The following is a 114,234-nucleotide window of genomic DNA, read 5'->3' on the forward strand; positions in this document are numbered from 1 at the left end:
CGCACCGAGGCGCTGCTGTACGCCGCCGACCGCGCCCACCACGTCGCGTCGCTCGTGCGGCCCGCCCTGGAGCGTGGCGCCGTCGTCGTCACCGACCGGTACCTGGACTCGTCGGTCGCCTACCAGGCGGGCGGGCGCGAGCTGGGGGAGGCCGAGGTCGAACGGCTGTCGCTGTGGGCCGTGCAAGGCCTGCTCCCGGACCTGACGATCCTGCTCGACGTCGACCCCGCGACGTCGGCGGCCCGCATGACGGGCGACCCCGACCGCCTGGAGCGTGCGGGCGACGACTTCCACCGGCGCACGCGTGAGGCCTACCTGAGCCGCGCGGGAACGGACCCGGCCCGCTGGGTCGTGGTCGACGCCGCGGGAACCGTCGACCAGGTCCACGCGCAGGTGCGCGCGGCCGTCGCCCCCCGGCTGCCGCAGGCACGGTCCGGCGCGGCAGACGGCCGATGAGCGTCTGGGACGACGTCGTCGGGCAGCCCGCCGCCGTCGAGGTGCTGCAGCGGGCGGTCTGCGACCCGCGCTCGATGACGCACGCGTGGCTGCTCACCGGCCCGCCCGGCTCGGGCCGGTCGGTCGCGGCACGCGCGTTCGCCGCGGCGCTCCAGTGCCCCGACGGCGGGTGCGGCGCATGCCACCAGTGCACGACGACGCTGGCCGGCACCCACCCCGACCTGACCGTCGTCGCCACCGACCAGGTCACCATCCGCATCGACGAGGTGCGCTCGCTCATCGGCACCGCGGCACGCACGCCGTCGGCCGGCCGGTTCCGCGTCATCGTCGTCGAGGACGCCGACCGCATGCTCGAACGCACCACCAACGTGCTGCTCAAGGCCATCGAGGAACCGCCGCCGCACACGGTGTGGGTGCTGTGCGCCCCCAGCCCGCAGGACGTGCTGCCCACCATCCGCTCGCGCGCCCGCGCCGTGGCGCTGCGCGTGCCCCCGCCCGAGGCGGTCGCCGAGCTGCTGGTGCGGCGCGACGGCGCCGACCCCGCCGTGGCGCTGGCTGCCGCGCGTGCCGCGCAGTCGCACGTGGGACTCGCCCGCCGTCTCGCCCGCGACCCCGAGGCGCGGCGGCGGCGCTCGGCCGTGCTCGCCGTCGCCCGCCGCATCCGCGGGGTCGGCGACGCCGTGCTCGCCGCCGGCGAGCTCGTCGACGTCGCCAAGGCCGAGGCGACGGCGTCGACCGCGGAACGCGACGGGGTCGAGCGTGCCGCGCTGCTGCGCACGCTGGGAGCAGCCGACGGCGAGACGCTGCCGCCGCGGCTGCGCAGCCAGGTCAAGCAGCTCGAGGACGACCAGAAGCGCCGGGCCACGCGCCGCCAGCGGGACGTGCTCGACCGCTCGATGGTCGACTTGCTGTCGCTGTACCGCGACGTGCTGGTGCTCCAGATCGGCGCCGACGTCGAGCTCGTCAACGGCGCCGACCCCGCCGACCTCGCCGTCGTGCAGGCGCTCGCCGCCGACTCGACGCCCGAGCAGACCGTGCGGCGCATGGACGCCATCGGCCAGGCGCGCGAGCGGCTCGACGGGAACGTCGCGCCGCTGCTGGCGCTCGAAGCCATGGCCGTCGCGCTCCGACCGCAGGGCTGAGCAGGCGAGTTCTCACCAACCGTTCACACGGCACGGCGCGTGCTGCCGGTAAGTTGGCCGGGTGAGCCTGACGTCCGCCCCCGCGCGAACCCTCGTCTCCGCCCTCTCGATCGTCGCCCTGGCATTGCTGGCAGGCTGCGGGGGGTCGGACAACCACAGACAGGGAGCGACGCCGCCGCCGCCATCGGTGAGCGTTCCGCAGGCCGACGCGACCGCCGGAGCCCCTGAGGGCTACGAGAGCTACTACGGCCAGTCCGTGACCTGGACGAGCTGCGACGACGGGTTCGAGTGCGCGCGCATCGACGCCCCGCTGTCGTGGCATGACGCCAGCGCCGGCTCGATCGAGCTCGCTCTCACCCGGCACCCGGCGACAGGCACCAAGCAAGGCTCGGTGCTGGTCAACCCCGGCGGGCCCGGCGAGTCCGGCACCGGCTGGATCAAGGACGGGTGGTCAAGCTTCGGCGAACGGCTCCGCGACGCCTACGACGTCGTCGCGTTCGACCCGCGGGGGTCCAGGGGTCCACCCCCGTCGTCTGCTTCGACGACGCCCGCAAGGACGCCTCGCTCTCCATGGACTTCGACGACGACGACGCCGGGCTGGCCGCGATGGCCGCCGAGTACTCCGCCTGGGCCAAGGCCTGCGGCGAGAACACCGGCGCGCTGCTCGGCAACGTCGACACGCAGTCGGCTGCCCGCGACATGGACCTCATCCGCGCCGTCGTCGGCGAGAAGAAGCTCGACTACCTCGGCTTCTCCTACGGGACCCAGCTCGGCGCGACCTATGCGGGACTGTTCCCCGACCGGGTCGGCAACATGGTGCTCGACGGCGCCGTCGACCCCAACCTCACGGCCGACGAAGCCTCGGAGCAGCAGGCGGGCGGGTTCGAGCTGGCGCTGCGCAACTACGTCAAGGACTGCCAGGGCGGCGCGAACTGCCCGCTCAAGGGCGACGTCGAGCAAGGCCTGCGGCAGGTGCGCGACGTGCTCGACCGCGCGCTCACCGACCCGTACCCGACGCAGAGCAACCGGCGCGTCACGCAGACCCTGACGTTCTACGGCATCGCCGTGGCGCTGTACGACCAGCGTTCGTGGCCGTACCTCACCCAGGCCCTCGACGAGGTGATCACCCAGGGCACGGGCGACGCGCTGCTGTTTCTCGCCGACTTCTACAACGCCCGGCAGCCGGACGGCACCTTCGAGGGCAACAGCGCCGAGGGCTTCCGCGCGGTCGGCTGCCTCGACGGGCGCGGCACCACCGACATGGCCCAGATGCGCGCCGACGCGGCGGCGCTCGAGCAGGCCGCCCCCACGGTCGGCCGCTTCTTCGCCTACTCGGGGCTGGTCTGCGCCGACTGGCCGTACCCCGTCGTCGACCAGGAGTTCGACCTGCACGCCGCCGGCGCGCCACCCATCGTCGTCATCGGCACCACGAACGACCCCGCGACGCCCTACGCGTGGGCGCAGTCGCTCGCCAAGACGCTCGACTCCGGGCTGCTCGTCACCTACGAGGGCGAGGGCCACACGGCGTACGGGCGCTCGAACCAGTGCATCGTCGACGCGGTCGACGGGTTCCTGGTCGACGGGGACGTGCCGAAGGACGGGCTGCACTGCTGATCGGTTTTGGCTCGGGGGCGCTCGTCGGGTACTGTAGGCGCGCTCGCCGATCCGTCCGGAGACGGTGCAGCACGCCGCCCTAGCTCAGTCGGCAGAGCGATTCACTCGTAATGAATAGGTCAAGGGTTCGATTCCCTTGGGCGGCTCCGAAAGCAGAAGGCCCGGAATCCGTTGAGATTCCGGGCCTTCTGCATGCCTGGACGAGGGTCCGCGAGCGCTGCCGCCGGGGCGCCTGAGGCGCCGCAGGGGGCCATTAGGTGGGCCATTGCTCGGCGGCCTCCATTCAGCCCTCGACCCGCCACGCATGTCGCCGCCCACCGCGCGAACGTCGACACCGCCGGACATGGGAGGCGCCGCTCGCTCCGGGCGAGTCTCGCAAGACCGCGAAACAGGGCCTCGGGTTCGCCGCCGAGGGCGCATCGCGCTGGGGGGGTATCGCGTTCCCGTTCGTGACTGCTGCGGGCACTAGCTTTGATGGGTTGTCAGGGACCTGTTGCGTCCCGCCGGACCCGATGTGGAAGCAGGGTGCGGTCTTCAGCGATGGCGCGACGCTGACGGGAGACGTCTGCGTTTCCGTGCCTGCGGACCAGGTTGACGGTGGGCTCTGGCGCGTCGCCGACGTGGAAGACGCCTCGGTGTGGCTCTCAACGTCCTGACCGGCCGCAACGCACAGCCCCGGCCATCGCGGCCGCCGATCCGCCCTTGCGCCCCTCGCCCCGCATCGCGCGCGCTCGCGCGATCTCGCGTCGCCCCCTCGGAGCACCCCTCTCCCTTGTGCTGATCTCCCGCGCCCGGCCTAACCTCGACTCGGGCGCACGACGGGAGCGGCACATGACGGCGAGCGGGGCCAGACGCTGGGCGGGCGACCTGCGCGCGGCCCTGCGCCGTGAGGCCGCGACGATCCGTGCCCGCGACCCCGAGGTCGACGCGAGCGACATCGGCGCGTTCGCGACCCCGCTGGTGGTGCGTCTGGTTCTGTTCGCCCTGGTGGGGCTCGTGCCGCTGCTCGGTATCCGCATGGCTGACGACGTCGACGCGACGGTGTTCGGGCCGCTGCTCGCCTCGGCGGCGCTCGCGGCGATCAGTGCGACGGCGGTGGCCTGGCTGCTCGCGATCATGCTCGCGGGGCTGACGGTGCTGGTCGTCTACCGGGAGGCTCCGCGCCGGGCGTCGCGCAGCGTGAGCCGCGCCGCGCGCGAGTCGTTCGAGCGCATCTCGACCTTCACCTCGACCTTGACGCTGGTCTCGCTCATCGCCGGGCTCGTCGGGCTGTCGTTCGGCCTGCCGACCCGGCGTGCGAGCGACCTGGAGACGTCGGTGCTGGAGGATCTGCTCGCGGCCCAGCTCGGGGTGCTGCTCGTGGTGCTCGCCGTCGGGTTCGTCGTCGAGGCGCAGCGTGCCGCTGCCGACGTGCTCGACGCCGAGTCGCGCATCTTCGCGTGGCCGTTCGCGCTGGCGCTGACGGTCGTGGCGCTGTTCGTGGCGACGTCGCTGGGCCCGTTCGAGCCGACGTCGCTCATCGCCAAGCTCCTGACCGAGTGGCTGCCCGCCGACGTCGGGGGCGTGCCGCGTGCGCAGGCGGTGCGCGAGGCCGTGCCGTCGTCCCTGCGCGCGTGGGTGGTGACCGCGATCGTGCCGGTCGCCGTCGTCGTGTGGGTGCTCACCACGCGCACGCTGGGCGTGCTGCCGCGGCTGCGCGCCGACGTCGCCGCCGCGGGTGCGGCGCAGCGGGCCCGGGCCGCGTAGGCGTTCTGCCGGGACGTGTCCGCGCCGGGACCCGTCAGGGCGACGACGACGACGCCGCGAGCGCGCGCGACTCGAGCCGCCAGCCGCGCAGCGCCCCCACGCATGCCGCCGCGTCGAGCGCGACGGCGACCGCGGCGACGGACTTGATCGCCACGATCGTCGCTGCCAGTGCGGGGTGTGTTCCGGCGAGGGGGAACAGCGTCACCGCCGACCAGGCGAACGCGCCGAGCATCACGACGAGTGCGCCGCCCGCCACCGCGGTCACCGTCCGGTAGAAGTCGAGGCGCTCGCGGTGGCCCGCCGCGGTGGCGGCCCGTGAACCCTCGTAGAAGGAGGCCAGGATCATGTGTCCACTTCAGCCGATGTCGCGCGCCCCGGCGCGAGGGTGGCCGAGATCGGGCCCTTGACGCGTCTCGCGGGGCACCGGCCTTACCCTCGGTGCATGCCCCGCAGATTCGGCCGCCGTCGCCCCACGACGTACCTCCTGGGGGAGCCTGTCGGCGAGTACCCCGCGTACGCCCCTGAGTCGCAGCGGGGGCGTGTGCTGCGCATCACGGAGATCGGTGAGCCGGTGCTGCACGCTCCCGCGCGGGCGGTGACCGAGTTCTCGACGCCCGAGCTCGCGCGGCTGATCGACGACATGTTCGCGACCATGGACGTCGCCGAGGGTGTCGGGCTCGCCGCACCGCAGGTCGGCGTCGACCTGCGCGTGTTCGTCTACGACCTGACCGACGACCGCGGTGACCGCCACGTGGGCGCCGTCGTCAACCCGGTGCTCGAGGTCGGCCTCGACGCCGAGCCGCAGACGGAGGACGAAGGCTGCCTGTCGGTCCCGGGCGCGTACGTGCCGCTGGCTCGCCCGGGTGAGGCGTCGATCCGCGGCGTCGATCAGCACGGCGCGCCCGTCCAGCTCGACGCCACCGGGTATCTGGCCCGCTGCTTCATCCACGAGGCGCAGCACCTCGACGGTCTCCTGTACTGGGACCACCTGACGTCGGCGCAGCAGGCCGACGCGTTGCGTCAGCGCGACGAGAAGCGTGCCGAGGTGCTCGCGAACCGCCGCGAGATCGCGATCGAGCTGGAGAAGACCCCGGCGGAGTACCCGGCGAGTCCCGCGGGCGGCCGGTAGCCCTACCGCGCCGCAACCCAGGCGGCGACGGCGTCCGCGACCTCGGCGTCGCGCCCGCGCACGTCGTGGGCACCGGGAAGCGTGACCAGCGTGACCGGCCCGGGGATCGCGGCGGCGTGCTCGGCCAGCTCGTCGGGGGAGCCGAACGGGTCGCGGTCGCCCGAGACGAACAGGACGGGCACCCGCAGGTCGGGGAAGTGCGTGACGCGCAGGTTCTCGGGCCTGCCCGGCTGGTGCAGCGGGTAGCTGAGCAGCACCAGTCCCGCGGCGGGGAGGCCCGCGGCCACCGTCATCGAGCACATGCGCCCGCCGTAGGACCGGCCGCCGAGCAGCAGGTCCTCGGTGCCGACGCCCAGATCGTCGGCGAACCGCTGCGCCTCGGCGCGCAGGTGCGCGACGGCGACGGGCGGCCGGTCGGGCATGCGCCGGCCCGCCAGCCGGTACGGGAAGTCGAGCCGGCGGACCGGCAGCGGGGCCAGCGCGGCCTCGACCGCGACGAGCGCAGGGTGGTCGCGGCTCGCGCCTGCCCCGGGTGTCAGCAGCAGTCCTGCGGCGGAGCCCACGGTGCTCAGCGCACCACCGTCACGGGGCACGCCGCGTACTCCAGCACCTGCCGGCTCACCGAGCCCAGCAGCAGCCGGTCGAACCCGCCCAGGCCCCGCGCGCCGACGACGACGCGCCCGGCCGCCGTCGACGCCTCGATGAGGGCCGCGGCGGGCGACTTGTGGACGAGGTTGCGGACGAGCTGTTCGGGCGGAAGCGTGATCCCGGCGGCCTCGATCGCCTCGTCGAGCCGGTCGGCCGCGAAGCTCTCGTACTCGTCGAGCGGCGGGGCCCACCCCCACGACCCGGGCAGCGGCGCGAGCGTGGTGATCTGCCACGCGAACACCGCCTCGAGCACGCCGCCGGTTCGTGCGGCGACCTCGGCGCCGTGCTGGAGCGCCAGCATCGACGACCCGGAGGTGTCGACGCCGACGACGACGCGCGTGCCGTCGGCCTCGTCGTCGTCGGTCGGTCCTGCGCCGTCGGCGCGGACCACCGTGACCGGCACCTCGGCACGCTCGACCACCTCGGAGGACACCGACCCGAGCACGAGGCGGCCGAGCCGGCCGCGGCGTCGTCGGCCGAGAACCAGCAGGTCCACGTCCTGCGCCGCCGCCAGGAGCGCTTCGGGCGGGTCGCCCTCGGCGACCTGCGCGGCGGCCTCGACGTCGGCCAGGCCGGTGCGCCGCACGGCGGTGTCGAGCAGCGTGAGCAGGTCCTCGCGTTGCCGTTCGAGCAGGTCCTGGTACTCGTGCGGCTGCACGCCGCGTGGCCCCGTCCATGCCATGACGGCCGTGAGCGGCACCGCGCGAGACGCCGCTTCGGCCAGGGCCCAGTCGAGGGCGACGTCCGCCTCGGGCGAACCGCTCACACCGACCACGACACCGTGCATCGCCAGGTCCTCCTGTCGTCGCTCGGCGCCCGCGCGGGCGCCCTGCGGGCAGCATAGGGGCGCGGCCCGCGCCGCAGCAGGGGGAGGCGGCAGCGAGTCGCGCACAGTTCCGGTCAGGCGCCGTCCGCCTGGTGCAGCAGGCTGCGCACGGGCCGCATGACGACGTCGACGGCGTCGACGAGGTCCTGCGGCCCGGCGACGACGACGGCGCGCGCCCGGTGCGAGGCCAGGACGGCGGTGACCCGCGGGCGGTCACGCGCCAGCACGGGACGTCGGCGCCGTCCATGGTGAAGGTGCCGGTCACGAGGGGCACCTCGCCGACCGCGGCGATGACGGCACGCATCGCGCTCTTGTAGTCGTCGTACTGGTCCGCGAAGTCAGGCTGGTGCAGGTCGGCGTGCAGCGGTGCGGCGAGCGCCCCCGACGCCGCCGCGCGCACGACGTCGTCGGCGAGGTCGACGGGGCAGAGGCCGCGCATTGTCTCGACCTCGACCGTCTCGCCCGCGAAGGAGCGGTAGACGCGCATGAACCGGGCCGACGTCGGGTCGGCGGGGCCGTCGTCGCCGGTGACGTTCTCCTCCTCGAGGTCGAGCCCCCAGGTCAGCGGGTCGTCGATCTCCGCGACGACGCCCGGGAAGCGCGCGAAGCGTGCGACGAGTCGTTCCCACGACGTCTCCATGGCTTTCCTCCGTCCGGGGTGCTGCGTCGGACGACGCCCTGGACCGAGCGTGCAACGCGTACCGGCGGCTGTCCATCGGGCGCGCCGCGCGCTCGGGCCGTCGTGCCGCGGCACGGCCCCAGGCCCGTGATCACGCCGCTGGCGAACAAAGGCAGAACTCGGGGGATCGGCTCGTTGGGAGCGAATAGAGTCGTTGCACGCCCGCGTGAGGAGCAGCCCATGTTCGAACGTTTTACCGACCGTGCCCGTCGGGTGGTCGTCCTCGCCCAGGAAGAGGCGCGGATGCTCAACCACAACTACATCGGCACCGAGCACATCCTGCTCGGCCTCATCCACGAGGGTGAGGGCGTTGCCGCGAAGGCGCTCGAGTCGCTCAGCATCTCGCTCGACGGCGTGCGCACACAGGTGACGGAGATCATCGGCGAGGGCCAGCAGGCCCCGAGCGGGCACATCCCGTTCACGCCGCGCGCCAAGAAGGTGCTGGAGCTCTCGCTGCGCGAGGCGCTGCAGCTCGGTCACAACTACATCGGCACCGAGCACATCCTGCTCGGCCTCATCCGCGAGGGCGAGGGTGTCGCCGCCCAGGTGCTCACCAAGATGGGTGCCGACCTCAACAAGGTGCGCCAGCAGGTCATCCAGCTCCTGTCGGGCTACCAGGGCAAGGAGCCGGTCGCTGCCGGCGGCCCCCAGGAGGGCCAGCCCTCGGGCTCGGCGGTGCTCGACCAGTTCGGCCGCAACCTCACCCAGGCCGCCCGCGAGGGCAAGCTCGACCCGGTCATCGGCCGTGGCAAGGAGATCGAGCGCGTCATGCAGGTGCTGTCGCGCCGCACCAAGAACAACCCGGTGCTGATCGGCGAGCCCGGCGTCGGCAAGACGGCCGTCGTCGAGGGCCTGGCGCAGGACATCGTGCGCGGCGACGTGCCCGAGACGCTCAAGGACAAGCAGCTCTACACGCTCGACCTGGGCGCCCTCGTGGCCGGCTCGCGCTACCGCGGTGACTTCGAGGAGCGCCTGAAGAAGGTGCTCAAGGAGATCCGCACGCGCGGCGACATCATCCTGTTCATCGACGAGATCCACACGCTCGTCGGTGCGGGTGCCGCCGAGGGCGCGATCGACGCCGCGTCGATCCTCAAGCCCATGCTGGCCCGTGGCGAGCTGCAGACCATCGGCGCGACCACGCTCGACGAGTACCGCAAGTACGTCGAGAAGGACCCGGCGCTGGAGCGCCGCTTCCAGCCGATCCAGGTGGCCGAGCCGTCGCTGCAGCACGCCATCGAGATCCTCAAGGGTCTGCGCGACCGGTACGAGGCGCACCACCGCGTGTCCATCACGGACGGTGCCCTCGTCACGGCGGCGACCCTGGCGGACCGGTACATCAACGACCGGTTCCTGCCCGACAAGGCGATCGACCTGATCGACGAGGCGGGCGCGCGCCTGCGCATCCGCCGCATGACGGCCCCGCCCGAGCTCAAGGTGCTGGACGAGGAGATCGCCGAGGCGCGGCGCGAGAAGGAGTCCGCGATCGACGAGCAGGACTTCGAGAAGGCCGCCGGGCTGCGCGACAAGGAGAAGCAGCTCACCGCGAAGCGTGCCGACCGTGAGCGCGCATGGCGCTCGGGCGACCTCGACACGGTCGCCACGGTCGACGAGGAGCTGGTCGCCGAGGTGCTCGCGATGTCGACGGGCATTCCCGTCGTCAAGCTCACCGAGGAGGAGTCGAGCCGCCTGCTGCACATGGAGCAGGAGCTGCACAAGCGCGTCGTCGGCCAGGAGGCCGCGATCAAGGCGCTGTCGCAGGCCATCCGCCGCACGCGGGCCGGCCTCAAGGACCCGAAGCGTCCCGGTGGCTCGTTCATCTTCGCCGGCCCCACGGGCGTCGGGAAGACGGAGCTGGCCAAGGCGCTGGCGGAGTTCCTGTTCGGCGACGAGGACGCGCTCATCCAGCTCGACATGTCGGAGTTCAGCGAGAAGCACACGGTCTCGCGGCTCTTCGGCTCGCCCCCCGGCTACGTCGGCTACGACGAGGGTGGCCAGCTCACCGAGAAGGTGCGGCGTCGTCCGTTCTCCGTGGTCCTGTTCGACGAGGTGGAGAAGGCGCACGCCGACATCTTCAACTCGCTGCTGCAGGTGCTCGAGGACGGCCGCCTGACCGACTCGCAGGGCCGCGTGGTGGACTTCAAGAACACCGTGATCATCATGACCACCAACCTCGGCACGCGGGACATCGCCAAGGGCGTCCAGACCGGCTTCCAGGCCGGCGGCGACCTGGTGACCTCCTACGAGCGCATGAAGGCCAAGGTCAACGAGGAGCTCAAGCAGCACTTCCGCCCCGAGTTCCTCAACCGCGTCGACGACGTGGTGGTGTTCCCGCAGCTCACCCAGAAGGAGATCGTCGAGATCGTCGACCTCGAGATCGCCAAGCTGGACCGCCGCCTGCGCGACAAGGACATGGCGATCGAGCTGACGCCCGCCGCCAAGAACCTGCTCGCGGAGAAGGGCTACGACCCGGTGCTCGGCGCCCGTCCGCTCAAGCGGGCCATCCAGCGGGAGATCGAGGACACGCTGTCCGAGAAGATCCTGTTCGGTGACCTCAAGGCGGGCGAGAAGGTCGTGATCGACAGCCAGGGCGAGGGCATCCTCGGGGAGTTCACGTTCCGCGGCGAGCCGAAGCCGGCCGAGCGTGAGCCCGTGACCGTCGGGGCGCCGTCGGGAACCGATGTCGCCCGTTCGGGCAGCAGCGACCTGCCGCCGACGGGGGAACTGTCCGCCTCCGCCGAGTGAAATCCGCCGACGGCCCTGCCTTTCCGCCAGGAGGGGCAGGGCCGTCGGCATAGGATCGCAAGCCGTGACGTCTCTTCCCCGGCTGGACCGCTCAGGCTCCGCGACGCGCCTGCTGGTCGACGACGAGCCCTTCGTCATCCGGGGAGGCGAGCTGGGGAACTCGAGCGCCGAGCGTGCCACCCTGGCCTCGGTGTGGCCGCGTCTGCGGGCGATGGGGCTCAACACCGTCGTCGCCCCGGTGACCTGGGAGGCGATCGAGCCGGCGGAGGGTGCGTTCGACTGGTCGAGCGTCGACGAGCTGCTCGAGGACGCCCGGGCACACGGGATGCGGCTCGTGGTGCTGTGGTTCGGTTCGTGGAAGAACTCGATGTCCTGCTATGCGCCCGGCTGGGTCAAGGCCGATGTGGCCCGATTCCCGCGAGCGCGCACGTCCCGCGGCGAGCCGTTGGAGATCCTCACACCGTTCGCGGACGCCAACCGCGACGCCGACGCGCGCGCCTTCGCGGCGCTCATGGCTCACCTGCGTGAGGTTGACCGTGGCCACACGGTGGTGATGGTCCAGGTCGAGAACGAGGTCGGGATGGTCCCGGAGGCCCGCGACCACAGCCCGCAGGCCGAGGAGGCCTTCACGGGCCCGGTTCCCGCGCTCCGTCGCCCCGCGCACCTCCACCGCGCGTCCGCCGGCCCCACCCGCGAGGCCGCCCCGGCCCGGGCCCGCCGCCGTCGCGGCGAGGGCACCTGGACGGAGGTGTTCGGCACGGGCCCCGAGGCCGAGGAGGTCTTCCAGGCGTGGGCCTTCGCACGGTACGTCGACGCCGTCGCCGCGGCGGGCAAGGCCGAGCTCGACCTGCCGATGTACACCAACGCCGCGTTGATCCGCCCGGGCGCGCGGCCCGGCCAGTACCCGAGCGCGGGGCCGCTGCCGCACCTCGCGGAGGTGTGGCGCGCCGGCGCCCCGGCGCTCGACTTCATCGCGCCCGACATCTACTTCCCGGACTTCGCGCACTGGGCCGACGCGTACGCGGCCGCCGGCAACCCGCTGTTCGTGCCCGAGGCGCTGCGCAGCATCGACGCCGCCGCCAACGCGCTCTACGCGTTCGGCCGCCACGGGGCGCTCGGGTTCTCACCGTTCGGCGTCGAGTCCGTCGACGGTGACGCCGCCGCGATGCTCACCGGTGCCTACGACGTCGTCGCACAGCTCACGCCGCTCATCGCCGCGCACGCGGGCGACGGGTCGATGACGGGCCTGCTGCCGCCCGCCGACGACATGCGGTCCCCGCACCGGGTGCGGCTTGCCGACGTCGTGCTCGAAGCGACCTACGAGCGGGTCCCGGCGCCGTCGCTCGCCGACGGCGTCATCAACGAGGCCGGTCAGGCGGCCGGGACGACCCGGCTGCCGGCTGCCGCGATCGTGATCCGCACGGGCCGCGACGAGCTGGTCGTCGCGGGGATCGGCGTGACGCTCACCTTCCACGACACCGAGCCGGGCGGCGACGTCGTCGGCATCCTCACGTGCGAGGAGGGGCGCTACGACGGCGGCACGTGGCGGCGCGAGCGCCGGCTCAACGGTGACCAGACGCACCAGGGCAGGCACGTGCGGCTGGAGCCGGGCAGGTTCGCGGTGCAGAGGGTCAGGCTGTACCGCTACCGCTGACGGCGGCCCGACGCCCGAGGCAGACCCTGCCCCCGTCGACGAAGCGCGTGGAACGCGCAGAACGCGAACTTGTCCCAGAGTTCACCTGGACGTCGGCGTGAGGCCATGCCACGTCACGCGCCGTCCCTAACGTGGCAGCCATGTCACAAGGAACGGCGACCGCCGCGCTGCGCGTCACGGCCCCGTCCCGAGCGCGGGACCTGCGCGCCCAGCGCGTGGTGCGCCCGGACCGGTTCGCTCTGTGGCGCAGCCGGCGGCGACGCAAGGACTTCGGGGCCTTCCTGCTGCTGGCCGGGCCGAACATCGCTCTGATCCTCGTGTTCTGCTGGCGGCCCGTCGTGCAGAACATTCAGTACTCGCTCCTCGACTGGACGCTCGGCAACGCGACCGCGAGGTTCGTGGGCTTGCGCAACTTCGTGGAGTTCTTCACGGGTGAGGGCACCCGCGTGCTGTGGACCACGCTGCTGTTCACCGTGTTCACGGTCGGTGGGTCGATGGTGCTCGGCCTGGCGGTCGCGCTCGCGCTCAACCGCCGCCTGGCCGGGACGACGTTCGCGCGCAGCGCGGTGTTCGCCCCGTTCGTGCTCTCGGGCGTGGGTGTCGGGCTGGTGTGGGTGTTCATCTTCGACCCGACCGTCGGCGTGCTGTCCAACGTCATGGGCAGGATCGGCGTGCAGATGCCGCAGTGGTTCCTGCAGCCGGGGCCGGCCCTGACGATGGTGTGCGCCGTCTTCATCTGGAAGAACCTCGGCTACTGCGCGGTGATCTACCTCGCCGGGCTGCAGTCGATCCCGGCGGACGTGATGGAGGCTGCTGCGCTCGACGGCGCGGGCCCGGCGCGCCGGTTCTGGCGGATGACCCTTCCGCTGCTGTCGCCGGTCACGTTCTTCCTGCTGATCACGACGGTCCTCAGCTCGCTGCAGTCGTTCGACCTCATCAGGATCATGACCCCGCTCAACCCCGGAACCACGACGCTGATGTACGACGTCTACCTCCAGGCGTTCGGCGGCTACAACCGCGGCGGCTACTCGGCCGCGCTCGCGACGGTCCTGTTCGCCATCCTCGCCGGGGTCACTCTGGCGCAGATGCGATTCCTGGAGAGGCGGGTGCACTACTCGTGACCGCAGTCCTCACGGCCGCCCAGCGGACCGGCTCGCGGGCGCGTGCGCGCCGCGCGCTGGCCGACCTGGCGGGCGGCTACCTGCCCCTGGTGGCCGCGACGCTCATCGTCGCGCTGCCCCTGGTGTGGATGGTCATCGGGTCGTTCAAGACACCCGGCGAGGTCGTCACGCAGCGACTGGTCCTGTTCCCTGCACATCCGTCGCTCGAGGCGTACACCCGGGCGTCGGACCAGATCGACTTCGCGCGGCTGTTCGCGAACTCGGCGATCGTCACCGTGGTCGGGGCGAGCATCAAGGTGGTCCTCGCGCTCACGACGGCGTACGCGCTCGTGTTCGTGCAGTTCCCGTGGAAGAAGCTGATCTTCCCGGTCATCCTCGTCGCGCTGATGGTGCCCGCGCAGGTCTCGCTCGTCCCCAACTACACGCTCATCGCGTCGCTCGGGGGAGTGAACACCTACTGGGGCATCATCCTGCCGGGCCTGGGCACGGCGTTCGGCACGTTCCTCCTGCGCCAGCAGTTCCTCGCGCTGCCGCGGGAGATCGTCGAGGCCGCCGAGGTCGACGGCGCCGGGCACCTGTCGCGGCTGCTGCGCGTGATCGTGCCGATCTCGACGCCGACGATCGCGACGGTCGCGCTCGTGACGGTCGTCAACGAGTGGAACGACTACCTGTGGCCGCTCGTCGTGACGAGCTCGGCCCGCATGATGACGCTCCCGGTGGGCCTGACGCTGCTGCGCAACAGCGAGGGCGACGTGAGCACGTACCCCGTTCTGATGGCCGGTGCCGTCGTCGTCATCGTGCCTGTCCTGATCCTGTTCGCCTTCCTCCAGCGGTACATCGTGGCCGGCCTGACCCAGGGCGCGGTGCGGTAGCTCTTCCTCGTCCGGTGCTCGTTCCGAAAGGACCAATCTTCATGAAGCGATCCCGTTTCTCTCTCGCGGCCGTCTCGGTGGCTGCCGCCGCGTCGCTCGCGCTCGCGGCGTGCTCCGGCCCGAGCGTGGCGGTGGACTCCGGTGCGTCGTCCGGCAGCTCGGCCGCGCCCGCGGGCGGCCCCGACTTCTCCGGCGTCACGCCCGCGAAGAAGATCACCTTCTGGTCCAGCAACCCGGGCAGCTCGGGGGACGTGACGCAGGAGATCATCGACGCGTTCACGGCCAAGACCGGCATCGAGGTCGACCTGGTCCCGGCGGCGAGCTATGAGGAGGTCGCCCAGAAGTTCCAGGCCGCACAGGCAGGCGGCGGTCTGCCCGACGTGCTGACGCTCTCGGACGTGTGGTGGTTCCGGTACTACCTCAACGACCAGATCATCCCCCTGGGCAACGCGCTCAAGGCGGCCGACGTCGACACCGGCGACTACCTGCCGGTCTTCTACGGCGACTACACCTACGACGGCGAGCAGTGGGCCGTTCCGTTCGCCCGCTCGACGCCGCTGTTCTACTACAACAAGGCGCAGTGGGCTGCGGCCGGCCTCCCCGACCGCGGGCCGAAGACCTGGCAGGAGTTCGCCGAGTGGGCGCCGAAGCTGGCCGCCGCCAACGGCGGCAAGCCGGCCTTCGAGTGGCCCGACATCGCCGGGTACGCGGGCTGGGTCGCCCAGGACCTCCTGTGGGGCTGGGGCGGTTCGTGGTCGGCCAAGGACTCGTTCGACATCACCGCCGACTCGGCGAAGTCGGTCGAGGCGCTGCAGTTCCTGCAGGACTCGATCTACCAGGGCAAGTGGGCTGCGCAGGCTGCCACGGACGCGGGTGCCGACCTCGCCGCCGGGGGCACCTCGGCCACCATCGCCTCGTCCGGCTCGTTCGCGGGCATCCAGAAGACGCTGGACTCGGCGGGCAACCCGTTCGAGCTCGGTGCGGCGCCGCTGCCGGGCGGCCCTGCCGCGTCCGACGGAGTGAGCCCGACGGGCGGCACCGGCGTCGCGATCCCGAAGGGCGTCCCGGTCGAGAACCAGCTCGCGGCCGCCGAGTTCATCGCGTTCCTGACCAACCCGGAGAACACCGTGAAGTTCTCCGCTGCCACGGGCTACATCCCGGTCGACTCGTCGGCTGACACGGCGGCGCTGCGCGCCCAGAAGCCGATCATCGGCGTGGCCATCGACCAGGCGCAGCACACGCGCTCCCAGGACTGGGCGCGGGTCTTCCTGCCTGGTGGTGACCAGGCGATGAACGCCGCGATCCAGTCGATCGCGACGCAGAAGGTGCCGGTCAAGGACGCGATGGCGGACCTGCGGCACGAGCTCGAGCAGATCTACACCACGCAGGTCGAGCCGAACCTGAAGTAGCCGCGCTCGTTCCGGGGCTCGTCCGGCGATGCGCCGGGCGGGCCCAGGGTGCGGTGAGGGCGTGGCAGTCGGCGCGGTGGGGTGCCGACCTCACGCCGGCGCGGTCGGGCCGGTGCGACGGCGGCTGTCACACGAGGCTGAGCACCGCGTTCTCGAGCGCTGCGACGTCGTCCACCACCGCGAGTGCGCCTGCCGCCTCCAGCTCGCCCGGGTGCGCGTACCCCCAGCTCACGCCCAGGCAGCCGATGTCGTGCGCGCGTGCGCCGACGACGTCGTGCTCGCGGTCGCCGACCATGAGCACGCGGCCGAGGCCGGGCGCCGGGCCGTCGGCGGGCGTACGCCCGAGCGCGGCCAGCGCCTTCGCGATGACGTCGGCCTTGGTGGCCTGCTCGTCGAGAGGGGCGCCGAAGACGCCGTCGACCAGCGCGCTCAGCCCGAACCGCTCGGCGATGGGCACGGCGAAGACCTCGGGCTTCGAGGTCGCGACGGCGAGCTCGCAGCCCGCCGCGCGCAGGCGTGCGAGCTGCTCGGGGATGCCCGCGAACACGGCGTTGTCCCACATGCCCGTGGCGCGGAACTCCGCGCGGTAGGCGCCGACCGCCTCGGCCAGCCGCTCGGGTGGCACGCCGTGGGCGGGCAGCGAGTCGGTGATGGGCGGGCCGACGAACGAGCGCAGCGTCGCGGCGTCGGGGACGGGCAGGCCGAGCGCGGTGAACGCGTGCGCGACCGAGGCGGTGATGCCGGGCGCGGAGTCCATGAGCGTGCCGTCGAGGTCGAGCAGGACGAGGGGAGCCACGCGAGCACCCTACGGTTCCTGCGCCCCGGCATGTCCGTGGGAGGCGCTCATCTCCCCCGGACATGCCGGGAGTGACTCACAGCGAGCGGGCGTGGGCGACCAGGCGGTCGAAGCCGGCGTCCTGGGCGGCGTCGACCCGCTGCGCCTGCGGGTGCGCGTCATACCAGGCGACCTGTTCGTAGGCGGCCTGGTCGTAGGTGATCGTGGTGCCGAACTCGGGCACCAGCGCGCGCAGCTTGGTGCAGTCGAAGACCATCGAGTGCGCCTTGTCCCCCAGCAGCCCCGGGCCGTCGTCGGGCAGCACGCGCGCGATCGTCTCGCTCGCCACGTGCACGAGCTCGGGCTCGCGGACTCCGGCCGCCGCGGCAAGCCACGTGTAGACCTGGTTCCAGGTGGGCGCGTGCGTGCCCATGATCTGGAAGGTGTCGCCGACGGCGAGCGGGTTGCCGAGCAGGCCCACGAACCCGACGGCGAAGTCCTCGGTGTGCGTCAGCGTCCACTGCGTGGTGCCGTCCCCGTGCACGACGACGGGTTTGCCCGCGCGCATGCGTGCGACGTCGGCCCAGCCGCCCGTGGTCGGGATGAGGGTGCGGTCGTAGGTGTGCGACGGGCGCACGATCGTCGCGGGGAAGCCGCCGTCGCGCACCGCGCGGACCAGCACGTCCTCCCCGGCGATCTTGTCGCGCGAGTACTGCCAGAACGGGTTGACCAGCGGCGTGGACTCGGTGACGGGAACCCGTGCCGGGGGCTTCTGGTAGGCCGACGCGCTGGAGATGAACACGTACTGGCCGGTGCGCCCGGTGAAGCGTGCGACGTCGCGCGCCACGTGCTCGGGGGCGAAGGCGCGGAACTGTGCGACGATGTCGAACTCCCGGCCTGCGAGCGCGGCGTCGACGGCGTCGTGGTCGGTCGCGTCGGCCACGAGCGTCTCGACGTCGGCGGGCAGCGGGCGCTGGGAGGTGCGGCCGCGGTTGAGCACCGTGACGCGGTGCCCCTGCGTGACGGCGCGGGCGACGCTGGCGTGGCTGATGACGCCGCTGCCGCCGATGAACAGGATCGACTGAGGGTTCCGGGTGGTCATGCCTCATCCTCACCCGCGGCGGGTGCGCGCGCCGCGTGCCGGCCCTGCCGCGACACGGCCCCGTCCTGGACGCGCCGAGGGTCCCCGCGGCGGTGCCGCGGGGACCCTCGGGTCAGGGGGTGGTGAGCGTCAGCTCTGCGAGAGCGGACGACGGCGGAACAGCAGGTAGGCCACGACGCCGATGCTCAGCACGGACATCAGGGCGACACCGGCCACGAGGAACGGTGCGGCGCTGGGGCCGGCGTTGATCTGGGCGATCTCGACGTCCTCCGAGATCGGGGTGATCTCGGGGTCGACGTCGCCGCCCGGGGCGACGGTCGTGCCGTCGAGGACGTCGGCCGGCAGGTCGCCGGTGCCGGTGCCGGTGGCGTCGTCGTCGAGGGTCAGGGAGTCCTCGGCGAGAGGCTGGATGTAGGGCGAGCGTGCGCCGTCGGCCGCGATGGGCTCGACCTCGTTGCCGTACTCGTCGAGGAAGACGGGGGACTGGCTTGCTGCCGTTGCCGACGGGGCCGTAGCGACCGCACCGACAACGGGTACGACCGCGACGAGGCCCGCGAGCACGGCGGCGCCGATGCGGGGATAGATGCGGTTCTTCATGCCCACAAAGGTACGGGACATGAAGATTCGTTGACCTTTGCGATACCCTTGCTTTGGCGTCGATTGCGCCATCGTGGCGCTCTTCAGCAGGTCAGGCGATCGGCGCTTCCGCGCTCGCGCACTCCGGTGCTCGCTCGTGCGCGGCTGGTGCGGCTCACCTCGGGGGCGGCGCCGTGGACTCGCGCACCACGAGCTCGGTCGCGAGGTTGATGCGGCGCGTCGGCGGGGTGCGGCCCTCCACGAGCTCCATGAGCATCGACGTCGCCAGCGCGCCCATCTCCGCGAGCGGCTGGCGCACCGTCGTCAACGCGGGGATCGCCCACTCCGCGAGCGAGAGGTCGTCGTACCCGACGACGGAGACGTCGTCGGGAACGACGAGTCCCAGCTCGTGCGCGGCGCGCAGCACGCCGAGCGCCTGCATGTCCGACCCGGCGAAGATCGCCGTCGGGCGCTCGGGGAGCGAGAGCAGCGTGCGGCCCTCGCGGTAGCCGGCCTCGACGTAGAAGTTGCCGACGCGCACGAGCGACTCGTCGACGGCCACGCCCGCCTCGGCGTGCGCGCTGCGGAACCCGTCGATGCGGGCGCGTGAGCACAGCATGTCGACCGGGCCCGAGATCGCGGCGATGCGGCGGTGCCCCAGGCCGAGCAGGTGGCGGGTCGCCGCGAGGCCACCGCTCCAGTTGTCGGAGCCGACCGTGGGGACGTCCTGGGGCGGTTCGCCGTCCGTGTCGATGACGACGATCGGGATCGACCGGCGCGTGAGCACGCGGTGCTGGGCGGGTGACAGGCGCGAGGCGACCATGAGGACGCCGACCGGCGGGCGCAGCATCGTGGCGTCGAGCCAGGCGCGCGGCGGCCGGTGCTCCCCGCCGAGCTCCGAGAGGATGACGCTCACGCGGTTCTCGGCCGCGGCGTCCTCGACACCGCGGATGATCTCCATCGACCACGACGAGCCGAGCCGGTGGAAGACGAGGTCGACCAGGCCCGTGCCCTCGGGCGGGCGGGCGGCCTTGCGCCGGCGGTACTGGTGCCGCTCGAGCGCGGCCTCGATCCGCGCACGTGTCGCCTCGGCGACGTCGGCGCGCCCGTTGAGCACCTTCGAGACCGTGGGCACGGAGACGCCGAGCTCCTGGGCGATCTGGGCGATCGTCGGCGTCTCCCTGCCGGGAGGCTGCGGTGTGGTGGGTGACGTCATCGTCCCTTCCGGGTGCTGGCAGGCGGCTTCGCAAGTTTCTGCGTGCGACCCTACACCGCAGGTCGTCGCCGCGGGCGGCGATGGGTCTGACCTGGGGTTTGAACACGTGACTGAAATCGTTATCACCCCGTGATCGCTGGCCGCGCTCCACCTGTTGACGGGGTACCAGCCAGTGCCTATCGTCCTGTTCGCAAGCAATCGGAAAAACGCTCGCAACTTTCGAACTGTTCGGACGTGTCACGGGGTCGTGACCGAGGCTGGAGTGCAGAGTGGCGCATCAGGACAAGGTGGCAGAGCACGTGCCGCCTGCGGCAGGCGGGCCACGGCCCGCGGCTGCCGGTGGATGGGCGATCGACCACCGGGTGGAGCAGAAGCTCCACCACAAGGACTCGTGGGGCATCGCTCTGCGCCGGGACTGGCGGATCTACACGTTCGTGATCGTGCCGGTCCTCTTCCTGCTGGTTTTCCGGTACGTCCCGATGTTCGGCAACATCATCGCGTTCCGGCGGTTCCGCCCCGGCGGCAGCCCGATCGGCGACGAGTGGGTCGGCTTCCAGTACTTCGACATGTTCATCCACAACCCGCAGTTCTGGTCGGTGTTCTGGAACACCGTGATCCTGGGCGGGCTGTGGCTGGTCATCGGGTTCCCGCTGCCGATCATCCTCGCGCTCATGCTCAACGAGCTGCGCTCGCGCAAGCTCAAGCGTGCGATCCAGACGATCTCCTACCTGCCGCACTTCCTGTCGATCGTGATCGTCGCGGGCATCGTGCTCCAGCTCGTCGCGGTCGACGGGTCGGTCAACCAGTTGCTCGGGGTCTTCGGTATCGACCCGATCCCGTTCATGCAGCGCCCCGAGTTCTTCCGGGCGATCTACGTGATCTCCGAGGCATGGCAGACCGTCGGCTGGGGGACGATCCTCTACCTCGCCGCGCTGACGACCATCGACGACCAGCTCTACGAGGCCGCGCGCATCGACGGGGCCAACCGGTGGAAGCAGACCTGGCACATCACGCTGCCGGGCATCCGCCCCACGATCGTCGTGCTCCTCATCCTCAACATCGGCACCTTCATGGCCGTCGGCTTCGAGAAGGTCCTGATCCTGCAGAACCCGCTCATCTACTCGACGGCCGACGTCCTGAACACCTACCTGTTCCGCGTCGGCATCCAGTCGGGGCAGTTCTCGTATGCCACGGCGATCGGCTTGTTCGAGTCGGTGATCGGCCTCGTCCTCGTCCTCTCCGCGAACTTCACGTCGCGCAAGCTGGTTGGAGCCTCGCTGTGGTGACCGAACTCGACGCCACGCCGGACATCGTCGGCATCCGCACTTCCCTCACGCAGGTCAAGGACACCACGGGCACGCGCGTGTTCCGGGTCGTCAACGGGGTCATCCTGACGATCGTCTGCGCGGTGACGCTCTACCCGTTCGTCAACATCGTGGCGAAGGCGTTCTCGGCCGAGAGCTACATCGCGGCCGGCCAGGTCAACCTGTGGCCGCGCGGCTTCAACCTCACGACCTTCAAGGCGGTCATGGGCGACTCGATGTTCTGGACCAACTACCGGAACACGGTCGTCTACACGGTGGTCGGCACCGCGATCGCGATGGTGCTCACCACGACGTTCGCCTACGCACTGAGCCGCAAGCACCTGCGCGGGCGGAACGCCTTCATCGGCATGGCCGTCTTCACGATGTTCTTCAGCGGCGGCCTGATCCCGAACTACATCCTCGTCGCGCAGTGGCTGAGCATGCGCAACACCATCTGGGCGATCGTGCTGCCTGGCGCGATCTCCGTCTTCAACCTGCTGGTGATGAAGTCGTTCTTCGACGGGTTCCCCGCAGAGCTCGAAGAGGCCGCAGCGCTCGACGGCATGTCGACGTACGGAATCTTCTTCCGCGTCGTGCTCCCGCTGTCCAAGGCGATCATCGCGACGATGATCCTGTTCTACGCCGTCACGCAGTGGAACTCCTGGTTCGGCGCATTCCTGTACCTCGACAAGAAGAACCTGTTCCCCGTGATGATGTACCTCCGCAACCTCATCGCGGCCGCATCCGGGGGCACCGAGGTGACGGGAAACATGGACGACGCCGTCCAGATCGGCGCGAACATCCAGTCGGTGACGATGCTGCTCACCGTCCTTCCCATCATCTGTGTCTACCCGTTCATCCAGAAGTACTTCGTCTCCGGCGTCATGCTCGGCTCGGTCAAGGGCTGACGGACGAAGCACCCGGGCGGAGTCGCCCACGTCGGACAACGACGTTCCATCGAAGGAGAATCATGAGAAAGATCCGCAGGGGCTCGGCCGCTCTGGCGACGGTCGCCACGCTCGCCCTCGCCCTGACCGCCTGCTCGTCCAGCGACGAAGGCGACTCGCCGTCCGACGACGGGACCGACGCCAGCGCCACCGGCGTCACCATCGACGACGCCCACTCGGTGGGCGCGATGGCGGACTTCAAGGCCGGGACGACGTTCAAGGCGACCGAGCCGGTCGACTTCACGCTCATGTACCGCGACCACCCGAACTACCCGGTGAAGGACGACTGGTCGATCCTCAAGCACCTGAAGGACGACCACAACGTCAGCTTCACGCGCACCGACGTACCGCTGGCCGACTGGGACAACAAGAAGTCGCTGCTCATCGGCTCGGGCGACTTCCCGGAGATCGTGCCGGTCAGCTACGCCGGCCAGGAGACGCAGTTCGTCGCCTCGGGTGCGCTGCTGCCGGTCTCGGACTACTTCCAGTACATGCCGAACTTCGAGAAGAAGGCCAAGGACTGGGGCATCGAGGCCGAGATCGACACCCACAAGCAGGAGAACGGCAAGGTCTACATCCTGCCCGGTATGCGTGAGGTCCCCGACGTCCAGTACTCGGTGCTCATCAACGAGGACATGTGGACGAAGGCCGGCATCACCGAGGACCCGGCGACGTGGGACGAGTTCGCCGAGGACCTGAAGAAGGTCAAGGAGGCGAACCCGGAGGTCAAGTACGCGTTCTCCGACCGCTGGAACCAGACGCCGTCGCCGCTCGGCGCGCTGCTCCAGATGATGGCGCCCAACTACAAGACCGAGGCGGGCTGGGACCAGGCCGCCATGACGTTCGACCAGGACGCCAAGAAGTTCGTGGTCGCGGGCACGTCTGACAACTACAAGACGCTGGTGACCTACCTCGCCGGCCTCGTCTCCGACGGCTCGCTCGACCCGGAGATCACGCAGACCGACGACCAGGCGATCCAGAAGTTCATCACCGGTCAGTCCGCCACGATCTCGGGCAACACGCAGTACTCGACCGACATCGGCGCCAAGCTCGCCGACGCGGGCAAGTCCGACCTCAAGATGCGCCTGCTCACGCTGCCGGCCGGCCCGAAGGGCGACAACCTGCGCGGTTCGCAGCTCACCTCGGGCGTCATGATCTCGGCCAAGGCCAAGGACGACCCGCACTTCAAGGCGCTGCTGCAGTACGTCGACTGGCTGTACTTCAGCGACGAGGGCCTCGAGTTCGCTCAGTGGGGCGTCGAGGGTGAGACCTTCCAGAAGGCCGCCGACGGCACCCGCTCGCTCCTGCCCGGCATCGACTGGAACGGCATCAACCCCGACGCCGGCGACAACCCGAAGATGCTGAACACGGACTTCGGCTTCTCGAACGGCGTGTTCATGCTGGCCAACGGTTCGACAAAGGACCTCGTCCAGTCGGTCATGCCGCAGGCGACGAAGGACTGGGTCAACGAGGTGCTGGACCGCAAGACGCTGCTCCCGGTCAAGCCGTCGGCCAGCCTCAACGAGGCCGAGCTCGAGCAGGCCTCGCTGCTGGAGACGCAGGTCAAGGACGCGGTCAACACCGCGACCGCCGAGTTCATCACCGGCAAGAAGCCGCTGAGCGACTGGGACTCCTACGTCAAGGAGATCGACGGCCTGGGCGGTACCCAGCTCACCGAGCTCTACAACACCGGCTACCAGCGCGCGCAGGGCTGACGCAGGCCACCACTCCTCGCGTCATCTGACCGACCCCGCCGCTCGTCAGCCTCGCTGGCGGGCGGCGGGGTCGGTCAAGCCCACATCTCCCAGCCACGACACCGCACCGGAGCACCCACGTGAACACCGTCATCGTCCCTTCCCGGCCGATCGCCGCACTGCGCGACGCCTGGCGCCACTGCGTCGGGACGGGTGAGTTCGTGCTCGGCCTGCGGCGCGACTACCTGGAGTCGCTGGCGCTGGTGCAGTCGCAGATCGGGTTCCGGCACATCCGCGGGCACGGGATCTTCCACGACTGGATGGGGATCCTGCGGCAGTACGACGCCGCCGGACACGTGGGGACGCGGTACTCGTGGACCTACCTGGACCAGATCGTGGATGCCTACCTGGAGGTGGGGATCAAGCCGTTCCTGGAGCTGGGGTTCATGCCGCAGGCGCTCGCCTCGGGCGATCAGACGGTGTTCTGGTGGCAGGGGAACGTGACCCCGCCGCGGGAGTATGCGCAGTGGAACGCCCTGGTGGCCGCGACGTTGCGGCACCTGATCGACCGGTACGGGCGCGCGGAGGTCCTGACCTGGCCCGTCGAGGTGTGGAACGAGCCTTCGCTCAAGGAGTTCTGGCAGGACGCGTCCCAGGAGGAGTACTTCCGCCTGTACGACGAGACCTCGCGCACCGTCAAGGACGTCGACGCCGACCTCCAGGTGGGCGGACCGGCGACGTCACCGGAGGCCGACGACTGGTACGTGCCGTTCGCGGAGCACGTGGCCGCGTCGGGTGCGCCCGTCGACTTCTTCTCGTTCCACGCCTACACCACCGGCCCGGCCCAGCACGTGCCGTTCGGCGTCTACCAGACGCTGCGTCACCCCTCGACGCTGCTGGAGCAGTTCGCCCGCCCGCGCAGGCTTCTGGCCGGCACCGCGCTGGAGCACCTGCCGATGCACGTCACGGAGTTCAACACCTCCTACCGCCCCGACAACCCGGTGCACGACACGGCCTACAACGCGGCCTACCTGGCCCCGACCCTCGTGGGCGGCGGCGACCTGGTCGACTCCTTCTCCTACTGGACGTTCAGCGACATGTTCGAGGAGCAGGGCGTCCCGGTGTCGATCTTCCACGGCGGGTTCGGGCTGCTGACCCACCGGCAGATCAAGAAGCCCACCTTCCACCTGTACGCGTTCGCCGCCCGCCTGGGCTCCGACGTCCTGGCCCGCGGTGAGGACCATCTGGTCACACGTGACGACACGGGCCGGGTGAGCGTGCTGGCCTGGCAGCCCGTCGGCGGCACCGACGACCCGGCCGAGCCCGACCGCCATCACCTGCGGCTGTCGGTGCCGGTCCGCACGGCCGACGGCGGGACGCCGGTCACGGCCTACGCCCATCGCTCGCGGGTCAACGACGACGACGGCAACGCGTTCACCGCCTGGCAGCAGATGGGCCGCCCGGCCTCGCCGACCTCTCGCCAGCTCGACATGCTCTACGAAGCGGCCGAGCCTGCCGTCACGCATCGGGCCCTGGAGGTCGACCCCGCGACCGGCCGCGCCGACCTCGACCTCCACCTTGCGCGCCACGAGGTCACGCTCGTCGAGATCGACCCGGTCAGCGACGAGACGCCGGCCTGGCTCGACGACCTGCGCATCCTGGGCCGTCCCTGACCGGTCGGACCCGCCGGGCCACCCTGGCGGCACCGCTCCGGCCAGGATGTGATCGCCTCGCGGCACGCCGGGGCCGATTTGTGCACATTTTCGGCCAGGTGAGGCACCATCTCGGTGCCCCGTGCTGTGATCCGGCCAGCGGGGCCTGATCGCGCCAGGGCGGTGGGGTACCGTCTGGGGACCATTTGGAGAAGGAGTTTTTACCTTGGTCACCGTTCGCGACGTCGCGCGGGAGGCGGGGGTCTCGATCTCGACGGTCTCTCGCGCACTCTCCGTGCCAGACAAGGTCGCCGTCGAGACCCGAGAACGCGTCGTCTCTGTCGCCGCCGCGCTCGGGTACCAGCCCAACCGTGCCGCAGCCGGCCTGCGCGCCGGGCGCACGGGCACCGTCGGGCTCCTGGTGCCCGACCTCGCCAACCCCTACTTCGCCGCGGTCGCCAAGGGAGTCACCGCGGGGGCCCGCGAGCACGCGCTCGGCGTGTTCGTCGTCGACTCGGAGGAGAAACCCGAGGTCGAGGCCGAGCTGTTGCGCAGCCTCGCGCACCAGACCGACGGCGTCATCCTGGCCTCGCCGCGCGCGCTGGACGCCGACCTGCCGGCGGCCGGGGGCAAGCCGCTCGTCGTCGTGAACCAGGGTGGCCCGCTTGCCGTCGGCACGGACAACGCGGGCGGGGTGGCGCTCGCGCTGGAGCACCTGCGCTCGCTCGGGCACCAGCGCATCGCGTACGTCGGCGGGCCTGCGGCGTCCTGGTCGGACGCGCAGCGCCGTGCGGCGCTGCACGCGGCGGGCGGCGCAGGCGTCGAGGTGGTCATGCTGGGGCCGTTCCCGCCCACGGTCGACGGCGGGGCCGGCGCGGCCGACGACGTCGTCGCGTCCGAGGCCACGGCCGCGATCACGTTCAACGACGTCGTCGCCGTCGGGCTGGTGCGTGCCGTGCGCGAGCGCGGGCTGCGGGTGCCCGAGGACCTGTCCGTCGTCGGGTTCGACGACACGTTCCTGGCCGCGTTGGTCACGCCCGCGCTGACCAGCGTGGGCGCGGATCTGCGCGAGGTCGGGCGGCGAGCCATCGGTCTGCTCGTGGGGCGCATCGGCGCCCGGGCGGGCTCAGGGGCCGCCACGCGGGTGCTGCTGCCCGCGACGCTCGCGGTGCGCGAGTCGACGACGACGCCACGCACCGCACGCGAGGACTGACCGGCCCGCACCGGCGTCGCCCGCGCGACGCGCCGACGACACGGGCCGGTGGCTGGAGACTCCCAGCCACCGGCCCGTGTCAGGGCCTACCGGTCCCTGTCACTCCACGGTGTCACTCCACCGCGTCACTGCACCGTGTCACTGCACCGTGCGACGCCGGCGGTGCCGGACCATCAGACCTCCCGCCCCGGCGAGGGCGATCGCGAGGAGCGACGCGACCGCGAGCGCGGTTCCGTCGACTCCGGTGATCGGCAGGGTCCCCGCGGCGGGTGTGGGGGTGGCCGCGGCCGGTGCTGCGACGATCTGGAGCTCGGCCGCACCGAGGTGCACCCCGGCGGCGTCGAGGACGACGATGCTGTGCGTGCCCAGGGCGGTGTCCGCGGGGATCGTCGCCTCGATGGTGCCGTCGGCCCTGACCGCTCCGGTCACCAGGTGGCGTGGCGTCGAGTGCAGCCAGACCTGCACGGTCTCGCCGGCCCAGTCGGTGCCGACCGTGACGGGGATGGTCTGCCCGGGCGTCGCGGTCTGCGGCACCGAGACGGTCGCCGTGCGCGCGGGCGGCGTCGTGGGCTCCACCACGGGCGGCGTGACGGGCTCCTCGGCGGGGCCCCACGCCTGGAAATGACCGCTCGTGTGGAGCAGCGCCATGAAGTTGAGCAGGCCGTCGTAGTAGCGCCACCGGCCGGTCGCCGGTTCGAGGTTCCACAGCTCCTCGACGAACTTCCACGCCCGCGAGTCCGTCGCGGCGAGCGACGCGACGCCGTTGGAGGCGACGAGGCCCGGCGAGTGGTCGGTCGACAGCGCCTTGCCCACGAGGGCGTACTGGTTGGCGTAGGTGTCGAGGCCCTTGCGCTCGAAGAACGACTGGATGCGGTTGGAGAGCGCCTGCTCGGCGTCGTCCTTGGCCCACCAGGCGTTGTCGACCGACCAGTTGACCGCGGTGCGCCACGCGTCGAACCGGAAGTCGGCGTGGTTGCCGGAGTCCTTGGGCGTCCCGTCGAAGTTGGCGTAGTCGGGGGCGAGGCCCGTGCTCGGGTGCGTCGACTCCCCGAAGAACTGCCGGCTGCGGGCCGCGGCGTCGAGCCAGAACTGCCTGTCGGCGGCCGTGTTCCCGTTCCAGCCCTTCGCCCAGCGGCCCCACAGTTCGTAGAACGCGGGGACGTGGTACGACGGGTCGGAGTAGGTCGCGGCGTTGCCCTCGGGGACGAACACGACCATCTGGTGGTCACGGTCGAACATGTTGGTGATGCCGTCCACGACACCGCCGTTCATGTCCTCCTTGTGCAGCATCGTGTCGAGGATGGCGTTGGCCTGGGCCTCGTAGTCGTAGATGCCGGTGCCGTTGCCCCAGCGGTGGGCGGCGAAGAACAGCGCGGTCGCGAAGTACTCCTCGCCGTCGGACGCCGGGTTGGGGTCGGCGCACTGGCCGTCGGTCATGGCCTGCCAGCAGAAGTAGCCCTGGCGCGGGCCGGACTGGTGCTGCATGTACGTCGTCGCCCAGTTCCACAGGGCGTCGAACTCGTGCTGCTTGCCCATCTGGACGGCGATCATCATGCCGTAGCTCATGCCCTCGGAGCGCACGTCCTCGTTGCCGGCGTCGAGGATGTAGGCGAGGTCGCCGTCGGCGTCGGTGCCCGCGGGGTAGTAGAGCCGCTTGTCGTCGTCGGTGCTGGTGAAGTACGTCTCCCAGTAGTGGTCGAGCTTGGCCTGGACGTCGGCGTCGGTCAGCGCTGGGTCCCACTCGGTGAACAGGTTCCGGTAGACGCCGGTCTGCGCCGCGCCGGTCGTGGCCGGCACGGGGCCGGGCCGTTCGAGCGGGACGAACGGGACGTCGGGGTCCTCCGTGACGGGGGCCTCCGGCGCCGCGACCGCGATGCGGACGTCGTCGACGAGGAAGTCGGAGGTGTTGCCGCCCGTGGCGGTGTAGCGCGTCTCGAAGTACAGGAGGGACGAGTCGGCGGCCGGCATCGTGAACTGTGCCGAGACCTGGTTCCACTCGGTGTTCGTCACGTTGGAGAACTGCCCGAGCGTGACGAACGTGGTGGACGCGCCGGTGACCCGCTGGTGGGTGAGCCACACCGAGTCGACGGGCGCGCCGTCGGGGAAGCGGACCCAGGCGGTGACCGTGTACGTCGCGCCGGGCACGAGCAGCCCGGTGGTGTCGTGGCCGATGCCCGACCCCTGGCTGGTGCGGCCGGTGACGAGCGCCGCGTGCGCGCCGCCGTGGGCGTCGGTGCCGGTCTGCTCGACGACGTGGTCACCGGCGCTGCCCATGCGGGGAACCCAGCCGTCGAGACCGTCCTCGAACCCGGAGTCGAGCACCACGGTGCCGGGCGTGGGCAGCGGCCCTGTCGGCGTGCTGGGCTGGCCTGCGGTCACCAGGACGTCGTCGACCAGGAACGAGGGCTTGACCGAGCCGTCCCAGGGGCCGGCCTCGATCGAGAACTTGGTGGTCGCGGCGGCGCCGGGCCCGGGCAGCGTGTACGTCCCGCTGATCTCGGTCCACGCGCCGGTGCCGACGTCGGCCGCTCCCACGGGCGTGTACGAGCCGTCGTCGAGGGTGAAGCGGGCCACCGATCCAGGGGCTTCGTCGACCAGCCTCACACGGGCCGACAAGGTGTACTCGACCCCGGCGGAGAAGATCCCGGCCGGGGACTGGACGGTGTCCCAGGTCTGGGCCCGCCCGCTGACCTGGAGCGCCTTGCCGGCGTCGGCATCCACGAAGGTCAGGGTCGGGCTGCCGCTCTGCGACAGGACGCCGAGCGTGCCGTCGTCGAAGGTCTCCGACAGCACGACGTCCGAGGGGGTGGGGCCGGCGCCGTCTGCGGCGGCGGCCAGGCCGGCGGGGCTGAGCCCGGCGAGGGCTGCGACGAGCCCTCCGACGCCCACGGCCTTGAGTGCGCGCGATCTCATTGACTGCTCCCTTGCACCGTCATCGAGGTGAGCGCCCAGGGGGACCCGATGCGGGATTAGGGCGATCGATTGAACAATAGGTCGGTGCGGCAGGGCGCGGCAGGGACGGGGGAGTCGTCTCGTGACACGGATTCCGCGGTCAGAATGGCGGAACCGTGCGGCAAACGGCCCGTACTGACGGGGCGCGGTGATCGATCTGACACCGCGCGGGCGCAGTGCTGGAGACGTTCAGACTCGCGCGAGCCGGTGCCCGGCGCCGCGGTGCGCGCGCTCGATCAGCGTGGCGTACCCCGCGAGCATGCGCACGTGGCTGAAGCGGGGGCGCACGCGGGTCGGCGTGGGGCCCAGGTCGTCGCGGGCGCGAGAACGGGCCGAGCGCGAGGCCGCCGCGTCTGAGCGCGACGCGACGCCGACCGGCGGCTACGCTCTGCCGCATCCGTACAGCGACGGGTCGCGAGAGTCTGTCAGTCGTCAGGCTGCGCGACCAGTGGCCCAGCGCAGCCGCCCCACCCCGAGCGCGCGCCGGTTGACGAAGAAGTCGACGCCGGTCGGACAGCGAAAGCAAGCGCCAGAGCGTGGGCACCGTCCCCGCGCATAGAAGGTGCGAGACGCACGCTCACGGGAGGGGAAGGACATGGTCATCGACCAGCCGAGGAGGCCACGAGGCACGCCGACTGGCGGGCAGTGGGACCGCGGGGCGAGCGGGGGCGCTGCCGCCGAGTTGGACGGCGGAGGCGACGCGAGGGCTCGTGAGATCGACCAGTACAACGCCCGGGCGGGCGGGTCGTTCGTCATCCCGCCGGTGCCGCGCGACGCGGAGCAGCACTACAACTACTTCTTCACCCATGCGCGAGTGCCGGACGACGTGGTGCTCACCGTCGCCTCGGCGTTCGCGAGGAGACGGGAGGCGGAGATCGACGCGGCGTACCGCGAGGCGTACGACGCCCACAACGGCGACCGGCGAACCGACCCGGCCCGGACGGCGATGGGTCGGCGCAAGGAGCACGCGCGCACCTGCCCCTACGACAGCGCCGAGGACTGCGGTCTTGCAGCCGCGCAGGCGAACGAAGACGCCTCCCCCGGAGCATCGCCCCGGCCGACTGGCGAGAGATCATCCTTGCCGAGCGGTGCGCAGAGTCGGCGAACCGACTCAGCGAGGAGGAGCACGCTCGCTTGCTGGAGTTCCCGGTCATGACCGTTCAGGACGGCCAGTCCACCATCAGAGAGTTGGTCGAGCGGTACCGGGTGCTGGACCTCGTCGGCTACGACGGCCTGCTTCCCCGGAACACCGAAGAGAGTGACGAGTTCATCAAGGAGGCGGTGCGCGAGACGGTCGCCGAGGCGACCGACCGGATCGTCGCCGCACTCGGAGGGGTCGTCTCCGCGCAGGAAGGCGCCGCACGAGACGCGCAGCGGTGGCGGGCCAAGGACGAACGCCGTCGCCAGTTCTACATCGACCAGCAGAACGCCGGGCGCTTCTTCGCGAAGCCTCACCCGGACTGAGACACGACACAAGGAGGACCCGCCATGCGCCGCGCCCTGCTCACCATTCCGCTGCTCGCCGCCGCTCTCGTCGCCGGATGCGGCGGCGCGACCGGGCCGTCCGACGACCCCATCGAGACCGTCAAGAGGCTCCACGCTGCCTACCTCGACGACGACCCCGAAGCCGCGTGCGTGCTCTTCGCGTCTCGCAGCGACGACGGCAAGGTTGTCGAACCGCTCACGGCTGCCGACGACGAACACAACTGGAACGTCTGCATCAAGAACGTCACCCGGCAGCACAAGGTGCTGAGCGAGGAAGGGATCACGGAACTCCTCGTCAACCCGGACGAACTCACGCGCAAGACCGAGTCGTATGTCCTCCTCGGCTGTGATCCGAGGGTCGAAGGCGTCATCGACTGCCGCACCATCGGCCTCGTCAAGCATGACGGGAAGTGGTACGTCGCCTCCAACTCGTCGCGCTTCGCGTACTACGGCGACTACGGCGACTGAGCGCCCTCAACCCACCTGGGGCGGAACCCCGGCCGAACGCTCGACCCAGCCGACAAGCACCGCGTGCGCGATGGCGCGACGGTCGTTGCCCCACGGGGAGAACCCGCGCGTCGTGCAGGTGTAGAGCGTCAGCAGACGACGCGCATGCGGCCGCGGCAGTGCCGACGAGCGCCTCGCGCAGGGCGCCCTCTGAACGCCCGTTGGCGGCGGCATCGATGGGTTCCGGCCTCTACCACCAAGCGCGCGGCATCTGCGGCCGCGGGACGGCGCCGTCGTCGAGCGGGTCGTGTGCGCGGGTCAGTGGGCGCGGTGGCCCCGGTGATCGATCTGACACCGCGCGGGAGCAGTGCTGGAGACGTTCAGACTCGCGCGAGCCGGTGCCCGGCGCCGCGGTGCGCGCGCTCGATCAGCGTGGCGTACCCCGCGAGCATGCGCACGTGGCTGAAGCGGGGGCGCACGCGGGTCAGCGCGGGGCCCAGGTCGTCGCGGCGGGCGGCGGCCTGGATCCAGGTCTCGGCGATCTCCGCGGGGTCGAACCCGGTCACGAACCCGATGCCCTCGACGATGCGCGCCGAGTCGCCGACGGGCGTGGTCACCGGGATCGCGCCGCACATGGCCCCCTCGATGAGGCACAGCGGCGCCGCCTCGCCGAACACTGACGTCAGTGCGACGACGTCGGCCGTCGCGAAGACGAGCTCCATGTCACCGCGCACGCCGAGCGCATGCACGCGGGTGAGCAGGTCGGGGCGGTCGCCGAACGCGAGGTCGAGCTCCGCGACGAGGTCCGGGTTGGCTTCCGACATCCCGGCGCCGCACATCAGGACGTGGCCGGCCGGCTCGCGCTCCAGGAAGTGCCGCGCGGAGGCCACGAACAGTCCGGGGTTCTTCATGGTGTCGAAGCGCGCGGCGAAGACGACGACGGTCGCCTCGGGCCCGATGCCCTCGGCGCCTCGGAGCGCGAGCCGCCGCGCACACGAGACGGGGCGGAAGCGCGCGAGGTTGATGCCGTTGGGCACCACGCGCAGCAGCGACGCGGGCACGCCGGCGTCGCGGTAGGCGTCGCGGGCGGACTCGGCACAGCAGACGACGGCAGCCAGGCGGCCGGTGCGGGCGGCGACGAGCAGGTCGTCGAGCGCGGTGCCCTGGTGCTCGGGGTCCGAGCGGTGCAGGCACGCGACGACGGGCCGCTCGACGCCGTCGAGCTGGTTGACCAGGCGCAGCGGCTGCTCCTTGAGCGACATCACGACGTCGGCGCGGCGCACCGCGGCTGCCGCTCGGGCCAGCTCGACGTCGGTGAACCGGCGAGGGTCGAGGCCGTCGTCGGTCGATCGGCCCAGGGTGGTGACGGGAACGCCTGCGGCGCGCAGGAGCTGGTAGCGGTGGTCGTCGGTCATGCGCTGCACGGTGGCCTCGCGGCGCACCTGCGCGTGGATGCTCAGCGCGGCGTGGCGCTGGCGGCCGGCCGCGTGCAGCCCGGCGACCACCGTGGTGTGAAGCTGGCGGGCGCCGCCCGCGAAGAAGCCCTCGTAGAGCGAGAGCACGCGCAGGTCGCGTGGGGACGGGCTCAGGGTCACAGGACCACCTCCTCGCGCCAGCGTGAGCGGCGCGGGTGAGGCAGGCGTGTCGTCCGAGTTAACTTCCTATGACTTTTCAGGGGATGGCTTGGCGGAACCTTGACCGGCGAGCGTGCGGATCGCGCGTTCGGCCTCGGCGGGGGTCGCTGCGCGGCACCCGAGCGCGAGCCAGCCGTCGATCAGGCGCGGCTCTGCGCGCAGGAGGGCCCAGCCGCGCCGCAGGAGCGTCGGGAGAGGCTTGCGCGCCTCGGCGACGTCGCGCAGCAACCGGAACCAGAACGTCACCCAGGCGGCGCGCCGCAGGCAGATCGCGTCCGCCAGGATGCCCTCGGCGCGGCAGGCGGCCACGAGCTGCGCGGCGAAGATGCCCTCCGCGATCACGACGGCGCAGCCCGCCGTGTCCACGAGCGTGCTCCCGGTGCGGGCGTTGCTCGGGATGTCGTAGACGGGGATGTGGGCGCGGCCCGTGGTGGCGAGCGTGCGCAGCGCGTCGAGGGCACCGGCGGCGTCCCACGTGCGGGGGTCGTCCCAGTCGACGACGCCGAACCGGCGGGGCAGGTCGGGGTGGTCGCCGTTGTGGTAGAAGTCGTCGAGCGTGACCACGGGCAGGCCCAGGCGCCGGGTGAGGGCCGTCTTGCCCGACCCGGAGGCCCCCGTCAGGAGCACCACGCGAACGAGGGGGCGGCGGGCGCCGTCGGGCACGTCGAAGAGCGCGTCGGACTCGCGTGCGGTCGTCACGGTGGACCATTGTCCGGCACCCGGGCCGCGCCGACCGCTCGTGTGTCCCCCGTGTACGCCCCACGCGTCCCCTGCGCGTCCCCTGCGCGTCCCGGCGTGGCGGGCTACCCAAATCGCGGCGTCCGATGCTCACGTCACGTCGTGTTCTCGCCTGTGGTCCGTCCACAGCCCTAGACTGAGGGGATGCGTACCCACGAGAGAGTTCTGGCCCAGATCGAGGAGAACCTCCGCACGGGCGCGTGGGCCCTCGGCGAACGGCTGCCGGGTGAGCGCGCTCTGGCGGAGCAGATGGGGGTGTCGCGGCCGTCCGTCCGGGAGGCCGTGCGTGTGCTGGAGGCGATGGGGATCGTCCGCACCGCCGTCGGCTCCGGACCCGAGGCAGGGGCGACCGTCGTCGACCGCCCCGCTGCGGGACTCGGCGCCGCCGTACGCCTGCACATCGCCTCGGGCACGCTGCCCGTGCGTGACGTCGTCGCCACGCGTGCCGCCCTGGAGACGTGGGCCGTCGGCCAGGCGGCCGCCCGGTTCGAGCCCGAGACCGACCTGACCGAGGCACACCAGCTCCTCAAGGAGATGGACGAGCCCGAGGTCTCAGCGGCCCAGTTCGTGCACCTCGACCAGCAGTTCCACCTGGGGCTCGTGCAGCTCGGCGGCAACCAGCTCGTCGAGGCGATCCTCACCGGGATGCGGTCCGTCGTCGGCAGCTACGTCACCGCCGGGGCCGAGCGTCTGCCGTCCTGGGCGACCACCGCCGTCCGGCTGTGCTCCGAGCACCGTGCCATCCTCGACGCCGTCGAGCGCGGTGAGGCGCAGGCGGCCGAGAAGCTCGCCCACGACCACATCTGGGGCTTCTACGAGGAGACCGGCCTGGCCTCCGAGTAGTTCCGGAGCAACCCTCCGGAACAAACGGTTCCACCACACCGGTTGACGCCGGGTATGACGGACTACGGCCACGACCTGGCCTTCGGCAGCTTCATCACCCCGTCGAACACCGATCCGCAGGCGCCCGTGCGCCTGGCGCGCCTCAGCGAGGACGTCGGACTCGACCTCGTCTCGTTCCAGGACCACCCGTACCAGCCCGCGTTCCTCGACACGTGGACGCTGCTGAGCTGGGTCGCCGCCGCGACCGAGCGCGTCACGGTCGCGGGCAACGTGCTCAACCTGCCGCTGCGCCCGCCGGCCGTGCTGGCCCGCGCCGCCGCGTCGCTCGACCTGCTCAGCGGCGGCCGCGTCGCGCTCGGCATCGGCGCCGGCGGGTTCTGGGACGCGATCGAGGCCATGGGAGCCCGGCGGCTGACGCCAGGCGAGTCGGTCGACGCGCTGAGCGAGGCGATCGACGTCATCCACGGCATCTGGGACGCGAGCGAGCGGCGCGCGCTGCGCGTCGACGGCCACCACCACCACGTCGTCGGCGCCAAGCGCGGTCCCGCGCCCGCGCACGACATCCCCCTGTGGGTCGGCGCCTACAAACCGCGCATGCTGCGGCTGCTCGCGCGCAAGGCCGACGGCTGGCTGCCGTCGGCGCCCTACCTCAAGGACGGCGACCTGGCCCGCGGCAACGCCGTGATCGACGAGGCGGCACTCGCCGCCGGACGCGACCCGGCCGAGATCCGCCGCCTGCTCAACCTCGGCGCCCCGCCCGCGACCACCAGCGAGTGGGTCGACCAGCTCGTGCGCCTCGCGCTCGACGACGGCGTCGGCACGTTCATCGTCATGGGCGACGACCCCGACACGATCCGTCGCCTCGGCCAGGAGGTCGCACCCGCGGTGCGCGAGGCCGTCGCGGCCGAGCGCGCGTCCCGCGGCACGGCCCCCGCCGCGACCCGGCGCGGTGCCGCCGCCATCGCACTGCGCCGCGAGGGCATCGCGTACGACGACGTGCCCCGGTCGTTACAGGACCGCGCGGTCGAGCCCGGCGACCGCGCCTACGCGAGCCTGCGGCACAACTACCTGCGCTCGGGCGCGCCCGGCATCGTGCTGCGCCCGCGCGACGCCGAGCAGGTCGCCGAGGCGCTCGGGTTCGCGCGCGCCCAGGCAGGGGTGCCGCTCGGGGTCCGGTCGGGAGGCCACGGCATCAGCGGCCGCTCGACCAACGACGGCGGCGTCGTCGTCGACCTGGGGGCGCTCGACGCGATCGAGGTGCTCGACGAACGCACGCGACGCGTGCGCGTGGGCGCCGGCGCCACCTGGGGGGCCGTCGCCGCGGCCCTGGCCCCGCACGGCTGGGCGATCACGTCGGGCGACTACGGCGGCGTCGGCGTCGGGGGCCTCGCGACCACCGCCGGCATCGGCCTGCTGGGCCGCTCACAGGGCCTGACGATCGACCACGTGGTCGCGGCCGACGTCGTCACCGCCGACGGGCGGATCGTGCGCGCGTCCGCCGACGAGAACCCCGAGCTGTTCTGGGGGCTGCGCGGCGCCGGGGCGAACCTCGGCGTCGTCACGTCGTTCGACCTGACGGCCGGCGCGCTCGGCGACGTCGTGTACTCCCAGATGACGCTCGACGCCACCGACACCGCGGGCCTGCTGGAACGGTGGGGCGCGACCGTCGAAGCCGCGCCGCGCGAGCTCACGTCGTTCCTCATCCTGTCCCCGCCGCGGCGCGGGCAGTCACCGGTCGCACAGCTCATGACGGTGTGGGCGGGCGCGGACACCGACGCGGCCGTCGCACAGCTCGAGGCGCTCGCCGACGCCGGCCCCCTGCTGCAGCACCAGGCGTACCTGCTGCCGTACAGCGGCGTGGTCCAGCCCGTCGAGCGGCACCACGCGGGCGGCGGAGACCCAGCGGTGCGCTCGACGCTCGTCACCCACCTCGACGACGCCGTGGCGCGCGCGTTCGAGAAGGTCGCGTGGTCGGGCGACGCGTACTTCCTCCAGGTGCGCGCCACCGGCGGGGCCGCGCACGACGTCGCCCCCGACGCCACCGCGTACGCCCACCGGCACCAGAACTTCCTACTCACCGCCATGTCAGGGTCGCACGAGCGGCTCGACCCCCTGTGGGACGCCCAGCTCGGGCCGTACGCCGACGGGCTGTACCTGTCGTTCGACACCGACACCCGCCCCGAACGCCTCGCCGACGCGTTCCCCGGGCGCACGCTCGACCGGCTCCGGGCGCTCAAGCGGGACTGGGACCCCGCCAACGTGTTCCGCAGCAACTTCCCGATCCCGCCCGCCGAGGCGTGACCGCGCGGGGACGTGACCGCGCCGGGCCGCGCCGCACGTGACGCGCGGCGCCGCCCGGGGTGCCGCTTGGCCGTCAGCGGGCAGGATGGGCACATGCCCACCGCACCCCGGTACCTCGCTGACGAGGCGCGCTACGAATCCATGACCTACCGCCGCACCGGCCGCTCGGGGATCGACCTGCCCGCGCTGTCGCTCGGCCTGTGGCACAACTTCGGCGACACCACGCCGTTCGCCACCCAGCGCGACGTCGCCCGCCGCGCGTTCGACCTCGGCATCACGCACTTCGACCTGGCCAACAACTACGGCCCGCCCTACGGGTCGGCCGAGGAGAACTTCGGGCGCATCCTCGCCAAGGACCTGCACCCCTACCGCGACGAGATCGTCATCTCGACCAAGGCCGGCTACGACATGCTGCCCGGCCCCTACGGCGACCACGGCTCCCGCAAGTACCTGCTCGGCTCGCTCGACGCCTCGCTGGACCGCATGGGCCTCGACCACGTCGACATCTTCTACCACCACCGCCCCGACCCCTCGACCCCGCTCGAGGAGACGATGGGGGCGCTCGCGGCTGCCGTCCACGCGGGCAAGGCGCAGTACGTCGGCGTCTCGAACTACTCCGCTGCCCGCACGCGTGAGGCCGCCGCCCTCCTCGACGACCTGGGCGCGCCGCTGCTCATCCACCAGCCCAGCTACTCGATGTTCAACCGGCACGTGGAGCAGGCGACGGTCGTCGACCCGTACGACGGTCAGCAGGCCGAGCCGCTGCTCGACGTCGTCGAGGACCTCGGCGTCGGGGCGATCGTCTTCTCGCCGCTGCAGCAGGGACTGCTCACCGGGCGCTACCTCGCGGGTGCGGCACCCGCAGGATCGCGTGCCGCCCGGCCCGACTCGCCGTTCCTCTCGGCGTCCAACCTGTCCGAGACCTACCTGGAGCGGGCGCGCGCCCTCGACGCCGTCGCGCAGGGTCGCGGCCAGACGCTCGCCCAGCTCGCCGTGTCCTGGGTGCTGCGCGACCCGCGCGTGACGTCGGCCCTCGTGGGTGCGTCGAGCGTGGCGCAGCTCGAGGACACGGTCGGGGCGCTCGCGGCCGCGCCGCTCACCGCCGAGGAGATCGCGGCGATCGAGCCGTACGCCGTCGACGGCACGGGCCGCTGAGCGCGGTCCCGAAAGGGGGACAGGACGTGGCGGAGACCGGTGCGGTGTCCTGGTTCGGCGGGCTGACCACGCTCGACGTCGTCCACCGCGCCGTCGCGCCCGCGCGCAACGAGAAGGTGACCGCGACGCGCCAGGACGTCACGGCGGGCGGTCCCGCCGCGAACGCCGCGGTGACCGCTGCCGCGCTCGGCGTGCGGGCCGTGCTGGTCAGCGCGCTCGGCGCCGGGCCCGTCGCCGCCGCGGCGCGCGCCGACCTGGAGGCGCACGACGTCGCGATCCTCGATGTCGCCGACGCCGGGTTCCCGCTCGCGGTGTCCGCGGTGCTCGTCGACGACGCGACCGGTGAGCGGTCGGTCGTCTCGCCCGACGGCGCGCTCGCGGCCGCCCCGGCCCCCGCGCCGGGCGCGCTCGACGCCCTGCCGCACCCCGACGTCGTGCTGCTCGACGGGCACCACCCGGCGATCGCGCGGGCGCTGCTCGCGTGGGTCGCGACGGCGTCACCGCGACCGCGCGTGGTGCTCGACGCCGGGCGGTGGCGGCCCGTGTTCGCCGACCTGCTGCCCGTGGCCGACGTCGCCGCGCTGAGCGACGACTTCCGGGTGCCCGGCCACGCCGACGCCGCGGCGGGGGCGCTCGCGCTCGGTGCGCGCGCCGTCGTCGTCACGCACGGGGCCGACCCGGTCGAGTGGCACACCGCGGCCGGTGACTCCGGGGCCGTCGTGGCGCCGCGCGTCGAGGCGCGCGACACGCTCGGCGCCGGCGATGCGTTCCACGGTGCGCTCGCCGCCGCGCTCGCGCAGGGCGACGCGCTGCCGGCCGCCGTCGAGCGCGCGGTACGGATCGCGAGCGCGCGCGTCGCCGTCGTCGGGCCGCGCGCCTGGCTCGAGGACGTGCGGTGAGGCCGCGCGAGGCGGGCAGCGCCCAGGCCGGGGCCGGGCGATGACGGACCGTGCGCGGATCCTCGTGCTTGCCGGGCGCGGCCGCCACGAGGACCCCTGGCACGACCACGCCGCGACCTCGCACCGGCTCGCGCTCGTGCTCGCGGCGCTCGGCGAGGTCGAGGTCCGCTCGACGTTCCGCGACGCGCTCGACGACGTCGCCGGCGTGGACCTGCTGGTGCTCAACGTGGGGGCGCCGACGCCTGGGCATCCCGACGACGCCCCGGCCTGGACGCCCTTCCACGAACGGCTCGACGCGTGGGCGCGCGCGGACGGGCGGATCCTCGCCGTCCACCAGACGGCCCTCGCGTTCCCTGACGCGCCGGGCTTCGGGGAGGTGCTCGGCGGGCGCTGGGTCGAGGGTGTCACGGGCCACCCGCCCATCGGGGGCATGCGGCTGACGGTCGCGGGCGGCACGCACCCCATCACCGCGGGTCTCGGCGCGGTCGAGGCCTACGACGAGCGGTACTGCCGCCTCCGGGTCGCGCCGTCGTCGCAGGTTCTGGGCTGGGTGCACGACGACGACGAGCCGCACCCGGCCCTGTGGGTCAGCACGGCGCACGGCGGGCGGACCGTCTACAGCGCGCTGGGTCACGACGCGCGCTCGTACGACTCGGCGGGCCACCAGGAGCTGCTGCTGCGCGCGGCGCGGTGGCTGCTGCGCTGAACGGACACTGTGCGGTCAGGTAGGCAGTCTGTCGTCTACTCGTGCACCCGGGCGCACGAGTAGACGACAGACTGCCTACCTGACCGCCGGTCCGGGCCAGGGGAGGGCGCGCCGAGAGTTCAGGACCCCGGAAAGCCGAGCTGCCGCCACGCCTCGTACGTCGCGATCGACGCCGCGTTGGTCAGGTTGAGCGAGCGGCGCCCCGGCAGCATGGGCAGCACCACGCGCTGGGTGATGCGCGGGTGCGCGAGCACCTCGTCGGGCAGCCCGGTGGGCTCGGGGCCGAAGAGCAGCACGTCGCCTCGCTGGTAGGCGACGTCGGTGTACGACGTCGCCGCCCCTACCTCGAACGCGAAAACGCGCGCGCCCGGCAGGGCGTCCATCGCGGCCTGGAAGCCCGGGTGCACGTCCAGCACGGCGAGGTCGTGGTAGTCGAGCCCGGCCCGGCGCAACTTGGACTCCTCGAGGTCGAAGCCGAGCGGCTCGACCAGGTGCAGCCGGGCGCCCGTGACGGCGGCGAGCCGGATCGCGGACCCGGTGTTCCCGGCGATGCGCGGCTCGAAGTAGACGAGGTGCGCGAACGGGGCGGCCGGCGCGGCGGGGGCGGAGGCGTGCGGGTTGCTCATGCGTGTGCGGGCTCGTCGTCGTGCGAGGCGTGCTTGCGGCCGAACGGCAGGAGGTGCACGACGGCGAGCACCGCGGCCCCGACGGCCAGCCCCACGACGGCCGAGCACAGCGTCTCGAACAGCCAGCCGAGCGCCCCGCCCACCCCGGCGACGCCGTCGGCGATGGCGTGCTCGACGTGCCGCACGGCGTCGAACGGCGCCGTCCAGCCGAGCTCGTGGACGCCGTTGAGCAGGATGTGCCCACCGACCCACAGCATCGCGACCGTGCCGACGGTCGCGATGACGCCCAGCACCTTGGGCATGCCCACCACCAGTGCGCGGCCCAGGGCCTGCACGCCCGGCGACCGCCGTCGCGACAGCGCCAGGCCGATGTCGTCCATCTTCACGATGAGGCCGACGACGCCGTAGACGCCCACGGTGATCACGAGCGCGACGACGACGAGGATGATCAGCCGGTCCCAGAACGTCTCGTGGGCGACCTCGTTGAGCGAGATGACCATGATCTCGGCCGACAGGATGAGGTCGGTGCGCACGGCCCCGGAGATCAGCGTCTTCTCGGCGCTCGCGCCCTGGACGGCGACGGGTGCCGCCGAGCTCACGGCGCCGGGCTCGTGCGCGGCGTCGTGCCCGCGCACGCGCTCCCAGATCTTCTCGGCACCCTCGTACGACAGGTAGAGGCCGCCCAGCATGAGGATCGGCGCGAGCGCCCAGGGCGCGACCCAGGACAGCAGCAGCGCGACCGGCAGGATGATGAGCAGCTTGTTGCGGATCGAGCCGAGCGCGATCTTCTTGACGATCGGCAGCTCGCGGTCGGGCGTGACGCCCGTGACGAACTGCGGCGTCACCGCGGTGTCGTCGATGACGACGCCGGCGGCCTTGGCGGTCGCCTTGCCGGCGGCCGCGCTGACGTCGTCCAGAGAGGCCGCGGCGGCCTTCGCGATCGCCGCGACGTCGTCGAGCAGGCCGAGCAGGCCGGCGCTCATCGGGTGGCCCCCGTCGTGGGTGGGGTGCCGAGGTCGTTCACCATGGCCGGAAGCCTACGGGAGCGAGCGCTCCCGCAGGCTTCCGGTGTTCAGGCCGTCTGCCCCGTTGCGAGACGACCGCCGCCGGTTCCGGGGGCCCCCGGGAACCGGGCGCTCAGCCGGCCGCGCGTGCGAGCCGCTCCCGCAGGTCGGCGAGCTGGTCGCGCAGGCGCTGGGGCACGCGGTCGCCGAACGTGTCGAAGAACTGCTCGGTGAGGTCGGCCTCCGTGCGCCACGCCTCGGTGGGCACGTCGAACAGGGCCTGCAGGTCGTCCGCGCTCACGTCGAGGCCCTCGGTGTCGAGGGCTCCCGGCGCGGGCAGCAGGCCCACCGCGGACCGCACCGCCCCCGTGTCGGTGCGCACGGCACGCGCACGGTCGAGCTGCTGCACGATCCACTCGATGACGCGCGAGTTCTCGCCGAACCCGGGCCACAGGAACCGGCCGTCGGCGCCCTTGCGGAACCAGTTGACCTGGAAGATGGCGGGGCGATTCTCGGCCTCGAGCCCGTCGCCCACCTCGAGCCAGTGCGCCCAGTGGTCGGCCATGGTGTAGCCGCAGAACGGCATCATGGCGAACGGGTCGCGGCGCAGCTCGCCGACCGTGCCCTCGGCGGCGGCGGTGCGCTCCGAGCTGATCGTGGCACCCAGGAACACGCCGTGGTCCCAGCCGCTGGCCTGCACGACGAGCGGCACGTTGGTGGCCCGGCGCCCGCCGAAGACGATCGCGTCGACGGGGACGCCCGCAGGGTCCTCCCAGTCGGGGGCGATGCTCGGGCACTGGGCGGCCGCGACGGTGAACCGCGAGTTGGGGTGTGCGGCCGGGCGGCCCGCCGCGCCGTCGGCCGGCGTCCAGTCCTGGCCGGTCCAGTCGATCAGGTGCGCGGGCGCCTCGGGCGTCAGGCCCTCCCACCACACGTCGCCGTCGTCGGTCAGCGCGACGTTGGTGAAGATGACGTCGTGGCCCAGCGTCGCGATCGCCGTCGGGTTGGTGTCGACGCCGGTGCCGGGGGCGACGCCGAAGAACCCGGCCTCGGGGTTGATGGCGCGCAGCCGGCCGTCGGGCCCGGGGCGCATCCACACGATGTCGTCGCCGAGCGTCTCGACCTTCCAGTCGGGGATCGTCGGGCGCAGCATCGCGAGGTTGGTCTTGCCGCACGCGCTCGGGAACGCGGCCGCGAGGTGGTAGGTGCGCTGCTGCGGCGAGGTGATCTTGATGAGCAGCATGTGCTCGGCGAGCCAGCCCTCGTCGCGGGCCATGACCGAGGCGATGCGCAGCGCGAAGCACTTCTTGCCGAGCAGGGCGTTGCCGCCGTAGCCCGACCCGTACGACCAGATCTCGCGCGACTCGGGGAAGTGGACGATGTACTTGTCGTCGTTGCACGGCCACGGCACGTCCTGCTCGGCCGGGGCGAGCGGCGCGCCCACGCTGTGGACGGCCGGCACCCACTGCTGCCCGCCGCTGATGAGGTCGAGCACGTCGCGCGAGACGCGCGTCATGAGGTGCATGGAGACGACGACGTAGGGCGAGTCGGTGATCTCGACGCCCACCTGCGAGATGGGGCCGCCGACGGGGCCCATCGAGAACGGCACCACGTACATCGTGCGGCCGCGCATCGAGCCGGCGAAGACGTCACGCAGCTCGCTGCCCATCGCCGCGGGGGAGCGCCAGTTGTTGGTCGGGCCGGCGTCCTCCTCGCGCTCCGAGCAGATGAACGTGCGCGACTCGACGCGTGCGACGTCGGCGGGGTTCGAGCGGGCGAGGTAGGACCGGGGTCGCTTGGCCTCGTCGAGCTTGATGAGCGTGCCGGACTCGACCATGCCGTCCAGGAGTCGCTGCTTCTCTTCGTCGGAACCGTCGCACCAGACGATGGCGTCCGGGCGGGTGAGCGCGGCGACCTCCGCGACCCACGCCTCGACAGACCCGCCCTCGGGTGTGACGACGGCGGTGGCGTGGGTGGTGGACGTGGCGATGCTGGTCGGCATGGTGCCTCCTTCTTTCTGACCTGGCACCCTCGACGATTCCGCAATCAAGGGGGTCTTTGCTAGCCCCTACGCTGTCAAGATCGAAACATCTTGACGTACAGTGAAAGAGTGCCTGCTGACGCCGCCTCTCCCGACCTCCTCACGCTCGGCCGCCGCGTGCGCCACCTGCGCACACGCCGCGGGCTGACGCTCGATGCGCTCGGCGCCGCCGTCGGGTGCGGCCCGTCACTTCTGTCGCTCATCGAGAACGGGCGGCGCGAACCCCGCCTGTCACTCCTGCGCGCCCTGGCCGACGCCCTCGGCGCCGACGTCGGCGACCTGCTCGCGCCCGAGGCCCCCGACCGGCGCTCGGCGCTCGAGATCGCGCTCGAGCGCGCCCAGCGCGGGCCCCTGTTCGACGCCCTCGGCCTGCCCGTCGTCAAGCCCTCGCAACGGCTGCCCATGCCGGTGCTCGAACAGCTCGTGGGCCTGCACACCGAGCTCACGCGTCGTGAGGAGGCGGCCATCGCCACCCCCGAGGAGGCCCGCCGCGCCAACACCGAGCTACGGCTCGAACGCCAGAAGCGCGACAACTACTTCCCCGAGATCGAGGTGGTCGCCGAGCAGATGATCACCCAGGCCGGTTACTCGGGCGTCGGCGCGGTGACCCACCGCACGGTCGCCCGCCTGGCCGGGACCCTCGGCTTCGAGATCCTGTACGTCCAGGACCTGCCGCGCTCGGCGCGCACGGTCACCGACCTGAAGAACGGCCGCATCTACCTGCCGCAGGCCTCGACCCCCGGAGGTCACGGGCTGCGCTCGCTCGCGCTGCAAGCCGTCGCGCACCGCGTGCTCGGCCACGAACGGCCCCGCACGTACGGCGAGTTCCTGCGCCAGCGCGTCGAGATCACCTACTTCGCCGCCGCCTGCCTCATGCCGCGCACCGCCGCCGTCGACTTCCTCCAGGCGCGCAAGCGTGAGAAGGACCTCGCCGTCGAGGACTTCCGCGACGCCTTCGGCGTCACGCACGAGGCCGCCGCGATGCGCCTGACCAACCTCGCCACCGCGCACCTCGGCATGCCGCTGCACTTCCTGCGCGTGGGCGACGACGGCGTCCTGTTCCGCGGCTACTCCAACGACGGCATGCCGTTCCCGCAGGACGTCTCGGGAGCCATCGAGGGCCAGCTCGTGTGCCGCAAGTGGGCCGCGCGCGCCGCGTTCGAGCGCCGCGACCGCGCCACCGAGTACTACCAGTACACGGACACGCCCGCAGGCACGTTCTGGGGCTCGGTGCAGATGGGCTCGGCCAGCGCGGACACCCCCGGGTTCGGCGTCGGCGCGTTCTCCATCACCGTGGGCGTTCCCTACGCGCACGCCAAGTGGTTCCGCGGACGCGACACACGCCTGCGCCGCGTGTCCACCTGCCCGGACCCCACCTGCTGCCAGCGCCCGCCCGCCGCGCTCGCCGACCGCTGGGCCGCGAACGCCTGGCCCAGCGCGCGCATCCACCAGCAGGTGCTCGCCGCGCTGCCGCGCGGCGCGTTCCCCGGCGTCGAGGACGCCGACCTGTACGCGTTCCTGGACCGGCACGCCCCCCAGGGCGAGGGGTGAACGGGCCTGTCCTGCGCGTCGCCACCGCCCACGGCGACGGCGGTGCCGCCAGCCGCGATGCGCTCCGCTCGCGGCTCCTGGCCGACGTCCTGCGGCAGGTCGGCGTCGACGCGCCCGTCACCCTCGTGCGGCGGTGCCGGGTGTGCGGCTCGCACGCGCACGGCAAGCCGGAGGTCGCGGCGGCGCTCGCCGTGGGCGTGCACGTCAGCCTCGCGCACACGTCCGCGCGGACCGCCGTCGTGGCAGCCACCGGACCGGTGGGGGTCGACATCGAGGACGTCGACGCCGTCGCGGCGCACCCGGTCGCGGGAGTCCTGCTCTCGCCCGCCGAGCACGAGGCCGGGCATCCCCTCGACGCCGAGTCGCTGACCCGCACCTGGGTGCGCAAGGAGGCGCTGCTCAAGGCGACCGGGTACGGCCTGCACGTGCCGCCGTCGGCCGTCACGCTGAGCCTGCCCGGGGCGGGTGAGCCGCGGCTGCTGGGCTGGGCGGGGCCGGGTGCCGCGCCCGTCCCGGTCGCGTGGGACGAGGGACGCTGCACCCGGGCCGGGCTGCCGACGGCGCTGACGGCCGTCGTCGTGCTCGCCGGGGCGCCGTAGCCCGGGGCCGGCGCAGGCCACCCGCCGAAGCGCCGGGCCGTCAGAGGGCGACGGCCGGCCCGGCCAGCGCCGGCAGCGGCGCCGCGTCGAGCCACCCCGTCAGCGTCGCCTCGGCCGCCTGACCGCAGCGTTCCGCGACCAGCGCCCGGAAGTCCGACGTCGCCACGGTCGCCCACCGGAACCGCCGCGTCCACTCGCGCAGCAGGTCGAAGAACGCGTCGTCGCCCACGTGCAGCCGCAGCGCGTGCAGGGTCAGGGCCCCGCGCTTGTAGACCCGGTCGTCGAACATGAGCGCGGGGGTCGGGTCGGCGAGGACGAGGTCCTGGGGCAGGGCCGCCAGCCGGGCGTGGTGCTCGCGCGCGAGCGCGTCCGCCGTCGGGCCGCCCGACGCCTGCGACCACAGCCACTCGGCGTAGCACGCGAACCCCTCGTGGAGCCAGATGTCGCGCCAGGTCGCCGCGGTCACGGAGTTGCCGAACCACTGGTGGGCGAGCTCGTGGGCGACGAGCCGGTCCTCGGGGCGCGTCCCGTCGAGGTGGTTCGCGCCGAACACGGCCGCCCCGTGGGCCTCGAGGGGTATCTCGAGGTCGTCGGCCGTGACCACCACGGTGTAGGAGCCGAAGGGGTAGGGGCCGAACAGCTCCTCGAACACGCCGACGAGCTCGTCGTGCCGGTCGAGGTCGTGCGCGACCGCCGCGGCCTGCGCGGCCGGCCGGGCGACCTGCATCCGCGGCGTCGTGCGCTCGCCCAGCGGGACGACGTCGTAGCGGCCGATCTGCACCGTGGCCAGGTAGGTGGACAGCGGCTCGGTGCGTTCGAACACCCAGGTGCGCGTCCCGGCGCGGCGCGTCACCTTCGCGACGGGAGCGTTGGCGACCACGGTGTACGGGGCGTCGGTGGTCACGGTCAGGTCGAGCGTCGCCTTGTAGCCCGGGTGGTCGTTGCAGGGGAACCAGGTGGGCGCGCCGTCGGGCTGCCCGGCGACGAGCACACCCGCGCGCAGCTCTTCCCAGCCGGTCTCGCCCCACGGGCCGCGCGCCGGCTTCGGGTTGCCCGCGTAGGCGACGGTCAGCGTCGTCGTCGCGCCCGCGGCGAGCGGGCGCGGCAGGCGCACCCGCAGGGAGCGGGGCTTGCGCGTGAACTTGGCCGGCTTGCCGCCCACCTCGACGCGCGTGACGCGCAGGCCGATCAGGTCGAGCCGCACCTCCTCGACCGGGTGCAGCGCGCGCACCGTCAGGCGCGCGGTGCCCTCGAGGCGGTTGGGCTCGACGCGGTAGCGCAGGTCGAGGGCGTAGTGGTCGACCACGTGCTCGCACGTGCCATGGGTGGGCACGTAGCGGTCCGGGGCCGTGGTGCGACGGTGCGGCATGGCCGGTGACACTACCGCTCCGCGCGGTCGTCGCCGAGGGTCCACGGCACCACGGGATTGCCCTGCCAGCGCGACCCGCCGGGCAGCATCTCGCCGCGCATCACGAGCGACGCCGGCCCGGCCACCGTCCCGCGGCCGAGCCGCGCCGCGGGCAGCACCACGGAGTGCGGCCCGACGGTGCCGCCGTCCTCGACCGTCACCTCGTCGAGGCTCATGACGCGGTCGTGGAACAGGTGCGTCTGGAGCACCGTGCCGCGCCCGACGGCGGTGCCGTCACCCAGCGTGACCAGGTCGCCCTCGGGCAGCCAGTACGTCTCGCACCACACGCCCCGGCCGATGTGCGCGCCCATGCTGCGCAGCCACGCCGCGAGCAGCGGCGTGCCCAGCACATGGTTGGCGAACCACGGCGCGGCCACGACCTCGGTGAACGTGTCGGCCAGCTCGTTGCGCCACACGAACCCGCTCCACAGCGGGTGCTCCGTCGCCCGGAACCTGCCGACCAGCAGCCACTTGACACCCGTGGTGACCGCGGCCGCGAGCAGCCCCGCGACGAGGAGCGCACCGCCCGTGGCGAGCGCGGCGACCGCCCAGCCCGCGGCGCGAGCGGCCTCGAGCAGCACGACGACGACGCCGGTGCCCAGCGCGGCGGCCACGACGACGGCCGTCAGGCGCAGCACCTCGACGGTGCCGCGGGCCCACAGCAGCCGCGCCGGCGGGTCGTACGTCAGGCCCTCGTCGTCGGGCCCGGCGGCCGAGCGGGGCAGCATCACGGGCGGGCTGCCGATCCACGACGATCCCTTCTTCGCCTTGTGCGGCGCGGCCGACAGCACCGCGACGAGCCCGTTCTTGGGCACCGAGCGGCCCGGCGCGGTGATGCCCGAGTTGCCGAGGAACGCGCGCCTGCCCACCTTCGCGCGCTCGACGCGCATCCACCCGCCGCCCAGCTCGTACGGGGCCACCATGGTGTCGTCGGCGAGGAACGCGCCGTCGGAGGCCTCCATCATCTTCGGGATGCCGACCACCGTGGACGCCTCGACGTGGCGGCCCATCCGCGCGCCCAGGAGCCGCAGCCACCCGGGGGTGAACACGCTGGAGTACAGGGGGAACAGGGCGGTGCGGGCCGCGTCCATGACGCGTTCGGTGCACCACGCCTGCCATCCGACGCGGCTGCGCACCGGGTGGAACCCCGCGTGCATCCCCAGGCTCAGCAGCCGCACGAGCACGAGCGTGCCGAGCGCGTACGCGGCGAACGCGGCGAGCGTCGCCGCCGGGAGCCACGCGAACGCCGACCTGAGCACGGCCGCGGGCGTCGCGTCGTCGTCGGCGCCGGACAGCAGCACCAGCACGCCGACGCCCACCGCGGCCAGCGGGTGCAGCGCCAGGGCGGCCCCGCTGACCTGATACGCGGCCGCCCAGCGCCGCGCCCGGGGCGGGCGCCGCTCGGGCCACGGGTGCTTGACGTGGCTGCGCCGCCGTGTGGCCGGCGACCCCTCCCAGTACTCGTCGGTGCCCGTCGCCCCGACGACGGCGGAGCCCGCCGCGACGTCGGTGCCACGCCCCACGCGAGCGCCCGGCAGCAGCACGCTGCGCGCCCCCACCATGGCGTCCGGGCCGACGACGATGCGTCCCACGTGCAGCACGTCGCCCTCGAGCCAGTGCCCGGCGAGGTCCACCTCGGGCTCGATCGCGGCGCGGTCGCCCACCGTCAGCAGGCCCGTGACGGGCGGCAGCGTGTGCAGGTCGACACCGCGGCCCACCGTCGCGCCCAGCGCGCGGGCGTACAGGCCCACCAGCGGTGCGGCGGCGATGGTCAGCCCGCCCAGCGCCTCGACGACCTGCTCGGCGAGCCACAGCCGCCGGTGCACCGAGCCGCCGCGCGGGTGGTCGCCCGGGGTGACGCCGCGCAACAGCAGCCGGGCGGTACCCGCGGCGAGCGCGAGGCGGCCGGGCGCGCTGACGAACGCCAGCCACGCGAGCGCCAGCCACGGCCAGGGCGCCGTGGGCAGCGAGCCGAGCAGCCGGGTCAGGCCCGGACCCAGGCCGCCGTCGCCGGGCAGCAGCGTCAGCAGCGTCACGACGAGGGCCGCCCACGTCGCCCAGCGCAGCCCGGCGACCAGCCGCAGCACCACCACCATGAGCACCTGGAACGCCTGCGTCGCGGCCGGGGTGGGCGCCCCGACGGGCGGTGCCTCGGCAGGCGCGGGCGTGCCGTACGCGGACTCCAGGTGCGCGGCCAGGTCCTCGACCGTCGGGTGGGCGTACAGGTCGGCGACGGTTGCCGCCGGGTAGCGCTCGCGCACGGCCGAGACGACCTGCGCCGCGGTGAGGCTGCCGCCGCCCAGGTCGAAGAAGTCGTCGTCGGCGGCCTGCGGGGCGACGCCCAGCACGCGCGTCCACAGCCCCGCCACCCAGGCGACGGTGCCCTCGCCGAGACCGGGCGCGGCGTCGTCGTCGGTGCCGGGCAGCGGCCACGGCAGCGCGTCCCGGTCGACCTTGCCGCTCGTGCGCGTCGGGATCTCCTCGACCACCCCGAGCAGCGGCACCAGCGCGGCGGGCAGCACGTCGCGCAGGTGCGTGGTGAGGGCGGTCGTGTCGAACGCGGCCGGGTCGGCCGGCACGACGTAGCCGACGATGATCTGGTTGCCGGCCGCGGTCCGCCGCACGGCCGCGGCGGCGGCGCTCACGTGCGGGTCGGCGAGCAGCGCCGCGTCGACCTCGCCCAGCTCGATGCGGCGCCCCCGAGCTTGACCTGGTCGTCGGCACGCCCCACGAACCGCAGGCCCGCGGCCTCGTTGACCACGAGGTCGCCCGAGCGGTACGCCCGCTCCCACCCGAGCGCGGGCAGCGGGGCGTACTTCTCGGCGTCCTTCGCCGCGTCGAGGTAGCGCGCCAGCCCGGCACCGCCGATGACGAGCTCGCCCGTGGCGCCCTCCGCGACCGGCTCGCCCGCCTCGTCGACGACGACGAGGTCCCACCCGTCGAGCGGCAGCCCGATCCGCACGGGGCCGACGCCGTCGAGCAGCGCCGCGCACGCGACGACCGTCGCCTCGGTGGGACCGTACGTGTTCCACACCTCGCGGCCCGGGGCCACGAGCCGCGCCGCCAGCTCGGGCGGCACGGCCTCGCCGCCGAAGATCAGCAACCGCACGCCCGCCAGGTCCGCCGCCGGGAGCAGGCCCGCCAGGGTCGGCACCGTCGAGATCGCGGTGATGCCCTGCGCGGCGACCCACGGCCCCAGGTCGAGGCCCGTGCGGACCAGTGCGCGGTCGGCCGGCACCAGGCACGCGCCGTACCGCCACGCCAGCCACATCTCCTCACAGCTCGCGTCGAACGCGACGGACAGACCCGCCATGACGCGATCGCCCGGACTCAGGGGGGCGTCCTGGAGGAACAGGCGAGCCTCGGCGTCGACGAACGCGGCCGCGTTGCGGTGCGTGACCGCGACGCCCTTCGGGACCCCGGTCGAACCCGAGGTGAAGATGATCCAGGCGTCGTCGTCCAGGGTCGGGGCCGCAGCGGCACCCCCCGGGGCGTCCTGCCAGGCCGGGCCGGGCGTGATCTCGCCGTCGTCCCCGACGACGGCGACCACCGCCGCCTCGCCGAACACCAGGTCCGCACGCTCCGCCGGGTCGTCCCGGTCGACCGGGACGTACGCCGCGCCCGCGCGCAGCACCGCCAGGATCGACAGGTACAGGTCCGCTCGTCCCGACGTCGCCCGCACCCCGACCCGGTCGCCGCGCCGCACCCCCGCCGTCGCGAGCGCCTCCGCGCGACGCTCGACCTCGGCGCCGACCTGCGCGTACGTCCACACCCGGGAGCCGTCGTCGATCGCCGCGGCGCCGGGATGCGCGGCCGTCGTGGCGGCGAGGACGTCCACCAGCGTGCGGGGCTCCGGCGCGCGGTCGCCCGCGAGCAGGGCAGGAGGCACGGTCACGCGGAGGGTCCTCTCGTCGCCGGGGAGAGCGGCACGCCGCCGTCGGTCAGGATACGGGCGACCCGGGCACGGCGCGCCTGCGGCGCTGCCGCCGTCTCAGCGCCGAGGCAGACCCCGCTCGTCCATGCGCCCCAGCAGCACCGGCAGCACGCCGCCGACCCGCAGCCCGTCGTGCTCGTGCTCGTTGGTGACCCACGCCCGCGTGCATCCCACCCGGGCCGCCGTGTCGAGCGACAGCCCCGCGTCCACGTACAGGTCGTCGAAGTACACGGCCGCCTCGACGGGCACCTCGTTGGCCGCCAGCCGCTCGACGTCGTACAGGTCGTCCCAGCCGTCGCGCGCGGCGAGCGCGTCGGCCGCCGCACGCAAGCCCCGCAGCTCGGCCTGCTCGACCATGTGCGGGTAGATCATCTCGCCCGTGAACAGCAGCGGGTCGGCCCCCGGCGCGAACGCCGGGTCCGCGTCGCGCACCTGGGCGGCGGCCCACGCCGTCGGCCCCGTGTGCGACTGCGCGTAGATCGACTCGTGCACGACGGCGTACAGCGGGTTGGCGCGGAACGACGTCGCCGCCTCGACCTGCGCGAGGAACGTGCCCGTGAGCTCGCCGTCGGTGTCGAACGCCTCGTCGAGGATCCAGTGCAGGGCGTCGACGCCCTGCTTCATCCCCAGGCCCATGCCGAGCGCCTGCACGCGCGGCACCGTCAGCGGGTCGCCGCACGGCAGCACGACGCCGCCCGCCGCGACCCGGTCGACGACGCGCCGCACCACCGCGACGTCGGCCGGGAACCGCTCCCGGAACACGGCGTTGCGGGCGGCGACGCGCGGCTGCGTCCGCTCGTACACCTCGCGGGCGCTCGCGGTCAGGCCGGGCAACCCTCCGGTCACGTAGCAGGCGTCGAGCGCCTCGGGGGCGAGCGACAGGTACGTCAACGTGATGAACCCGCCGTACGACTGCCCGAGGGTCGACCAGCGCCGGCCGCCGTAGAGCGTGCGCCGCACGTGCTCGGCGTCCCGCACGATGGAGTCGGCCCGGAAGTGGGCCAGGTGCTCTGCCTGCGCGGCACCGTCCCCGACGGCGGCCAGGCGCCGCGCCGAGACGGGCGTCGAGCGCCCGGTGCCCCGCTGGTCGAGCAGCACGACGCGGAACCGTTCGAGCGCCGCGCCGAGCCACCCGTCCGCCGGACCGGCGGGCCGTGGCCCCTTGCCGCCGGGCCCGCCCTGGAGGAACAGCAGGAGGGGCAGGTCCTCCGAGCGCCGGTGCGCGGCCACGACCTCGCGCACGAACACCGTGAGGGTCTCGCCGCCGGGCGACGACCAGTCGAGGGGAACGGTCGCGGCCCGGTCGGTGACGTGGATCCCCGGGATCGTGTAGGTCGTGGGCAGCGCAGCCATGTCGTCGACCCTACGCGGCAGGGAGAGCGAGACGGCGCGGCACGGCGCACACGACGGCGGACGCCCGGCCGGGCGACCGCCGTCGCGTGTGCCGGCTGTTTACTGTGTGTCGGCGTCGACCCAGTCGAAGGTCTTGGTGACGGCTTTCTTCCATTGCCGGTAGAGGCGTTCGCGTTCGCTGGTGTCCATGGACGGTTCCCAGCGGCGGTCCTCGGCCCAGTTGGCGGTCACGTCCGACTCCCCGGACCAGAACCCGACCGCGATCCCGGCGGCGTAGGCCGCGCCGAGCGCGGTGGTCTCGGCGACCTGGGGGCGTACGACGTCCACACCGAGCTGGTCGGCCTGGAACTGCATGAGCAGCTCGTTGGCGACCATGCCGCCGTCGACCTTGAGCTCGGTCAGCTCGACCCCGGAATCGGCGCGCATGGCCTCCAGCACCTCACGGGTCTGGAAGGCGACCGACTCCAGCGCGGCACGCGCGATGTGGTTGCGGTTGACGTACCGGGTCAGGCCCACCAGGGCGCCACGCGCGTCGGGACGCCAGTACGGGGCGAACAGCCCCGAGAACGCGGGCACGAAGTACGCGCCACCGTTGTCCTCGACCTTGCGGGCCATCCACTCCACGTCCGGGGCGTCGGAGAACAGGCCCAGGTTGTCGCGCAGCCACTGGATGAGCGACCCGGTCACCGCGATCGACCCCTCCAACGCGTACCGGGGAGCCTGCTCACCGATCTTGTAGCAGACCGTGGTCAGCAGCCCGTTGCGCGAGGGGACCTTCTCGGTGCCCGTGTTGAGGAGCATGAAGTTGCCCGTGCCGTAGGTGTTCTTCGCCGTGCCGGCCTCGAAGCACGCCTGCCCGAACGTCGCAGCCTGCTGGTCGCCCAGGATGCCCGCGATCGGCACCCCCGGCAGCAGCCCGCCCGCCCGGCCCAGCCCGTACACCTCGGACGAGGAGCGGATCTGCGGCAGCATCGACAACGGGATGCCCATGTCCGCCGCGATGTCCTCACGCCACGACAAGGTGTCCAGGTCCATCAGCATGGTCCGCGACGCGTTCGTGACGTCCGTGACGTGCACCCCCCGTCAGGGCCACCGGTCATGTTCCACAACACCCACGCATCGGTGTTGCCGAACAACAGGTCACCACGCTCGGCCGCCTCCCGGGCACCGGCCACGTTGTCCAAGATCCACTTGACCTTCGGCCCGGAGAAATACGTCGCCAACGGCAACCCGACGATCGACTTGTACCGGTCAGGCCCCGCCTGCCCCCCAGCTCCTCCACGATCGGCTGGGTACGCGTGTCCTGCCACACGATCGCGTTATAGACCGGCTTACCCGTGCGCCTGTCCCACACCACCGTCGTCTCACGCTGGTTCGTGATCCCGACCGCCGCGATATCCGTGAACGTCACGTTCGCGCGCGTCAACGCAAGACCCACCGCCTCACGCACGTTGTTCCAGATCTGCTCCGGACTGTGCTCGACCCACCCCGCACGCGGAAAGATCTGGTCATGCTCGAGCTGACCCACCGACACGACCCGACCACCATGGTCGAAAATCATCGCCCGCGAGCTCGTCGTGCCCTGATCAATAGCAAGAACAAAGTCAGGCATGGTGCTGTGACTCCTTCACGTCGTCGTGCTGTCGGATGGTGTGGTCAGACGCCGACCCCGGTTCGCACGAGGCACCCCGCCGCGACGGCGCCGACGATCGGCCCGACGACGGGAACCCAGGCGTACGACCAGTCGGAGGACCCCTTGCCCGGGATGGGAAGCAGGAAGTGCGCGACACGTGGTGCCAGGTCGCGGGCGGGGTTGATGGCGTAGCCGGTCGGCCCGCCGAGGGACGCACCGATGCCGACGACGACGAGCGCGACGCCGAGCGGCCCGATCTGCGTGGGCGTGCCGCCGTTGACGAGCACCCAGTACACGAGCACGAACGTCGCGATCGCCTCGGTGACGAGGTTCCACGTGTACGAGCGGATCGCGGGACCGGTCGAGAACACGGCGAGCTTGACGCCCGGGTCGGCGTCCTGGTCGAAGTGCTTCTTGTAGGCGAGCCAGGCGACGACGGCGCCGACGAAGCCTCCGGCGAACTGCCCGGCGAAGTACACCAGGGCGTGCCCGAACGTGCCGTCGATCAGCCCGAGATCGTTCTCGAAGAACGGCTTGTCGGCCACCCACAGGCCGATCGTCACCGCGGGGTTGAGGTGCGCGCCCGAGGCGTGCGCGGCATACACGCCGGCGAACACCGCAAGGCCCCACCCGAAGTTGATGAGAAGCCAGTTGGGGCCGAAGCCCTTGTTCTTCGGCAGGATGACGTTGGCCACCACGCCGGCGCCGAGCAGGATCAGCGTCGCGGTGCCGATGAACTCCGACCAGAATGCGTCGACAAGCATCGTCGTTCCCTTCTGTCAGCTTTCGAGCGGCACCATCTCGGCGACGTCCGCGGCGCGCAGGCGCGCGGCCTGGGCGGAGGCGTCGTCGGGCTCGGTGGCCGCGGCGTCATAGGCCTGGACGCGCTCGCGGTACGCGGCGGTCTCGGCCTGCTTCGTGGCGTCGTCCCATCCCAGCAGGGGTGCGACGACGTCGGCGATCTCCGGCAGCGCGGCCAGGCCGGCGTCGGGGACCTCGTAGACGAGGCGCGTGCGGTGCAGGAGCACGTCCTCCAGGTGCAGGGCGCCCTCATGGGTGACGCCGTAGTGGACCTCGGCCCGAAGGTAGGCGGGTGCGTGAGCGAGCGGGCGGGCGAGCGACGGGTCGGCCTCGCACAGCTCGACGAGCTCGGCGACGTCGGACCCGTACCGGTGCAGCAGGTGGTCCACCAGGGGCGGCGTCCACCCGTACCGCTTGGCCCAGGAGCGTGCCTGCCGTTGCACGGCCTGCAACCCGACCGCGCCCTGCAACGGGATCTTGTGCGTGATCGACGGCAGGGCCGCCGCACGCTGCCCGATGGCGTGGTCGACGGCGTCCTTGGCCATCACGCGGTAGGTGGTGAGCTTGCCGCCCGCGATGACGCTCAGCCCGGGGTTGGGCGAGGCGACGGTGTGCTCGCGGCTGACCTTCGCCGACGACGTGCCCTCCTTGGTGCCGGGTTGCAGCAGGGGGCGCAGGCCCGCGTAGGTGCCGATGACGTCCTCGCGCGTGAGCGGGTGGGCGAGCACCGCGTTGGCGTGCTCCAGCACGTAGTCGATGTCCGCCGACGACGCGACGGGGTCGCGCAGGTCCTCGTGCCACGGGGTGTCCGTGGTGCCGATGACCCAGTACCGCGACCACGGGATGATGAACAGCACCGACTTCTCGGTCTGGAGGATCAACCCGACCTTGCCGCGGATGCGTTCGCGCGGCACCACCAGGTGGATGCCCTTCGAGGCGAGCACGCGCAGCCCGCCCTCGCTGCCGGCGAGCGCCTCGGTCTGCTCGGTCCACACACCCGTGGCGTTGACGACGGCTCGCGCCCGCACCGTGATGCGCCGGCCGGACTCCAGGTCGACGACGACGGCGCCGTTGACGGCACCCGTCGCCGACTGGGTGAGCTCGACGACCTGCGTGCGCGAGGCCGCGTGCGCCCCGTACCCGGCCGCGGTGCGCACGAGGGTGTTGACCAGGCGGGCGTCGTCGACCGACGCGTCCCAGTACTGGACGGCGCCGATCGCGGCGTCGTGCGCGAGGTCGGGGAACTTGCGGGCCATCTGGGAGCGCGTCAGGTGCCGGTGGATCGGCATGGCGCGCTTGCCGGGGGCGATGCTCGCGAGCGTGTCGTACAGCGCGATGCCCGCCCCGACGTACGCGCGCTCCCAGACGCGGTGCTCGAGCGGGTACAGGAACGGCACGGGCCGCACCAGGTGCGGCGCGAGGTCGCGCAGCAGCAGGTCGCGTTCCGTGAGCGCCTCGTGCACCAGGTGGAAGTCGAGCATCTGCAGGTAGCGCAGGCCACCGTGCACCAGCTTGGAGCTGCGGCTCGACGTGCCTGACGCCCAGTCCTGCGCCTCGACGATCGCCGTCGACAGGCCGCGCGTCACGGCGTCGAGCGCGATGCCGGCGCCGGTGATCCCGCCTCCGACCACGAGGATGTCGAGCTCGCCGCTGGGCGTGGTCGAGGACTCGAGTGCGGCAAGGGCCTGCTCCCGAGACTCGACGGTGAGCCGGGTGGTCGCCATCGATGGCTCCTTCCGAAAGTGACGTGGCTAACGTCACACTGGCTGGCGCGAGACGCAAGTGGATGGGCCACGGGCGCACGTAAAGTGACGCCGTGACTCCTGTGATCCGGCCCGCACTGCCCGCTGACGTCCGCGCCGTGCGGGCCCTCGTGGAGCCGTACGCGGAGCGACGCATCCTCCTGGCCAAGGAGCTCGTCGGGTATTTCGAGGCGGTTCAGGAGTTCCTGGTCGCCGAGGTCGACGGCGTCGTCGTCGGCTGCGGGGCGCTGCACGTCATGTGGGACGACCTCGCCGAGGTGCGCACCCTGGCCGTCGCACCCGAGCACCTCGGGACGGGGGTGGGGCACCGGCTGCTGGCCGCCCTGGTGGACCGGGCGCGCGCGTTCGCGCTGCGGCGCGTGTTCTGCCTGACCTTCGAGGTGGACTTCTTCGGCCGTCAGGGCTTCGAGCCGATCGAGGGCACACCCGTGACCCCCGAGGTGTACGCCGAGCTGCTGCGCTCGCACGACGACGGCGTCGCGGAGTTCCTCGACCTGGCCCGGGTCAAGCCGAACACGCTCGGCAACACCCGCATGCTGCTGAGCCTCTGACCGTCCGACGCCGGCCGACGCCGGCCGACGTCGGCCGACGTCGGCCACGGCGCGCGGCTGGGGCGTCAGTCCGCGGGGAGGCGGTAGGCGCGTGCGGGTGTCTGCTCGACGAGACCGTCCTCGATCAGCCCGGCGAGACAGCGGGTGACCTGGGCCCGATCCGGCCGTGACTCGGGGGCCGCGCCGGCCGAGCGGGTGCCCGCGCCGACCGCCGTGCTGATTGCCGCGCCGATCGCCGCATCGATCGCCGCATCGATGACCGACCGTGGCACCGGCCCGGGCGCGCCCCGCAGCACGGCCATGATGCGGCCCCGGCACTGCCGGTCGGTCCCGTGCCATGCCTGTGCGCGACGGCGGTGCGCGTGCTCGTCGCCGGGGTGGCCGGCGGCGCGCCAGGCGCACAGGTCGCCGACGGGGCACTCGCCGCAGCGCGGCGAGCGGGCCGTGCACACCAGCGCGCCGAGCTCCATCGACGCGGCCGCCCACGCGACGGCGGTGGCGTCGTCGTCGGGCACGAGGGCGGTCGCGGTCTGCCGCTCGGCGGCGGTCGGCGTGGGGGCGGGCAGCGCGACGCCGCCGACGGCGCGAGCGAGGACGCGGCGCACGTTGGTGTCGACGACGAGGGCGCGGCGCCCGAACGCGAACGCGGCCACCGCGGCCGCGGTGTACTCGCCGACGCCGGGCAGCGCACGCAGCGCGGCCTCGTCCGCGGGCACGGTGCCACCGTGCCGTTCGACGACGACGCGCGCGCACTCGTGCAGACGCAGCGCGCGGCGCGGGTAGCCGAGCCGGTCCCACGCGCGCAGCACGTCGGCCGTCGGCGCGGCGGCCAGCGCCGCGGGTGTCGGCCAGCGGCCGAGCCACGCCCGCCACACCGGCTCGACCCGCGCGACGGGCGTCTGCTGAAGCATCACCTCGCTCACGAGCACGCCCCACGGGGTCCGGCTGGGGGCGCGCCAGGGCAGGTCGCGGCGGGCGGCCGCGAACCAGGCGACCGTGCGGCCGATCAGCGGGTCGGGGGCGGGGCCGGGCGGCGTGGCGGGGTTCGCCTGCGGGGCGGGGCTGGCCGACGCGCCGGGGTCTGCTTGCGGGGCGGTGGCGCGCGGGGGGCCGGAATCGCCCTGTGGGGCGGGGACGCCCTGAGCGGCGGACTCGCCCTGCTTCGCGGACTTGGGCTGCGCGTCGTGCTTCCGCGAGATCGGTGTGGGCGCCGTGGGTGCCGGCGCGGCGGAGGTCGGAGGCACCCGGACACCGTAGTCGGGCGTCGCGCGGCAGGTCGCCGTGTCGTGTCGGCGCGGCATCTGCGGCCTGCGGCGGCGTCGTCGTACCGTGATCGGTACCGACCGACCGGAGGCTCCGTGGCGCCCGCTGACCGCGACCGTGACCGCGCCCCGCGCGGCGATGACCCACGCCGGCAGCAGCCGCGCGGTGCCGGGGCGCCGCGCTCGTCCGCGAGCCGCGCGCCGGCGTCCGGGCGGCCCGCAGCGGGTCAGGGTGCGGCAGGCAGGAGTGCGGCGAGCAAGAGCGCGGCAGGCAAGACTGCGGCAGGCAAGACTGCGGCTGGCAAGAGCGCCGGCGGGAGGCCTGCAGGGAAGGGCGGCGGCGCCGCGGCCCGGCAGCAGCCGCCGGGACGCAAGCCCGCCGGCAGGCAGCAGGCGGGCACGCCCCGCCCGGCCGCGTCCGGGTCACGCGACCGGCGCGTCGCCTCGGCGAACCGTCTCCAGGCGCCCGGCGTGGCACGGACGACGTCGCGCGCCGCTCCCGCGCGGCCGGGTTCGCCGCGGCGGTTTCCCGTGCTGCCCCTCGTCGTCGTGGCGCTGCTGGTGGGCGCCGGGTCGGTCCTCGGGTACGGCATCGGGCGCGGGGTGTCGTGGGTGCGTGACGTGTGGCCCGACCCGGTGCCGCCGCTCGCGGCGCAGAAGGTCGCGCCGCCGGACCCGGCCGAGGTCGGCGGGCCGAGCGAGGCCTGCCCCGCGTCGAGCCTCGAACTGACGGCTGTGCCCGGCGCGACGAGCCTGCTGCCCGGTCAGGGCACGGCGTTCGACGTGACGATCACCAACGTGGGCCGCCACCCGTGCCTGGTCGACGGCGGCGACTCCTCGCGCATGGTCCTGATCACCGACGCCGACGGCGCGACGGTGTGGAACAGCGCCCAGTGCTCCTCGGGCTCGATCGACCTGTTGCTCGGTCCCGGCGACGTCCACCAGCGCTCGCTGCGCTGGCTGGGCCGGGCCTCGGCCGAGGGCGACTGCTCGTCGGCGCAGCCTGTCGTCGGGCCGGGGACGTACACGGCCCGCGTCGTGATGCCCAACGTGCCGGGTGCGGAGGGCGCCCCCGTGACGCTCACGGTCATGGAACCGCCGCCGTCGCCGGAGGCCACACCGGATCCGTCGGCCACGCCGCAGGAAGGCACCGAGGGCGGTACCGAGGGCGGCACTGAGGGCGGCACCGAGGGCGGCACCGAGGACGCGACGGGCGGCGAGGCCACGCCGGGCACCGACCAGACGGCACCGCCGGAGGCCGAGCCTGCGGGGCAGGCGACGGACTGAGCGCCGCCAGGAGGGGTGCCCGGACACGCACAGGACGCGACCCGTGTCAGGCGGGCAGCCCTCAGACGTACCGTTCGAGGATGCTCGACTCGGCGAGCCGTGACAGCCCCTCGCGTACGGCGCGGGCGCGCTGCTCGCCCACGCCGTCGACGGCCATGAGGTCGTCGACCGATGCGGCGAGCAGCTTCTGCAGGCCGCCGAAGTGCGCGACGAGGCGGTCGATGATCGCGCTGGGCAGGCGCGGCACCTTGGACAGCAGGCGGTAGCCGTGCGGTGCGACGGCTGCGTCGAGCGCGATGCCGCCGCCGGGCAGCTCCAGCACGCGCCCGATCTGCCCGAGGTCCAGCAGCTGGCTGGAGTCGAGGCCGGCGAGCGCCGACTGGACGTCGGAGAACGACCGGTCGATCCGTTCGAGCTCGACGTAGTCGCGCACCACGAACTCGCGGTCGGAGCCGATCCCGCCGATGAGCTCGTCGAGCTGGAGGGCGAGCAGGCGGCCGTCGACACCGAGCTCGATGACGTACCCGGCGATCTCCTCGGAGATGCGGCGCACCATCTCCAGGCGCTGCACCACGGAGCACACGTCGCGCACGGTGACGAGGTCTTCGATCTCCAGTGCGGACAGCGTGCCCGAGACCTCGTCGAGGCGGGCGCGGTAGCGCTCGAGCGTCGCGAGCGCTTGGTTGGCGCGGCCCATGATGGTGTCGGAGCCTTCGAGGACGTGGCGTGCGTCGCCGACGTAGAGGGCGACGATCCGCATCGACTGGCTGACGGAGATCACGGGGAACCCGCTCTGCTTCGCGACGCGCTCGGCGGTGCGGTGCCGGGTGCCGGACTCGCTGGTTTCGATCGTCGGGTCGGGCAGCAGCTGCACGGCCGCGCGCCTGATGCGGGTCGCGTCACGGTCGAGCACCACGGCGCCGTCCATCTTCGACAGCTCGCGCAGGCGGGTGGCGGAGAAGGCGACGTCGAGCACGAACCCGCCCGAGCACATCTCCTCGACCGTCTTGTCGAGGCCGAGGACGATGAGCGCGCCGGTGCGCCCGCGCAGGATTCGTTCGAGTCCGTCGCGCAGCTCGGTGCCGGGCGCGACGGCCGCGAGGGTCTCCTTGAGCAGTTCGTCCTGGTGGGCAGGTGTGGAAGCCACGTTGTCGATCCTAGGGGTTGGGCGCTCGACGGCCAGGTGATTCGTCTCAGCGGGCCGCTCGACCGGGCGCGACGGCGTCGACCGCGTGGGCGACGTGAGCCGCCTCGATGAGCTCCAGTCCCGCGGCGGAGCGTGCCGACGTGCCGGCGCGCGTCCCCGGAGGCACCACGGCCCGCACGAACCCGAGGCGTGCCGCCTCGCTCAGCCGGCGGTCGATCCCGGCCACGGGACGCACGTCCCCGGCCAGGCCCACCTCGCCGAACGCGACGGTCCCCGGCGGGAGGGCGTCGCCGGTGCGGGCCGAGACGATGGCGAGGGCCGCAGCCAGGTCCGCGGCGGGCTCCCCGGCGCGCGCGCCGCCGACCGTCGAGAGGTAGACGTCCTGGTCGGCGAGGCGCAGCGACGCGTGCCGGTGCAGCACCGCGAGGATCTGGGCGAGACGTGAGGAGTCCATGCCGTTGGTGGTGCGGCGCGGGTTGGGCAGCGCCGAGGGTGCCACGAGCGACTGGATCTCGATCGCGAGGGGGCGCCGCCCCTCGAGGGTCACGGTGACGCACGATCCGGGCACGCCCGCCCCGAGGTGGGAAAGGAACAGCCCGCTGGGGTCGGCGAGCCCGGTGATCCCGGTCTCGGTGAGCTCGAAGCAGCCCACCTCGTCCGTCGGCCCGAACCGGTTCTTGACGGCGCGCACCATCCGCAGGCGCGAGTGCCGGTCGCCCTCGAACTGGCAGACGACGTCGACGAGGTGCTCGAGCGTGCGCGGGCCGGCGACGCTGCCGTCCTTGGTCACGTGGCCGACGAGCAGCACCGGCACGCGCCGCTCCTTGGCGACGGCGATGAGCGCCGCCGCGACCTCGCGCACCTGCGACACACCGCCCGCGACGCCGTCGACCTCGGCCGAGGCGATCGTCTGGACGGAGTCCACGACCAGGAGCTCCGGCGTCGTCGCCTCGACGTGCCCGAGCACCGTCCCCAGGTCGGTCTCGGCGGCGAGCAGCAGCGACGGCGCGAGCGCGCCCACGCGCTCGGCCCGCAGGCGCACCTGCCCGGCGGACTCCTCGCCCGTCACGTAGAGCACCGTGCGACCGCCGCGTCCGTCGAGGCCGTGCGCGTACTGCGAGGCGACCTCGAGCAGGAGCGTCGACTTGCCGACGCCGGGCTCCCCGGCCATGAGGACCACGGCCCCCGGCACCAGCCCGCCGCCCAGCACCCGGTCGAGCTCGTCGACGCCCGTGGGCGTCGCGCGCGCCGACTCGACGTCGATCTGCGCGATCGGCAGCGCCGCCGAGCGCACCGGCGTCACGGCCACGGTGCGCGGCCCCGCGGCGGCGGGCCCGTCCTCGGCGACCGTGCCCCACGCCTGGCACTCGCCGCAGCGGCCCACCCACTTGGCCGTCGCCCAGCCGCACTCGGCGCATCGGTAGGCGGGCCGGGCGGTCTTGGCCGCCCCGGAGCGGGGGCGGGCCGACGTCGATGAGGTCACGCGGGCACGCTATGCGCCACCACCGACACGCCTCCCAGCCGGACGCCCGGAGCGTGCGTAGGCTGCGGGCTGTCGACCCTGGAGGCCCGCATGACCGACGACAGGACGCCGCGCCCCGTGGCGCGTCCGCAGACGCGTGCTCGATCCCACCCCTCGGCCGCGGTGCTGCGTCGTCGTCGCATCGTGGCCGTGTCCGGGGCGGGTGCCGTGGTGCTCGCCGTCGCGCTCGTGACGGCGTTCTGGTGGCCGGGGTTCGCCGTTCCCGACCCGCTGCCGACGCCGACGCAGACGGTCACCGCCCCCGTGCCGACCCCGACCGTCTCGCCTGCCGCGCGCGGCGGCGAGCAGACCGCGCTCACCAAGGCGCTGCCCGACACCGTGCTCGCGTTCGCGCAGCAGGGGATCGAGAACCTCCCCGCGTGGCAGGCCGACAACGGGGCCGTCGAGTCGTGGACGGTCACCTACGCCGACGGCGCGGAGGCGGACGCGGCGAGCGTCGTCCTCCAGGTCGGCCAGTGGGCCGACGCCGACGCCGCCACGTCGTTCCACGCGGCCCAGGTGAAGGCCGCCGGCGCCACGATCAAGGACGGCGACGTCGAGGTCGGCGGCGAGGTCGCCGGCACGTACGCGCTGGTGCTCACCGACGACGGGGCCGCGCTCTGGTGGCGCAACGGCACCGTGGTGCTGCGTGCGCTGGGCACCCAGGAAGACGTCGAGGCCTTCTACTCGGCGTTCCCGCTCTGAGACGGCGGCGTGAACCCACGTAACGTTGCGCCCGTGAGCATCGACGACGTCCGCCTGGCCCTGCTGGGCACCGGGAACATGGGAGAGGCCGTGCTGGCCGGTGCGCTGCGCGCCGGCGTCGCGCCCGGCAACGTCACGGCGACGGTCCGCCGCCCCGAGCGCGCAGACGAGATCGCCCGGAGGTACGGCGTCCGCACGACGGCGGACAACGTCGAGGCGGTGCGTGACGCCGACGTCGTGGTCGTCGCGGTCAAGCCCAAGGACGTCGAGGCCATGCTCGGCGAGGTGGGGGACGCGCTGCCGCGTCACGCCGTCGTCGTGAGCGTCGCCGCGGGTCTCTCCACGGCGTTCTTCGAGGACCGCCTGCCCGGGCGCCCGCCCGTGGTGCGGGTCATGCCCAACACGCCTGCCGCGATCGGCGCGGGCACGTCGGCGCTCAGCGCCGGGGCGCACGCGTCGGCGGCCGACGTCGACCTGGTGCTGGCCGTCCTGGCCGGAACGGGCGACGTCGTCGTGGTTCCCGAGGTGTCCCAGGCGGCGGCGGGGCGCTCGCGGGCTCGGGCCCGGCGTACGTGTTCTACGTGCTCGACGCGCTGGCCGAGGCCGGCGTCGCCGTGGGGCTCTCGCGCGACCTGTCGACGCGCCTGGCCGTGCAGACGGTGCTCGGCTCGGCGCGCCTCGTCGCGGAGACGGGCGAGCACCCTGCGCTGGCGCGCGAGCGCGTGACCTCGCCGGGCGGGACGACGGTCGAGGGCCTGCGCCGGCTCGATGCGGCAGGCGTCCGAGCGGCTTTCGTCGACGCGGTCGAGGCGGCCCGCGACCGGACCCTGGAGATCGCCGCCGGCCTGGAGGGCCACAGCCGGGGTGCGGGGGCGGACGCGCAGGGCTCCGAGGACTGACATGACCGCACGGCGCGCTCCGGCGATGTCCGACGTCGCGGCCCGCGCCGGGGTCTCGCACCAGACCGTCTCCCGGGTGCTCAACGACCACCCGAGCGTGCGGCCGGCGACGCGCGACCGTGTGCTGGCCGCGATCCAGGAGCTCGGGTACCGCCGCAACAGCGCCGCGCGCGCTCTCGTCACGGCGCGGTCGGCGACCGTGGGCGTGCTGACGAACGGCAGCGCGCACTTCGGCCCCGCGAGCACGGTGCTGGCGGTCGAGGCGGCGCTGCGGCGTGAGGGGTACTTCATCTCGACCAGCTCGCTGTCGGGCACCGACGCGGCGGCCGCCGCGGACGCGCTCGAACGGCTCGTGGACCAGGGTGTGGAGGGTGTGGTGGCGGTGGCGCCGCTCGCCGAGGTCGCGCTCGCCATCGGCGAGCACGCCCCGCCGTGCCCTGTCGTCGTGGTGGCCGCCCGCCGGGATGTCCCCGACACGGTGCGCGAGCAGTACGTGTGTGTGGACCAGTACCGGGGGGCGCGGCTCGCGACGGAGCACCTGCTCGGCCTGGGTCACCGTCATGTGGTGCATCTGGCGGGGCCGGCGCGCTGGTTCGACGCGGCGGAGCGCACGGCGTCGTTCCTCGCGACGGCGCAGGCGTGGGGCGTGCAGGCCGACGTCGTCGAGACGCGCGGCTGGTCGGCGCGGCGCGGGTATGAGCTGGGGCAGGCTCTCGCGCCACGGGTGCGCCGCGCAGGTGGGCCGACGGGCTTCTTCGCGTCCAACGACCTGATGGCGATGGGGTTGATGCGGGCCTTCTGGGAACACGGCCTGCGGGTGCCCGAGGACGTCTCGGTGGTGGGGTTCGACGACATCGAGGGCAGCGCCTTCCTGGTGCCTGCGCTGACCACGGTGCGCCAGCCGTTCGAGGCCGTGGGGCGCGCCGCGGTGCGGGCGCTGCTGGACGCCTGGGAGACCCCGGACGACCCGGACCGACCGTCCATGGCGGCCGTCATCGCCCCCGAGCTGGTGGTCCGGGGGAGCACGGCCGGTCAGCGGTAGGAGCGGCGTCCGCCAGGATTGCCGGAACGTGCGGCACGGCGCGAATGTTAGCGCTAACATTGAACGATGGACAGGGATCGACACGATGACGTGACCTCCGCCCGCGACGCCGTCGTCGCCGGCCGGACGACGCTGGGGATCGAGCTGGGCTCGACGAACATCAAGGCCTGCCTCGTGGGGCCGGACTCGCGCACGATCGCGGTCGGGTCGTTCACCTGGGAGAACCAGTTCGTCGACCGGGTGTGGACGTACTCGCTCGACGCGGTGCACGAGGGCCTGCGGGGCGCGTTCGCGGCGCTCGCGGCGGACGTGCGCGAACGCTACGGCGTGCCGCTGACGGCGGTGGGCGGCCTCGGGGTGTCGGCCATGATGCACGGGTATCTCGCGTTCGACGCCGCGGGCGACCTGCTGGTGCCGTTCCGCACGTGGCGCAACACCTCGACGGGGCAGGCCGCGGCCGAGCTCACGCGGGCGCTGGAGTTCAACGTGCCGTTGCGCTGGTCGGTGGCACACCTGTACCAGGCGATGCTCGACGAGGAGCCGCACGTGCCGCAGGTCGCGTTCCTGACGACGCTGGCGGGGTACGTGCACTGGCGGCTCACGGGCGAGCGGGTGCTGGGCGTGGGCGACGCGTCGGGCATGTTCCCGGTCGACGCGTCCACGGGCGACTACGACGAGGCGAGGCTGGCGGCGTTCGACGCCCTGGCCGCCGCTCGCGGCACGGCCGCTCCGGCGCGGGCATCGCTGCGGGCGCCCCTGCGTGCGCTGCTGCCCTCGGTGCTGCCCGCAGGTGCGGCTGCCGGACGCCTGACACCCGAGGGCGCGGCGCTGCTCGACCCGACGGGGACCTTTGCCGCAGGTGTCCCGCTGTGCCCGCCCGAGGGCGATGCGGGCACGGGCATGGTGGCGACCAACGCGGTCGCCCCGCGCACGGGGAACGTCTCGGCGGGCACGAGCATCTTCGCGATGGTGGTGCTGGAGAAGGCCCTGGCGGCCGTGCACCCGGAGATCGACGTCGTGACCACGCCGTCGGGCGACCCCGTCGCGATGGTGCACTGCAACAACGGGGCCAGCGAGCTGGGCGCGTGGGCGCAGGTCTTCGAGCAGTTCGCGCGGGCGCTGGGCGTGGAGGCCGGCCAGGGTGCGGTGTTCGCCGCCCTGCTGGGGGCCGCGCTGGACGGTGATCCCGACGGCGGTGGGCTGCTCGCGTACAACTACCTGTCGGGCGAGACCATCACCGGCCTGGACGAGGGTCGCCCGCTGCTGGTCCGCACGCCCGGGTCGCGGCTGACGCTGGCCAACTTCGCCCGGACGCAGGTGTGCAGCGTGTTCGCGACGCTCGCGCTCGGCATGCGCACGCTGGCCGCCGAGGGCGTCGCCGTGGACGCCCTGCTCGCGCACGGCGGGCTGTTCCGCACGCCCGGCGTGGCTCAGCGGCTGCTGGCCGCTGCGGTCGACGCGCCCGTGGCGGTCGCCGCGACCGCGGGCGAGGGCGGCGCGTGGGGCGTCGCGGTGCTGGCCGCGTACACCGCAGCGGTCGCCGACGGCGAGGAGCGCGCGCTGGCGGCCTGGCTCGACGAGCACGTGTTCGCCGACGCGCTGACCGTCGTCGCCCGGCCCGAGGCCGCCGACGTCGCGGGCATGGGCGCCTACCTCGAGCGCTACACCGCGGGGCTCTCCATCGAGCATGCCGCCGTCGCTGCCATCCACTGACCGGGCCGCCGGGCCGCCCGCCCGGTCCCACCCGAGCCACCCGAGCCACCATGAACGAGCCAGGAGCCTGCCCGTGACCGAGACCACCTCGCCCACCCCGCCCGTCGCGGTCCCAGCCGCGTTGCGCGCCGACGTGGACGCCGCCAAGGAGCGCGTCGCCGCGCTGCACGCCGAGCTGCCCCGTTGGGAACTGGTCGTCTGGACGGCCGGCAACGTGTCCGAGCGCGTGGGCGACTTCTTCGTCATCAAGCCGTCGGGGTGTCCTACGACGACCTCGACGCCGACGCCATGGTCGTGTGCGACCTGGACGGCACCCTGGTGGAGGGCACGCGCTCGCCGTCGTCGGACACCGCCGCGCACGCCTACGTGTACCGGCACATGCCGCACGTGGGCGGCGTCGTGCACACGCACTCCACCTACGCGGCCGCCTGGGCCGCGCGCGGCGAGGAGATCCCGTGCGTGCTGACCATGATGGCCGACGAGTTCGGCGGGCCGGTCCCCGTGGGGCCGTTCGCGATCATCGGTGACGACTCGATCGGGCGCGGCATCGTCGAGACGCTCGACGGGCACCGCAGCCCGGCCGTGCTCATGCGCAACCACGGTCCGTTCACCATCGGCAAGGACGCCAAGGCAGCCGTCAAGGCCGCCGTCCTGCTCGAGGAGGTCGCCCGCACGGTCGCGATCGCGCGGCAGGGCGGCGACCTGGTCCCCGTCGCTCAGGACGCCATCGACTCGCTGTACCACCGCTACCAGAACGTCTACGGCCAGCACTGAGGCCGGCATCGAAGGAGAAACGACCGTGAGCAAGCCCTACGCCGACCGCGAGGTCTGGTTCTTCACCGGCTCGCAGGACCTCTACGGAGCCCAGACCCTCCAGCAGGTCGCCGAGCAGTCGCAGGAGGTCGCGCGCGCTCTCGACGCTGCGGCCGACGTGCCCGCGACGATCGTGTGGAAGCCCGTCCTGAAGGACTCGGCTTCGATCCGCCGCGCCATGCTGGACGCGAACGCCGACGACAAGGTGCTCGGCGTCATCACGTGGATGCACACGTTCAGCCCGGCCAAGATGTGGATCGCGGGCCTCGACGCACTGCGCAAGCCGCTGCTGCACCTGCACACACAGGCCAACGTCGAGCTGCCGTGGGACAGCATCGACTTCGACTTCATGAACCTCAACCAGGCCGCGCACGGCGACCGCGAGTACGCGTACCTGGCGTCGCGGCTCGGCGTCGCTCGCACCACCGTCGTCGGCCACGCGTCGAACCCGGCCGTGCAGCGCCGCGTGGGCACCTGGATCCGCGGGGCCGCGGGCTGGGCGGCGACGCACGAGCTCACGCTCGTCCGCTTCGGGGACAACATGCGCAACGTCGCCGTCACCGAGGGCGACAAGACCGAGGCCGAGCTGCGCTTCGGTGTGAGCGTTAACACCTGGAGTGTCAACGACCTCGTCGCGGCCGTCGAGGCCGTCTCCGACGCCGACGTCGACACCCTGGTCGCCGAGTACGAAGACCTGTACGACGTCGTCCCCGAACTGCGCAAGGACGGCGAGCGGCACGAGTCGCTGCGGTACGCCGCCCGCCAGGAGCTCGCGCTGCTCGCCTTCCTCGACGCTGCCGGGGCGAAGGCGTTCACCACCAACTTCGAGGACCTGGGCGACCTGCGCCAGCTCCCCGGCCTGGCCGTGCAGCGGCTCATGGCGAAGGGCTACGGGTTCGGCGCCGAGGGAGACTGGAAGACTGCCGTGCTGGTCAGGGCAGCCAAGGTCATGGGGGAGGGGCTGCCCGGCGGTGCCTCGCTCATGGAGGACTACACCTACGACCTGACCCCCGGCGACGAGGTGATCCTCGGGGCGCACATGCTCGAGGTCTGCCCCTCGCTGACGACGTCGAAGCCCCGGGTCGAGATCCACCCGCTCGGCATCGGCGGCAAGGAGGACCCGGTCCGCATGGTGTTCGACGCCGATGCGGCCGCGGGCGCCGTCGTCGTCTCCCTGGCGGACATGCGCGACAGGTTCCGCCTCACGGCCAACGTCATCGACGTCGTGCCGCCGACGGCGCCGCTGCCGCACCTGCCCGTGGCGCGCGCCGTGTGGAAGCCGCGACCGTCCTTCGAGGTCTCGGCCGAGGCATGGCTCACCGCGGGCGGGGCGCACCACACGGTGCTCTCGACGGCGGCGGGCGTCGAGGCGTTCGAGGTGTTCGCGCAGCTCGCACGCACCGAGCTGCTGGTGATCGACGACTCGACGACGCGACGCGGGTTCGCCGACCAGGTGCGCTGGAACGCGGCGTACCACCGGCTCGCCCAGGGGTTGTAGCCCGGCATCCTCACCACGACCCCACCTGGGACGACGGCAGGGTCCGGCCGATGTGGCCGGGCCGTGCCGTCGTGCGCGGCCTTCCACCCGAGTTGCGCCAGGCGTCTTGTCGTCTGGCCCTGACCGTCGTGTCGCCGGGTCACGGGCAGCGTGTCAGTCAATCGTTGTTGAGACGTGGCTCCAACAGGCGTCAGCAGACGCGACAGGCGTGATGATGGCCAGGCGGTCGAGGCCATGGGCTGTTCGTCGCCAAGCTGGCCATCGTGGCCATCGTGGCCATCGTGGTTCGCCTGGCAGCGCTCTCCGGCGTGAAGGTCAAGAAGGTCAACTTCTTGATCTTCGTCACCATGGGTCTGCTCGCCGGCATCGCCGGCGCTGTGTACTCCTCGCGCTCGAACGGTGCCCAGCCACCGGCCGGCCTCAATGCCCGGCGTCTGGCCGGCGTGGCCGTCGTCGTGCATGGTGTGGTGCGCTGGAGCGGTCGTGGCTTCCTCCGTGGAGCGTTGTAGGAACCAGTAACGAGGGTGCGTCGTTGACGTCGCCCGCGGCCGCCGCGGCGAGTCCCGTCGATGCAGGTCAGCGAGCCAGGCTCGGGAACGCTGCGAGAGGGGGACTGTGGGAACCGACAAGATCCGAGACCCGTCGCGCCGTCGGGGATGCCATGCCGCCAAACAAGGTATTTCGTGACGAAACGCATGATCACGACTATCAGCGTTGCATCCTGTGTTGCGCTATGCGTTGCATCCGGTGTCGCATTGGTGGTACACCTGCGGCATGAGCCAGATCGTGGTGAGAACCGACCCCGAGACCGAGCGTGCGCTGGAGCACCTGGTGGAGCTGACCGGACGCGGCCGCTCCGAAGCGGTGCGCGAGGCGATCCGTGCCGCTGAGCGCGAGGCAGTGCTCGCGCGGGTCGAACGGCAGGCCGAGGCGATCCGCAACGACCCGGCCGACCGTGCCGAGATGCTCGCCATCCTCGCGGACATGGAGTCGGCCGACGATGCGTGGTGACATCTACCGACTGCGCACCCGCGACACCGAAGGCCACGGGCAGCGCGGGCCGCGCTACGCCGTGGTCGTCCAGTCCGACCGGCTGCACCTGTCCACCCTGCTCATAGCGCCCACGTCGACGAGCGCCATGCCGGGCGACATGCGCCCGCGGATCAACATGAACGGCACCGCGACGTACGTCCTCGTCGAGCAGACCAGAGCCGTCAACCCGGAGACCCGCCTGGGTGACTTCGCCGGCCGACTGGATGCGGACGAGCTCGCGGCCCTCGACGACGCCCTGCGGATCGTGCTCGGTCTGTACTGACACCCGCCGAGCGCCGACCGAAGCCCCGCTCATGCGGCACTTCCGAGCAGCTCGGCTGGCGCACCGCAGTCCGTCGCGCCCGCTCGGTCGATGAGCGTGCCCGCCGACCTCGGCAACAGCATCAGGTCAGCGGGCAGCGAGACGTCGTCCGAGAACACGGCGTACTCGACGGCGAGTCGGGCCCGGTTCGCGCTGTTCGGGATCTCGTAGGCCACCACCCGGCGGTCTGGGTACAGGTCGCGCACCGCCGGCTCGTTGTCGTAGGTGAGCATCCAGCGCGCCGGCGTGGCGTTGAGGACGTCGGCGAGCCGCTGGTGATCGGCCGGGGTCATGCCGTGCGCGTACGGCCGCCATGCGCGCCTTGCCTCCGGGGTAACGCAGCGGAGACAGGTACCGGCGCCGGCCGGACGCGTCGCTTCCCGCGGGGAGAGCGGAGCCGTGCCCGCGGCGTTGTTAGATGTGGGGTATGGGCCCACGGGCAGAGGCGGCGAGGCGGGGGCGGCGACCTGCGGGCCAGGAGACGCGCAGCCAGATCCTCGCTGCGGCGCGTGAGGAGTTCACCGCGCAGGGGTACGACGGCGCCTCCGTGCGTGGTGTCGCGCGCCGTGCCGGCGTCGACCCGGGCACCGTGCGCCACTGGTTCGGGGACAAGGCTCACCTGTTTGCCGCCACCATCGGTCTGTCCGGCGTCGATCCGGGCGCGGTCGCGCGGGCCGCCGTCGAGGGCCCGCTCGGCAGTGTCGGTGAGCGGATCGTGCGCCACGTCCTGGACGTCTGGGATGCCGACGACGGCGGTGCCGGCATCCGCATCGCGCTGCCTGTCGCGCTGAGCGACCCCGAACGGCGGGCGCTGCTGCCGCAGTTCCTCGGCGCGGAGGTGCTCGGCCCGATCGCCGCGCGACTCGACCCGGCCAGTGCGCGTCTGCGGGCTTCGCTTGCGGCGACGCAGATGGTGGGCGTGCTGCTGGCGCGTTACGTCGTCGGGCTCGAGCCCATCGCGTCGCTGCCTGCCAGGGAGGTCGCCGCACTTGTCGGGCCGACGCTCCAGCACTATCTCGTCGGCGAGCTCGATCTGCCCGGTGGGGGCCAGGGCTCGGGCGTTGCGCTGGGGGAGTCCGCGACGCACAATTCCTCGCATGGTGAATAAACCGCCGGGCGACGCCGTCGCGCCCGCCGTGCGCGTCCGCGGGCTGACCGTGGTCCGCGGCGGCATCACGATCCTCGAAGGTCTCGACCTCGACGTCCCCGCCGGGCAGGTCGTGGGCCTGCTCGGCCCCTCCGGCTCGGGCAAGACGACGCTCATGCGCAGCGTCGTCGGGGTCCAGGCCAACGTGGCCGGCGAGCTCCGGGTGCTCGGCGAGCCCGCCGGGTCGCCGTCGCTGCGCCGTCGCGTCGGCTACGTGACCCAGGCGGCGTCGGTCTACGCCGACCTGTCGGTCGCCGAGAACCTTCAGCACTTCACCGCGCTCGCGGGCCTGCGCGGCGCCGCCGGGCGGGACGCGGTCACGGCCGCGATCGACGCCGTCGACCTCGGCGGGCACGAGCGGCAGCAGGTCGGCTCGCTCTCGGGCGGCGAGCGCTCGCGCGTCTCGCTCGCGGCCGCCCTGGTGGGCGACCCCGAGCTGCTGGTGCTCGACGAGCCGACCGTCGGCCTCGACCCCGTGCTGCGGCGTGACCTGTGGGAGATGTTCCACCGGCTCGCACGCCAGGGCCACACCCTCCTCGTGTCGAGCCACGTCATGGACGAGGCCACGCGCTGCGACCGCCTGCTGCTGCTGCGCGCAGGCACGCTCGTCGCCGACACCACGCCCGACGCGCTGCTCGCCGACACGGGCGCCCCCGACGCCGAGCGCGCCTTCCTCACCCTGATCGACCGCGCCGCCGGAGGCACGCGATGAGCCTGACCCTCGCCACCGCGAACCGCGTGCTCGGCCAGCTCCGCCACGACCACCGCACGGTGGCCCTCATCCTGCTGCTGCCGTGCCTCATCGTGGGCCTGGTCGCGTGGATGTTCGACGGCACGCCGGTGCTCGACCAGTTCGGGCCCGTGCTCGTCGGGTTCTTCCCGCTCTTCGTGATGTTCCTGGTCACGAGCGTGGCCACGCAGCGCGAACGGTCGAGCGGCACGCTCGAACGACTCATGACCACACCCCTGCGCAAGGGCGACCTCGTCGCCGGCTACGCGCTCGCGTTCGGCGGGCTCGCCGTCGTGCAGGCGTTCGTCGTCGTCGGGTTCGCGCTCGCCGTGGGCATGGACGTGGCCGGGTCGCTGGGCCTCGTGGTGCTGGTGGCGCTGCTCGACGCCGTGCTCGGCTGCACGCTGGGCCTCGCGGCGTCGGCGGTGGCGCGCACCGAGTTTCAGGCCGTGCAGATGATGCCGCTGGTGATCATCCCGCAGATCATCACGTGCGGTGTGCTCATGCCGCGCGACCAGATGCCGCAGGTCCTGGAGTGGATCAGCCGCGTGCTGCCCCTGACGTACGCGGTCGAGGCCCTGCAACAGCTCGCGGCCGGAGCCGACTGGGCGCAGGTGCGCGGGGCGATCGGCGTGATCGTGCTGTGGATCGTCGGCGCCGTCGTCCTCGGGGTGCTGACGCTGCGGCGGCGCACGGAGTGAGCGCGGGCGCTACTCGTCGAACAGCGCCCGCACGTCGTCGGCGTCGATCGTCCGGGCGAACAGCTCGGCGTCGTCGTTGAGCACCGCGTCGACCAGGCGGGCCTTGCGCTCCTTGAGTGCCATGACCTTCTCCTCGATGGTGCCCTGCGCGACGAGCCGCACCACCATGACGGGCCGCTCCTGCCCGATGCGGTGCGTGCGGTCCACGGCCTGCGCCTCGGTCGCGGGGTTCCACCACGGGTCGAGCAGGTAGACGTAGTCGGCCTCGGTGAGGTTGAGGCCGAACCCGCCCGCCTTGAGCGAGATGAGGAACAGCGGCGCCGTCCCCTCCTTGAAGCCGGCGACGACGTCGGCGCGCCGCCGCGTCGACCCGTCGAGGTACGCGAACTCGATGCCCGCTTCGCGGCATCGCTCCGCGACCAGGCTCAGGTACCCCGTGAACTGCGAGAACACGAGCGCCCGGTGCCCCTCGGCAACCACCTCGCCAAGCTGCTCGAACAGCACGTCGAGCTTGCTGGACGGCACCGCGGCATACGCGTCCGCGTCCACGAGCGACGCGTCCAGGGCCATGCGCCGCAACGTCGTCAGCGCCCGGAACACCGCGACCCGGTTGGCGTCGAAGTCCTCCAGCAGCCCCAGCACGCGCTTGCGCTCGCGGTGCAGGTGCGTCTCGTAGACCTTGCGGTGCCTGGGCGCGAGATCCACGGCGAGCACCTGCTCCTGGCGCGGCGGCAGCTCGGGGGCCACCTGCTCCTTGGTGCGGCGCAGCATCAGCGGTCGCACCCGCCGCTGGAGCCGGGCGAGGACCGCCTGCGCGTTCCGGCGCAGCGCGTCGTCCGCGTCCGGGCGCGACGCCGCCTCGACGGGGCGCACGTAGTCGGCGCGGAACCGCTGGAACGACGGGAACAGCCCCGGCGCGACGACGGCGAGCAGCGACCACAGCTCGGTGACGTCGTTCTCCAGCGGCGTCCCCGTGATCGCGAGCTTGAACGGCGCGCGCAACGCGCGCGCGTGCTGGTTGGCACGCGTCGCGTGGTTCTTGACGAACTGCGCCTCGTCGAGCACGAGCCCGCCCCACTCCAGCGCCCCGAACGCGTCGGCGTCCAGCCGGAACACCGCGTAGGACGTCACGACGACGTCCGCACCCGCGACCGCCTCGGGCAGCGGCACCGCGCCCCGCCGTGACGACGTCGCGGTGACCGCCGTGACCCGCAGGTGCGGGGTGAAGCGCTCCGCCTCGGCCACCCAGCCGGCCACGACCGACGCCGGCGCGACGACCAGGAACGGGGGACCGCCGGGACGCTGCTCACGCGTGTGCGCGAGCAGCGTCAGGGCCTGGAGCGTCTTGCCCAGGCCCATGTCGTCGGCGAGGATCCCGCCCAGCCGGTGCTCCCAGCAGAAGGCGAGCCACTCGAAACCCTGCCGCTGGTAGGGCCGCAGGTCGGCGCGTACGCCCTCGGGGACGGGCAGCGCAGGCAGGATCGGGCCCGGCCGCGGGCCTCCGGGCACGTCCGGCGCGTCCGTTGACGCCGCGCCGCGCGCACCGTCACGGCCCTGGGTCAGCGCGAGCAGCCCCTCGACGGCGGACCGCCACGCCTCGGACTGCTCGACGACGTCGGCGACCTCGGCCAGCTCGTCCCACAGGCTCGCCTGATGGCGCGTGACACGCAGCTGCGACGAGCGGCGGTCCGTCAGGCCGTCGGCCTCGGCGAGCAGCAGGCGCAGGCGCTCGAGCGACGGGTGGTCGAGCCGCAGCCACGCACCGTCCGACAGCAGCAGGCGCTTGCGGCCGTGAGCGAGCCCGCCGAGGACGTCGGCGAGCGGGACGGCGTGCCCGTCGACCGTCACGGTGACGGCCAGGTCGAACCAGTCCGCGTCCTGCGCGTCGCGCGCCTCGAGCGCGATCACCGGGGCCGCCGCAAGCTCGACGTACAACGGTTGGTCAACCGCCTGTACATGAACTCCGTCGAGCGCGCCGAGCACGGGAAGCAGCAGCTCGGCCAGGTCGAGCGCGGCCAGCCCGGTCACGTCCGCGCGCGCCGCGAGCGTGAACTCGTCGAACCCCGCGGCCCACGCCGCCTGCTCGACGCGCTCGACGATCACGCGCTCGGCCGCCAGGTCGCGCACCGCGACGTCGGCACCCGACGGCGCGAACGCATACCGGTGACCGTCGGCCACGCCGTCGGACGCCGAGTACAGCCACGCCGCCCGCAACGTCGCCTCGGCCGCACCGGCGAACGTGGCGGTCAGCACCAGCGACGGCCGCGGGGGCGCGGGCAGGGTCACCGAGCCGTCGCTGCTGCGCACCGTCACCTGACGGCGCAGCGCGGGCAGGTAGTCGGCGTACAGGCGTTCCTCGTCCGACGCCGGCACCGCAACCGTGCCACCGACGTCGAGCAGCGCGGCCGCGCCGGGAGCCAGCGGCGTCGGCGTCGGACCCAGCGCAAGCACCCAGGCCCGGCCCCCGGACGTCGCGGCCGAACCGTCCGGAGCCGTGACGGTGAACAGCCCGTGATCGCCCAGGACGCCGCGCAGCGGCGACGGGTCGGGTGCCCCGCCCACGAGAACGGTCGGCGTCAGGCGTACCCCGTCGTCGTCGCGCGTGGCATCCACGACGAGCTCGACCTGCGGGGCGAGCGTGACCACGTCACGCTTCGCCGTCCCGACGAACGGGACGCCGAGCTCACGGCCCAAGGCCAGGTGCGGCCACAGGAGCCGGCCCGGGAACTCCGCGAGCGACGTCCAGTCGGAACCGCCCCAGTACCCCTGGCCGCGCATCGCGCCCAGCTCGGCCAGCCACCGGCGCACCCGCGGGTCCCAGCGACCCTCGTCGTGCTCGCGGCGCAACGCGTCCCAGCTCACCTCCCAGCCCGCCGCCCACGCCCCGCTCGCGTTCTGCCGCACCGGGCGCACCGAGACCCCCAGGTCGGGCGTCGTCACGGCCGGGCCGCGCCCGCGCGCCCGCCCGGCCGGACGGCGTCGGGCCGGGTCACGGACGAGCCCGTCCACGCGCACCTGCAGCGCCAGCGGCGTCGTCCGCTCCGGGACGCGCACCTGCGGCGCCGCGGCCAGCACATGGTCGAGCTGCTGCTGCCACGCGGCAGCCGGAGCCGAGGCCGGCCGCGCCTGCGCCGGCCCGCCGACGGCGTGCAGCAGCAACGCGACGACGTGCTTGCAGGTCGTCGCCACCGGGCAGGAGCACCCTCCCGCCTCGATGCCGCGCCCGGAGCCGTCCAGGCTGACCCAGGTCACGTACGTGCGGCGCCCGCTGCCGCGCACCTCGGCGGAGAGCACGCCCTCCGCGGCGTCCCAGCGCAACGCGTCGACCCGGCCCTGCTGTGCGTACGCGCGCCCGCGCGCGAACGTCCCGGGGTCGACGAGGCGACTGATCGCGTTCGCATCGAGTCCCACCAGTCGCTCGGCCACGGCCCGATGCTCCCACGGTCGGCACGCACACGGCGGTGCCCGGCGTCGACGCGCCCGGCGCGACGGCCGACGCGCCCGCGCAGCCGGCGTGAGGCCCGCCTCAGGGGCGCGCCGCGAACCGCTCCAGGAGATCCGCATGACCACCGCACACGATCAGGTCCGACGACGCCACACGCGTCTCGGGCGTCGCGTACTGGAAGTCCAGCCCCGGCGACTTGACCCCGATCACGGTCACCCCGTAGCGGCGCCGCACGTCCGACTGCGCGAGCGTGAAGCCCTGCATCTCCTGAGGCGGACGCATCTTGACGATCGTGAAGTCGTCCTCGACCTCGATGTAGTCGAGCATCTTGCCGCTCACCAGGTGCGCGACACGCGCCCCGGCGTCGGACTCGGGATAGACCACGTGGTGCGCGCCGATGCGCTCCAAGATGCGCCCGTGCTCGGACGAGACGGCCTTGGCCCAGATCTGCGGCGTACCCAGGTCGACCAGGTTCGCCGTGACCAGCACCGACGCCTCGAGCGAGCTGCCGATGCCGACGACGGCCACGGCGAAGTCCTTCGCCCCGAGCTGCTCGAGCGCCTCCGGGTTGGTGGCGTCGGCCTGCACCAGCGGCAACCGCCCCGACCACTGGGCGACGCGCACCTCGTTCCGCTCGACCGCGAGCACATCACGCCCCAGGCGGTCCAACGTGCTCGCGATGGACGACCCGAACCGGCCCAGCCCCAGCACGAGCACACCGGCATCGCGCTCCGGCTCCTTCTTGACCCGCTCCGGCACGACGGCTCCTTCCCTGGACCGAGCGCTCCCGCGCTGCACCTGCCGTTCCGCTTCGGGCGGGTGCCTCGTACCTCGGCCCCCACCCTGCGCTGCACCTCCGGCTCACCCGGTGTTGCTGGTCGGGTGAGCCTGCGGTTCCGCTTCGGGCGGGTGCCTCGTTCCTCGGCCCCACCCTGCGCTGCACCTCCGGCTCACCCGATGATCGGGCGCTCCTCTGGGAACCTTACGATGCGGCGGCGGTCGCGGAGGGCCAGTGCGGCGGCGAACGTCATCGACCCGGTGCGCCCCACGAACATGAGCACGCACAGCACGTACTTGCCCGCGTCGGGCAGGTCGGGGGTCAGACCGGTGGTCAGTCCGCACGTGGCGAACGCGGAGATCACCTCGAACAGCACGACGTCGAGCGGCTCGCCCGAGATCTCCAGCAGGGCGAGCGACCCGAGCAGCACCGTCGTCGCCCCCAGGAACACCACGGCGATGGCGACGCGCAGGGTGTCGCGTGGGATGCGGCGGCCGTACGCCTCGATGTCCTTGTCGCCGCGCGCCTCCGCGAGGATCGCGAGCAGCATGACGGCGAGCGTCGTCACCTTGATGCCGCCGCCGGTCGACGCCGACCCGCCGCCCACGAACATGAGCGCGTCGGTCACGAGCCACGTGCCCTCGTGCATCGACCCGACGTCGACGGTGCTGAAACCCGCGGAGCGGGGCATCGCGCCCGCGAACAGCGCGGCCAGCACCTTCTGGCCCACGGGCAGCGGGCCGAACGTCGCGGGGTTGTTCCACTCGAGAGCGGCCAGCAGCACCCAGCCGGCCAGCAGCAGCCAGGCGCTCGTGACGATCGTGAGCTTGGTGTGCACCGACCAGCGCGCCCACGCGCGCTGGCGCCGTCGGCGCGTGCTGAGGATGTTGAGGATCACGGGAAAGCCGAGCGCGCCGACGAAGACCCCGAGCACGATCGGCAGGCCGAGCCACCAGTCGCCGACGTGCGGCGCGAGCCCCTCGGGCGTGGGCACGAACCCGGCGTTGTTGAACGCCGAGATCCCGTAGAACAGCGCATGCCAGGACGCCTCGCCGAGCGGCTCGCCGAGCGTGAGGAACCGCGGCAGCAGCAGCGCCGCGACGGCAAGCTCGAGCGACGTCGAGGTCACGATGACCACGCGGACCAGCGAGCCGACCTCGCCCAGCCGGTCGGTGCGCGTCTCGGACGCCGTGAGCAGACGCTGCGTGAGGCCGATGCGGCGTGAGACGGCCAGGCCCAGGATCGAGGCGAGCGTCATGACGCCGAACCCGCCCACCTTGATGGCGACGAGGATGACCGCCAGGCCCCACGGCGACCAGTACGTGCCCGTGTCGACGACGGTCAGGCCCGTGACGCACACCGCCGAGATCGCCGTGAACAGCGCGTCGACGAACGGCACAGACCGGCCCGAGACCGTCGCCCACGGAGCGAGGAGCAGCACCGTGAACAGCGCACACACGCCGAGGAACACCGCGACGGCGAGCCGCGCCGGCGACTGCCGCGCGGTGCGGTCCACCAGCTCGCGGAACCCGAGCAGGCCGCCACGCAGGGGCGCCATGCCAGACCTCCCTGTTCACCGATCTCCGGACGCCGGGCCAACTCTGCCATGCGGTCCGATACCGTGGCGGGCATGTCCTTGGCACGACTTGTCTGGAGCGCCGAGCTCCTGCGCTATGACTTCGGCCGCGGGCACCCCATGTCGCCCGCCCGGCTCGACCTCACGATGCGCCTGGTCGAGGAGCTCGGTCTGCTCGACACGCCGGGGCTCGAGGTCGTCGGAGTCGGGCCCGCACCCGACGCGCTGCTGGAGACGGTTCACGACCCGGCGTACGTCGCGGCGGTGCGCCGCGCGTCCGAGGGCGTCCCGGACCCGGCGCGCGGCCTGGGCACCGAGGACGACCCGGTGTTCCCGGGCATGCACGAGGCCGCTGCGCGTCTCGTCGCCGGCTCGGTCGACGTCGCGCAGGCCGTGTGGGAGGGGCGTGTCCAGCACGGCCTCAACATCGCGGGCGGCATGCATCACGCCCGTCGCGACGCCGCCTCGGGCTTCTGCATCTACAACGACGCCGGGGCCGCGATCCAGCGCCTGCTCGACGACGGCGCGCGCCGGGTCGCCTACATCGACCTCGACGCGCACCACGGCGACGGCGTCGAGGGCCTGTTCTGGGACGAGCCGCAGGTGCTCACGGTCTCGGTCCACCAGGACGGCCACACGCTGTTCCCCGGCACGGGCAACCCGGCCGACGTCGGCGGTGCGCGTGCGCAGGGCACGGCGGTCAACGTCGCGCTGCCGCCGCGCACCGGGTCGGCGGCCTGGCTGCGCGCGGTCGACGCCGTCGTGCCGGCGGTGGTGCGCGAGTTCCGGCCGGACGTGATCGTCTCGCAGCACGGTGCCGACGCCCACGCGCGCGACCCGCTGAGCGACCTGCGCGTCAGCGTCGACGCGCAGCGGCACGGTGCGCGCATCGTCCACGGGCTGGCGCACGAGCTGTGCGACGGGCGGTGGGTCGCGCTGGGCGGCGGCGGGTACGCCGTCGTCGACGTCGTCCCGCTGGTGTGGTCGTCGCTCGTGGCCGAGGCGCTGCACCGGCCGCTCGACCTGGCATTGCCGCTGCCGTCGTCGTGGCGCGCCGAGGTCGCTGAGGCGTCGGGGCTCGACGCGGCGCGGGTCCTCGGCGTCGAGGAGGTCGAGTGGCGTCCGTGGGCTACCGGCTACGACCCGGGCGACGACGTCGACCGTGCCGTCCTCGCGACACGCAAGCACGTGTTCCCCCTGTGGGGGCTCGACCCGTACCACGACTGACGCCGCCCCGAGCGGGGCGGTGACCGCGCTTTCTGTCCCCTGGCAGCGATCAGGTAGGCTGTAGGACGGACTTTTCTCGTGTTGGCCGCTCGTCTGTGGACCAACCGTTGTTCCACCGACCGACCGCACCAGGAGGACCACATGGGCTCCGTCATCAAGAAGCGCCGCAAGCGCATGGCGAAGAAGAAGCACCGCAAGCTGCTCCGCAAGACGCGTCACCAGCGTCGCAACAAGAAGTGACGTACCGAGGCCCGGCCCCCAGGGGACCGGGCCTCGTTGCTTGTCGGGCCGAGGTCGGCATGCGACCGCTCCCGTCGGCGCCCAGCCCTGCGTTCAGTCCAGGTCGAGCCGCTTGCGCACCTGCCGCCGCACGGCCCGCACCACGAGCCCTGCGGCCCACGCCGCCCCGGCCCAGGACGCCGTCTTGACGCTGCGTCCGGCGACCCGCTGGCGGCGACCGCGGAACTCGCGGATGGGCCAGCCCACCTCGCGCGCGTGGCGGCGCAGCCGGCCGTCGGGGTTGATGGGGCAGGGGTGGCCGACGGCGGTCATCATCGGCAGGTCGTTGAGCGAGTCGCCGTACGCGTAGGAGGCCTCGAGGTCGATGTCCTCGCGCTCGGCCAGCTCGCGGACGGCGTCGGCCTTGACCTCGCCGTGCATGAGGTCGCCCAGCAGGCGGCCGGTGTAGAAGCCGTCCTTGTGCTCGGCGATGGTGCCCAGGCAGCCGGTGGCCCCCAGGCGGCGTGCGATGAGGCGGCCGATCTCGACGGGGGTCGCGGTCACGAGCCACACCTGGTCGCCCGCGGCGATGTGCTCGTCGAGCAGCTTCTTGGTGCCGGGGAAGATGCGCAGCTCGAGCACGGTGTCGTAGACCTCCTCGCCCACCGCTGTGACTTCGGCCACGGAGCGGCCTGCGATGAGCGACAGCGCGCGTTCGCGCACCTGGTCGATCTGCTGCCGGGACTCGCCGAACAGCACGTACCGCGCCTGGATGACGGCGAAGCGCAGCAGGTCCATCGTGCCGAAGAACTTGCGCTGGTACAGGGCGCGCGACAGGTGGTAGGCGCTCGCCCCGCGAATCACGGTGTTGTCGACGTCGAAGAATGCCGCGGCCTGACGGCGTTCGCGCGGACCCTGGTCGCGTGGGTCCATTTCGCGCTGACGCCGCTCGTCGCGCGGCGAGGAGGCACGAACGTCCGACATGCCGACCACCCTATCCGCGCGCGTAGTCTGTGGTCGTGGACAGGCCGCAGGCAGACCCTCCGGGCAGACCGGCGCGTGTGGTCCTCTTCAGCCGGGCGGGATGCCACCTGTGCGACGACGCACGGGAGGTCGTCTCCAGCGTCTGCGGGGACGCCGGCGAGAGGTGGGTCGAGGTGGATATCGATTCGGGGCCCGACTCGGCTATTCTCCGGGACCGGTACGGCGATTACGTGCCCGTCGTCGAGGTCGACGGCGTGCAGCAGGGCTTCTGGCAGGTCGACGGCGCGAGGCTGGCCCGTCGACTCGCCTCGGGCGGCCATTGACGGCGCGAACGAGAGGGATGCGGTGATCGAGTCCGGCGACCTGGCGGTTCCGGCGGCGACGGTGGCCCGCCTGCCCCACTATCTGCGTGCGCTGCACGCCCTGGAGGCGGACGGCGTGCGCACGACGTCGTCGACCGAGCTCGCCGACGCCTCGGGCGTCGGGTCGGCGCAGCTGCGCAAGGACCTGTCGTTCCTCGGCTCGTTCGGCACGCGCGGGGTGGGCTACGACGTCGCCTCGCTGTCCGTGGTCATCTCGAGCGCGCTCGGGCTGGGGTCCACGCACCGGCTCGCCATCATCGGGCTGGGCAACCTGGGTCATGCCCTCGCGAACTACTCGGGCTACACCGCGCGTGGCTTCGAGGTGGTGGCACTGCTCGACGTCGCGGCGGCCGTGGTGGGTACCCGCCCGTCGGGGAGCCTGGCCGTGGAGCACCTCGACGACCTGGAGAAGATCCTCGAACGCGAGTCCGTGACGATGGTGGTGCTCGCGACTCCCGCGCACGCGGCGCAGGCCGTGGCCGAGCGCGTCACCGCGTCGGGCGTGCGCGAGATCCTGTCGTTCTCGCCGGTCGCGCTCCAGGTGCCCGACGACGTGGTGGTGCGCAGCGTCGACGTCGCCGGGGAGCTGCAGATCCTGGCGTTCCACGCGGCGGCGCGCGCGGCGTCGCGCTCGGCGAAGGGCTGACGGGTCGCCGACCGGCGCGGACCACGCCGGGGCGAGGCACGACCAGCGAGGCACGACGGTCACGACACGACAGCCACGACACGACAGCGGCCGAGCACCGGGAGGTCTGTCCCGGTACCCGGCCGCAGCGAGGTCTCAGGCCTGCTTGATGGCCGAGATGTCGAGTGCGATCTTGACCTTGTCGCCCACCAGGAAGCCGCCCGTCTCGAGGGCCGTGTTCCACGTCAGCCCGAAGTCGGCGCGCGAGATCTCGACCTCGGACTCGAAACCCACGCGGGAGTTGCCGTACGGGTCGGTCGCGGTGCCGGTGAACTCGGTCGCGAGCTCGACGGGCCGCGTCACGCCGTTGATGGTCAGGTCGCCCGCGACGACGAAGTCGCTGCCGTCGGCCTTGACGGCGGTCGACGTGAAGGTCCAGGTCGGGCGCTCGTCGGCGTGCCAGAAGTCGGCGCTGCGCAGGTGTCCGTCGCGGTTGGCGTCGCCGGTGTTGACCGACGCCGCGTCGAGGACGGCGGTGACGGACGACGAGTCGAGGCTCTCGCCGACGGTGACCGCGCCGGAGGTGATGGCGATCGTGCCGCGCACCTTGGCGATGCCGGCGTGCCGCACGGAGAACGAGGCGGTCGAGTGCGTGGCGTCGATGGCGTAGGTTCCGGCGGTGAGTCCGGCGGGCAGCGGAGTGGGCATGTGCTGAGCTCCTGTGATGATCGGGGTCTGGGCGAGAGTCAAGTATTTAATAGTTGAACGCTCAACTATCGCGCTGGGCGTCAGTGACAACGAGGGGCTCGCGTACCGTATTCCCATGACCGAGTGGCTCTCCGACGAGCAGCAGCGCGCCTGGCGCTCGTACCTCGAGGGCACCGCCCGGTTCGTCGACGCGCTCGACCGGGCGCACGACGCAGGCATCCCGCTGTCGATGGGCGAGTACCACCTGATGGTCCAGCTCTCCGAGCAGCCCGACAGGACGCTGCGGATGTCGGCCCTGGCCGACGGGCTCGCGCTGTCACGCAGCCGCCTGACCCACACGGTCGACCGCATGGAGCGGCGCGGCCTGGTCGCCCGCCACGCCGTGCCGGGCGACCGGCGTGGCGTCAACTGCGTCATGACCGACGCCGGGTGGGACCTGCTCGTCGAGGCCGCGCCGCTGCACGTCGCCGCGGTGCGGCGCCTCATGATCGACGTGATCGATCCCGACGAGCTCCTGGTGCTCGGGCGCGCGATGGCCAAGGTGGCACAGGAGGCGAAGAGCGCCACCGCGTGACGGTGATCTCACCACGCCCAAGGCCCGGAGAACGCCGAGCGGGGCGTGGGACACTGGCGCCATGGTGACCACGACTGTCCACCTTCTGCGCCACGGCGAAGTCCACAACCCCGACCGTGTGCTATACGGACGGCTGCCGGGCTACCACCTGTCAGAACGTGGCCACGAGATGGCCCGCGTCGTCGCCGCGGCGCTCACCGGGTCCGGGCACGACGTCGTCGGCGTCATCGCCTCGCCCCTCCAGCGCGCGCAGGAGACGGCAGCGCCCGTCTCCGCCGCGTACGGACTGGTCACGGCGAGCGACGACCGCCTCATCGAGGCCGGGAACCAGTTCGAGGGCACGACCGTCGGGTCGCGCCCCACGCAGCTCGCCAACCCCCGCTGGTGGCCGCTGCTGCGCAACCCGCTGCGCCCCTCCTGGGGCGAGCCCTACCGTGAGCAGGCCGACCGCGTGCAAGCGGCCGTCGAGGACGCGCGCGCCGCGCACGCAGGCCACGAGGTCGTTCTGGTCAGCCACCAGCTCCCCATCTGGGTCACCCGCCTGGCCTACGAGGGCCGGCGCCTGTGGCACGACCCGCGCCGCCGCGAGTGCACGCTCGCGTCGCTGACCAGCCTCCACTTCGCGGGGGACGAGCTCGTGGGCATCGAGTACACGGAGCCGGCCCGGCACCTGTCGGCGACGCTGAGCAAGGGAGCGTGGTCGGCCAAGTGAGGGGCCACGTGAGGCACGCGCGAGCACTCGCCGCGACGCTCGCCGCCGGCGCACTGGCCGCCGGGCTCGCCGGCTGTGCGCAGGACTCGGGCGCGGGTGACGTCGTCGGGCAGGGCTTCGTCTCGGGCGACGGGTCCGTCACGCAGTGGGACCCCGCCGACCGCGACGACCCGGTGACGATCGAGGGCACGCAGTTCGACGGCACGGACGTGAGCACCGCCGAGTGGACGGGCGACGTCGTCGTCGTCAACACCTGGTACGCCGAGTGCGCTCCGTGCCGCGCCGAGGCGCCCGGCCTGGTCGCGCTCGCGGCCGAGCGCGCGAGCGACGGCGTGCGCGTCCTGGGCGTCAACACCCAGGACGACGCCGGGGCCGCGCAGGCGTTCGAGCGGACCTTCGGCGTGACCTACCCGTCCATCGAGGACGCGAGCGGCTCGGTCATCGCACGGCTCGCGGGCGTCGTCCCGCTCCAGGCCGTCCCGACCACCGTCGTGCTCGACCGCGAGCACCGTGTGGCCGCCCGCGTCGTCGGCAAGGCCGACCCCTCGACGCTCGACGCCCTCGTCGACGACGTGCTCGCGGAGGCCGGGACCACCGGCGGATCGGGCGCGTGATGGGGGAGACGTTCGCGACCACGGCGTTCTCCGGGTCGATGCTGCTGGCCGTGCCCGTGGCGATCCTCGCCGGGCTCGTGTCGTTCGCGTCGCCGTGCGTGCTGCCGCTCGTGCCCGGATACGTGGGCTACGTCAGCGGGATGGCGGCGGCCACGGCGGGATCGGCACCCGGGCGCACGGCGCCCGTGCGGGGCCGCGTGCTCGCGGGCGTCGCCCTGTTCGTCGCCGGGTTCACCGCCGTGTTCGTCGCGCTGATGGCCGCGGCGGGCGCGGTCGGGGTCCACCTCGTGCAGTGGCAGGGCGTCATCCAGCGGGTGCTCGGCGTCGTGGTCGTCCTCATGGGACTGGCGTTCCTGGGTGGGCTGCCGTTCCTGCAGCGCGAGCGGCGGCTGCACCTGAGCCCGCGCGCCGGGCTGTGGGGCGCGCCGCTGCTCGGCGTCGTGTTCGGGCTGGGCTGGACGCCGTGCGTGGGGCCGACGCTCGGCGCCGTCCAGGTGCTCGCGCTCGACGAGGCGTCGGTGGCCCGCGGGGTCGCGCTCGGCATCGCATACTGCCTCGGGCTCGGCGTGCCGTTCCTGCTGGTCGCGCTCGGGCTCCAGGCCTCGCAGCGCATGCTCGGGTTCCTGCGCCGGCACCGGCTCGCGATCCTGCGGGTCGGGGGCGGGCTGCTGGTGCTCATCGGCCTGGCGCTCGTCACCGGGGTGTGGGGCGCCGTCACCCGGGCGCTCCAGGGCTGGGTCAACGGCTGGGAGACGGTGGTCTAGTGAGTCGCACGCAGGCCGGGCCGGGGTACCGGCCCGAGGGGATCGCGGACGAGTTCGTCGAGCCGCAGCCGGACGGCCGTCCCGCCGTCACGCCGCCGTCCATCGGGGTGGTCGGCATGCTGCGCTGGACGTGGCGCCAGCTCACGTCGATGCGCGTGGCCCTGCTGCTGCTCATGCTGCTGGCGGTGGCGGCCGTGCCCGGGTCGATCCTGCCGCAACGCGGCCCCAGCCCCGACAAGGTGCTGCAGTACCTGGGCGACCACCCGGCGAGCGGCCGGTGGCTCGACCGGCTCGGGTTCTTCGACGTCTACACCTCGCCGTGGTTCAGCGCGATCTACCTGCTGCTGTTCGTCTCGCTCGTCGGGTGCATCCTGCCGCGCGCGTTCCAGCATGCCCGCAACCTGCGCGGGCGCCCGCCGCGCACGCCCGCACGCTTCGCACGGTTCCCGGCCCAGGGGGCCGGGGTCTCGACGGCGTCCCCCGACGACGTCGTCGCGGCAGTGGGCGCGCGGCTGAGGCACGCGCGGACCTTCCGTGTCGACGTCGGCGCCGAGGATCCGCGCGGCGAGCGCCCCGCGACGCGCACCGTGGCCGCCGAGCGCGGCTACCTGCGCGAGACCGGCAACCTGGTGTTCCACGTCGCGCTGCTGGGGCTGCTCGTCTCGGTCGCGACGGGCCAGCTCCTCCACTACCGCGGGCAGGCCATCGTGACCGAGGGGCGCGGGTTCGCCAACGCCGTCGTCGACTACGACACGTTCGACCGGGGCGCCTGGTTCCGCCCGTCCGAGCTGAGCCCGTTCTCGATGACGCTCGACTCGTTCGACTCGCAGTTCGCGTCCGACACCGTCGCGTTCGCCCAGGCCCGCGACTTCACGGCCCATGTGACCGTGACGGGGGCAGGCGGCGCGCAGGAGCGGCGGACCATCAAGGTCAACCACCCGCTGACCGTCGACGGGGCCAAGATCTACCTCCAGGGCAACGGCTTCGCCCCCGAGATCACGGTGCGGGACGCGAACGGCGAGGTCGCCTACGCGGGGCGCGTCCCGTTCATCCCGCAGGACACGTTCTACACCTCGCGCGGCGTCGTCAAGGTGCCCGACGTCGGCAAGGGCCTCGACCAGATCGGCCTCGCCGGGTACTTCCTGCCCACCGCCGTGATCGACGACGACGGCCGCGCCCGCTCGGTGTTCCCGCAGCCCAACGCTCCGCTGCTCGTGCTCGACGTGTTCACGGGCGACCTCGGCCTCGACGGCGGCGTGCCGCAGAACGTCTACCGCCTCGACACCGCCAACCTCACCGCGGCCACCGGAGAGGACGGCAACCGCGCCCAGGTGCTCGTGCGGCCGGGCGAGACGGTCGACCTGCCCAACGGGCTCGGCACGATCAGCCTCGGCGCCGAGATCCCGCGCTACGTGGCGCTCGACCTGCGCTACGACCCGTCGCTCGGCTGGGTGCTGGCGTTCGCGCTGCTCGCGCTCGCCGGCCTCGCCGTCTCACTGTTCACCCCGAGGCGCCGCGTCTGGGTCCGTGCCTGGGCGGAGCCCGGCGGGGGCATACTCGTGTCGAGCTCGCGGGCCTCGCCCGCGGGGACGACGCCGGCCTCCAGGCCGAGGTCGACCGTGCCTTGGCAGCGGTGCCGGGGCTCGTCGAGGAGCCGCCGTCGGACGCCACGCCGCCGGACACCTCGGACCATGCGACGCACGACCCCGTCCACCACGCCGTGGAGGACGCCACGAAGGACCGGGAGGACCCCCGATGACCACCGCCGAGCTCAGCACACTGCTCGTCTGGGCCGCCGCGACGGCGCTCGCCATCGCGATGGTCGCGTTCGCCGTCGACCTCGCACGACGCACCGAGGCGCGCGCGGACGCACGGGCGACCGCACGCGAGCTGGCCGCGGTCGGCGCGGCCGCCCCGCGTGGCGCCGGCGCTCCGGCCACCGCGGGAGCCGCCGAGGCCGTCGTCGCCGCGCGCCGCGCCGCCGGCATCGCCATGTCGACGACGTGGCTGGGCGCCGCGCTGCTGCTGGCCGGGATCGTGCTGCGCGGCGTCGCCGCAGGCCGCACGCCGTGGGCCAACATGTACGAGTTCACGCTCACGGGGTCGTTCGTCGCCCTCGCCGTGTTCCTCGCCGTCTCGACGCGCCGTGACGTGCGGTTCCTCGGGGCGTTCGTCACGGGGCTCGCGACGCTGTTCCTGGTGCTGGGGCTCAACGTGTTCTACGTCGCGGCGACGGGCGTGATGCCCGCGCTGCGCTCGTACTGGCTGGTCATCCACGTGGGCGTCGCCATCACGGCGTCCGGCGTCTTCACGGTCGCGTTCGTCGCCTCGGTGCTCCAGTTGCTGCGCACCGCACGCGACGGCGGTGCCGGGTGGGCCGCCGGGTGGCGCTGGCTCGACCGCGTGCCCGCGCCGGTGTCGCTGGAGGCGCTGAGCTTCCGGCTCAACGCCGTCGGGTTCGTGCTGTGGACGTTCACGATCATCGGCGGCGCCATCTGGGCCGAGCACGCCTGGGGCCGCTACTGGGGCTGGGACCCCAAGGAGGTCTGGTCGTTCGTCATCTGGGTCGTGTATGCCGCCTACCTGCACGCGCGGACCACGCGCGGCTGGTCGGGATCGCGCGCGGCCTGGTTCGTGGTGGTCGGCTACGCGTGCGTGCTGTTCAACTTCACGGGCGTGAACCTGGTGTTCAACGGCCTGCACAGCTACTCGGGGCTGAAGAGCTGACCCGCGAGCGGCGGCCCGCGCTCAGTTGGGCAGGTCGGGCTCCTGCCGCTCGCGGCGTTTGCGCTCCTGGTCGAGCCGCCACAAGAACTCCGGGTCGTCGTCGGGCGCGAGCGGGCCGGACGGGCCGGCGGGGCCCTGCGACGACCTCCCGCCCAGGCGCCTGAACACGATCCACACGAGCGACCCGACCACGGGCATCAGCACGATGACGACGACCCACAGCCACTTCGGCAGGCCACCCGTCTGGTCCTTGCGTGTGCCGGCGAGGTCCGTGAGCGCGTAGACGACCAGGCCGAGGACGGCCAGCGTGAGCAGGGCGCGAAGCATGGCTCCAGCCTATTGCGGCGCGGGCGGTGCGGGGCCCGAACCGTGCGGCGCCGGGCCCACGGGTCAGGCGCCGCAGTCCGGGCGCCTAGGCTGGGATCGTGCCGTTCCTTCTGTACTCGCTCTACCGCGTGGTCGTGTTCGCGGCCGTGTTCGCGCTGCTGCTCCTGCTGGGGGCGCAGCCCGTCGTCGCGGGTGTCGTCGGCGTCGTCGTCGCCGCGGCCGTGGCCTACCTGTTCCTGCGGCCGGCGCGGGACGCCGCCGCGGCCTGGATCGCGGCGCGGGCGCAGGCCCGCACGGAGCGTCACCGGCAGGGCCGGTTCGCTCGGCGCGTCGCGGAGGACGAGTCGATGGAGGATGCCGCAGACGACGCGCACGAACGGTGAGCGTCCCCGCTCGTCGAGCGACCGGATGACGTCCCGGCCGTCCTGGCTCCGGGCGACCGTTCGGTCAGCGGGACGTCACAGCGGACGGCCCAGCACCAGGCCCAGCGCCAGGAGCACACCGAACGCGAGCTCGTACATGCCGGTCCCGGCGAGCACGGGCACCAGGAGCTTGCCTCGAGCCCCGGCGAGCACCGGGAGCGACAGCAGCAGCGCCGGCCCGGCGAGCAGTACCACCAGCAGCGCCCACGGCGTCCAGATCGCGCACAGGGCACCCAGCAGGATCGGCAGCCAGATGCCGGCCACGTAGGCGCGGCGCGCGCGGGCGTCGCCCAGGCGGACGGCGAGCGTGCGCTTGCCGGCGAGCAGGTCGGTGGGGATGTCACGCAGGTTGTTGACCATGAGCAGCGCGCACGCGACGAGCCCGACGCCGACGGCACCGAGCACCGACGGCCCCGTCAGGCGTCCGGCCTGCGTGAACGTCGTGCCCAGCGTGGCCACGAGCCCGAAGAACACGAACACGCCGATCTCGCCCAGCCCCGCATAGCCGTAGGGGCGGCGGCCACCCGTGTAGAACCAGGCGGCCAGCACGCAGGCCGCGCCCACGGCCAGCAGCCACCAGTGGCCCGCGAGCCAGGTGAGCACCACGCCGAGGACGGCCGCCACGCCGAACGCCGCGAACGCAGCAGCCTTGACCCGGCCGGGCCGGGCGAGGCCCGACGCCGTCAGCCGCAGCGGTCCCACCCGGTCCACGTCGGTGCCGCGCACGCCGTCCGAGTAGTCGTTGGCGTAGTTGACACCCACCTGGAGGGCGAGCGCGACGCCCAGTGCGAGACCTGCGCGGCCGAGCGCGAAGGCCCCGGCGTGGGCGGCCGCGGCCGAGCCGATGAGCACGGGAGCCGTGGCGGCGGGAAGGGTGCGGGGACGGGCTCCGGCGAGCCACTCGGCGGGCGTGGCCATGTGCGGTGGTACTCCTCGTGCGACGGTGGGGCGCTGGACGCCCCGGGCAGGTCGGGTGGCGTGTCAGCGCTCGGCGCCGGCGGCCGCGGAGGCGACCGCCCGGCGGTCCACCTTGCCGGGACCGCGCAGCGGCAGCGTCCCGGTGAGGTAGACCCGTCGCGGGGCCGACGGCGCCCCCAGCCTAGCCGCGACGGCGGCGCGCACCCGCGTGAGGGCCTCCGGGGCCACGGGGGTGAGGCGCTCCCCGTGTCCAGGGACGGCGACGACGGCGACGACGACCTGGCCCCACTCGTCGTCGGGCACGCCGACCACGCACGACTCGGCGCCGGCCAGCCCGAGCGTCGTCGGGGCGAGGTCGGCGAGCGCGGCCTCGACGGCCGCGGGGGCGACGTTGACGCCGCCGGTCACCACGACGTCGTCGGCGCGTCCGAGCACGGACAGGACGGCGGGAGACGCCGCGGCGGACGTGCCGTGCGGCCTGGGCGTGCGCTCGACCGGCCCGTCGGGGCCAGGCTGCCGAGGTCGCTGGTGCGGAACCAGCGGGTGCCGGCGTCCGGTCCGGCGTCGTCGGTGCGGAAGGCGGCCGCGGTGGCCGCGTCGTCGCCGAGGTATCCGAGCGCGAGCACCGGCCCGGCGATCTCGACGACGCCGACCGCGGGCGTGCCCTGGCTCGCGGTGGCGACCGGCTCGCCCATGCCGGGGTGGCGGTGCGGGTCCGGGAGTCCCTGCGCCGGAGGGGCGAGGCGCAGGCGGACGCCGGTCAGCGGGACGCCGTCGTACACGCATCCGCCTGCCGTCTCCGACATGCCGTACGTGCGCACGACCGGTACGCCCGCGGCCCTGGCGCGCGCGAGCAGCGAGGGCGGGGTCGCCGCGCCCCCCAGCAGCACCGCCGCGCAGCGGGCCAGCGCGTCGAGACCCGCGGCGGCGCCGTCGTCGGCGGCCGTGAGGACGCGGTGGAGCTGCGTCGGGACGAGCGAGACATGCACCGGGGCACCGTCCGCGAGCGCGGAGCAGAGGAGTGCGGCGAGCGCGTCCGGGGTGAAGCGGGCACCCGGCTCGGCCGCGACCAGGGGGTCGGGCACGCCCTCCCGCCCCGCGAGCACCGAGCGCACGACGACCTGGAGCCCGGCGATGTGGGTCGCCGGGAGCGTGAGCACCCAGCGGCCCGGGCCGCCGAGCCGCTCGTGCGTCGCCGCCGCGGATGCGTGCAACGCCGCCGCGGTCAGCGCGACCTCGCGCGGGGTGCCCGTGGACCCGGACGTCTGGACGACCAGCGCCGCCCCCTCCGGCGGCGCGGTCGCGTGCAGGCGCGGCAGCGGGGCGACGGCGGGGCCGCCGTCGAGCGCGTCCCGGACCGCGAGGTCGAGACCGCCGACGGCGTCGGGAAGGCGTGTGTGATGCACGTCGACAGAGTAGGTGCCCGAGTGGCGCGCGCGTCCCGGCGCGAGGCGGGACATAGGGTGGACGCGAGTCGAGGAGGCGTAGTGAGGCGAACTCTGTGTACGGCCGTCGGCGTGCTGGCGGCATCGCTCGTGCTTGCAGCGTGCGGCGCCGACCAGCCGGCAAGCGTGACGAAGACCGTCCCGCCCGACGTCTCGGTGTCCAAGGACGCGCCGCCCGATCCCGCTCCCGTCCCGATCGTGTGGCCGCTGACGGGCGTGCCCACGGACGAGGTCGCCCAGCGCCCCGCCCTCGCGATCAAGATCGAGAACTCACCCCAGGCTCGCCCGCAGACGGGGCTCGAGTACGCCGACATGGTGTGGGAGGAAGTTGTCGAGGGCGGCATCACGCGCTACGTCGCCGTGTTCCACTCCCAGATCCCTGACGCCGTTATGCCGGTGCGGTCGGCCCGGCCGATGGACCCGGCGATCGTTGCCCCTCTCGGCGGCATCCTCGCCTACTCGGGCGCGCAGCAGCAGTACATCGCCGCGATCAACGCCTCAGGCGTGCAGTCGATCATCATGGACGCCGGCAACGCCGGGTTCCGCCGTGAACGCACGCGCCGCGCCCCGCACAACGTCGTCGGGTCGCCGCAGACGTTCCTGGACCAGGCGCGTGACGACCGTGCCGTGCCCCCGCCTGCGCAGTTCCCGTTCGCGCCCGAGGTCGGTCAAGGCACCGCGGCGTCCACGGGAACTCCGGCGACGCGGCTCGACGTGCGGATGTCGGGCCAGCAGCGCACCGTGTGGGACTGGGACGCGGCGAGCGGGACGTTCCTGCGCAGCGACGGGGCGACGCCGTCGGTGTCGACGACGGGTGCGCGGCACGCAGCACGCAACGTCGTGCTGCTGTCGGTCCAGATGGTCAACACCGATGCGCGCGACCCGGCCGGGAATCCCGTTCCCGAGACGCAGCTCGTGGGCACGGGCACGGGCGTGGTGGCTGGTGGCGGCAAGTCCGTCGAGGTGTCGTGGAGCAAGGCGTCGACGGCCGAACCGCTCGTGCTCAGCGGGGCAGACGGTGCTCAGGTCGTCCTCGACCCGGGGGCGACCTGGGTCGAGCTGGTCCCGACGAACGCTTCCGGGGCTGGGACATCTCCTGACGCCGCTGGCGGGCACTGATCGGGGCTGCGGGCACGCCTCGGCATGTGCTATCGATTTCGATATCTGTTCGCCATTTTGCGATAACGATTCTTTGTGCCATGTGACGGTCTTCGCGCGCCATGTGCGCGGGGCATGTGGTCTGCCCACGTAATTTCTTCCACGAATCCGACCGCGGCAGGCAGCGCCGCGGCATTTTCGTTCAGGGGGAATCGTGGGTAGCGAGAGCCGTGCTCCGGTGGTGAAAAGAATGTGGCGCCTCCGCCGCGTCCACACCGTCACCGTGGCCTTGGCCGCACTTGTGGTGGCGGCGCTCGTGGCCGAGCCCAGCGCAGCCGGATTCAGGGACGTCACCTATGCGCAGGCGGAACTTCCGACCGTGGCGGCGCCCGGTCTGGTCCCCGTCGTGGACGACCGGTCCGCGGGATCGGCGCTGTTCCTTGACCAGTTCGGTGCGCTGTACGTGGCGGGGGATCAAAAGAGTGGCGACGGGGCTGGGGGAAATCCCAAGTCCACGTCCGTCCCGACCAAGGTCACGTTTCCGAAAGGCCTGCGGATTATCGAAGCCGCGGGCGCGTCCAACGACTACGACTCTGATTCTCGGACGGCTTGGGCGGCGCTCGACTCGAGTGGCGTGGTCTGGACATGGGGAGCGGTGTGGAACGGCCCGAACCTTCTAGGAAGAGGAACCATCGGGGCACCCGAGTCTTACACCCCCGGCAAAGTGGTGGCGGGTCCCGGAGGCAAAGCGCCGCACTTTATCGACCTTGAACTCGGCGAGAACCAGTTCTACGCCCTGGACGAGAAAGGCACGATGTGGGTCTGGGGATACGGTTCCGAGAACCTTCCCACCTTGTCTCGGGACGATGCCAGCTACCCGGTGCCTGCGAACCTGGCGGCCAAGCCAGGAAAGGAGATCGATAAATGCGGGTCGAACGACATCGAAGCTGTGACCTGGCACTCCATCTGGGGCGGCTACAACGCCGGAGCCGCGGTCTCGACGGCGGGACTCATCTACACCTGGGGCTTTGACAACTCTGACGGGATGACGGGCAGCAGGAACAGCCAGCTCTGCCCATACCTGAACCCGGGGGCAAACGAGGCCCTGTTCATGGCGTATCAGGACACGTACAAGGACGCGTCCGGTAGTTCATACGAACTCGATCCGGACGCGGCGACCTTCAGCGATCGGAAGCAGCGGGTGGCAGCCATCGCCGACGAGATGAAGACCAGGACCATCTGCGGAGGACCGATCGCGAAGGCGCTCGTGGACGACAATCCGGGTTGCCCGGTTCGCCAGATCGGCTACGGCGCGAGGGCGCCACGGATGCTGCTGCAGAACGGCGACCTGTACACGTGGCAGGTCTCCGCCGATTACACATACGGCGGGCCGATGCTCGGCCGAGAGCCAGTTGGCGAACATGCCGACTCCGAGCGCTATAGCCCGGGTGTGGCACTCGCGAACGTCGTCTCGGTGGTCGACGGAATCGGTTCGGTCGTGGCGTTGAAGGATGACGGAACCGTCTACGGGTGGGGTCGCAACGACTACTGCCAGGCGATCGGTGTCCATGCGAAGAACGCGGAAAAGTCATGCGGAACCATCGAATCTGATGAGGTGGTCGCGCTACCTACTCGCGTCTATGGCCTCCCTGAATCCGTCCCCGTCACGAGCCTCGCCGCCACGCAATGCGCCGCCTGGGCCATCGCGAGCGACGGCTCCATGTACGCGTGGGGTGGCGGGACGATCGTCGGGGATGACTACGTGAAGTGCGTCTCCGGTAGGTCCCTGGGATACAAGATCTACGACCAGACAAAGGCCACCGGTGCCCTCCCGTTCGGCGAGCCTGTCACCGCCGACGCCACGGGGACGATCAAGGTCCGCGACAAGGACTGAGCTTCTTCGGGCATGTCGCCGGAGAGATGTATAAGGACCGTCGAAATTCACTTGGAAGGAAGTGTGATGACAAGAAACACCAGGAGATCGGGCAGCAGACGGGTCGTCGTGGCGCTGGGCATGCTGCTCGGCGCAGGAGCGATCGCGACGTGCGCTGCGTTCACGGACTTCGGCCGCTTCAAGCTTGGAGAATCGGGCATCGGCAGCTACAGGTACGATCTCAAGTTCTCCAATGGAGGCGAGATGGATGCCAGCACGGTGCCTACCGACTCGTGGTATGACCCTGACCCCCATGGGGACGGTAGCCTGAAAATCGACGGGGTGGATAGTCTGACCCCCGGAAAATCGGTCTACGTCAGGGTGCCCACCTGGAACAACTCGGATTACGATTCGACGCTGAATGTTTCCATCTCGACGCCGAACACGCGCGGCGGGAAAAACCTCACTGCGACCGACAGGTTGTTCCTGGAGAATCTGGTCTTCACGGTTGCGTGTGGTACGAATACCAGTAACCTGGGGGAACTCGCTTTTGAGGAACTTGATCTCGACGATTCCGTGCAACTGGATCCCCTCAAGTTTAATGAGAAGACGGTCGTCGTGCTGATGGTGACGTTGTCGAGTTCAGCGGGCAACGGAGTGAGTGGCGGTGGGGCAGACCTCTTCCTCGAGATCAACGGCAGCTCGACTGACCTGGATCCCAACCGCCCCGGTGGCACCGGTGGCACCGGTGGCACCGGTGACCCCGGTGACCCCGGTGACCCCAGTGACCCCAGTGACCCCAGTGACCCCAGTGACCCCGGTGACCCCGGTGGCGCTATGGGTGCGGGTCAGAACGGCAATACCTGACCCGTGCCGGGCGGTCGGCGTCGCGGAGCGGCGCCGACCGCCCGGGCCATGACCATTCACGTTCAGAAGGAGTCACGTCGAGATGACCAGCCGGACCGTCCGGGCGGCGCGTCCCGCGTTCGCGCTCGCCGCGCTCGTGGCGGGGGCCTGCGCCGTCGGGGCGATCGCGAGCACGAGCGCTTCCTTCGTGCAGGAGGTGCGCGCGACGGCCTCGCTCTCGGGGGGCGTGGACATCGCGCAGGGGCCGGAGGCCGCTGACCAGCACGACGATTCCAAGAAGCCCGGTGTGGCAGCTACGGTCGGCGTGGTGTCGACGCTGTCGCACATCCCTGCGGTGACACCGACACGTCCGACCGCGTCGGCCACGGTGCACGTCGTGGCCCCGGAATCCTCGGCCAAGGTGAAGCTTGGACTCGCGCTCACGGACCTGGCGATGGCAGATGGCGTGTTCGAGACGCTGGTCTTCTCGGTCGCGGTGAACGGCAAACCGGTGGAAGAAGGCCCGCCGCGGTCAGCCGCCGACATCCTGAAGTCGGGTGGCCTCGCAGGGTTCACGCTCGACCCGGGGACGGAATGCAACGTCACCGTCAGGGCCTGGCTGACGCCCATGTCGCCGGCGGCCGCATATGGCAAGGACCTCAGCCTGGGCGTCGCCGTGACAGCCGAGTCCGTCCCCGGCGGCGATCTCGAGCTCACGCCGAGGTACCCATGAGCCGCGCGGGCCGCTCCGCCCGCCACCGGATGCCGCAAGAGCGCCGGCGGATCGTGCCCCCGTGCGGTCGGTTGTCACGCCGTGGCATGGCGACCGCGGCCGCGGTCGCCTTTGCGGCGGGTGCGGTCGGTCCCGTCATCGCCCACACCGGGGAGTCTGCCGCCGCGTTCACCGACCGGGGGGTCTTCGCCGTCACGTTCTCCGGGACGTTCCAGATCGGTGCGATCCGGCCGCGCGACATCGTCACGCTGCCGCGCAACGGTGTGGTCGAGGTGGAGTTCCACGACGTCGATGCGTCCTTCGTACCGGGCAGCACAGCGGTGCTGAAGGTCCCGATCTTCAACAACAGTCCCACCCTGGGAGCCGCGGTGAGCGTCGCCGTGAGCGGGGAGGGAGACGTCGCCGAGTACCTGCTTTTCGCGGCTGACCTCGTCGTCGACGGCGTGGTGGAGCCCGTCGTGGGCGAACCCTCCGCGGACGGGTCAGGGTCGCTCGTCGGCGTGCCCGCCGAGCAGGCGAGCGGTACCGCGTCGGCCGTCCTCGCCCCTCGCGGCCCCCAGCCGCTGACCGACGGCGCGCGCTGGCGCGGACCCGCGGAGTCGCGCGGCGAGGTCGTCGTCCGCGTGCACCTGCCGGACCACGACGCGTTGCGCGCGCTCCAGCACGCCACAACCACGATCACGATAAAGATCTCAGGAGAGTCCCGATGAGCAAGATGGAAGCGTCCTCCGCTGCGAGGGCCGTGTTCGAGGTGGTGCGCTCGGTGCTGCTGTGGGCCGCCGCGGTGCTGGGAGCGCTGTGCATCGTCGGGTTCCTCCTGGCGATCGTGCTGGGGGTGCGGCCGCTGGTGGTGACGTCCGGGTCGATGGCACCGTCGATCCCGACGGGATCGCTGATCCTGAGCGTGGACACGCCGGCGTCGGAGCTGCAGGTGGGCCACGTGGTGACGGTGGCGCGCCCCGACGCGCCCGGGCTCGTGACGCACCGGATCGCGGCGATCGAACCGGCCGACCTGGGCGTGGCGCTGACGTTGCAGGGCGACGCGAACCAGACGCCGGACGTGAGCAAGTACCAGGTGACACACGCCTCGCGCCTGGTGGCGGTCATCCCGTTTGCCGGGGTGTTCGTCCAGGCGATGCAGTCCGTCAGGGGCCTGGTGGCGATCGTCGCGCTGATCGTGGCGCTGCTGGCGGTCTACGCGCTGCCCGCCCCGCGACTGCCTCGCAGCCGCAGGAGTGCGGGCCGGCGACGCCACGCGGGCGCCATCGCGCCGCGTCGGCTGGTGAACGAACCCGTACCGGTGCCGGCTGGGGCGGCGGGTCAGAAGTAGTGGGGGAAGGCGGACCAGTCGGGGTCGCGCTTCTCCAGGAAGGCGTCGCGGCCCTCGACGGCCTCGTCGGTCATGTAGGCCAGGCGGGTCGCCTCCCCGGCGAAGACCTGCTGGCCCGCCAGGCCGTCGTCGGCCAGGTTGAAGGCGAACTTGAGCATCCGGATCGCCTGCGGGGACTTGGTGGCGATGGTCCGCGCGTACTCGACGGCCAGGTTCTCGACGTCGTCGTGCGCGGCGACCTCGTTGACGGCGCCCCAGCGTTCCGCGTCGTCGGCCGAGTACTCGCGCGCCAGGAAGAAGATCTCGCGGGCACGCTTCTGGCCCACCTGCCGGGCGAGGTAGGCGCTGCCGTAGCCGCCGTCGAAGGACCCGACGTCCGCGTCCGTCTGCTTGAAGCGCGCGTGCTCGCGGCACGCGACGGTCAGGTCGGCGACGACGTGCAGCGAGTGCCCGCCGCCGGCCGCCCACCCGTCGACGACGGCGATGACGATCTTCGGCATGGTCCGCATGAGGCGCTGCACCTCCAGGATGTGCAGCCGGCCGGCGCGCGCGGGGTCGACGGCGTCGACGGTCTCGGCGGACCCTCCGCCGTCGGGCGCCGTCGTGTACTGATAGCCGGACCGGCCTCGGATGCGCTGGTCGCCGCCCGAGCAGAACGCCCAGCCGCCGTCCTTGGGCGACGGGCCGTTGCCCGCCAGCACCACCGTGCCGACGTCGGAGGTCATGCGGGCGTGGTCGAGCACGCGGTAGAGCTCGTCGACGGTGTGCGGGCGGAACGCGTTGCGCACCTCGGGCCGGTCGAAGGCGACGCGGACCACCGGGAGGTCGCGGACGACGGCGCCCGTGCCGTCGCGTTCGACGCCCCGGTGGTAGGTCAGGTCGGTGAGGCCCTCGAACCCGGCGACGGTGCGCCAGCGCGCGGGCTCGAACGTTGCGGAGACGCGTGCGGGAAGGCCGTCCGGGCGGGCTGGGGAGGTGCTGGTCACGGGCGCCAGCCTACGGTCGCGCGTCCACGACCCGGCTTGTGACGACATTCACAAGAGCGGTGTGCGCCGCGACAGCCGCACTCGGGCGCCGCGGGGCGACCATGAGTGCATGAGCAACCTTCTCGCGCGCGAGGTGCTCGATCTCACCACGATCGACCGCGACGTCTCGCACGACCTGTACGCCTACGACGCCGCCGTCCGCGGCCGACTCGAGGCCGAGCCGCTACCCGCATGGCCGGCGACCCAGGAACACCTGCTGGACCACACGGAGTTCGTCGACTGACGGACCACGAACCACGCCCTGACTACCCTGGGCGGATGCCCCTCGACCGCGTCCCCTCACCCGTCGTCTGGTCGACACCGCTGCGCACACGCTTCCGCGGGCTCGACGTGCGCGACGGCCTGCTGCTGCGCGGCGACGCCGGATGGGGCGAGCTGAGCCCGTTCTGGGACTACGACGACGCCGAGTCGTCCACCTGGTGGCACGCCACGCGCGAGGCGGCCTGCGCCGGGTGGCCCGACCCCGTGCGCAAGGCCGTGCCCGTCAACGTGACCGTGCCCGCAGTGGGGCCGGTCGAGGCACGACGCATCGTGCTCGAGTCCGGTGGGTGCCGGACGGCAAAGGTCAAGGTGGCGCAACGGGCGACCGGACGCGCCGGGGAACCCGGCTCCCGCGGAGCAACAGGGCGCGCGGGGCGGCCCGGCGACCTTGAACCCGTCGCCGCCGAGGCCGAGCGCGTCGCGGCCGTGCGCGCCGCGTTCGACGAGCTGTTCGGCCCCGGCGCCGGGCACATCCGGGTCGACGCCAACGGCGGCTGGAGCGTCGACGAGGCCGTGACCCACCTGCGTGCGCTCGACACCGCCGCGGGCGGGCTCGAGTACGCCGAGCAACCCTGCGCCACCGTCGAGGACCTGGCCGCACTGCGGCGCGCGCTCCTGCGCGCCGGGATCGACGTGCCGATCGCCGCCGACGAGTCCATCCGCCGCGCAGCAGACCCCCTGCGCGTCGTCGCGCTCGACGCCGCCGACGTCGTCGTCCTCAAGGTGCAACCGCTCGGCGGGGTCCGTGCGTGCCTCGACCTCGCCGAACGGATCGGGCTGCCCGTCGTCGTCTCGTCAGCACTCGAGTCGTCCGTCGGGCTCGCCGCCGGGGTCGCACTCGCGGCCGCGCTGCCCGAGCTCCCCTACGCGTGCGGCCTGGCCACCTCACAGCTCCTCGCGCACGACGTCGTCGCCGACCCGCTGCTGCCGATCGACGGGCTGCTGCCCGTGCTCGCGGCTGGGGACCCACGGCTCGAGCCCGACCCCGCGGCGCTCGCCGCGGCCACGCCGTCGGACGGCGTCCGGGAGGCGTGGCTCGCTCGCGCCGCGCGGCTCGAAGCGGTGGCCCGAGCGGGCGCGACGCAGGCGAGCGCGCCGACGACCGCCCCCGGCGCGGGCGCGGCGAGGACGCCCGCCGCGGCGGCCGCGACCGGCCAGGCCGCGACCGAGGAAGGCCGCCGATGAGCGACGGCACGTACCCGCCCGCCGTGGCCGCGGCGCGCGCGCTCGTCACGGGGCTCGCGAGCGCCGGGGTGCGCGACGTCGTCCTGGCCCCCGGATCACGGTCGGCGCCGCTGGCGTACGCACTGACCGACCCCGGCGTGGCCGGGCAGATCACCCTGCACGTGCGCGTCGACGAGCGGGCCGCGGGCTTCCTCGCGCTCGGGCTCGCGAAGGGGAGCGGGCTGGGCCCGGGACGCGACGGCACGGCGTCCGCGACGGACGGCACGGCCGCCTACCCCGATCAGCCGCCCGTGCCGCGACCCGTCGTCGTCGTGACCACGTCCGGCACGGCAGTCGCCAACCTGCACCCCGCCGTGCTCGAAGCGCACCACACGGGCGTGCCCCTGGTGCTCGTGACCGCCGACCGGCCGCACGAGCTGCGCGGCACGGGCGCGTCCCAGACGACCGACCAGGTCGGGATCTTCGGGTCGGCGGTGCGGTTCGCCGCCGACGTCCCCGCACCCGACGGCCGCGACGGCGAGCACCGCGACCTGCTCGCCGTGACGGCCCGAGCCCTCGCGGCAGCGACCGGCCTGCGAGACCGCAACCCGGGCCCGGTCCACCTGAACCTGGCGTTCCGTGACCCGCTCCACCCGGCCGCCGTCGTCGCCCACGTCCCGGCGCCGGTCGCCGTGGCGGCCGCGCGTGAGCACCCGGGCGCGCCCGCGGGCGGCCGGCCGTCGCCGGAGGCCACGCGAGCCCGGTGCGCGGGGACCGTCGAGCCGGCCGGCGTCGTGGTCACCGGTGTGGGACCCGCGCTGCCGGGCCGCCCCGAGCGGACCGTCGTCGTCGCCGGGGACGGCGCCGGGGCCGGGGCCCGCCTGCTCGCCGAGGCGCGGGGCTGGCCGCTGCTGGCCGAGCCGTCGTCCGGGGCGTGCGGCGGCCCCAACGCCGTCCAGGCGTACCGGTCGGTGCTCGGTGTCGCGGAACTGACCCGCGACGTCGAGCACGCCGTCGTGCTGGGGCACCCCACGCTGTCACGACCCGTGCAGACGCTGCTCGGGCGCCCCGACGTCACCGTGACCGTCGTCGCCCCCGGTGGCGGGCCGTGGCCCGACGCGGCCCGCAACGCCGCCCGCGTCGTCGACGGGCTCGACGCCCGCTGGTACGTGCCCGCCGCCGCCGACGCGCACGGGCCGGCGCGGTCCGAGTTCCTCGCCCGGTGGCGGGCCGCGTCGAGCGCCGCGGCCGCCGTCGTCGACGGCGCGACCCGCGCGCCCGGGCCGTTGGCGACCGCGCCGCACGCCGCGGCCGCGGTCGCGCGCGCCGTCGCCGCGGCGACCCGCCCCGGCGACGTCCTCGTGGTCGGGTCGTCCAACCCGGTGCGCGACCTCGACCTCGTGCTGGGCCTCGACGCGTCCCCCGCCGCGGCGGGGGCGGCGGCAGTCGTCGCCAACCGTGGGCTGGCCGGCATCGACGGAACCGTCTCGACGGCGTACGGCGTCGCGCTCGCCGCCGCCCGCGCCGGGCGGCGCACCCGCGCACTGCTCGGGGACCTCACGTTCCTGCACGACGTCGGCGGGCTGCTGCGCGGCCCGCTCGAGCCGGACGCCGACCTGCAGATCGTCGTCGTGAACGACGACGGCGGTTCGATCTTCGCGACGCTCGAACACGGGGCGCTCGCGGCCGCGTCCGACGCCGGAGCCGCGGTGTTCGAGCGCGTCTTCGGCACGCCGCACGGTGCCGACCTCGGTGCGCTGTGCGCGGGCTACGGCGTCGGGCACCGCGCCGTCGGCGACCTGGCCGGGCTGCGTGGCGCGCTCGCCTCGCCCGCGGCCGGGGTCGAGGTCGTCGAGGTGCGCGTCTCGCGCGCGGGACGACGCGCGCAGTCTCATGCGTTGCACGAGCAGATCGTCGCCGAGGCGCGCGCTGCCGCCGTGCGGCCCGCATGACCGCCCAGTCGGCCGCGCAATGCAGAGAACTCTCAGGAACGCCTCAGAGGCACGCCAGCCTGATGGTGTTACCTCGGGTCAGGAGATCGAGGAGGTCAGGACCATGAGCATCGAGAACCCAGACCAGCAGCCCACCGCCCCGGAGGGGTCCGCGCCCGAGCACGCCCCGACGGCGGAGGGCACCCCGCAGGCGCAGCCACCGGCCTACGTCCCGGCCGAGCCGCTCGGGCAGGTCCAGGCGGCGGCGTTGGCGCTGGCCGAGCCGCCCGTACAGACCGTGTCCGCCCCCGCGCAGGAACCGCACCCGCAGGACCGGGCGACGCAGGAGCTGCACCCGCAGCAGCACGCGACCACGCCGTACCCCCAGCAGATCCCCGCCCCGGTCCGTCCGCAGCCGAGGTACGGCCAGTACGCGCCGAGCCAGCCCCGCAGGTGCAGGGCGATCGTCCGTTCGGCGTCCAGGCCCCACTCCAGGCCCCGGTGCAGGCCCCGCTGCAGGCCCCGGTGCAGGCCCCGGTGCAGGCCCCGCGCGCGCCCTACCCGCAGCAGCAGGGCCCCAGCGGCAGAACCAGACCGGGCACGAGCCGGGCGCGAGCTTCTCGAACCCCTACCTCGCCCCGGGCTCCGCGCCCGAGCCGACCGACCTCGGGCACCGCGAGCGGCGCACGCGCACACCGCGCGGCTGGGTACCCGTCGTGAGCGCGGCGGCCATCGCCGCCGTGCTGGCGAGCGCGGGCACGGCCGCCCTCGTCCACGGCATGAACGACACCGGCACGCCGACGTCCATCGCGACGCTCGGGAACCCGGGCCGCGTGGACTCGGCTCCGGTCAAGGACTCGACGCCCAGCAACCCCGACTGGCAGGCGGTCACGGCCGCCGTGTCCAAGTCGGTGGTGGCCATCCAGGTGACGAGCTCGCAGGGCGGGGCCGAAGGCTCCGGCCTCATCCTCGACGACAAGGGCCACGTCCTGACCAACAACCACGTCGTCGCGGGCGCGCAGAACAACACCGTCCAGGTCACGCTGTCCGACGGCCGGCTCTTCCAGGCCAAGATCGTGGGCACCGACGCGACGACGGACCTCGCCGTCGTCGCGATCCAGAGCGCACCGAGCGACCTCACGCCGGTCGCGCTGGGCGACTCCGACGACGTGAGCGTGGGCGACCCCGTGCTCGCGGTGGGCAACCCGCTGGGCCTGGCCAACACCGCGACGACAGGCATCGTCTCGGCGCTCGACCGCCCGGTCTCCGCGAGCGGCGAGAACACGCAGCAGGCGGTCGTCACCAACGCGATCCAGATCGACGCCGCCATCAACCCGGGCAACTCGGGCGGTCCGCTGTTCGATGCGAGCGGGCGCGTCATCGGCATCACGTCGTCGATCGCGAGCCTGTCGAGCGGGATGTCCGGTCAGTCCGGCTCGATCGGTCTCGGCTTCGCCATCCCGATCAACCTTGCGAAGAACATCTCCGCGCAGCTCATCGAGAACGGCTCGGCGCAGCACGCGTTCCTGGGCGTGTCGATGCAGGACGGCACCGCGACCGCCGACGGCGTCACACGACGCGGCGCGCAGGTCCAGAACGTCACGGGCGGTTCGCCCGCGGCCGAGGCCGGCGTCCAGGCGGGCGACGTCGTCGTCGCGATCGGCGAGCAGCCGGTGTCCAGTGCCGAGTCGCTCACCGCGTTCGTCCGTGAGCGGCAGGCGGGCGACAAGGTCGTCCTGACGGTGGTGCGCAACGGCAGCGCGCAGCAGATCACCGTGACGCTCGCGGTGCGCGACGAGACGGCGCTCCAGCAGGGTCAACCCGGTGATCAGGGTGGTTCGGGCCAGGGCGGTTCGGATCAGGGCGGTTCGGAGCAGGGTGGTTCGGATCAGGGCGGTTCGGGCCAGGGCGGTTCGGGCCAGGGCGACAGCGGCGGGCCGTGGGACTGGCTGTTCCCCGGCAGCGGCAACTGACGAGGGCGGCCGCTTCGCACGGCCGGCCCTGACGGGCTGACCCGGGGCCTCGGCTCCGCGAGCCCCCGGGTGCATGCGCAGAGGTCCGACGCCACACGGCGTCGGACCTCTGCGCATGCGCTCCTCGGGTGGTGCCGGCCGGTCACGTCGGCGGCGTCGCGGCCCGGACGGTCGCCAGTGCGCTGCGTTCGAGGAATGCGACGAGCTCATCGGCGGGGACGAGCCCGCCCATCGCGGCATCGACGAGCGCCTGTTCGGCGAGTGAGATCCAGGCGCGGACGGCGACGTCGATCAGGGGGGTGGGGCCGACGCCGAGCTCGGTGACCATGGTGGTGGCGTGGCGCGCGAGCGCGTCGCGGGCCTGCTGGACCGTCTCGCGCACCTGCGGGTCGCCCGACGAGGCCCCGCGGACGATCGAGTAGAACGTCGCGCCGTGCTCCTGGACGAACCCGACGAAGCGTTCGAGCACGTCGCGCAGGCGTTCCTGGGCGGGGAGCGAGGCGTCCGGCTCGGTGGCGTACAGCATGGCGTCGCGCGCGGTGAGCACGATCTGCTGGTGCAGTCCCTGGCGTGTGCCGAAGTAGTAGAAGACGAGTCCCGGGGAGACGCCCGCAGCCGCCGCGAGATCCTCGACGGAGATGGCTTCGAGGGGGCGGTCCGCGAGCCAGGCGACGCCGAGGGCAAGGAGCTGCTGCCGTCGCTCCTCGGGGCTCAGCCGCGTCCGTCGTCGTCCGGTGGGGCCGTGGAGCGCGGGCATGGGTCGAGCATAGGGGGCACGCGTGCTGCGGCGACGGAGTGCGCGTCGACCGCCTATTGACGCAGCCTCAGTACGAGGTTAGTTTCGGCCGGGTCCGGCGGCATCGGGGCCGCCCGCAGAAGTGGGGGAACACATGAGGTTCAGCTCGCTCACCCAGACGCGCGCGGGGCGCGTCGCACTCGCGGCGGTGCCGACCGTCGCGGCGCTCGCCTTCATCGGGGGCGGGGTCGCGCAAGGCGTCGTCCCCGTCTCCATGGCCGTGTCGGGCCAGCAGTTCAAGATCTCCGCCGACAGGCTGGAGGGCACGGGGTTCTCGCAGTACGCCGGCGTCGCCGTCGAGGCCGACGAGACCACGCAGCACCCGGCCGCCATCGCGAACATCACCGACGCCACGCTCGTCAACCTGTGCCAGTCGATCAAGACGCCCGTCGGGGTCAGCCTCGTGATCCACGCGGGCACCGATCCCGAGAAGCCGGTGACGGCCAGCAACCTCCAGATCGGGATGGACAACCTCGCGGGTGACGCGACGTTCAGCGCGATCCGCATCGGCGTCGACGCTTCGACCGTGGGCACGCAGGCCAAGGGGGACCAGAACGACTTCGCGATGGACGCCGACGGCGTCGTCATCGACAACCTCAAGCAGGTCTCGTGGAGCACCCAGGCCGCCGTCTTCCGCCTGACCGATCTCAGCCTCGCAGTCAACATGGCGGGGGACGAGTGCTTCTGAGGCCGCGGTTCCGACAGTGGCGCAGGGCGCGCCCCTTCTGGGGTGCGCTCCTGACGGTCCTCGCCGGGGTCGAGCTGTTCCTCTCGGGCCGGTTCGACCTCGCCGTGGGTGGCGTCGTGCTCCAGCTCGGCTTCGCCGGGGCGCAGACGACGATCATCCCGGTCGTCGTGGTGCTGGCCGGGGTGCTGGCGATGCTCCAGCCCGCGCACCACGTCTTCTACGGGGTCATCGCGTTGGTCCTGTCCGTGTACTCGGTCGTCGCGGTCAACATGGGCGGGATCGTGCTGGGGACGCTCCTGGGTGTCGTCGGCTCGATCACGGTCGTGTCGTGGATCCAGCGGCCTGCGCAGGCGCCTCCCGTGGCCCCGCGCCCGCCGGCGGAGCGGCCGGAGCACCGCTCGCGGGCCGCGGTTGAGAGGCTGCGAGCGGTTCTCGCGGGCCTGGCACGCCGCGACAGGGTCGGGCGGCAGTCGACCGCGAGCGTGCTGTCGCTCGTGCTCGCCGTGGGGGCCCTACCCGTCGTCGCGCCCGCGGACGCGGCCGGTGGTGTTCCTGCCGGGGGTCCGTGCCTGTTCGGTTTCATCCTGTGCGACATCTGGCCGTCACGCCCTCCGGCGCCGGCGCCGTCGCCCAGTCCGACCGCGGCCGATGTGCCGAGCAGCCCGGCGCAGCCGCCCGGGCCTGCGGAGCCCGCGGAACCCTCGGGCGAGACGCCCGCCGGGCCCGGCGGCGAGGGGCCGGACGGCGAGCCCCCGACGGATGCGGGGGTGACCGTCGAGGTGCCCGCGGGCTTGCCCGCCCCGGGCGACGAGGACCTGCCCGTCGTCCTGGGCGGGAACGAGAACGTCGACGTCTACGCCATCCCGGCCGAGCTCAAGGCCGCCGACCTGGAGATCGGCGGCATCCGGGCCGTCGCGCTCGTCTCCGTCCCGGTCGAGGGGTCCTCGGGCAAGCGGCGCGCCGCGGTCAAGGTCGTCGCCGACCACGTCAAGGTCTCGGGCTTCCGGCTCACGACGTACGCGGACGGCGGCGCCGCCGGGACGCTGACGACCGCGGACTCGGTCACGATGGACGGCCGCGCGACGATGTACATCACCTCGCTCACGGCCCACGGGCCGAGCGGCACCCCGTTCGGGTTCCTCGCGGACGACGCGCCGCAGACTCTGACGGCGCTGGTTCTCGCGGCGGTCAATCCGACGATCGGGCTGCTCGGCGCGAGGTCGGACCGGCAGGTGTGGTCGGGGTTCCACGAGTCCGTCTGGGCGGGCTGAGCACCGCGGTGTGGCGCATCAGGCGCCGAAGGGTCTGATCCCCGACCGCGCCGTCTGGGCGCCGACGTGCGGCCGGTGGTCGCGACGGCCACGTCGGCGCCCAGGGCCGCCGTGGCCTGGGGAGACTTCGCGCGCTCCTGGCCGGCGTGGTGGTTCGGGCGTGCGACGGCGATCCTCGCCGGGCGGGCCAGAAGGCATGCGTGCCCGGTCCAGGGGAGGGCCGCAGACCGACGGAGAGCAACGGGGGCGAGGCCCTCTCCCCGGGCGTACGATATGGACTGTCGAATCGATTTGACGGGCGCGTCGCGCAGCCCGTAGACCCAGACAGGCCACCGTGCAGAACCTCACCGTCGGGCCGCCGACGCGCCTCATCCTCGGCTTCACGCTTCCCCTGCTCATCGGCAACGTCTTCCAGCAGGTCTACACGTTCACCGACGCCGCCGTCGTCGGGCGGCTGCTCGGCCTCGACGCGCTGGCCGCCGTCGGGGCGTCGGGCAGCCTCGTGTTCCTGCTCGTCGGGTTCTCGTGGGGCGCCAGCGCCGGACTCGCGATCCCCGTCGCGCGCGCGTTCGGCGCCGGCGACCTGGCCGGTGTGCGCCGCTACACGGCCGCCGGCGCGTACGCGTCGGCAGGCATCGCAGCGGTGATCACCGCCGTCGGCGTGGTCTTCGCCCGCGACCTGCTCGCGTTGCTCGACACGCCGCCCGAGATCATCGACCAGGCCACGACGTTCCTCACCGTGACCTTCGCGGGAGCCGCGGCGACGGTGGCGTTCAACTTCCTCGCCTCGACCATCCGGGCGCTCGGCGACAGCCGCACGCCGCTGTACTTCCTCATCGCCTCGTCGCTGCTCAACGCGGGCCTCGTCGCGTTCCTCGTCGGCGTCGCGCACTGGGGCGTCGCGGGCGCGGCGGCCGCGACCGTGCTGGCGCAGGTCGCGTCGGTGGGCGCGTGCGTGGTGCTCATCGTGCGCCGCATGCCCGTGCTGCACCTGCGCCGCGCGGACTGGGCCGCCGCGCGCGGCAGCCTGCGCGAGCCGCTGCGGACCGGGCTGCCCATGGGCTTCCAGATGTCCGTCATCGCGATCGGCGCTCTCGTGCTCCAGCTTGCCGTCAACGGCCTGGGCGCCGTCTCCGTCGCCGCGTTCACCGCGGCCATGCGCGTCGACCAGCTCGCCGTCGCGCCCCTCAACTCGTTCGGCGTCGCGATGGTCACCTACACCGCGCAGAACCGGGGTGCGCGGCAGTGGCACCGCATCCGGGCGGGAGCGCTGCGGACCAGCCTCGTCGCGGCCGGGACCGCCGTCGCGCTCGGCGTGCTGCTGATCGTGTTCGCCGAGCCGGTGGTGGGGCTCTTCGTCGGCCCCGACCAGCCCGAGGTGCTGGGCATGGCCCGCACCTACTTCACGATCAACGGCGGCCTGTACGCGGTGCTGAGCCTGCTGTTCGTGCTGCGCAACGTGGTCCAGGGCCTGGGGCTGTCGAGCGTCCCGACCATCGCGGGTGCCGTCGAGCTGGTCATGCGCTCGACGGCGGCGCTCGTCCTCGTGCGGCACTTCGGGTTCGTGGGCGTCGCGTGGGCCGCACCGCTCGCCTGGATCGGCGCGCTCGTGCCTGTCGCCTTCGCGTGGGCCCGGCAGCGGCGGCTCCTGGCCGACCGGGAGCGGGAGGACGCGCACCCCGAACCGGCCCACTCCCACGAGCCGCTGACCGCGTCCGGGGCGTGACGCCGCCGCGCCGCTACGACGCGTCCAGGCCGTCCCACCACGGGCCGTAACCGAGCCGGGCCTGCTCCCAGGCGACCACCTCGCGTGCGAGCGTGCCCTCGGTGACGTCGACCGCTGCGACGGCCGCGGCCGCCACGCTCGACGTGCGCACGTACTCGTCGAACACCCGCTGCTTGCCGGCCAGCAGCTCCACGATCCGCTCGTCGACGCCGTCCTCGGCGAGCAGCCGGTGGGCGTGGACCGTCCGCACCTGCCCCATCCGGTGCAGCCGGGCGACGGCCTGCTCCTCGGCGGACGGGGTGAGCTGCGGCTCGCACAGCACGACGACGCTCGCCGCGTGGAGGTTGAGCCCCGTCCCGCCCACGGTGATCTGCGCGACGAGGACGGCACCGACGTCGTCGGCGAACGCGTCCACCAGGCCCAGGCGCTCGGCGACGGGCACGTCGCCGCTCAGCGGGCCGTGGACCGTCACGCCGCGCGCACGCAGCGTGGCGGCGACGGTGTCGAGCACGTCACGGAAGTAGGAGAACACGACGGTGCGGCGGCCCTCGTCGCGCGCCTCGTCGACGATCTCGACCAGCCGCGACAGCTTGGCGCAGGCCTGCGGCCCGGGCCCCGCGGCCCAGGCGGCGCGCCGCATCGCCATGAGGTTGCCCGCCGCGACGGCCTCCCGGTAGGCGCGGTCGTCGGCCTCGGTGAGGTCGACCCACTGGTCGCGGGCGATGACCCCGGGCAGCTCGACGAGCACGTCGGCCTGGTTGCGGCGCAGGTAGACCGGCGCCACCACCTGCCGGAACGCGTCGGGCCCGAGCAGGCCCAGATGCCCGGGGAACGTGGCGGCCAGGTCGGGCTGGAGCACGCGCACGAGCTCGAGGAAGTCCTCGAGCCGGTTGTCCATCGGCGTCCCGGTCAGGAAGACGACCCGCCACACGCGCTGCGCCCACGCGCCGACGGACCGCGCGCGGCCCGTCCGCGGGTTCTTGACGTAGTGCGCCTCGTCCACGACCAGGAGCCCGACGTCGCCGACGTCCGCGGGCACGTGCGCGAGGCCCTCGAACGTCGTCAGCCCGACGCCGCCGCCGTCCGCCCAGGCGGCGATGGCCTCGGCGCGGCGCTCGCCGTGCATGCGGTGGGCGGGCATCGTCGTGCGCTGCTCGACCTCGCGCGCCCAGTTGGCGAGCAGGCTCGCCGGGCAGACCACGAGGAACCGGCGGTGGCCGGTCGCGCGCAGGTGCGACATGACGGCCAGCGCCTGGACGGTCTTGCCCAGGCCCATCTCGTCACCGATCAGCGCCCTGCCCTGGTGGAGCGCGAACCGCGCGCCGAACTCCTGGTACCCGCGCAGCGACACCCGCATCGCCGCCAGGTCGAGGGGTTGGGCGTTGACGCGGTCGACGAGACCCTGCGGCAGCAGGCCGCGCGCCGACAGCACCGCCTGCGCCTGCGGGGCGATGCCCACGAGGGCGGTGTAGTACTCGGCCGACCGTCGCTCGAAGTCGGCCGCGAGGTCGAACGGCCCCGGATCGGGCTCCGCGACGGCGGCGCCCAGCCGGGCGAGCAGCTCGGGCAGGCCCGCGCCGGCGGGCGACGAGTCCCACGACGCCAGCGCGGTGAGCCCCGCGTGCGCGGCGCGGCGGGTCGAGGGCCGCGCGACCCACAGCCGTGCCGTGTGGCGGGCCGGACGCGCCGTGGCGAGAGCCGCGGTGGTGGCGGTGACGTAGTCGTCGAGCGTGGTGCGGTGGGGCTCGACGAGCGGACGCAACCGCATCACACGGTGCAGCAGCGCGAGGAGCCGGTCCGCTCCGGCGGGCGTCGGCAGCCCGGCCCGGTCGACGCCGACCCGCAGCGGGTGCAGGGCCGCGGCCGCCTCGGCGAGCTGCCCGACGGCGGCCACCACGCCGCGCGCCGTCGTCTCGCCGACTCCCGGCAGGGCGGCGAGCTCGCGCGGGCCGACGTCGAGCAGGTCGGCGGCGGTGAGGTACCCGGCTGCCTGCACGGCCGACAGGCGCAGGTTGCGGTCGGTCATCTCGCCCAGGCGCGTCGCGTCGACCTGCGCGAGCTCGGCGCGCACCCTGCGGCGTTCGTCGTCGTGGACCCACGCGCTCACCGCGACGACGGTCGCGTCGAGGTGGTCGAGCACCTCGCGCGCGGCGGCGACGAGGCGCGTGTGGCGGTCGGTGAGCGTGCGCGCCGCGCGAGCCCGGGCCGTCGCCGAGGCCGTCCCCTGCGTGGGGCTCGGCGGATCTGATGGCACGAGCCAGAGCGTATCCACAGGGCGGGCGCCGCGGCTCAGCCCGGCGCCGGCACGACTCCTCGCGTCGCCGGGCCGGGCGCGGTCTCGGGTGCCGTCTCGGGGTAGTCGCTGGCAAGGCTCGACGGCGCTTGAAGCATGCCGGTGATGGCGTCGGCCAGGAACATCCCGACGCCCGCCCAGTGCGGGTCCGTGCCGTCGCAGGCGGTGGCCCGTTCGACGTCGGCGCAGGTCATGATCACCATGCCGGTCATGATGGTCAGACGGCCGTGCGCGATGGCCGGCGTGAGGTGGTGGAGGCGGGCGAGGATGGACCGGCCGGCCTCCCGCTCGAGCCGACCCAGGCCGAGGCCGATCTGGGTGAGCTCGGCGATCCCCGCCTGGTAGTGCGCGCGGGCCATGAAGCGGGCCCGCCAGGACGGCGCGGGCAGCGCCGCCAGCGCCGAGGTCACCGGCAGGACGAGGCTGCGCACGTCGCCGAGCAGCGACTCGGACGCTTCCAGCAGCCTGACGCGCTCGTCGCGCAGCGAGGCCAGGTGCCGTTCGATCAAGGCGCGCAGGAGCCCCTCGCGGTCCCCGAAGTGGTAGCGCACGGCGGAGTGGTTCTTCTGCCCGGCGGCCTCGGCGACGCGGCGGTCGGACACGTCCGCGATGCCGTGCTCGGCGAAGAGGCGCTCGGCGGCGTCGAGCAGCACCTCACGTGCCGGGGCGGGCCTTGTCATGGGGTTCTGCTCCTCCGGTCGGGGCGGGGGCGAGGGCGCGGCTCCTCGAAGGATACCGACGCTGTTGACATCTAAGTCACGTGGCGTAATGTGGCCGCAGCCTTCTTGAGAACCGGAGCCCACCCCCATGGAATCGCCCAGCCTGACGCTCGCCGAACCTGCGCCCGAGACCTCGGCGCAGACCCCGCTCCAGGGCACCGGCGCTCACCCGCAGCCGGCGCCCGAGCACCCGGCCCGCGCCGCCGCCCACCGTGGCGGTCGCGGCGGCCTCAAGGGAAAGGTCGTCGCCTACGCCGGGATGCTCGCCTTCCCGTTCGTGATGGTCATGATGATGTTCTCGACCTACGTCGGCACGATGCACACCGCACAGGTGGTCGACCTGCCCGTGGCCGTCGTCGGCGCGGCCGGTCAGCCGGGCGCCGTCCTCGACGTCTTCGACGCCCTGGACGCGCTGCCCGACCACCAGGTGGCGCCGCGGCTCGTGGCCACGCAGGACGAGGCGCGCGCGCTGCTCGGCCGCCAGGAGATCGCCGCCGCCGTCGTGCCGCCGTCGGGCACCGGCACCACCGCGACCATGCTGGTCGCCGGAGCCTCGGGCGCCGCCAAGACGCAGACGGCGCAGACGCTGGTGCTCCCGGCAGCCGCCGGGCTCGGCTGGAGCACCCAGGTGGAGGACGTCGCCCCGCTGCCCAGCGGCGACTCCTCCGGCACCGTCGTCATGTTCGCCGCCATGGGCATGATGCTGGCCGGGTACGTCCCGCTGAGCATCATGATGATGGGCACCCCGCACCTGCTGCGGCTGCGGCGGTTCCTGCCCGTGCTGGCCGGCTGGGCCGTGGCCGTCCCCACCGTGATCTGGCTGCTGCTCGGCCCGCTCGTCGGCGGCGTCGAGGGCCACTACCTGACGTTCCTCGGGATCGGCGCGCTCACGATCTCGGCCGTGGGGCTCGTCCAGCTCGCCGTCACCAAGGTGGTCGGGCCGCTCGCCGTGCTGTTCGGCATGCTGCTCCTCGTCGTGTTCGGCATGCCGTCGTCGAACCTCGCCCTGCCCATCGAGTCGATGCCGGGCTTCTTCCAGGCGCTCCACCACGTCCTGCCCCTGCCCGCCGCGGGCGAGGCGCTGCGCTCGATCCTCTACTTCGACGGCGTCGGGCTCGCCCCCCACCTGGTCGTCCTCGCCGTCGGGCTCGTCGTCGGCCTCGCGGCCGCGTCCGTGGTGGACCGCAAGAACGGCGACGTCATCCCCATGGCGTCGAAGTTCGAGGACGCCGACACCCCGCTGCCCGCACTGCCCGGCGGGCCCGTCCGCTCGAAGCGCACGCGCTACATCGCCGCGGCCGCCTTCCCCGGCGCGACGCTCGTGCTGATGGTCGGGCTCATGGGCTTCTCCATGCACGCGCCGACGCTGCACGACATGCCGGTCGCCGTCGTCGGCCCGACGGCCGAGATCGCCGCGCAGACGGCAGAAGGCCTGCAGGGCTCGCTCGGCGACGTCGTCGACCCGCGCGTCATCGACTCCGTCGAGCTCGCCGACACGGCCATCGAGGACCAGGAGATCGTGGCCGCGTTCGTCCTGCCGGGCGCCGAGGGCGAGCCGGCCACCCTGCGCACCGCCTCCGGGGCCGGGGCGGCCCAGCAGAAGGCGTCGGCCACCATCTTCGGCCAGATCGCCGCAGCGCAGGGCCTCACGCTCACCCAGGTCGACGTCGCACCGCTCACCACGCACGACGTGCAGGGCACCAACACCATGTACATCGCGATGTCCTGGGTCATGGCCGGGTTCCTCATCTGCACGGTGCTGCGCGGCGGTGCGCCCCAGCTCCGCACGATCACCCACCAGCTCCCGCTCCTCGCCGGCTGGGCCGTCGGGATGTCGGTGGCCCTGTGGTTCCTGTTCTCCGTCGTCATCGGCGCCGTGGACGCCAACGCCGCCGGGCTGATCGGGTGCGGCGCGCTGGCCATCCTCGCGGTGTCGCTGGCGACCTCGGTGCTCACCCGCACCGTCGGGATGGCCGCCGTGCCCCTCGTCGTCGTCGTGATGATGCTCGTGGGCGTGCCCGCGTCCGGTGGGGGCCTCTCGCTCTACATGGTTCCCGGCGTGTTCCAGAGCCTGCACCACGTGCTGCCGCTGCCGGCCGCCGTCGACGTCGTGCGGTCGCTCAGCTACTTCGGGGGCACCGGCGTCGGGAGCGGGCTGCTCACCCTCACGGCGTGGGCCGCCGCCGGGCTGATCGCCAACGTGCTGGCCGACCGGCACCTGGCCACGCGGCCCGCGCACCCGCAGCCCGAGCGGTTCATGCCGCAGCGCTGAGCCCGACCTCGAGGGCGGGCGTGGCGACGGCCAGGTGCCGCGTGAGCCACGCCCCCCGCGGCTCAGACCGCCGCGGGGACCAGCCCGAGCTCGACGACGTCGTCGGCGAACGCCGCCGCGCGGACGTCACGCGTCGCGACCAGGACGCACACGCCCTTCGCCGCGACCTCGCCCAGCGCCTGCCACACCTGGCGGGTGGTGCCGGCGTCGAGGCCGCCCGTGGGCTCGTCGGCCAGCAGGATCGCGGGCTCCGTCAGCAGGGCTCGGCACAGCGCCACGCGCTGCGCCTGACCGCCGGGCATCTCGGTGGGGCGCAGATCCGCATGGTCGGCCAGACCGAACCGGTCCAGCATGGCCAGGGCCCGTTGCCGGGCGGTCCTCGGGTTCAGCCCCTCGTAGACGGCGCTCTCGATGACGTTCTCCGTCAGGGAGCGCGTCGAGTCGAGCATCGCGTCCTGGAACGCGAACCCGACCTGCTGGGACCGCCAGACCGAACGCCGCCAGTCGGGCCACCCCGTGATGGCGGTGCCGCAGTGCAGCACATGCCCGGACGTGGGGCTCAGCAGCCCCGCAAGCAGGTACAGGAGGCTCGACTTGCCGGACCCGGGCGGCCCGGTCAGCGCGGTCACCCGGTGCGAGGAGAACGACGCGTCCAGCCCGGTGAACACCGGCGTCACCCGGCGCGGGTAGATGAAGCGGAGGGCGCGCGCCTCCAGGACGACGCTCATGCGACCCCTCCCGGTTCCGGCGCGACCCGCGCCCCGTCCTGCCTCGCCCCCACGGCGAGACGTGCGGTCTCGCTCGCCGCCCCGTGCCCTGCGGCCGTCCGCTCGCACACCCGTGTGCGAGGGCCGCGACGCCAAGACGTGGCGGTGCCCTGACGACCCCTTCGATGTTGCGCATCCAGCACGGCCTTGACCAATCTCTCCGATGCGATTGATACCGCGAAGAAAGTAGCGTCGGCGTGAAGAAGGTCCTGTGCCGGTGTCATCGCGTGAACGCAGACCGGCGCTCTTTGACCGTCAT

At 73.1% G+C, this 114,234-nt stretch carries 98 protein-coding genes, 1 tRNA gene and 6 pseudogenes (1 of these 105 cut by a window edge); 66 read left to right on the top strand and 39 right to left on the bottom strand.

Features of this window, described 5'->3' with window-relative positions; translation table 11 throughout:
* The 5 genes from tmk to ET495_RS14780 all read left to right on the top strand — a co-directional run.
* On the top strand, positions 1–456 hold the 3' portion of the coding sequence (gene tmk / locus ET495_RS14760; RefSeq protein ID WP_129205410.1) for a dTMP kinase. 192 nt of this gene lie to the left of the window's left edge; 456 of the gene's 648 nt are visible here — the last part of the coding sequence; its start codon lies beyond the left edge, outside the window; it ends in the stop codon at positions 454–456.
* Positions 453–1,598, top strand: a complete 1,146-nt coding sequence (locus ET495_RS14765) for a DNA polymerase III subunit delta' (protein ID WP_129205411.1) — start codon at positions 453–455, stop codon at positions 1,596–1,598. The genes tmk and ET495_RS14765 overlap by 4 nt, the downstream gene beginning before the upstream one ends.
* Positions 1,599–2,168: 570 nt before the next feature.
* A complete protein-coding gene (locus tag ET495_RS14770; protein ID WP_245993117.1) occupies positions 2,169–3,212 on the top strand; it encodes an alpha/beta hydrolase in 1,044 nt (347 codons plus the stop codon).
* Positions 3,213–3,285: 73 nt separating this feature from the next.
* A tRNA-Thr gene (locus tag ET495_RS14775) sits at positions 3,286–3,358 on the top strand.
* Between the two features lie 685 nt (positions 3,359–4,043).
* Positions 4,044–4,958 carry a hypothetical protein gene (locus tag ET495_RS14780; RefSeq protein ID WP_129205412.1) on the top strand — a complete coding sequence of 305 codons (915 nt, stop codon included), beginning with the start codon at positions 4,044–4,046 and terminating at the stop codon, positions 4,956–4,958.
* 34 nt (positions 4,959–4,992) lie between these two features.
* Here ET495_RS14780 and ET495_RS14785 read toward each other — a convergent pair whose 3' ends face one another.
* The gene (locus tag ET495_RS14785; RefSeq protein ID WP_129205413.1) at positions 4,993–5,304 is read right to left on the bottom strand and encodes a hypothetical protein; all 312 of its coding nucleotides are present in this window, start codon (positions 5,302–5,304) and stop codon (positions 4,993–4,995) included.
* Between the two features lie 96 nt (positions 5,305–5,400).
* Here ET495_RS14785 and def point away from each other — a divergent pair, with 96 nt between their 5' ends.
* Complete coding sequence (gene def, locus ET495_RS14790) at positions 5,401–6,087, top strand: peptide deformylase (RefSeq protein ID WP_129205414.1); 687 nt, start codon at positions 5,401–5,403, stop codon at positions 6,085–6,087.
* A 2-nt stretch (positions 6,088–6,089) separates the two neighbouring features.
* Here the strand turns inward: def and ET495_RS14795 are convergent, their stop codons facing one another.
* The 3 genes from ET495_RS14795 to ET495_RS18955 form a co-directional block, all read right to left on the bottom strand.
* Positions 6,090–6,680 (bottom strand): alpha/beta hydrolase family protein, encoded by a 591-nt coding sequence (locus ET495_RS14795; RefSeq protein WP_129205415.1) that lies wholly within the window; start codon positions 6,678–6,680, stop codon positions 6,090–6,092.
* On the bottom strand, positions 6,656–7,522 hold the full coding sequence (locus ET495_RS14800; RefSeq protein ID WP_129205416.1) for a universal stress protein: 867 nt from the start codon (positions 7,520–7,522) through the stop codon (positions 6,656–6,658). The genes ET495_RS14795 and ET495_RS14800 overlap by 25 nt, the downstream gene beginning before the upstream one ends.
* Before the next feature lie 113 nt (positions 7,523–7,635).
* Complete coding sequence (locus ET495_RS18955) at positions 7,636–7,788, bottom strand: hypothetical protein (RefSeq protein ID WP_245993119.1); 153 nt, start codon at positions 7,786–7,788, stop codon at positions 7,636–7,638.
* Between the two features lie 632 nt (positions 7,789–8,420).
* On the opposite strand from ET495_RS18955, the gene ET495_RS14810 reads away from it, so the two are divergent.
* The 5 genes from ET495_RS14810 (at position 8,421) to ET495_RS14830 (ending at position 16,038) form a co-directional block, all read left to right on the top strand.
* Positions 8,421–10,982, top strand: a complete 2,562-nt coding sequence (locus tag ET495_RS14810; RefSeq protein WP_129205417.1) for an ATP-dependent Clp protease ATP-binding subunit — start codon at positions 8,421–8,423, stop codon at positions 10,980–10,982.
* A gap of 64 nt (positions 10,983–11,046) precedes the next feature.
* Positions 11,047–12,636 carry a GH35 family beta-galactosidase gene (locus ET495_RS14815; RefSeq protein WP_129205418.1) on the top strand — a complete coding sequence of 530 codons (1,590 nt, stop codon included), beginning with the start codon at positions 11,047–11,049 and terminating at the stop codon, positions 12,634–12,636.
* A gap of 140 nt (positions 12,637–12,776) precedes the next feature.
* Positions 12,777–13,757 carry a carbohydrate ABC transporter permease gene (locus ET495_RS14820; protein WP_129205419.1) on the top strand — a complete coding sequence of 327 codons (981 nt, stop codon included), beginning with the start codon at positions 12,777–12,779 and terminating at the stop codon, positions 13,755–13,757.
* A 56-nt stretch (positions 13,758–13,813) separates the two neighbouring features.
* On the top strand, positions 13,814–14,629 hold the full coding sequence (locus tag ET495_RS14825; protein WP_245993485.1) for a carbohydrate ABC transporter permease: 816 nt from the start codon (positions 13,814–13,816) through the stop codon (positions 14,627–14,629).
* Positions 14,630–14,670: 41 nt separating this feature from the next.
* Positions 14,671–16,038, top strand: coding sequence for an ABC transporter substrate-binding protein (locus tag ET495_RS14830; protein ID WP_129205420.1), 1,368 nt, complete (start codon positions 14,671–14,673; stop codon positions 16,036–16,038).
* Between the two features lie 127 nt (positions 16,039–16,165).
* Here the strand turns inward: ET495_RS14830 and ET495_RS14835 are convergent, their stop codons facing one another.
* The 4 genes from ET495_RS14835 to ET495_RS14850 all read right to left on the bottom strand — a co-directional run bounded on the left by ET495_RS14835 (position 16,166) and on the right by ET495_RS14850 (position 19,707).
* Complete coding sequence (locus ET495_RS14835) at positions 16,166–16,795, bottom strand: HAD hydrolase-like protein (protein ID WP_425471239.1); 630 nt, start codon at positions 16,793–16,795, stop codon at positions 16,166–16,168.
* 115 nt (positions 16,796–16,910) lie between these two features.
* Positions 16,911–17,915 carry an NAD-dependent epimerase/dehydratase family protein gene (locus tag ET495_RS14840; RefSeq protein ID WP_129205422.1) on the bottom strand — a complete coding sequence of 335 codons (1,005 nt, stop codon included), beginning with the start codon at positions 17,913–17,915 and terminating at the stop codon, positions 16,911–16,913.
* Positions 17,916–18,044: 129 nt separating this feature from the next.
* On the bottom strand, positions 18,045–18,533 hold the full coding sequence (locus ET495_RS14845; RefSeq protein WP_162616504.1) for a hypothetical protein: 489 nt from the start codon (positions 18,531–18,533) through the stop codon (positions 18,045–18,047).
* A 133-nt stretch (positions 18,534–18,666) separates the two neighbouring features.
* Positions 18,667–19,707: a LacI family DNA-binding transcriptional regulator gene (locus tag ET495_RS14850; RefSeq protein WP_129205424.1), complete on the bottom strand. Its 1,041-nt coding sequence runs from the start codon at positions 19,705–19,707 to the stop codon at positions 18,667–18,669.
* 269 nt (positions 19,708–19,976) lie between these two features.
* On the opposite strand from ET495_RS14850, the gene ET495_RS14855 reads away from it, so the two are divergent.
* From ET495_RS14855 to ET495_RS14875, 5 genes are all read left to right on the top strand, one after another.
* The gene (locus ET495_RS14855) at positions 19,977–20,993 is read left to right on the top strand and encodes an ABC transporter permease (protein ID WP_425471151.1); all 1,017 of its coding nucleotides are present in this window, start codon (positions 19,977–19,979) and stop codon (positions 20,991–20,993) included.
* On the top strand, positions 20,990–21,919 hold the full coding sequence (locus ET495_RS14860) for a carbohydrate ABC transporter permease (protein ID WP_129205425.1): 930 nt from the start codon (positions 20,990–20,992) through the stop codon (positions 21,917–21,919). The genes ET495_RS14855 and ET495_RS14860 overlap by 4 nt, the downstream gene beginning before the upstream one ends.
* Before the next feature lie 62 nt (positions 21,920–21,981).
* Entirely contained in the window at positions 21,982–23,673 is a 1,692-nt protein-coding gene (locus ET495_RS14865) for an ABC transporter substrate-binding protein (RefSeq protein ID WP_129205426.1), read from the top strand.
* Positions 23,674–23,792: 119 nt separating this feature from the next.
* Positions 23,793–25,325: a GH39 family glycosyl hydrolase gene (locus ET495_RS14870; RefSeq protein WP_129205427.1), complete on the top strand. Its 1,533-nt coding sequence runs from the start codon at positions 23,793–23,795 to the stop codon at positions 25,323–25,325.
* 205 nt (positions 25,326–25,530) lie between these two features.
* Complete coding sequence (locus tag ET495_RS14875; RefSeq protein ID WP_129205428.1) at positions 25,531–26,517, top strand: LacI family DNA-binding transcriptional regulator; 987 nt, start codon at positions 25,531–25,533, stop codon at positions 26,515–26,517.
* A gap of 138 nt (positions 26,518–26,655) precedes the next feature.
* Here ET495_RS14875 and ET495_RS14880 read toward each other — a convergent pair whose 3' ends face one another.
* Positions 26,656–29,430 (bottom strand): glycosyl hydrolase family 8, encoded by a 2,775-nt coding sequence (locus tag ET495_RS14880; RefSeq protein ID WP_129205429.1) that lies wholly within the window; start codon positions 29,428–29,430, stop codon positions 26,656–26,658.
* A gap of 634 nt (positions 29,431–30,064) precedes the next feature.
* Here ET495_RS14880 and ET495_RS14885 point away from each other — a divergent pair.
* From ET495_RS14885 to ET495_RS14895, 3 genes are read left to right on the top strand one after another with little or no spacing between them, the layout of a single operon-like run.
* Entirely contained in the window at positions 30,065–30,625 is a 561-nt protein-coding gene (locus tag ET495_RS14885; RefSeq protein ID WP_129205430.1) for a hypothetical protein, read from the top strand.
* Entirely contained in the window at positions 30,622–30,933 is a 312-nt protein-coding gene (locus ET495_RS14890; RefSeq protein WP_129205431.1) for a hypothetical protein, read from the top strand. The genes ET495_RS14885 and ET495_RS14890 overlap by 4 nt, the downstream gene beginning before the upstream one ends.
* A 24-nt stretch (positions 30,934–30,957) precedes the next feature.
* Positions 30,958–31,422 carry a hypothetical protein gene (locus ET495_RS14895; protein WP_129205432.1) on the top strand — a complete coding sequence of 155 codons (465 nt, stop codon included), beginning with the start codon at positions 30,958–30,960 and terminating at the stop codon, positions 31,420–31,422.
* Positions 31,423–31,781: 359 nt separating this feature from the next.
* Here the strand turns inward: ET495_RS14895 and ET495_RS14900 are convergent, their stop codons facing one another.
* Entirely contained in the window at positions 31,782–32,996 is a 1,215-nt protein-coding gene (locus tag ET495_RS14900) for a glycosyltransferase (protein WP_211340860.1), read from the bottom strand.
* Between the two features lie 66 nt (positions 32,997–33,062).
* On the bottom strand, positions 33,063–33,734 hold the full coding sequence (locus tag ET495_RS14905) for a uridine kinase family protein (RefSeq protein ID WP_129205433.1): 672 nt from the start codon (positions 33,732–33,734) through the stop codon (positions 33,063–33,065).
* 183 nt (positions 33,735–33,917) lie between these two features.
* Here ET495_RS14905 and ET495_RS14910 point away from each other — a divergent pair, with 183 nt between their 5' ends.
* The 5 genes from ET495_RS14910 (at position 33,918) to ET495_RS14930 (ending at position 39,677) form a co-directional block, all read left to right on the top strand.
* Positions 33,918–34,616, top strand: a complete 699-nt coding sequence (locus ET495_RS14910; protein ID WP_129205434.1) for a FadR/GntR family transcriptional regulator — start codon at positions 33,918–33,920, stop codon at positions 34,614–34,616.
* Positions 34,617–34,670: 54 nt separating this feature from the next.
* Positions 34,671–36,917 (top strand): LLM class flavin-dependent oxidoreductase, encoded by a 2,247-nt coding sequence (locus ET495_RS14915; protein ID WP_129205435.1) that lies wholly within the window; start codon positions 34,671–34,673, stop codon positions 36,915–36,917.
* A gap of 93 nt (positions 36,918–37,010) precedes the next feature.
* Positions 37,011–38,072: an aldo/keto reductase gene (locus ET495_RS14920; RefSeq protein WP_129205436.1), complete on the top strand. Its 1,062-nt coding sequence runs from the start codon at positions 37,011–37,013 to the stop codon at positions 38,070–38,072.
* Between the two features lie 26 nt (positions 38,073–38,098).
* A complete protein-coding gene (locus ET495_RS14925; RefSeq protein ID WP_129205437.1) occupies positions 38,099–38,971 on the top strand; it encodes a PfkB family carbohydrate kinase in 873 nt (290 codons plus the stop codon).
* 40 nt (positions 38,972–39,011) lie between these two features.
* Positions 39,012–39,677: a ThuA domain-containing protein gene (locus ET495_RS14930; RefSeq protein ID WP_129205438.1), complete on the top strand. Its 666-nt coding sequence runs from the start codon at positions 39,012–39,014 to the stop codon at positions 39,675–39,677.
* A gap of 119 nt (positions 39,678–39,796) precedes the next feature.
* Here the strand turns inward: ET495_RS14930 and ET495_RS14935 are convergent, their stop codons facing one another.
* The 3 genes from ET495_RS14935 to ET495_RS14945 all read right to left on the bottom strand — a co-directional run bounded on the left by ET495_RS14935 (position 39,797) and on the right by ET495_RS14945 (position 43,309).
* Positions 39,797–40,303 carry a tRNA (cytidine(34)-2'-O)-methyltransferase gene (locus ET495_RS14935; RefSeq protein WP_129205439.1) on the bottom strand — a complete coding sequence of 169 codons (507 nt, stop codon included), beginning with the start codon at positions 40,301–40,303 and terminating at the stop codon, positions 39,797–39,799.
* Positions 40,300–41,286: a DUF808 domain-containing protein gene (locus tag ET495_RS14940; protein ID WP_129205440.1), complete on the bottom strand. Its 987-nt coding sequence runs from the start codon at positions 41,284–41,286 to the stop codon at positions 40,300–40,302. The genes ET495_RS14935 and ET495_RS14940 overlap by 4 nt, the downstream gene beginning before the upstream one ends.
* A 154-nt stretch (positions 41,287–41,440) precedes the next feature.
* Positions 41,441–43,309 (bottom strand): phosphoenolpyruvate carboxykinase (GTP), encoded by a 1,869-nt coding sequence (locus tag ET495_RS14945; protein ID WP_129205441.1) that lies wholly within the window; start codon positions 43,307–43,309, stop codon positions 41,441–41,443.
* A 108-nt stretch (positions 43,310–43,417) separates the two neighbouring features.
* On the opposite strand from ET495_RS14945, the gene ET495_RS14950 reads away from it, so the two are divergent.
* Both ET495_RS14950 and ET495_RS14955 read left to right on the top strand, forming a co-directional pair.
* Entirely contained in the window at positions 43,418–44,899 is a 1,482-nt protein-coding gene (locus tag ET495_RS14950; RefSeq protein ID WP_129205442.1) for an XRE family transcriptional regulator, read from the top strand.
* A complete protein-coding gene (locus ET495_RS14955; protein WP_162616505.1) occupies positions 44,896–45,498 on the top strand; it encodes a 4'-phosphopantetheinyl transferase family protein in 603 nt (200 codons plus the stop codon). The genes ET495_RS14950 and ET495_RS14955 overlap by 4 nt, the downstream gene beginning before the upstream one ends.
* Before the next feature lie 40 nt (positions 45,499–45,538).
* On the opposite strand, the gene ET495_RS14960 is transcribed toward ET495_RS14955, so the two are convergent.
* From ET495_RS14960 to ET495_RS14985, 6 genes and pseudogenes are all read right to left on the bottom strand, one after another.
* Positions 45,539–46,867, bottom strand: coding sequence for a M1 family metallopeptidase (locus ET495_RS14960; protein ID WP_129205444.1), 1,329 nt, complete (start codon positions 46,865–46,867; stop codon positions 45,539–45,541).
* Positions 46,868–46,878: 11 nt separating this feature from the next.
* Positions 46,879–50,795: pseudogene (locus ET495_RS14965) on the bottom strand (Pls/PosA family non-ribosomal peptide synthetase).
* A gap of 102 nt (positions 50,796–50,897) precedes the next feature.
* Positions 50,898–52,193 carry an alpha/beta fold hydrolase gene (locus ET495_RS14970; RefSeq protein ID WP_129205445.1) on the bottom strand — a complete coding sequence of 432 codons (1,296 nt, stop codon included), beginning with the start codon at positions 52,191–52,193 and terminating at the stop codon, positions 50,898–50,900.
* Positions 52,194–52,292: 99 nt separating this feature from the next.
* A pseudogene (glpK, locus tag ET495_RS14975) lies at positions 52,293–53,805 on the bottom strand (glycerol kinase GlpK).
* 44 nt (positions 53,806–53,849) lie between these two features.
* Complete coding sequence (locus ET495_RS14980; RefSeq protein ID WP_129205446.1) at positions 53,850–54,590, bottom strand: MIP/aquaporin family protein; 741 nt, start codon at positions 54,588–54,590, stop codon at positions 53,850–53,852.
* A 15-nt stretch (positions 54,591–54,605) separates the two neighbouring features.
* Entirely contained in the window at positions 54,606–56,351 is a 1,746-nt protein-coding gene (locus tag ET495_RS14985) for a glycerol-3-phosphate dehydrogenase/oxidase (protein WP_129205447.1), read from the bottom strand.
* A gap of 92 nt (positions 56,352–56,443) precedes the next feature.
* On the opposite strand from ET495_RS14985, the gene ET495_RS14990 reads away from it, so the two are divergent.
* Positions 56,444–56,941 carry an amino-acid N-acetyltransferase gene (locus ET495_RS14990; RefSeq protein ID WP_129205448.1) on the top strand — a complete coding sequence of 166 codons (498 nt, stop codon included), beginning with the start codon at positions 56,444–56,446 and terminating at the stop codon, positions 56,939–56,941.
* Between the two features lie 65 nt (positions 56,942–57,006).
* Here ET495_RS14990 and ET495_RS14995 read toward each other — a convergent pair whose 3' ends face one another.
* Positions 57,007–57,951: an HhH-GPD family protein gene (locus ET495_RS14995; protein ID WP_245993488.1), complete on the bottom strand. Its 945-nt coding sequence runs from the start codon at positions 57,949–57,951 to the stop codon at positions 57,007–57,009.
* Positions 57,952–58,674: 723 nt separating this feature from the next.
* Between ET495_RS14995 and ET495_RS15000 the strand changes: the two genes are divergently transcribed.
* Positions 58,675–59,490, top strand: coding sequence for a hypothetical protein (locus tag ET495_RS15000; RefSeq protein WP_129205450.1), 816 nt, complete (start codon positions 58,675–58,677; stop codon positions 59,488–59,490).
* 61 nt (positions 59,491–59,551) lie between these two features.
* Here the strand turns inward: ET495_RS15000 and disA are convergent, their stop codons facing one another.
* On the bottom strand, positions 59,552–60,637 hold the full coding sequence (disA, locus tag ET495_RS15005; protein WP_129205451.1) for a DNA integrity scanning diadenylate cyclase DisA: 1,086 nt from the start codon (positions 60,635–60,637) through the stop codon (positions 59,552–59,554).
* 46 nt (positions 60,638–60,683) lie between these two features.
* The gene (gene radA, locus ET495_RS15010; RefSeq protein WP_129205452.1) at positions 60,684–62,120 is read right to left on the bottom strand and encodes a DNA repair protein RadA; all 1,437 of its coding nucleotides are present in this window, start codon (positions 62,118–62,120) and stop codon (positions 60,684–60,686) included.
* Positions 62,121–62,210: 90 nt separating this feature from the next.
* On the opposite strand from radA, the gene ET495_RS15015 reads away from it, so the two are divergent.
* From ET495_RS15015 to ET495_RS15055, 10 genes and pseudogenes are all read left to right on the top strand, one after another.
* Positions 62,211–62,864, top strand: coding sequence for a hypothetical protein (locus tag ET495_RS15015; RefSeq protein ID WP_129205453.1), 654 nt, complete (start codon positions 62,211–62,213; stop codon positions 62,862–62,864).
* A gap of 78 nt (positions 62,865–62,942) precedes the next feature.
* Positions 62,943–63,149: pseudogene (locus ET495_RS19510) on the top strand (NAD(P)-binding domain-containing protein); the annotation flags it as partial.
* 296 nt (positions 63,150–63,445) lie between these two features.
* Entirely contained in the window at positions 63,446–63,763 is a 318-nt protein-coding gene (locus ET495_RS19515; protein WP_342770115.1) for a pyrroline-5-carboxylate reductase family protein, read from the top strand.
* A 1-nt stretch (position 63,764) separates the two neighbouring features.
* On the top strand, positions 63,765–64,805 hold the full coding sequence (locus tag ET495_RS15025; protein WP_245993121.1) for a LacI family DNA-binding transcriptional regulator: 1,041 nt from the start codon (positions 63,765–63,767) through the stop codon (positions 64,803–64,805).
* Between the two features lie 66 nt (positions 64,806–64,871).
* Positions 64,872–66,518, top strand: coding sequence for an FGGY-family carbohydrate kinase (locus tag ET495_RS15030; protein ID WP_129205454.1), 1,647 nt, complete (start codon positions 64,872–64,874; stop codon positions 66,516–66,518).
* A 121-nt stretch (positions 66,519–66,639) separates the two neighbouring features.
* Positions 66,640–67,292, top strand: a pseudogene (locus tag ET495_RS15035) (L-ribulose-5-phosphate 4-epimerase).
* Positions 67,293–67,317: 25 nt separating this feature from the next.
* Positions 67,318–68,829: an L-arabinose isomerase gene (araA, locus tag ET495_RS15040; RefSeq protein ID WP_129205455.1), complete on the top strand. Its 1,512-nt coding sequence runs from the start codon at positions 67,318–67,320 to the stop codon at positions 68,827–68,829.
* A gap of 293 nt (positions 68,830–69,122) precedes the next feature.
* Positions 69,123–69,249, top strand: a pseudogene (locus ET495_RS18960) (ABC transporter permease subunit); the annotation flags it as partial.
* A 354-nt stretch (positions 69,250–69,603) separates the two neighbouring features.
* Positions 69,604–69,840 (top strand): ribbon-helix-helix protein, CopG family, encoded by a 237-nt coding sequence (locus ET495_RS15050; protein WP_129205456.1) that lies wholly within the window; start codon positions 69,604–69,606, stop codon positions 69,838–69,840.
* Positions 69,830–70,144, top strand: a complete 315-nt coding sequence (locus ET495_RS15055) for a type II toxin-antitoxin system PemK/MazF family toxin (RefSeq protein WP_129205457.1) — start codon at positions 69,830–69,832, stop codon at positions 70,142–70,144. The genes ET495_RS15050 and ET495_RS15055 overlap by 11 nt, the downstream gene beginning before the upstream one ends.
* A gap of 29 nt (positions 70,145–70,173) precedes the next feature.
* Here ET495_RS15055 and ET495_RS15060 read toward each other — a convergent pair whose 3' ends face one another.
* Complete coding sequence (locus ET495_RS15060; RefSeq protein WP_129205458.1) at positions 70,174–70,476, bottom strand: hypothetical protein; 303 nt, start codon at positions 70,474–70,476, stop codon at positions 70,174–70,176.
* 254 nt (positions 70,477–70,730) lie between these two features.
* Here ET495_RS15060 and ET495_RS15065 point away from each other — a divergent pair, with 254 nt between their 5' ends.
* From ET495_RS15065 to ET495_RS15075, 3 genes are read left to right on the top strand one after another with little or no spacing between them, the layout of a single operon-like run.
* Positions 70,731–71,291, top strand: a complete 561-nt coding sequence (locus tag ET495_RS15065; RefSeq protein WP_245993122.1) for a TetR/AcrR family transcriptional regulator — start codon at positions 70,731–70,733, stop codon at positions 71,289–71,291.
* The gene (locus ET495_RS15070) at positions 71,281–72,042 is read left to right on the top strand and encodes an ABC transporter ATP-binding protein (RefSeq protein WP_129205460.1); all 762 of its coding nucleotides are present in this window, start codon (positions 71,281–71,283) and stop codon (positions 72,040–72,042) included. The genes ET495_RS15065 and ET495_RS15070 overlap by 11 nt, the downstream gene beginning before the upstream one ends.
* On the top strand, positions 72,039–72,761 hold the full coding sequence (locus tag ET495_RS15075; protein ID WP_129205461.1) for an ABC transporter permease: 723 nt from the start codon (positions 72,039–72,041) through the stop codon (positions 72,759–72,761). The genes ET495_RS15070 and ET495_RS15075 overlap by 4 nt, the downstream gene beginning before the upstream one ends.
* A 9-nt stretch (positions 72,762–72,770) precedes the next feature.
* Here ET495_RS15075 and ET495_RS15080 read toward each other — a convergent pair whose 3' ends face one another.
* The 3 genes from ET495_RS15080 to ET495_RS15090 all read right to left on the bottom strand — a co-directional run bounded on the left by ET495_RS15080 (position 72,771) and on the right by ET495_RS15090 (position 78,542).
* Positions 72,771–76,187 carry a DEAD/DEAH box helicase gene (locus tag ET495_RS15080; protein ID WP_129205462.1) on the bottom strand — a complete coding sequence of 1,139 codons (3,417 nt, stop codon included), beginning with the start codon at positions 76,185–76,187 and terminating at the stop codon, positions 72,771–72,773.
* 100 nt (positions 76,188–76,287) lie between these two features.
* Positions 76,288–76,965: a potassium channel family protein gene (locus tag ET495_RS15085; protein WP_129205463.1), complete on the bottom strand. Its 678-nt coding sequence runs from the start codon at positions 76,963–76,965 to the stop codon at positions 76,288–76,290.
* A gap of 191 nt (positions 76,966–77,156) precedes the next feature.
* The gene (locus ET495_RS15090) at positions 77,157–78,542 is read right to left on the bottom strand and encodes a TrkH family potassium uptake protein (protein ID WP_129205464.1); all 1,386 of its coding nucleotides are present in this window, start codon (positions 78,540–78,542) and stop codon (positions 77,157–77,159) included.
* Positions 78,543–78,614: 72 nt separating this feature from the next.
* On the opposite strand from ET495_RS15090, the gene ET495_RS15095 reads away from it, so the two are divergent.
* A complete protein-coding gene (locus ET495_RS15095) occupies positions 78,615–79,787 on the top strand; it encodes an acetoin utilization protein AcuC (protein ID WP_129205465.1) in 1,173 nt (390 codons plus the stop codon).
* Between the two features lie 141 nt (positions 79,788–79,928).
* The gene (locus ET495_RS15100) at positions 79,929–80,027 is read left to right on the top strand and encodes a 30S ribosomal protein bS22 (RefSeq protein WP_003792170.1); all 99 of its coding nucleotides are present in this window, start codon (positions 79,929–79,931) and stop codon (positions 80,025–80,027) included.
* Positions 80,028–80,120: 93 nt separating this feature from the next.
* On the opposite strand, the gene ET495_RS15105 is transcribed toward ET495_RS15100, so the two are convergent.
* A complete protein-coding gene (locus ET495_RS15105) occupies positions 80,121–80,939 on the bottom strand; it encodes an HAD family hydrolase (RefSeq protein ID WP_129206073.1) in 819 nt (272 codons plus the stop codon).
* Positions 80,940–81,067: 128 nt separating this feature from the next.
* Between ET495_RS15105 and ET495_RS15110 the strand changes: the two genes are divergently transcribed.
* Positions 81,068–81,313: a glutaredoxin family protein gene (locus tag ET495_RS15110; RefSeq protein ID WP_129205466.1), complete on the top strand. Its 246-nt coding sequence runs from the start codon at positions 81,068–81,070 to the stop codon at positions 81,311–81,313.
* Positions 81,314–81,335: 22 nt separating this feature from the next.
* Positions 81,336–81,998, top strand: a complete 663-nt coding sequence (locus ET495_RS15115) for a redox-sensing transcriptional repressor Rex (RefSeq protein WP_129205467.1) — start codon at positions 81,336–81,338, stop codon at positions 81,996–81,998.
* A 135-nt stretch (positions 81,999–82,133) separates the two neighbouring features.
* Here the strand turns inward: ET495_RS15115 and ET495_RS15120 are convergent, their stop codons facing one another.
* Positions 82,134–82,685, bottom strand: a complete 552-nt coding sequence (locus ET495_RS15120) for a YceI family protein (protein ID WP_129205468.1) — start codon at positions 82,683–82,685, stop codon at positions 82,134–82,136.
* 16 nt (positions 82,686–82,701) lie between these two features.
* On the opposite strand from ET495_RS15120, the gene ET495_RS15125 reads away from it, so the two are divergent.
* The 6 genes and pseudogenes from ET495_RS15125 to ccsB all read left to right on the top strand — a co-directional run bounded on the left by ET495_RS15125 (position 82,702) and on the right by ccsB (position 88,076).
* Complete coding sequence (locus ET495_RS15125; RefSeq protein WP_342770116.1) at positions 82,702–83,259, top strand: MarR family winged helix-turn-helix transcriptional regulator; 558 nt, start codon at positions 82,702–82,704, stop codon at positions 83,257–83,259.
* Between the two features lie 61 nt (positions 83,260–83,320).
* Positions 83,321–83,971 carry a histidine phosphatase family protein gene (locus ET495_RS15130; RefSeq protein ID WP_129205469.1) on the top strand — a complete coding sequence of 217 codons (651 nt, stop codon included), beginning with the start codon at positions 83,321–83,323 and terminating at the stop codon, positions 83,969–83,971.
* A gap of 8 nt (positions 83,972–83,979) precedes the next feature.
* Positions 83,980–84,585 carry a TlpA family protein disulfide reductase gene (locus ET495_RS15135; protein ID WP_129205470.1) on the top strand — a complete coding sequence of 202 codons (606 nt, stop codon included), beginning with the start codon at positions 83,980–83,982 and terminating at the stop codon, positions 84,583–84,585.
* Positions 84,585–85,349 (top strand): cytochrome c biogenesis CcdA family protein, encoded by a 765-nt coding sequence (locus ET495_RS15140; protein WP_129205471.1) that lies wholly within the window; start codon positions 84,585–84,587, stop codon positions 85,347–85,349. The genes ET495_RS15135 and ET495_RS15140 overlap by 1 nt, the downstream gene beginning before the upstream one ends.
* 173 nt (positions 85,350–85,522) lie before the next feature.
* Positions 85,523–86,830, top strand: a pseudogene (gene resB / locus ET495_RS15145) (cytochrome c biogenesis protein ResB); the annotation flags it as partial.
* 274 nt (positions 86,831–87,104) lie between these two features.
* Complete coding sequence (gene ccsB / locus ET495_RS15150; RefSeq protein ID WP_129205472.1) at positions 87,105–88,076, top strand: c-type cytochrome biogenesis protein CcsB; 972 nt, start codon at positions 87,105–87,107, stop codon at positions 88,074–88,076.
* Positions 88,077–88,097: 21 nt separating this feature from the next.
* Here the strand turns inward: ccsB and ET495_RS15155 are convergent, their stop codons facing one another.
* Positions 88,098–88,403, bottom strand: coding sequence for a PLDc N-terminal domain-containing protein (locus tag ET495_RS15155; protein WP_129205473.1), 306 nt, complete (start codon positions 88,401–88,403; stop codon positions 88,098–88,100).
* 98 nt (positions 88,404–88,501) lie between these two features.
* On the opposite strand from ET495_RS15155, the gene ET495_RS15160 reads away from it, so the two are divergent.
* Entirely contained in the window at positions 88,502–88,786 is a 285-nt protein-coding gene (locus tag ET495_RS15160; protein WP_162616506.1) for a DUF4229 domain-containing protein, read from the top strand.
* Positions 88,787–88,861: 75 nt separating this feature from the next.
* On the opposite strand, the gene ET495_RS15165 is transcribed toward ET495_RS15160, so the two are convergent.
* The 3 genes from ET495_RS15165 to ET495_RS15170 all read right to left on the bottom strand — a co-directional run bounded on the left by ET495_RS15165 (position 88,862) and on the right by ET495_RS15170 (position 91,149).
* A complete protein-coding gene (locus ET495_RS15165; protein ID WP_129205475.1) occupies positions 88,862–89,743 on the bottom strand; it encodes a 1,4-dihydroxy-2-naphthoate polyprenyltransferase in 882 nt (293 codons plus the stop codon).
* A gap of 63 nt (positions 89,744–89,806) precedes the next feature.
* Positions 89,807–90,178, bottom strand: a complete 372-nt coding sequence (locus ET495_RS18965) for an AMP-binding enzyme (protein WP_245993123.1) — start codon at positions 90,176–90,178, stop codon at positions 89,807–89,809.
* Positions 90,148–91,149: an AMP-binding protein gene (locus ET495_RS15170; protein WP_245993125.1), complete on the bottom strand. Its 1,002-nt coding sequence runs from the start codon at positions 91,147–91,149 to the stop codon at positions 90,148–90,150. The genes ET495_RS18965 and ET495_RS15170 overlap by 31 nt, the downstream gene beginning before the upstream one ends.
* A gap of 165 nt (positions 91,150–91,314) precedes the next feature.
* Here ET495_RS15170 and ET495_RS15175 point away from each other — a divergent pair, with 165 nt between their 5' ends.
* The 3 genes from ET495_RS15175 (at position 91,315) to ET495_RS18970 (ending at position 95,026) form a co-directional block, all read left to right on the top strand.
* Positions 91,315–92,307, top strand: coding sequence for a DUF3048 domain-containing protein (locus ET495_RS15175; protein WP_245993126.1), 993 nt, complete (start codon positions 91,315–91,317; stop codon positions 92,305–92,307).
* Between the two features lie 262 nt (positions 92,308–92,569).
* On the top strand, positions 92,570–94,180 hold the full coding sequence (locus tag ET495_RS15180; protein ID WP_129205477.1) for an RCC1 domain-containing protein: 1,611 nt from the start codon (positions 92,570–92,572) through the stop codon (positions 94,178–94,180).
* 66 nt (positions 94,181–94,246) lie between these two features.
* Positions 94,247–95,026 (top strand): hypothetical protein, encoded by a 780-nt coding sequence (locus ET495_RS18970; protein ID WP_245993128.1) that lies wholly within the window; start codon positions 94,247–94,249, stop codon positions 95,024–95,026.
* 72 nt (positions 95,027–95,098) lie between these two features.
* Here ET495_RS18970 and ET495_RS17810 read toward each other — a convergent pair whose 3' ends face one another.
* Positions 95,099–95,260, bottom strand: a complete 162-nt coding sequence (locus ET495_RS17810; protein WP_162616507.1) for a hypothetical protein — start codon at positions 95,258–95,260, stop codon at positions 95,099–95,101.
* Here ET495_RS17810 and ET495_RS15190 point away from each other — a divergent pair.
* The 3 genes from ET495_RS15190 to ET495_RS15205 all read left to right on the top strand — a co-directional run bounded on the left by ET495_RS15190 (position 95,253) and on the right by ET495_RS15205 (position 97,068).
* Entirely contained in the window at positions 95,253–95,738 is a 486-nt protein-coding gene (locus ET495_RS15190) for a hypothetical protein (RefSeq protein WP_129205479.1), read from the top strand. The genes ET495_RS17810 and ET495_RS15190 overlap by 8 nt on opposite strands.
* 86 nt (positions 95,739–95,824) lie before the next feature.
* Positions 95,825–96,448: a hypothetical protein gene (locus tag ET495_RS17815; protein ID WP_162616508.1), complete on the top strand. Its 624-nt coding sequence runs from the start codon at positions 95,825–95,827 to the stop codon at positions 96,446–96,448.
* Complete coding sequence (locus ET495_RS15205; RefSeq protein ID WP_129205482.1) at positions 96,445–97,068, top strand: signal peptidase I; 624 nt, start codon at positions 96,445–96,447, stop codon at positions 97,066–97,068. The genes ET495_RS17815 and ET495_RS15205 overlap by 4 nt, the downstream gene beginning before the upstream one ends.
* Here the strand turns inward: ET495_RS15205 and ET495_RS15210 are convergent.
* The gene (locus ET495_RS15210; protein WP_129205483.1) at positions 97,059–98,054 is read right to left on the bottom strand and encodes a 1,4-dihydroxy-2-naphthoyl-CoA synthase; all 996 of its coding nucleotides are present in this window, start codon (positions 98,052–98,054) and stop codon (positions 97,059–97,061) included. The genes ET495_RS15205 and ET495_RS15210 overlap by 10 nt on opposite strands.
* A gap of 109 nt (positions 98,055–98,163) precedes the next feature.
* Between ET495_RS15210 and ET495_RS17820 the strand changes: the two genes are divergently transcribed.
* From ET495_RS17820 to ET495_RS15225, 4 genes are all read left to right on the top strand, one after another.
* A complete protein-coding gene (locus ET495_RS17820) occupies positions 98,164–98,337 on the top strand; it encodes a hypothetical protein (protein ID WP_162616509.1) in 174 nt (57 codons plus the stop codon).
* Between the two features lie 35 nt (positions 98,338–98,372).
* Positions 98,373–99,560 (top strand): o-succinylbenzoate synthase, encoded by a 1,188-nt coding sequence (locus ET495_RS15215; protein WP_129205484.1) that lies wholly within the window; start codon positions 98,373–98,375, stop codon positions 99,558–99,560.
* A complete protein-coding gene (gene menD / locus ET495_RS15220) occupies positions 99,557–101,491 on the top strand; it encodes a 2-succinyl-5-enolpyruvyl-6-hydroxy-3-cyclohexene-1-carboxylic-acid synthase (RefSeq protein WP_129205485.1) in 1,935 nt (644 codons plus the stop codon). Before ET495_RS15215 ends, menD begins: the two co-directional genes overlap by 4 nt.
* Positions 101,492–102,186: 695 nt before the next feature.
* Entirely contained in the window at positions 102,187–103,443 is a 1,257-nt protein-coding gene (locus ET495_RS15225; protein ID WP_245993130.1) for a S1C family serine protease, read from the top strand.
* 142 nt (positions 103,444–103,585) lie between these two features.
* Here ET495_RS15225 and ET495_RS15230 read toward each other — a convergent pair whose 3' ends face one another.
* Entirely contained in the window at positions 103,586–104,200 is a 615-nt protein-coding gene (locus tag ET495_RS15230) for a TetR/AcrR family transcriptional regulator (protein WP_129205486.1), read from the bottom strand.
* A 133-nt stretch (positions 104,201–104,333) separates the two neighbouring features.
* Between ET495_RS15230 and ET495_RS15235 the strand changes: the two genes are divergently transcribed.
* The 3 genes from ET495_RS15235 to ET495_RS15245 all read left to right on the top strand — a co-directional run bounded on the left by ET495_RS15235 (position 104,334) and on the right by ET495_RS15245 (position 107,924).
* Positions 104,334–104,927: a DUF6230 family protein gene (locus ET495_RS15235; protein WP_129205487.1), complete on the top strand. Its 594-nt coding sequence runs from the start codon at positions 104,334–104,336 to the stop codon at positions 104,925–104,927.
* Positions 104,918–106,198 carry a DUF6114 domain-containing protein gene (locus tag ET495_RS15240; RefSeq protein WP_129205488.1) on the top strand — a complete coding sequence of 427 codons (1,281 nt, stop codon included), beginning with the start codon at positions 104,918–104,920 and terminating at the stop codon, positions 106,196–106,198. The genes ET495_RS15235 and ET495_RS15240 overlap by 10 nt, the downstream gene beginning before the upstream one ends.
* Positions 106,199–106,532: 334 nt before the next feature.
* Positions 106,533–107,924, top strand: coding sequence for an MATE family efflux transporter (locus ET495_RS15245; protein WP_129205489.1), 1,392 nt, complete (start codon positions 106,533–106,535; stop codon positions 107,922–107,924).
* Positions 107,925–107,937: 13 nt separating this feature from the next.
* Here the strand turns inward: ET495_RS15245 and ET495_RS15250 are convergent, their stop codons facing one another.
* On the bottom strand, positions 107,938–110,178 hold the full coding sequence (locus ET495_RS15250) for a DEAD/DEAH box helicase (RefSeq protein ID WP_129205490.1): 2,241 nt from the start codon (positions 110,176–110,178) through the stop codon (positions 107,938–107,940).
* Positions 110,179–110,213: 35 nt separating this feature from the next.
* Positions 110,214–110,897 carry a TetR/AcrR family transcriptional regulator gene (locus ET495_RS15255; RefSeq protein ID WP_129205491.1) on the bottom strand — a complete coding sequence of 228 codons (684 nt, stop codon included), beginning with the start codon at positions 110,895–110,897 and terminating at the stop codon, positions 110,214–110,216.
* A gap of 127 nt (positions 110,898–111,024) precedes the next feature.
* On the opposite strand from ET495_RS15255, the gene ET495_RS15260 reads away from it, so the two are divergent.
* Positions 111,025–113,208 carry a DUF3533 domain-containing protein gene (locus ET495_RS15260; protein ID WP_129205492.1) on the top strand — a complete coding sequence of 728 codons (2,184 nt, stop codon included), beginning with the start codon at positions 111,025–111,027 and terminating at the stop codon, positions 113,206–113,208.
* 62 nt (positions 113,209–113,270) lie between these two features.
* Here the strand turns inward: ET495_RS15260 and ET495_RS15265 are convergent, their stop codons facing one another.
* Positions 113,271–113,936: an ABC transporter ATP-binding protein gene (locus ET495_RS15265; protein ID WP_129205493.1), complete on the bottom strand. Its 666-nt coding sequence runs from the start codon at positions 113,934–113,936 to the stop codon at positions 113,271–113,273.
* Between the last annotated feature and the right edge of the window lie 298 nt (positions 113,937–114,234).

The organism is Xylanimonas allomyrinae, assembly GCF_004135345.1.
Classification (GTDB): Bacteria; Actinomycetota; Actinomycetes; order Actinomycetales; family Cellulomonadaceae; genus Xylanimonas; species Xylanimonas allomyrinae.

Bases quoted from the DNA above. Each gene is read 5' to 3' on its own strand.
- ET495_RS14945 (WP_129205441.1), bottom strand. From the start codon at position 43,309: ATGCCGACCAGCATCGCCACGTCCACCACCCACGCCACCGCCGTCGTC.
- ET495_RS14885 (WP_129205430.1), top strand. From the start codon at position 30,065: ATGGTCATCGACCAGCCGAGGAGGCCACGAGGCACGCCGACTGGCGGG.
- ET495_RS14960 (WP_129205444.1), bottom strand. From the start codon at position 46,867: ATGCCGCACCGTCGCACCACGGCCCCGGACCGCTACGTGCCCACCCAT.
- ET495_RS14930 (WP_129205438.1), top strand. From the start codon at position 39,012: ATGACGGACCGTGCGCGGATCCTCGTGCTTGCCGGGCGCGGCCGCCAC.
- ET495_RS15155 (WP_129205473.1), bottom strand. From the start codon at position 88,403: ATGCTTCGCGCCCTGCTCACGCTGGCCGTCCTCGGCCTGGTCGTCTAC.
- ET495_RS14980 (WP_129205446.1), bottom strand. From the start codon at position 54,590: ATGCTTGTCGACGCATTCTGGTCGGAGTTCATCGGCACCGCGACGCTG.
- ET495_RS15090 (WP_129205464.1), bottom strand. From the start codon at position 78,542: ATGGCGCCCCTGCGTGGCGGCCTGCTCGGGTTCCGCGAGCTGGTGGAC.
- ET495_RS18970 (WP_245993128.1), top strand. From the start codon at position 94,247: ATGACAAGAAACACCAGGAGATCGGGCAGCAGACGGGTCGTCGTGGCG.
- ET495_RS15230 (WP_129205486.1), bottom strand. From the start codon at position 104,200: ATGCCCGCGCTCCACGGCCCCACCGGACGACGACGGACGCGGCTGAGC.
- ET495_RS15025 (WP_245993121.1), top strand. From the start codon at position 63,765: ATGACCGCACGGCGCGCTCCGGCGATGTCCGACGTCGCGGCCCGCGCC.
- ET495_RS14830 (WP_129205420.1), top strand. From the start codon at position 14,671: ATGAAGCGATCCCGTTTCTCTCTCGCGGCCGTCTCGGTGGCTGCCGCC.
- ET495_RS15120 (WP_129205468.1), bottom strand. From the start codon at position 82,685: ATGCCCACTCCGCTGCCCGCCGGACTCACCGCCGGAACCTACGCCATC.
- ET495_RS14820 (WP_129205419.1), top strand. From the start codon at position 12,777: ATGTCACAAGGAACGGCGACCGCCGCGCTGCGCGTCACGGCCCCGTCC.
- ET495_RS15105 (WP_129206073.1), bottom strand. From the start codon at position 80,939: ATGGACCCACGCGACCAGGGTCCGCGCGAACGCCGTCAGGCCGCGGCA.
- ET495_RS14915 (WP_129205435.1), top strand. From the start codon at position 34,671: ATGACGGACTACGGCCACGACCTGGCCTTCGGCAGCTTCATCACCCCG.
- ET495_RS14895 (WP_129205432.1), top strand. From the start codon at position 30,958: ATGCGCCGCGCCCTGCTCACCATTCCGCTGCTCGCCGCCGCTCTCGTC.
- def (WP_129205414.1), top strand. From the start codon at position 5,401: ATGCCCCGCAGATTCGGCCGCCGTCGCCCCACGACGTACCTCCTGGGG.
- ET495_RS14770 (WP_245993117.1), top strand. From the start codon at position 2,169: ATGGACTTCGACGACGACGACGCCGGGCTGGCCGCGATGGCCGCCGAG.
- ET495_RS15205 (WP_129205482.1), top strand. From the start codon at position 96,445: ATGAGCAAGATGGAAGCGTCCTCCGCTGCGAGGGCCGTGTTCGAGGTG.
- ET495_RS17815 (WP_162616508.1), top strand. From the start codon at position 95,825: ATGGCGACCGCGGCCGCGGTCGCCTTTGCGGCGGGTGCGGTCGGTCCC.
- ET495_RS14940 (WP_129205440.1), bottom strand. From the start codon at position 41,286: ATGAGCGCCGGCCTGCTCGGCCTGCTCGACGACGTCGCGGCGATCGCG.
- ET495_RS14890 (WP_129205431.1), top strand. From the start codon at position 30,622: ATGACCGTTCAGGACGGCCAGTCCACCATCAGAGAGTTGGTCGAGCGG.
- ET495_RS14910 (WP_129205434.1), top strand. From the start codon at position 33,918: ATGCGTACCCACGAGAGAGTTCTGGCCCAGATCGAGGAGAACCTCCGC.
- ET495_RS14780 (WP_129205412.1), top strand. From the start codon at position 4,044: ATGACGGCGAGCGGGGCCAGACGCTGGGCGGGCGACCTGCGCGCGGCC.
- ET495_RS15265 (WP_129205493.1), bottom strand. From the start codon at position 113,936: ATGAGCGTCGTCCTGGAGGCGCGCGCCCTCCGCTTCATCTACCCGCGC.
- ET495_RS17810 (WP_162616507.1), bottom strand. From the start codon at position 95,260: ATGTCCACGCCCCCCGAGAGCGAGGCCGTCGCGCGCACCTCCTGCACG.
- ET495_RS17820 (WP_162616509.1), top strand. From the start codon at position 98,164: ATGAGCAACCTTCTCGCGCGCGAGGTGCTCGATCTCACCACGATCGAC.
- ET495_RS14845 (WP_162616504.1), bottom strand. From the start codon at position 18,533: ATGTCCCGTACCTTTGTGGGCATGAAGAACCGCATCTATCCCCGCATC.
- ET495_RS14880 (WP_129205429.1), bottom strand. From the start codon at position 29,430: ATGAGATCGCGCGCACTCAAGGCCGTGGGCGTCGGAGGGCTCGTCGCA.
- ET495_RS14800 (WP_129205416.1), bottom strand. From the start codon at position 7,522: ATGCACGGTGTCGTGGTCGGTGTGAGCGGTTCGCCCGAGGCGGACGTC.
- ET495_RS15030 (WP_129205454.1), top strand. From the start codon at position 64,872: ATGGACAGGGATCGACACGATGACGTGACCTCCGCCCGCGACGCCGTC.
- ET495_RS14985 (WP_129205447.1), bottom strand. From the start codon at position 56,351: ATGGCGACCACCCGGCTCACCGTCGAGTCTCGGGAGCAGGCCCTTGCC.
- ET495_RS15255 (WP_129205491.1), bottom strand. From the start codon at position 110,897: ATGACAAGGCCCGCCCCGGCACGTGAGGTGCTGCTCGACGCCGCCGAG.
- ET495_RS15050 (WP_129205456.1), top strand. From the start codon at position 69,604: ATGAGCCAGATCGTGGTGAGAACCGACCCCGAGACCGAGCGTGCGCTG.
- menD (WP_129205485.1), top strand. From the start codon at position 99,557: ATGAGCGACGGCACGTACCCGCCCGCCGTGGCCGCGGCGCGCGCGCTC.
- ET495_RS15235 (WP_129205487.1), top strand. From the start codon at position 104,334: ATGAGGTTCAGCTCGCTCACCCAGACGCGCGCGGGGCGCGTCGCACTC.
- ET495_RS14765 (WP_129205411.1), top strand. From the start codon at position 453: ATGAGCGTCTGGGACGACGTCGTCGGGCAGCCCGCCGCCGTCGAGGTG.
- ET495_RS15260 (WP_129205492.1), top strand. From the start codon at position 111,025: ATGGAATCGCCCAGCCTGACGCTCGCCGAACCTGCGCCCGAGACCTCG.
- ccsB (WP_129205472.1), top strand. From the start codon at position 87,105: ATGACCACCGCCGAGCTCAGCACACTGCTCGTCTGGGCCGCCGCGACG.
- ET495_RS15140 (WP_129205471.1), top strand. From the start codon at position 84,585: ATGGGGGAGACGTTCGCGACCACGGCGTTCTCCGGGTCGATGCTGCTG.
- ET495_RS14785 (WP_129205413.1), bottom strand. From the start codon at position 5,304: ATGATCCTGGCCTCCTTCTACGAGGGTTCACGGGCCGCCACCGCGGCG.
- ET495_RS15125 (WP_342770116.1), top strand. From the start codon at position 82,702: ATGATCGGGGTCTGGGCGAGAGTCAAGTATTTAATAGTTGAACGCTCA.
- ET495_RS14920 (WP_129205436.1), top strand. From the start codon at position 37,011: ATGCCCACCGCACCCCGGTACCTCGCTGACGAGGCGCGCTACGAATCC.
- ET495_RS14850 (WP_129205424.1), bottom strand. From the start codon at position 19,707: ATGACGTCACCCACCACACCGCAGCCTCCCGGCAGGGAGACGCCGACG.
- ET495_RS15055 (WP_129205457.1), top strand. From the start codon at position 69,830: ATGCGTGGTGACATCTACCGACTGCGCACCCGCGACACCGAAGGCCAC.
- ET495_RS15070 (WP_129205460.1), top strand. From the start codon at position 71,281: ATGGTGAATAAACCGCCGGGCGACGCCGTCGCGCCCGCCGTGCGCGTC.
- ET495_RS14840 (WP_129205422.1), bottom strand. From the start codon at position 17,915: ATGACCACCCGGAACCCTCAGTCGATCCTGTTCATCGGCGGCAGCGGC.
- ET495_RS15165 (WP_129205475.1), bottom strand. From the start codon at position 89,743: ATGGCCACGCCCGCCGAGTGGCTCGCCGGAGCCCGTCCCCGCACCCTT.
- ET495_RS14810 (WP_129205417.1), top strand. From the start codon at position 8,421: ATGTTCGAACGTTTTACCGACCGTGCCCGTCGGGTGGTCGTCCTCGCC.
- ET495_RS14865 (WP_129205426.1), top strand. From the start codon at position 21,982: ATGAGAAAGATCCGCAGGGGCTCGGCCGCTCTGGCGACGGTCGCCACG.
- ET495_RS15100 (WP_003792170.1), top strand. From the start codon at position 79,929: ATGGGCTCCGTCATCAAGAAGCGCCGCAAGCGCATGGCGAAGAAGAAG.
- ET495_RS15075 (WP_129205461.1), top strand. From the start codon at position 72,039: ATGAGCCTGACCCTCGCCACCGCGAACCGCGTGCTCGGCCAGCTCCGC.
- ET495_RS14935 (WP_129205439.1), bottom strand. From the start codon at position 40,303: ATGAGCAACCCGCACGCCTCCGCCCCCGCCGCGCCGGCCGCCCCGTTC.
- ET495_RS15060 (WP_129205458.1), bottom strand. From the start codon at position 70,476: ATGACCCCGGCCGATCACCAGCGGCTCGCCGACGTCCTCAACGCCACG.
- ET495_RS15215 (WP_129205484.1), top strand. From the start codon at position 98,373: ATGCCCCTCGACCGCGTCCCCTCACCCGTCGTCTGGTCGACACCGCTG.
- ET495_RS15130 (WP_129205469.1), top strand. From the start codon at position 83,321: ATGGTGACCACGACTGTCCACCTTCTGCGCCACGGCGAAGTCCACAAC.
- ET495_RS15015 (WP_129205453.1), top strand. From the start codon at position 62,211: ATGACCGACGACAGGACGCCGCGCCCCGTGGCGCGTCCGCAGACGCGT.
- ET495_RS15095 (WP_129205465.1), top strand. From the start codon at position 78,615: ATGTCCTTGGCACGACTTGTCTGGAGCGCCGAGCTCCTGCGCTATGAC.
- ET495_RS14970 (WP_129205445.1), bottom strand. From the start codon at position 52,193: ATGGCTGCGCTGCCCACGACCTACACGATCCCGGGGATCCACGTCACC.
- ET495_RS14835 (WP_425471239.1), bottom strand. From the start codon at position 16,795: ATGGACTCCGCGCCCGGCATCACCGCCTCGGTCGCGCACGCGTTCACC.